The organism is Streptomyces cucumeris (assembly GCF_024295805.1).
GTDB classification, from domain to species: domain Bacteria; phylum Actinomycetota; class Actinomycetes; order Streptomycetales; family Streptomycetaceae; genus Streptomyces; species Streptomyces cucumeris.
This window is the reverse complement of record NZ_JANCLX010000017.1, coordinates 55,559-169,946: the sequence shown is the minus strand read 5'-3', so window position 1 is coordinate 169,946 and position 114,388 is coordinate 55,559. Positions and strand designations below refer to the sequence as shown.

Sequence of the window (114,388 nt, the reverse complement as noted above, 5' to 3'; positions counted from 1 at the left end):
CCGTCGACGCCCCCCGGGCGCGGATGTGCCTGCCGGGAACGGTGTGACGCAGGTCGTGGTTCCGGGCGCGGCCGGAAAAGGCGCGTGACACCGGTCACTTTGCTCGGACAAAGCGGACACCATCTTTGTGCACGCGTTCACAAAGACATAGCCTGCTGTCGATGGGGCGGTCATGGAACCGTGCGCCGCCCGCAGCCCCGCTCTACCCGCAGGAGCACCGTGGCAACTGGCCGAACTCACCGACCGGCGACCCGAAGCCGAGGGATTCCCGAGGCCACCGTCGCCCGGCTACCGCTGTATCTGCGCGCCCTGACGGCGCTCTCCGAGCGCTCGGTGCCCACGGTGTCCTCCGAGGAGCTGGCGACCGCGGCCGGAGTCAATTCGGCCAAGCTCCGCAAGGACTTCTCCTATCTCGGTTCGTACGGCACCCGTGGGGTCGGCTACGACGTCGAATACCTCGTCTACCAGATCTCGCGGGAGCTCGGCCTCACCCAGGACTGGCCCGTGGTGATCGTCGGTATCGGTAACCTCGGCGCCGCCCTCGCCAACTACGGCGGCTTCGCCTCCCGCGGCTTCCGCGTCGCCGCGCTGATCGACGCCGATCCGGCGATGGCGGGCAAGCCCGTCGCGGGCATCGCGGTCCAGCACACCGATGAGCTCGAGAAGATCATCGATGACAACGGTGTGTCGATCGGTGTGATCGCCACCCCGGCGGGCGCGGCCCAGCAGGTCTGTGACCGGCTCGTCGCCGCGGGCATCACCTCCATCCTCAACTTCGCGCCCACCGTGCTGTCCGTTCCGGACGGCGTGGACGTGCGCAAGGTCGACCTCTCCATCGAGCTGCAGATCCTGGCCTTCCACGAGCAGCGCAAGGCGGGCGAGGACTCCACCGGTCACGAGGAGGGCGCGGACGCCGTTCCGCAGCCCCCCGTGGCCCCGCACCGGACGGCCGCGGGCAGCCCCGGCGCCGACAGCAGCGGCCGGCAGGGACCTGACGGGGACGTACCCGCCGTGATGCCGGCATGAGTCTCCTGGTCGTCGGACTGAGTCACCGCAGCGCGCCCGTGAGCGTGCTGGAGCGCGCCGCCCTGGTCGGGGACGAGCAGGCGAAGCTGGTGCAGGACACCCTCGCCGCCGAGCCCGCCACCGAGGCCGCGGTGCTGGCCACCTGCAACCGCATCGAGCTCTACGCCGACGTGGACAAGTTCCACGCCGGGGTGGCCGAGCTGTCCACGCTGATCGCCCAGCACACCGGCGTCGGCCTGGACGAGCTCACCCCCTATCTCTACGTGCACTACGAGGACCGCGCCGTCCACCACCTGTTCTCGGTGGCCTGCGGACTGGACTCGATGGTCGTCGGCGAGGGCCAGATCCTCGGCCAGATCAAGGACGCACTGGCGCTCGGACAGGAGCTGCACACCGCGGGCCGGCTGCTCAACGACCTGTTCCAGCAGGCGCTGCGGGTCGGCAAGCGGGCGCACAGCGAGACCGGGATCGACAAGGCCGGGCAGTCGCTGGTCACCTTCGGCCTGGAGCAGCTGGCCGGACCGGTGCCGGTGGCGGACTGGGCCACGGGCAAGCGCGCCCTGGTGATCGGCGCGGGTTCGATGTCCTCGCTGGCCGCCGCGACCCTCGCGCGCGCCGGTGTGGCAGAACTGGTGATCGCCAACAGGACGTTGGAGCGGGCGCTGCGGCTCGCCGAGTCGCTGGCCGAGCAGCACGCCGCCACCGACACGGTCCGGGTCGCCGGACTGGTCGCCCGCGCCGTACCGCGGGACCGGGTGGCCGCCGAGCTGCCGCACGCCGACATCGTCGTCTCCTGCACCGGCGCCACCGGCCTGGTGCTCACCGCCGACGAACTGCGCACCGCCCTCGCCCAGCGCGCGGCCTGCCCCTCGGCGGGCCCCGGCGACGAGGACCGCGTCGCGCTGCTCGACCTGGCCATGCCCCGGGACATCGACGCCGCGGCCCACCGGGTCGAGGGTCTGCGCCTGGTGGACATCGAGTCGCTCGCCGAGGCCGCCGCCACCCCGGCCGGCGGCTCGGGCCCGGCCGCCGGGGCGATGGCCGCCGATGTCGACCTGGTCCGTTCCATCGTCTCCGCCGAGGTCGCCGCCTTCGGCGCGGCCCAGCGCGCCGCGCACATCACGCCCACCGTGGTCGCGCTGCGTACCATGGCGGCAGATGTCGTCGCCAGCGAGGTCGCCCGGCTCGAGGGACGTCTTCCCGACCTGGACGACAAGCAGCGGTCCGAGATCACGCAGACCGTGCGGCGGGTCGTCGACAAGCTGCTGCACGCGCCCACCGTGCGGGTCAAGGAACTGGCGAGCACCCCGGGCGGCGCCGGATACGCGGACGCCCTGCGTGAGCTCTTCGACCTCGACCCCCAGGCGGTCGCCGCCGTCAGCCGCGCCGACGCGGGCGGCCCCGGTGCCGCCTCCGCACGCGGCACAGCCGAACCGAACGACCCGAAGGGAGGCCGGGCATGAGCGCCACCCCTGCCACCCCCGCCACCTCCACCGCGCCGCTGCGACTGGGCACCCGTCGCAGCAAGCTGGCCATGGCCCAGTCCGGCCTGATCGCCGACGCGGTGCGCAAGCTGACCGGACGCCCCGTCGAACTGGTCGAGATCACCACCTACGGCGACACCTCGCGGGAGCAGCTCGCGCAGATCGGCGGTACCGGCGTATTCGTCTCCGCGCTGCGCGAGGCGCTGCTGCGCGGTGAGATCGACTTCGCGGTGCACTCGCTGAAGGACCTGCCGACCGCCGAACCCGAAGGTCTGGTGCTGGCCGCGATACCGCGGCGCGAGGACCCGCGCGACGCGCTGATCGCCCGTGACGGGCTCACCTTCGCCGAGCTCCCCGCGGGCGCCCGGATAGGCACCGGCTCGCCCCGCCGCGCGGCCCAGCTCAACGCATGGGCCCGTGCGTTCGGCCTCGACATCGAGACGGTGCCGATCCGCGGCAATGTCGACACCCGTATCGGCTATGTGCGTTCGGGGGAACTGGACGCCGTGGTGCTCGCTGCCGCCGGTCTGATCCGCATGGGGCGGATCGGCGAGGCGACCGAGCTCCTCGACGCCGACCACATTTTGCCCGCCCCCGGCCAGGGGGCTCTGGCAGTCGAATGTGCCGCGTCCGACGCGGACCTCGCTGCCCGGCTCGCCGAGCTCGACGACCCGCACACGCGGGCCGCCGTGACCGCCGAGCGAACCCTGCTCGCCGCCCTGGAGGCCGGTTGCAGCGCACCTGTGGGCGCGCTGGCCGACCTGCTGGGCGACGCTCAGGATGTCACCGAAATGCGCCTGCGCGGCGTCGTCGGCACCACCGACGGCTCGGCGCTGGTGCAGCTGTCCACCACCGGTCCCGTACCCGCTTCGCCTGGTGAAGCCGTGTCGCAGGCTCAGATCATGGGTCGCGAACTCGCCACCGAGATGCTCGCGAAGGGCGCGGCCGGTCTTATGGGGGAGCGAGCACTTTGAACCCCACCGCCCCGAACCACCCCGGCTGCGGGCAGGTCACCTTCCTCGGCGCAGGACCCGGTGACCCGGGCCTGCTGACGCTGCGCGCCGTGGAGGCACTTGCCACCGCCGACGTACTGATCGCCGACCCTGATGTGCTCGAAGTGGTGCGCGCACACGTCAGGCCGGGGGTGGCCGCGGATGTGCAGGGCACTCCGCAGCAGATGGACGCTGACGGTTCGTCAAGCGCCGCTGATGTTCCGGTACTCCGGGACACCGCCAATCTTGTCATGTCGGCCGCGCGCGGCGGCAAGCGGGTCGTCCGCGCCGTCGCGGGCGACCCCGGTCTCGACGGGTACGCCGCCGACGAGATGCTCGCCTGCGCCGCCGAGGGCATCGTCTTCGAGGTGGTGCCGGGCATCGCCGCCGCGGTGGGCGTACCCGCCTACGCGGGTGTGCCGCTGCGGGACGCCGAGAACGCCGACGTCCGCTTCGTGGACGCGCGGACCGCGGACGAGCGCTGCTGGAGCGAGGTCGGCTCCTCCGACGCCACCGCCGTGGTCTCCGCCACCCTGGAGACCGTCGCCGCCGCGGCCGGGGAGCTGGTGGCCGCCGGCCGCAAGCCGGACACCCCGCTGACCGTGACCGTCGCGGGCACCACCACCCGCCAGCGGACCTGGACGGCGACCCTCGGGTCCATCGCCCAGGTGCTGAAGTCCGCCAAGGTGCTGCCCTCGCCGCAGGGCGCCCAGCCGGTGATAGCCGTGGTGGGCGAGGGGGGCGCGGCCGAACGGCGCGACCAGCTCTCCTGGTTCGAGTCCAAGCCGCTGTTCGGCTGGAAGGTCCTGGTCCCGCGGACCAAGGAGCAGGCCGCCTCGCTCTCCGACCAGCTGCGCAGCTATGGCGCGGTGCCCAGTGAGGTGCCGACCATCGCCGTCGAACCGCCGCGCACCCCGCAGCAGATGGAGCGCGCGGTCAAGGGCCTGGTCACCGGGCGCTACGAGTGGATCGCCTTCACCTCGGTCAACGCGGTCAAGGCGGTGCGCGAGAAGTTCGAGGAGTACGGGCTCGACGCCCGCGCGTTCGCCGGGATCAAGGTCGCGGCCGTCGGTGAGCAGACCGCCAAGTCGCTGATCGAGTTCGGCGTCAAGCCGGATCTGGTGCCCAGCGGTGAGCAGTCCGCGGCCGGGCTGCTGGAGGACTGGCCGCCCTACGACCCGGTCTTCGACCCGATCGACCGCGTCTTCCTGCCGCGTGCCGACATCGCCACCGAGACCCTGGTCGCCGGACTGATCGAACTGGGCTGGGAGGTCGACGACGTCACCGCGTACCGGACCGTGCGCGCCTCGCCGCCGCCGGCCGAGACCCGTGAGGCCATCAAGGGCGGCGGGTTCGACGCGGTGCTGTTCACCTCGTCGTCCACCGTGCGGAACCTGGTCGGCATCGCGGGCAAGCCGCACAACGTCACCGTCATCGCCTGTATCGGCCCGGCCACCGCGAAGACCGCGGAGGAGCACGGTCTGCGGGTGGACGTCCTGTCGCCCGAGCCCTCGGTGCTCAAGCTGGCCGAGGCGCTCGCGGACTTCGGGACCGCGCGGCGCCAGGCCGCGATCGAGAACGGGGATCCGGTCACCCGCCCCAGCGAGCGGCGGCCGGGATCGAGGAGGAGGGCACGCTCGTGACAGCCAGGTACGGCGGTTTCCCGGGGGCGCGGCCGCGTCGGCTGCGCACCACACCGGCGATGCGGCGGATGGTCGCCGAGACCCGGCTGCACCCGGCGGAGCTGATCCTGCCCGCGTTCGTGCGGGAGGGCGTGAGCGAGCCGGTGCCGCTGGCGTCGATGCCGGGCGTGGTCCAGCACACCCGGGAGACCCTGCGGAAGGCGGCCGCCGAGGCCGTCGAGGCGGGTATCGGCGGGATCATGCTGTTCGGAGTGCCGGAGGAGGCCAAGAAGGACGCCGTCGGTACGCCCGGCACCGATCCGGACGGCATCCTCCAGGTCGCCATCCGGGATGTCCGGGCCGAGGTCGGCGACGACCTGGTGATCATGTCGGACCTGTGCCTGGACGAGCACACCGACCATGGCCACTGCGGTGTCCTGGACGCCGAGGGCCGGGTGGACAACGACGCCACGCTGGAGCGCTACGCCGAGATGGCGCGGGTGCAGGCGGACGCGGGCGTCCACACGGTGGGCCCCAGCGGGATGATGGACGGCCAGGTCGGCGTGGTCCGCGAGGCCCTGGACGGCGCCGGGTACCAGGACGTCTCGATCCTGGCCTACACCGCCAAGTACGCCTCCGCCTTCTACGGTCCCTTCCGTGAGGCGGTCGGCTCCTCGCTCAAGGGCGACCGCAAGACCTACCAGCAGGACACCCCCAACGCCCGTGAGGCGCTGCGGGAACTGGAGCTGGACCTCGCCGAGGGCGCGGACATGGTCATGGTGAAGCCCGCGCTGCCCTACCTGGACATCCTGCGGCGGATCGCCGACGCGGTGGACGTACCGGTGGCGGCGTACCAGATCTCCGGTGAGTACGCGATGGTCGAGGCGGCCGCGGCCAACGGCTGGATCGACCGCGACCGGGCGATCACGGAGACCCTGACGTCCGTGCGGCGCGCGGGCGCCGGGATGATCCTCACCTACTGGGCCACCGAGGCCGCCCAGCGGCTGAACCGCGGGGAGTAACCCCGGGCCGGGGCCGGTCATCCGCCCCTGACCACGAGATCGGCCACCGCCCGCCCGGGTGCCACCCGGCGGGCGTTGGCCTCGTCGGAGCGGAGCACGAACCGCTCGGCCTCCGGCCGCGGTTTGCCGAACCGCTCATGGCGGTCGATCAGCCTGCGCATCCGCTCCTCGCCGTCCAGCTCGATCCACCAGGTCTCGTCCAGCAGTGCGCGCACCGGACGCCACGGTCCCTCGTCGAGCAGCAGGTAGTTCCCCTCGGTGATCACCAGTGGCACCTCGGGTGCCACCGGCACCGCGCCCGCCAGCGGCTGTTCCAGCTCGCGGTCGAACCCCGGCGCGTACACCGTCTCCCCGGACCGGGGCGCGCGCAGCCGCCGCAGCAGTGCGGTGTAGCCGTACGGATCGAAGGTCTCGGGGGCGCCCTTGCGGTCCAAGAGGCCGAGTCTGCGCAGTTCCGCGTCGGCCAGGTGGAAGCCGTCCATCGGGACCAGGACGGCCCGCTCCGGGCCGAGCGCGTCCACCAGCCGTCCGGCCAGGGTGGTCTTCCCGGCGCCGGGAGCCCCGGCGATGCCGAGCAGTCGGCGGGTGCCGGGGGCGGCCAGCCGCTCGGCGCGGTCCAGCAGGTCCTGGGGGGTCATGGCGGCGCCTTCGGGCAACGGGTGCGAGCGGTAGGGGTTCAGGCTCGCATACCGCCGTCGACCGGCAGTACCGCGCCGGTGACGTAGGAGGCGCGGTCGCTGAGCAGCCAGGCCGCGGCCTCGGCGACCTCGATCGGCTCGGCGGGGCGGCGCAGCGGTGTCCGGGCGTTGAGCTGGTCGACGACCCCGGGCGAACGCTCGGCCCACGCCTCGATCATCTCGGTCATGGTGGTGCCGGGCGCGACGGCGTTGACGCGGATGCCCTCCGGTCCGTAGGTGATCGCGGCGGACTCGGTGAGGCTGTTGACGGCCCGCTTGACCGCGCCGTACGCGGGCAGCGCGGCGTTGCCGCGGAAGCTGCCGACGCTGGAGTTGTTGACGATGGCGCCGCGGCCCGCGGTGGCCTGGATGGCCTTGATCTCGGCCGCCATGGAGCGCCAGACGCCCTTGAGGCTGACGGTGGTGATCAGGTCGAAGTCGGCCTCGGTCACATCGGCCAGCGGGGCGGGCGGAATGGCGGCGCCCGCGTTGTTGAAGGCGGCGTCCAGTCTGCCGTGTATTTCTACGGTCCGGTCGACGGCCGCCTGGACACCCGTCGTGTCGGCCAGATCGCAGCACACGTAGTCGGCGGTGCCACCCGCCGCCCGCACTTCCTCGGTCACGGCCTTGAGCTGGGACTCGGTGCGGGCGGTCAGCACCACCGCGGCGCCCTCACGGGCGAAGAGCCGGGCCGAGGCGGCGCCGATGCCCCGTCCGGCGCCGGTGATCAGGACGACCTTGCCGTCGAGCAGTCCGGGGGGCGCGGAGCGGGGGGCCATGGAGGTATCTGCCGGTTCGATCATGCACCCCATCCTGCTACGGCGCCCGGGAACGGGCCATGGGCGCCGGTCACGGGCCGGCCGGACACGGCGGCCGGCCCGTGCGGGACGGGGACGGACACGGGTCCGCCCCCGCCGGTCCGGCGTCAGCGCACCGCGTTCCAGGAGTGCGCCACGTCCACGATCACGTGGCCGTCGGACTGGAACACCCGGAACGGAAGCCGGGCCCGCACGCCCAGCCCGACCTGGGTGTCGCCCTCGAAGCTGCCGCCGAACCGGGTGTCCTTGAAGGTCTTGTACCCCGTCAGGTTCACACCCGGAAGAGGCTTGCGGGCACGGCCCGGGTACGCCTCGGCCCCGGTCTCGGGGTCGTAGCTGGGTGCGGCCACCCGGATCTCCAGGACGGCGCCGCCGCCGACCGGGATCTCCTCACCGGAACCGTCCTGGTAGAGGGTGTCGACGTAACTCACCCGGTAGCCGGGCTTGTCGGCCGCCGTGGCCCCCTTGACGTCGAAGACCATGCGGTCGAAGCACTCGTGCTGACCGGTCCTGATGTTCTCCAGCGGCTTGTAGGCCGCTGTCTGCGCGCTCTTCTCGCCGCTGCCCCAGCCGGTGGCGCAGGCGGCCGCCGCCGACGGCTTGGCGGCGGCGTGCGCCGTCCCCATCGTCGTCGCCAGTCCTGCTCCCGCCAGCGCCATCGCCGCGAGCGCGGTCCCCCACCGTCGCATATCGAACCCCCATGAGAGTGGACAAGGGATGTACAAGGGGTTTGACGGACCGTAGCCGTCCGAGGTTGTGCCCATGACGGAAACTGTCGCAAAGAGGACGATCGCGTTCCGGCCAGAGTACGCCGACCGGTGGACGGAGTGGCGGGGGTTAGCCCCCAAGGGCGTCCGCCGGGTGGCCGGATGGGATCGTCGGCCCGGTTCCACGAGGCTCGACGTCATGCGAACCCTCTCCGCCAGGACCACCGCGCTCGCCCTCGCCACCGCCGCCACGGCCGCGGTGCTCACCACCGTCTCCGGTGCCGACGCGGCCGTCGGCGACCCCTCCGCCGCCGGCCGGCCGCTCGACTGGGGGCCCTGTCCGGGCACTTCATCCGATCCGCGCCAGGAGTGCGCGACGCTGAAGGTACCGCTGGACCACCGCGACCCCGACGGGAAGCGGATCTCCCTCGCCGTCTCGCGGATCGCCAGTGAACGGCCGCATGAGCGCCGGGGTGTCCTGCTGCTGATTCCGGGCGGCCCGGGGGCGCCGGGCCTGGACCGGCCCACCACGTACGGCAAGCGGCTGCCGCAGTCGGTACGGGACGCCTACGACCTCGTCAGCTTCGATCCGCGCGGCCTGGGCGCGTCCACCCGGGCCGACTGCGGGCTGTCCACCGCCGATCTGTCGCTGACCGCCGCGCGCCCCTGGCCCGCCGCCGACGGGAGCATCGCGCGGAACGTGACCACGGGACGCCGTATCGCCGACCGTTGCGCCCGCAACGGTGGTGCGTTGGTGCGCAGCCTCAGCACCGTCAACGAGGCGCGGGACATCGACAGCATCCGCCGGGCGCTCGGGGAGCGGAAGCTGTCGGCGTGGGGCACCTCCTACGGAACGTACGCGGGGTCGGTGTACGCGCAGATGTTCCCCGAGCGCACCGACCGCTGGGTGCTGGACAGCAATGACAACCCGGACCCGGAGCGGGTGGGGCGCGGCTGGCTCGCCAACTACGCCGTCGGCGTGGAGGACACCTTCCCGGACTTCGCCGCGTGGGCCTCTGCCCCCGACAGCCCGGTCCGGCTCGCCGGGACCCCCGCCGGGGTGCGCCGCCGGGTCCTGGACCTGGCCGACCGGCTGGACGCGAAGCCGCTGGCGTGGCCCGGCGCCAACCCGCCGGAGCTGAACGGCAATGTGTTCCGCCAGAGCGTGCTCACCGCCCTGTTCTCCCGGAACAACTTCGAGGGCCTGGCCCGGCTGATCGTGGACGCGGACGCGGGCAAGGTGCCCGGCGCGATCCCGCCCGACCCCGGTCAGGACATCGCGGCGGTGTCCCTGGCGACCCTCTGCAACGACGTGGAGTGGCCGCGGTCCCTGCCCGGCTACGCGCGCGATGTCGCCGCGAGCCGCAAGAGCCACCCGCTGACCGCCGGGATGCCGGTGAACGTCTCGGCGTGCGCGTTCTGGCACGACGCCCCACGTGACAAGCCGGTGCGGATCACCGACCAGGGCCCGTCGAACGTCCTGCTGGTGCAGAACAAGCGCGATGTGGCCACCCCGTACCGCGAGGCCCTGAAGCTGCGGCGCGCCTATGGCGACCGGGCGCGGATGGTCAGCGTGGACGCGATGGGCCACGGCGCGGCCTACACGGGGGGAGGCGGCAGTGCCTGTGCGGACCGCCGGGTGACCGATTTCCTGCTGACCGGTGAGCGACCGGCCGGGGACATCACCTGCCCAGCCGTCCCCGGTCAGGGCCCCGTTAGCTCGATGCGGTGACCTCCGGCGCCTTGGCTGACACGGGCGGCGGGGGACTGCCACGGTCACGGGATGGCGGCCGCTCCCGCGGCTAGAATTTCGTATCGCAAGGGAATACACCATGACGACATCGCTTGTCGGAAGAGAGGACATCGTGGGCCTCACTCCGCCGGAGCCCGGCATGACCCCGCTTCGCAAGGCCGCCGAAGCAGCCGAGGAAGCCAGTGGCCTGCGTGCCGAGATCATCCGAGGAGTTCTCATGATGTCCCCGACCCTGCGTGGCAGGCACGCCGGGATCATCAACGCCCTTTTCCGTCAGATCGACCCGGCATTGCCGGACCACCTGGAGTCGTACCAGGTCGCATCCGTGTCGATGCCTGGGGACAAGGACGACTACGCGACGCCTGATCTCCTGGTCTGCGACGCGGGCTTCGGTGAGTCGGACGAATGGCTGGCCGACCCCGGCGATGTCGAGCTCGTCTGCGAGGTCGTCTCCAAGGGCAACAGCTCCAAGGACACCCGGGACATGGTCGGCTGGTACGCCGACGCGGGCGTGCCGACCTATCTGATCGTCGACCCCCGGGACGGCACATGGACCCTGTACACCGTGCCCCGTGAAGGGGCCTATCAAGGAGTCCTCCACGGGTTGTACGGCGAGGACATCGAGCTGACGGCACTCGGATTGAAGATCACCACGGGGGATTTCACCCGGTACGGCTGATCCTCGCCGCGCATCCACGGGCATGAGAGCGCCCCGCCCCCGTTCGCGACGGGGGCGGGGCGCTGTCGGCCGTTCCGGAGCGCGGGGCTCCGTCAGGTGATCAGAGCCGCTCGGGGGTGCGGATACCGAGCAGGTCCATGCCCTGGTGCAGGGTGCGGGCGGTGAGCTCGCACAGGAAGAGGCGGTTCGCGGCCTGGGACGGACCACCCTCGGCAGTGAGCACCGGGCACTGGTCGTAGAAGGTCGTGAACAGCGAGGCCAGCTGGTAGAGATACGCGGCCAGCTTGTGCGGCTCGTACCCCTTGGCGACCTCGCGCACCACCTCCGCGAACTGGTCCAGGTGCAGCCCCATGGCCCGCTCGGCCGGGGTCAGCGGCAGCTCGGGGTGGGCGACCGGCGTCTGGCCCTCACCGGCGCGGCGCAGGATCGACTTGATCCGGGCGTACGCGTACTGGAGGTACACCGAGGTGTCGCCGTGCAGCGAGACCATCTGGTCCAGGTCGAACTTGTAGTCGCGCGAGGCGGAGGTGGACAGGTCCGCGTACTTCACGGCGCCGATGCCGACCTGGGCGCCACGCTCGGCGATCTCCTCCTCGGACAGGCCCAGCTTCTCGCTCTTCTCCCGGACGACGGCCGCCGCCCGGTCGATCGCCTCGTCCAGCAGGTCGACCAGCCGGACCGTCTCGCCCTCACGGGTCTTGAACGGCTTGCCGTCCTTGCCGAGGACGGTGCCGAAGGCGAGCTGCAGGGCATGGGTCTTCTCGTTCAGCCAGCCGATCCGGCGGGCGGTCTCGAAGACCATCTTGAAGTGCAGCGACTGCCGGGCGTCCACCACATACAGCAGGGTGTCGGCCTGGAGGTTCTGCACCCGGTCGCGGATCGCGGAGAGGTCGGTGGCCGCGTAGCCGAAGCCGCCGTCGGACTTCTGGACGATCAGCGGGACCGGCTTGCCCTCCGGGCCCTTGACGTCGTCGAAGAAGACGCAGAGCGCGCCCTCGGAGCGGACCGCGACACCGGACTCCTCCAGCAGACGGCAGGTCTCCGCCAGCATGTCGTTGTACCCGGACTCACCGACCACGTCGGGGTCGCGGATCTCCATGTCCAGCTTGTCGAAGACCGAGGAGAAGTAGAGCTTCGACTCATCGACGAACTTCCGCCACAGGGCGATGGTCTCCTCGTCCCCGGCCTGGAGGTCGACCACCCGGCGCCGGGACCGCTCCTTGAACTCCTCGTCCGCGTCGAAGAGGGAGCGCGCGGCCTTGTAGAGGCGGTTGAGGTTGGACATGGCCTCCTCACCGGAGGACGCCTGGTCCTTGTGGTCCAGCTCGTGCGGGTGCTCGATCAGGTACTGGATGAGCATGCCGAACTGGGTGCCCCAGTCGCCGATGTGATGGCGGCGGACCACCTTCTCGCCCGAGAATTCCAGGATCCGGACGACCGCGTCACCGATCACGGCCGACCGCAGATGGCCGACGTGCATCTCCTTCGCCACGTTCGGCTGGGCGTAGTCGATGACGGTGGTGCCCGCGTCCGGCGCGTGGGGCACGCCCAGGCGCTCGTCGGCGGCGCGCGCGGCGAGGGTGGCGGTGATGGCGGAGTCGGCCACCGTGATGTTGAGGAAGCCGGGGCCGGAGACCTCGATGTCCGCGATCACCGAATCGGGGTCGGCCGAGGTCGCGGCCACCGGGATGTGCTCCACGACCTTCGTGGCCAGCTCGCGCGGATTCCCCTTGAGCCGCTTCGCGAGCGCCAGCATCCCGTTGGCCTGGAAGTCGGCCCGGTCGCTTCGTCGCAGCAGCGGGTCGGCCGACGCGGCCTCCGGCAGGGCAGCCGAGAGGGCGTCCGAGACGCGCTGGTGGACCGTAGCGGCAAGAGAGGGAACCGAGGCCATGGGTGAGATGCCGTTCCGTAGAGGTCTGGGTTGCCGATGTGGCCAGCCCAGTATTTCACGGTGTGTCCAACCGGATTTCCGGCCCTGTGGACAGACTGTCCACAGGGCCCCGGAGGTGCCCGTTCCGTCTGGGACAATGGGCGGTGCCATGACCGCTAGGAAGGAAGTGCCGACCGTGGCTCAGAGCACCGAGACCGACTGGGTCTCCCGATTCGCCGACGAGGTCATTGCCGAAGCGGAGCGCCGCGCCCCCGGCAAACCGATCGTCTGCGCCTCGGGACTCAGCCCGTCCGGCCCGATCCACCTCGGCAACCTGCGCGAGGTCATGACCCCGCACCTGGTCGCCGATGAGATCCGGCGCCGTGGACACGAGTGCGTCCACATCCTGTCCTGGGACGACTACGACCGGTACCGCAAGGTCCCGGCCGGGGTGGACCCGTCCTGGTCCGAGCACATCGGCAAGCCGCTCACCGCGGTCCCGGCCCCGCCCGGGTCCCCCCACGCAAGCTGGGCCGAGCACTTCAAGGCGCCGATGATCGAGGCCCTGCGGGAGATGGGCATCGAGTTCCATGGCATCAGCCAGACGGAGCAGTACACCTCGGGCACCTACCGCGAGCAGATCCTGCACGCGATGCGGCACCGCGCCCAGATCGACGCCGTGCTCGACCGGTACCGCACCAAGGACAAGCCGGGTGCGGCCAAGGGCGGCAAGAAGCAGCAGCAGAAGCCGGTCGACGAGGCCGAGCTCGCCGCCGCCGAGGGCTCCGGCGCGGCCGCCGAGGACGACGGCAGCGCGGGCAGCGCGGGTTACTACCCGTACAAGCCGTACTGCTCGGTGTGCGAGCGCGATCTGACCACCGTCACCTCCTATGACGACGAGACCACCGAGCTGGGCTACACCTGCGCGTGCGGCCACGCCGAGACGGTCCGGCTCAGCGAGCACAACCGCGGCAAGCTGGTCTGGAAGGTCGACTGGCCGATGCGCTGGGCGTACGAGGGCGTGGTCTTCGAGCCCTCCGGTGTCGACCACACCTCGCCCGGCTCCTCGTTCGTCGTCGGCGGGCAGATCGTGCGCGAGGTCTTCGGCGGAGACCAGCCCATCGGACCGATGTACGCCTTCGTCGGCATCAGCGGTATGGCCAAGATGTCGTCCTCCAAGGGCGGGGTGCCGACCCCGGCCGACGCCCTGGAGATCATGGAGGCCCCGCTGCTGCGCTGGCTGTACGCCCGCCGCCGCCCCAACCAGGCCTTCAAGATCGCCTTTGACCAGGAGATCCAGCGGACCTACGACGAGTGGGACGCGCTGGAGCGCAAGATCGCCGAGGGTTCGGCCCAGCCCGCGGACGCCGCCGCGCACAGCCGCGCGACCCGCACCGCGGGCGGGGAGCTCCCGGCCACCCCGCGTCCGCTGCCGTACCGCACGCTGGCGTCGGTGGTGGACATCACCACCGGCCATGACGAGCAGACGCTGCGGATCCTCAGCGACCTCGACCCGGAGAACCCGGTGAAGTCGCTGGAGGAGACACGGCCGCGGCTCGACAAGGCCGAGCGCTGGATCACCACCCAGGTCCCGGCCGACCAGCGCACCCGGGTGCGCGAGGAGCCGGACACCGAGCGGCTGGGCGCACTCGGCGAGACCGAGCGCGCATCGCTGCGGCTCCTGCTGGAGGGCCTGGACGACCACTGGTCGCTGGACGGGCTGACCACCCTGGTCTACGGCGTGCCGAAGATCCAGGCGGGGCTGGCCCCGGACGCCAAGCCCACCCCGGAGCTGAAGGTCGCGCAGCGCGCGTTCTTCGCACTGCTCTATGAGCTGCTGGTCGGCCGGGACACCGGCCCCCGGCTGCCCACGCTGCTGCTGGCGGTGGGGGCGGACCGGGTGCGCAAGCTGCTCGCGGCCTGATCGCCATCGCGCGCATCGCATCGCGCGCAGGGGGCGGACCGGTTTCCCGGTCCGCCCCCTTCGGCGTGTACGGATGGACCTGCGCGGCCGGCCGTCCTACGGGATCTGCTCGGCCTGCATACGCTCCTTGAAGTCCTTGATGTAGGCCATCAGATCGTTGTTGTTCAGCTCGCTGATGCCGTAGGTCTCCCGGAGCAGCTGTCCGAACTGGAAGGCCGAGGGGAACCGGCGGTTGTCGGCGGTGTACTGGCGGAAGGCGCCGTAGAACACCTCGTCCTGGGGGACATCGTCCGGGAGCTGGGCCGGCGGCTGACCCACCGTCTCGTAACCGGGGTACGACTCCGGCTCGCGCTGTTCGGGGACGTAGGCGCCCTGGCCGTTCAGCACGCCCTGACCGCCGAGCTGGCGCACCCGGCCGGGGCTCACGGGCACGGTCACCTGCTGCTGATCGGGCGCTTCCGGCTGCTGCCCCGGCTGCGGCTGCGGTGCCGGGTCGGCGGTGACCGGCTGCTGGTACGCGGCCTGCTGGTAACCGGTCTGCTGGTAGACCGGCAGCGGCAGGGAGAGCGGCAGTTCCTGCGGTCCGGCGGGGGCCGGGGCCGGGGCCGCCGGACCGGCGCCGGGGGCACCGGGCACACCGACACCGCCGGGCTGCCCGGCGGCTCCGGGGACGGGGACCGCGCCGGGCGCGGTGGGGGCGCCCGGGGTCCCCGGCACGCCGGTCTCGGCTCCGGGTGCGTCGTACACCGCCGGGCCGGTGACGCCGTCCGCGTCCGCCGCGTCGGACGACCCCGCGCCCGTACCGGCCGGTAGTGCGGACGGCAGGACCGCGGTCGCCTCCAGACCGGCCGCGGCCAGTCCGGCGGGGGCGGTGTCCGCCAGCGGCACCCCGTACCGCGCCAGCCGCAGCGGCATCAGCGATTCGACGGGCGCCTTGCGGCGCCAGGCGCGCCCGTAGCGGGCCCGCAGCCGGGCACGGTAGACCAGCCGGTCCTGCTCCAGCTTGATGACCTCGTCGTAGGAGCGCAGTTCCCACAGCTTCATCCGGCGCCAGAGCCGGAAGGTGGGCACCGGCGCGAGCAGCCAGCGGGCGATGCGGACCGACTCCATATGCCGGTCGGCGGTGATGTCGGCGATCCGGCCGACCGCGTGCCGCGCCGCCTCGACGGACACCACGAAGAGCACCGGGATGACCGCGTGCATCCCGACGCCGAGCGGATCGGGCCAGGCGGCCGCGCCGTTGAAGGCGATCGTGGCGGCGGTCAGCAGCCAGGCCGTCTGGCGGAGCAGGGGGAAGGGGATCCGGATCCAGGTGAGCAGCAGATCCAGCGCGAGCAGCACGACGATCCCGGCGTCGATGCCGATGGGAAAGACGTTGGCGAAGTCCCCGAAACCCTTGTCATGTGCGAGATCGCGCACGGCCGCGTAGGAGCCGGCGAAGCCGATCGCGGCGATCACCACCGCTCCGGCGACGACCACCCCGATCAGTATTCGATGCGTGCGTGTCAATTGCATCGCGGCCACCCGCGATCCCTCCCCGTCCTTGGCAACAGCGCGCCCAGCGTCGCATACACGTCAAGCGCCGCGGACGGGAAGGGGTGGCGGGAGGGCTCAGGCGCCGCTCTTCTTCTTGTCCTTGTCGGAAGAGCCGCTGTCGCCGGACTTGTCGCCCGACTTTCCGGAGCCGTTCGCGTCGCTGGAGTCGCTCGACGTGCCCTTGTCGCCCTGGTCACCCTTGGCGACGGACTCCACGACCTCCTTGGCCGCGTCCTTGGCGTCCTTCATCAGGTCGCCGGCGTCGGGTGCCTTGGCGGTCTCGTAACCGGCACCGTCGTATTCGATCACCACGACGACGTTGGCCGTACGGGCGACGACCGTCTGGTTACGGAAGTCGTCGCCGTCCTTCTTGCTCTTGGTGCTGACCGTGGTCGCCGCGTCGCCGATGGCCCCGGCCTGCTCGGTCTTGGCGTCCTTGGCGCCGTCGGCCGTGGCGGCCTTGGTGGCCTGCTGGCCCGCGTACGCCTGGGCGCGCTTGTCACCGGTGCCCATTCCGGAGTCGGAGTGGAAGAGCTTGAGGGAGACGGTCAGCGACCGGTACTTGAATCCGTCGAGGCCGCTCCACAGACAGCTCGCGGACGTATTGGTGTCCGCCGAGGGCAGCGCCTTGCCCTTCTTGCTCTCCGCCTTCGGCACAAGCTCGCCGACGGTCTTCCCCGACAGGGAGGTGCAGACATCGGGCAGCTTGCTGAACTTTGCCTTCGCTACGGTCGGGGTGGGACTGGGCGAGGAAGATCTGGACGGACTGTCCGCGTTCTTCTTGTCGTCATCGGAACCGGACGAGCAACCTGCCACCAGCACCACAGGTACGGTCGCGCAGGCGAGTATTCGGGCGAGTCGCGGGGCTGAACGGTGCATGGATCCTTCGCTCATTCTCTGTCGATGGGCGGACGTACCGCCCGCGTCATTAGTCGGCACGGTACGCGGCCGACGCGCGGGCGTCCCAATCTCCGAGGTCTTCGCGGGGTGTCCGAGGTCATTCCACGGGTGCTGCCGGGCCCGCTATTCGTTCAGGGTGTCGGTCAGCTCCTGGGCCAAGTCTTCCGCGTTTTCCTGCAGTTCTTCGCTATCGGGAATGCTCTTCTTGTCGGTCGACCACTGGTTGTAGCGAATGGTGGCAATCACATTCGAGGACCGGAACACCACGGTGATGTCACGGTGCACACCGGAGTCCTTGGTGATCAGCTGGTCATTGAGGAAAGCGTCGTCGGCGAGATCGTCGAGACGGCGCGGCGCGGTGTCCGCGGAGTCCTCGTCCTCGGCGGCACTTTCATCGCTTTCTTCACTTTCAGGCGACTCATCACCCTTCGGCGTTTTGTCGCCCTCGTCCGACTTGCTGCCCTTCTTGCCGGAGTCGTCCGTGGCGGAGCCGGGCTCCGAACCGGCGACCGTGCCGTCGTCGCCGCTCCCGCCCTCGTCGTCGGACGCCGCGCCGGGCGTATCGGAACCGTCGTCGGTCGGCGCGGGGCTGCTCGGGGCGTCCGGGATATGCGCCGCGACGGCCTTCTCCTCATAGGACTCCTGTGCCCGGTCGTCATCACTGACGGCCGGGTCGTAGGAGACCACCCGCTCGAAGTCCAAGGTCAGATAGCGGGTGCCGGCGGATGTCTCCATCTTCCAGCGGCAGCCGTCGCGCCGGTCGATGTCGAAGGTGAGCGCCGCCTGGCCCTCGTACGCCTTGTCCTCCTCCTCGCCGCCGGGCAGCAGCGTCTGGAGGGTCTTGGCGCTCACGGCGCTGCACGCCTCGGGCAGCGATGTGTAGCGGCCGGGCTCGGCCGAGACCTGCCGGCCCGCGTCGTCCGAGGAGCCGTCGTCCCCGCTGGGCTCCGAGCCGGAGCCGGTGCATCCGCTGAGCCCGACGGCCGCGAGCACGCCGATGAGCACGGCGACGGCCGGGGTGGCACGCCGTCCGTACGCCCTCCGCTGCGCTGGCTGCACTGTCCGTGTCCCTTCGAGCGAAAACTGCTTGCCGCCCGGAGGCGGTGGCTGGACACAATGTCTACCGCACGCGCTGCCGTGCCTGCCGGTCGACCGCCTTCAATAAGGCATAGGCCCGGTTTTTGCGTTTTCTGTCTTTCACGGGGGAATGAGTAAATCATGTCGTACGTCGAGGTACCCGGGGCGAACGTCCCGATCCGTATGTGGACGGATCCCACGACGGTCGAGGACGTCGCCATGCAGCAGCTTCGCAACGTCGCCACCCTGCCGTGGATCAAGGGCCTGGCCGTAATGCCCGATGTGCACTACGGCAAGGGCGCCACGGTCGGCTCGGTGATCGCGATGCGGGGCGCGGTGTGCCCGGCGGCGGTCGGCGTCGACATCGGCTGCGGTATGTCCGCGGTCAAGACCTCACTCACCGCGAACGACCTGCCCGGAGATCTGTCGCGGCTGCGGTCCAAGATCGAGCAGGCGATCCCGGTGGGCCGGGGGATGCACGACGATCCGGTGGACCCGGGCCGTCTCCATGGATTCCCGACCGCGACATGGGACGACTTCTGGGGGCGCTTCGACGGTGTCGCCGAGTCGGTCAAGTTCCGTCAGGGCCGGGCCACCAAGCAGATGGGTTCGCTCGGTTCGGGAAACCACTTCATTGAGTTCTGTCTCGATGACGAGGGCTCGGTCTGGCTGATGCTCCACTCCGGCTCCCGCAACATCGGCAAGGAGCTGGCCGAGTACCACATCGGCGAGGCCCGGAAGCTCCCGCACAACCAGAACCTGGTCGACCGCGACCTGGCCGTCTTCATCGCGGACACCCCGCAGATGGCGGCGTACCGGCACGATCTCTTCTGGGCGCAGGAGTACGCGAAGTACAACCGCTCGATCATGATGGCGCTCTTCCAGGACGTGGTCCGCCGGGAGTTCAAGAAGGCCAAGCCGGTCTTCGAGCCGGTGATCTCCTGCCACCACAACTATGTGGCCGAGGAGCGCTACGAAGGCGTGGACCTGTTGGTCACCCGCAAGGGCGCGATCCGCGCGGGCAGCGGTGACTACGGGATCATCCCGGGCTCGATGGGCACCGGTTCGTACATCGTGCGCGGCCTGGGGAACGCGCACTCGTTCAACTCGGCCTCGCATGGCGCGGGCCGGAGGATGAGCCGCAACGCGGCGAAGAAGCGTTTCTCGACACGGGACCTGGAGGAGCAGACGCGGGGCGTGGAGTGCCGTAAGGACTCCGGCGTCGTGGATGAGATCCCGGGTGCGTACAAGCCGATCGAGAAGGTCATCGACCAGCAGCGGGACCTCGTCGAGGTGGTGGCGAGGCTCAAGCAGGTGGTGTGTGTGAAGGGCTGAGCGCGGCGCGGCGTCCGTACGCGAATGTGAAATATGCCCCCGGAATTCCCTCCAGGTGAATTCCGGGGGCTTCGCGTATCAGGGGACGGGTGGAAAGGCGGCGTCCCCGTGCTGTGGAACCGGAGGCGTACCCCGGCGCGCGCGTTGTCCCCGGGCATTCCTTGTCGGATTGTCCCATGAGCTCCTCTTGGCTTCAGGGTGTGTTGTTCACGCCTTTTTCTCGCTGTGGTGTCTGAGTTCAATGTGGCTGGGCGTGGCACCGCTTTGTTCCGCACTTGCGTTGTCTCGCTCCGAGCTGAGATCTGAACCGCCGTGAGGGCGGAGGCGGCCGGATACGGTCGCCGCAATCGATCGTCCCGATCCGGCGCTGCAGCGGTCTCAACTCCGATTCATGGGCCAAGCCGACCAACGGCTTCCCACGACACAAGGAGTTCACATGAGATTCTCACCCAGAGCGGGCGGTGTACTCGCCGCCCTCGCGCTGGCCCTCGGACTGGCCGCCATGCCCACCCCGGCATCCGCCGCACCCATCGGCTGTACGGTCGGGGACCTGAAGAACGCCATCATCGCGGCCAACGGCGGTGGCGGCACCATCGATCTCCCGCCGGGTTGCACCTACACCCTCGACTCCACCGACAACGACTCCAACGGGCTGCCCGTGATCACCGCGGATGTCACCATCAACGGCAACTTCGCGACGATCGAGCGCGATACGGGCTCGCCGCTCTTCCGCATCTTCGAAGTGGGGGGCCCGGCCGGCAAGCTCACCCTCAACTCGATCACCTTGCGCAACGGTGATCTCGATGCCGCCGATGACGGTGGCGCGATTCTCGTCGATTCGGGACGCACGCTGAAGGTCAGGAACGCCAGCACCATCACCGGCAACAGCGCTCGCAATGGGGGTGCCATCTTCACCAACGGCATCACCGATATCCAGTCGAGCACGATCCGCGGGAACTCCGCGTCCGGATTCGGCGGTGGCATCGGAGTCAGCGGAGGGGGTTCACTCGATCTCTTCGCCACCAGGGTGACCGCCAACAGCGGAAACTTCTCCGGCGGCCTTGGCTTCGACACCGGCACCACGGGCACCATCCGGTCCAGCTTCATCACGCAGAACACGGCAAATGTCAATGGCGGCGGGCTGGCCAACGACGGCAACCTGACGGTCACCGGTACCCAGTTCGCCGGCAACACCGCCAATGGTGACGGTGGTGGCTTGGCCAACGACAAGACCCTGACGCTCACCAGCGGCATCTTCACCGGCAACACCGCGAACCGCGGTGGCGGGCTGGCCAACTTCAGCGCCAGTGGTCAGGCGACCATCAACAACAGCGTCTTCCAGGCCAACAGGGCGACTACGTTCGGCGGTGGACTGGCCACCTTCACCGGCGCGAACACCACGGTCAACACCAGCGCCGTCGTCACGAACAGGGCGGGTACGACCGCGGGTGGCATCTACAACAACGCCGCCACCACCACCGTGAATGCGTCCGCGGTGGCCGGCAATATCCCCAACAACTGCCTCGGCAGTGCACCGTCGGTGACCGGCTGCGTCGGCTGAGCCACCGTCGCGGCCAGTCGCAGCCATGAGCCCCGCCGCTCCGGGCACGGAGCGGCGGGGCTCTTCGTTCGCCGTGCCCGCCGGAAACGGAGCCCGGCCCCTCGGGCCAGGTATCCCCGGGCCGTCTCAGCGCTCGCGGTGGACCTTGTGCTGGGCGGCCTGGGCGCGGGGCCGGACCACCAGCAGATCGATGTTCACGTGGGAGGGCCGGGTGACGGCCCACTCCACGGTGTCGGCGACGTCGTCCGCGGTGAGCGGCTCGGCGACGCCCTCGTAGACGGCGGCGGCCTTCGACGCGTCACCGCGGAACCGCTTCACCGCGAACTCGTCCGTCTTGACCATGCCCGGCGCGATCTCGATGACCCGCACCGGCTCACCGCACAGCTCCAGCCGCAGGGTGGCGGCGATGGCGTGCGCTCCGTGCTTGGCGGCCACGTATCCGCCGCCGCCCTCGTACGCGAGATGGCCCGCCGTCGAGGACATCACGACGACCGTGCCGTCGCCGGACGCGGTGAGCGCCGGCAGCAGGGCCTGGGTGACCTGGAGGACGCCCAGCACATTCACCTCGAACATCGCCCGCCAGTCGTCCGGCTCGGCCTTGGCGACGGTCTCGGTGCCGACGGCGCCGCCCGCGTTGTTCACCAGGACGTCGCAGCGGTCGAGGGAGGCGGCGAAGGCGTTCACGGCCTCGCGGTCGGTCACGTCCAGGACGTGCGCCCGGGCCTCGTGGCCCGCCTCCGTCAGCTCGGCGGCGAGCGCTTCGATCCGGTCCGCGCGGCGCGCGGTGAGGACGACGCGGAAACCGGCGGCGGCGAGCCGGTGAGCGGTCGCGGCGCCGATGCCGCTGCTGGCGCCGGTGATGACTGCGGTACGGGTGGTCATCGGCCCTCCTGTGACGTATCCGATGGCGAGCTTCGCGCCGGGATGCGGACTGGTCCGTCCGTGGGTGATCCGTACGCAGGATATGACGGTCAGATTTTCCTCCAATCAGGGGACTCAAGATCGGAAACCGCTACGGGCTCGGGGGCCTGGGGAAGGGAGCACAGCGACCGGCGTGGCGCCGGCGGAGGAGCATCCCCATGCCCAAGGAGTGAATGCAGCCCATGACGCAGCAGAACAGATTCGTGCAGCGGCCCCGTCGGTCCTTCCGCCGCTGGGGCGTCGTCTCGGCAAGTGCCGTCGCGGCGGCGGCGCTGGTGACGGGCGCTCCGGCGGCCGCGTGGGCCACGGCCCCGCACCCGAAGTCCAACGGTTCGTGCGAGCAGCGGTCCCAGGAGCCGCGGAAGCACCATGAGCACGGGCATGAACATGGGGATGGCCGCCAGCAGGAGCAGAGCGAGCAGCGTGAGCAGCGCGAGGAGCACGGCCAGCGCGAGCACCACGGGCAGCACGAGCAGCAGCGCGAGCAGAGCGGCCCCCGCGAGCAGCAGGGGCAGCAGGAGGAGCAGCGCGAGGAGCAGGGGGACAACGGCCAGCGCGAGCAGTACGGCGAGCACGGCAACGGCCCGCGCGAGCACTACGGCGAGAACGGCGAGAACGAGGCCGACGGCCAGCGTGAGCAGTACGGCGAGAACGGTGAGAGCGGCGAGAACGGCCAGCGTGAGCAGTACGGCGAGAACGGCGAGGGCCGCTACGACAGCGGTCGCTACGACGAGGGCCGCTACGACAACGGCCGGGACGACGAGGGCCGTTACGACGAGGGCCGTGACGACCAAGGCCGTGACGACGAGGGCCGTGACGAGGCCGGCACCCGCGACGAGGGCCACTACGGCGACGGATCCCCGCTGCGGGCCATGCCCCAGGCCGCACCGCAGGCGCAGGACCGCAGCGCGATGCGTCCCGCGCACGGCGACCACCACGGTGACCCGTCCCACCACCAGGACCACCAGGACCACCAGACCCACAAGGCTCCGAAGGCCGAGGCGAAGCACAACGGCTCTGTGACCCTCGCCGACGCGCTCCGGATCGCTGAGTGCGAGGTCGGGGGCCGGGCCCTCAAGGCCGAGCTGGTCGAGGACTGCCCCCCGGAGGACGCGCAGCACAAGGCCGACCGGGCCCCTCAGCACCAGAAGAAGCGCCTGGTGTGGGCGGTCGAGGTCGAGTGTGACCACGTCGTCAAGCGGGTGCTGATCGACCCGAAGACCGGCTGTGTGCTGAGCACCACCCAGGTGGAGAAGCACAAGGACCACGCCGGGCACGGTCACCCCGGCGCGTGACCGCGAGCCTCACGCATCTGATGACGCCCGGCGGGGGCAACCCCGGCCGGGCGTCATCCGTGTGATGCCGCTGTCTCACAGCTCACGGCTCACGGCTCACGGCTCACGGCTCACGGCGCGGTGAGCGGTTCGGCCTCGTAGGCGCGGTGCAGCAGCTCCAGGAAGGCGGGCGCCTCGGGGACGGACGTCCCGTCGACGCGGTTCACGGAGACCCCCGGCGTCCAGGAGTTCATGACCACGGCCCCCGCCAGCCCCGGCAGATCGGCGAGCGTGATCTCCGCGTCCCGCTGCGGCGCCCCGAGCCGCTCCAGCTGACGCCGAAGGATGCCCATCGTCACCCCGCCCAGGACGTCGGCCACGGGCCACACCACCGCGGAGCCGTCCCAGAAGGCCAGGTTCCAGATCGACGCCTCGCTGAGCCGTCCCCGCCGGTCGACGAAGGCGGTGTCGTCGAAGCCGTGCCGCACCGCCTGTCGCGGGTAATACGTCTTGGCCACCTCGCCGACGTGTTTCACGGCCGGGAGGACCCGCTCGTACTCCACGGTGTCCATGGCCAGCGGTCCCGCGGGCCCGTCCGCGGGCGGCCCCGTGCTCACCAGCAGGTCGAGCTCCGGCCCGATCTCGTCCGTGCTGAACTCGCCGACGGGGGAGTACACCGTGGCCCTCAGCGAGACATCGGACGCCCCGCCCGCCTCCAGCGCGGCCCGCAGCAGCTCGCGCACCCGCTCGTCCGGCAGCGCCGTCCCGAACATCTCCTCCGAGGCCACCCGCAGCCGCCGCAGATGGAGATCGAGCCCCCGTACCCCGCCGTCACGCACCTGCGCCGCGGTGAAGTGGGCGTACCCCGCGAACGCGAGCGGCGCCAACTCCTCGACGGACGCCGCCACCCCGTTGCGCTGAACGACATACCTGCTCATATCCAACCCCGTCGGAAGGAACTCGACGCGGAATGCCCGCGCCCACAGCGACGTTAAGCCTTCACACCGATGACAAGGTCAACTCCGAAGGGGACGGGACGGACCGCATGCTGATCGGAGAGCTCTCCCGGCGCACCGGCGTCAGCCGTCGCCTGCTGCGCTACTACGAGCAGCAGGGCCTCCTCACCGCCCGCCGCGGCTCCAACGGCTACCGTGCGTACGACGAGGACGCGGTGCTCACCGTCCACCAGGTCCGCGGCCTCCTGGAGGCGGGCCTGTCCACCGAGGTCATCCGCGATGTCCTGCCCTGCGTCCGGGGCGAGCAGCCGCACTTCGAATGGTGCGCGGATCTGCGCTCCACGCTGGCGCGGGAGTTGACGGCCACCGACGACCGCATCGCCACCCTCCAGCGCCGCCGCGAAACCCTGGCGGACTACCTGTCCCGGCCCTGAACCCGGGTTCGAGAGGCAGGATCTCTGCCCTGGCCGCGCCGCCGCTGCTCCTACGGTCGGCCGCGTGCACACCCGTATCGCAACACCATCGCCGTGGGCCCCACCGCGCCACGATGTCGAAATGGCGGAGGCCAGCATCCACTGGGACGCCGTCCGCGCCCCCGCCCCCATCGGTGAACGCGCCCTCGCGCTCCTGGGCAGCCAATCAGGCGCGGTGATCGCCGACTACGCGCATGTCTACTGGCTGATCCGCCCCGGCGCAGCGCACGCTTGGCAACGCATCCGCCAGGTACGGATCCTCCGCACGGAACTCCCCACCATCACCTACGTCGGCGTCCCACCCATCACCCGTACGACGGGCCCCCGCCTCCACTGGCACATCCCGGTCGGCCCGGACCGCTATCTCACCGACGCCCACCGCTTACGCGAAGCGCTCGTCCGATCCGTCATCGCCGAACTGGGCCTCAACAAGAGGGATCCAAGTCCCTGACCGGCTGGCTGGATGGGGAGGTGGGGCTTAGGGTTGGCGGGTGGATGAGCGGACGAGGGGGGAATTGCGAGCAATGCCGGAATCCCTGAAAGTAAGTAAAATTGCCCACCGCCCACGATAAAGCCGCAGGTCAACTCCTCTGCTCCCCGCACCCGCGGGGATGGTCCCGACTCCTGGCAGTGCGGGCAGACCCTCATGCGCTGCTCCCCGCACCCGCGGGGATGGTCCCCCTCATTCCGTCGGGTGGCCGGTCGCGTGCGTCTGCTCCCCGCACCCGCGGGGATGACCCCATGTCGTAGATCGCGCCCTCGGCCTCGACCCAGTTCTCCCCGCCCCGCGGGGATGGCCCCGTCTACGCGCGCATGCGGTACGCGATGGCCAACTGTTCCCCGTCCGCGGGGATGCGCCCGGCTACACCGCACTCTTCGCGGAGGAGTGCATCTGTTCCCCGCCACCCGCAGGAGCCCGCGCTGAGGTCCCCAGGGCCTCAGCTCCGCGTCACGGCCACACCAGGCAGTACGGCTGGTGCCCCGCCTCATGCAACCGATGCGAGAAGTCCTGCCACTCGTGGAGGAGTTGGTAGACGGTGAAGGCGTCGCGGGGGCCGCCGCGGTCGGGGACGGTGGACCAGATGAAGGCGGCGGCGCCGACGGCTTCCTCGCCCACGCCGCGCAGGGGGTCCACGGCGGTCATCGGGAGCTTGACGACGGCGTAGTCGGGGTGGAGGACGACCAGTTCGAGCGGGGGGACCTTGTGGAGGGGGACACCCTCGATACCGGTGAGGACCATCGCGGCCACCGTCTCCGGCTTGATCTTGGTGAACATGCCGTGGCCGAGCTCGTCACCGCCGAGTTCCTCGGGGCGCATGGAGATGGGGACCCGGGCCGCGGTGGCCCCGTCGGGCGCGCCGAAGTACTTGTAGGTCACCCCCATGCGGCCCCCGCTTCTGCTTGCCCTGCCCGCATTCTCCCGCCGATGGCGTCCGGGGCGGGCGCGCTCGGGGCCTCGGTCGTCGGTCCCTTCACCCAGTTCGCCACCGCGATGCATATCTCCACCCGACCACTCGCGGCCACCACCGCGCAACCCGATCAATGTTAGAGAGACCTCCCCCGCACCGGAGCGGTGAAACGCCCCACGGCAGGACTCCGTCGGCCTCTGACAACATGGCTTGCGTGAGCTATCCGTACGCAGCCCCAGTTTCGCAGACGCTTTTCGATCGCGCGGCGGTCGTGACGCCCGGCGGCGTGAACTCTCCGGTGCGGGCCTTCCGCGCCGTGGGAGGTACGCCCCGATTCATGGTGTCCGGTGCCGGTCCGTACCTCACGGATGCCGACGGAAGGGAGTACGTCGACCTCGTGTGTTCGTGGGGACCGATGATCCTCGGCCATTCCCACCCCGAGGTCACGGCGGCCGTGCAGGCCGCGGTCGCACGCGGTACGTCCTTCGGTACGCCCGGTGAGGGCGAGGTGGAGCTCGCCGAGGAGATCGTGGGCCGGGTCGGGCCCGTCGAGCAGGTGCGCCTGGTGTCGTCGGGCACCGAGGCGACGATGTCGGCGATCCGGCTGGCCCGCGGGTTCACCGGCCGGGCCAAGGTGATCAAGTTCGCCGGGTGCTACCACGGGCATGTGGACGCGCTGCTGGCGTCGGCCGGGTCCGGGGTGGCGACCTTCGGGCTGCCGGACACCCCCGGGGTGACGGGCGCGCAGGCGGGGGAGACCGTCGTGCTGCCGTACAACGACCTGGAGGCGGTGCGGCAGGCGTTCGCCGCGCACCCGGGCGAGATCGCCTGTGTGATCACCGAGGCGTCGCCGGGCAACATGGGCGTGGTGCCGCCGCTGCCGGGATTCAATGCCGGACTCAAGCAGTTGTGCGCGGAGAACGGCGCGCTGTACGTCTCCGACGAGGTCATGACCGGCTTCCGGGTCTCCCGGGCGGGCTGGTACGGCCTCGACGGCGTGGAGCCGGACCTGATGACCTTCGGCAAGGTGATGGGCGGCGGCTTCCCGGCCGCGGCCTTCGGCGGGCGCGCCGATGTGATGGCGCGGCTGGCCCCGGCCGGACCGGTGTACCAGGCGGGCACGCTGTCCGGTAACCCGGTCGCGACGGCCGCCGGGGTGGCGCAGCTACGGCTGCTGGACGACGCGGCGTACGAGAAGGTCGACGCCTTCTCCGAGCGGCTGCGGTCGCTGGTGACGGAGGCGCTCGCCAAGGAGGGCGTGGAGCACCGCCTCCAGGTCGCGGGCAACATGTTCTCGGTCTTCTTCACCGGTGCGGATGTCACCGACTACGAGAAGGCCAAGGCGCAGGAGGCGTTCCGCTTCACCGCGTTCTTCCACTCGATGCTGGCGCAGGGGGTGTACCTGCCGCCGTCCGCCTTCGAGTCGTGGTTCGTCTCCACGGCCCATGACGACCGGGCGCTGGAGCGGGTGGCCGCGGCTCTGCCGGGGGCGGCGCGGGCCGCCGCCGAGGCGACTGAATGATGGGTGACATGACTCAGAGCGAGAACGAGATCACCGTCGTCCATGTGATGCGCCACGGTGAGGTGGAGAACCCCGAGGGTGTGCTGTACGGGCGGCTGCCCGGGTACCACCTCTCCGAGCTGGGCCGGCGGATGGCCGACCGGGTCGCCGAGCACCTGGCCGACCGTGACATCACCCATGTCGTCGCCTCCCCGCTGGAGCGGGCGCAGGAGACGGCGGAGCCGATCGGCAAGACGCACGGGCTGGACGTGGCGTCGGACCGGCGGCTGATCGAGGCGGCGAACGCCTTCGAGGGCAAGACCTTCGGCGTGGGGGACGGCGCGCTGCGCAAGCCTGCCAACTGGCGCCATCTCACCAACCCCTTCCGCCCCTCCTGGGGTGAGCCGTACATCGACCAGGTGGTGCGGATGATGGCGGCGCTGGGCGCGGCGCGGGACGCGGCGCGCGGCCATGAGGCGGTGTGCGTCAGCCATCAGCTGCCGATCTGGATCGTGCGCAGCTTCGTGGAGCGGCGGCGGCTGTGGCACGACCCGCGCAAGCGGCAGTGCACGCTGGCGAGCCTCACCAGCTTCACCTACCGCGGTGACCAGATCGTGTCGGTCGGCTACAGCGAACCGGCCCGTGATCTCGTCCCGGCGCATCTGCTGGCGGGCGCCAAGCCGGTGAAAGGGGCGTCCAAAGGGTTCGGCGCGTGATCGACTCATGGCAGCCTGATCAACTCATGGCGCGCCCATAGGGCCCCGACGGATTTCCCGGCGTATCGGTTCCAATGCGCGCGGTAATCGCCTGAAGACAATGTGTTGTTTGTGTAATTGACGGCGTCCCTCCGGAACCCCGCTATTCGTCTCGTCATCTCAAGAGTTGTCCGCCAGCCCCGGACAACCAGTACGGCGAGTGCGAATTGAGGACGTTATGCGTGAGGTCAGCCGGAGGGGGATCCTCGGTCTCGGTGCGGGAGCGGTGGCGTCACTTGCTGTCGCCGGCTGCTCCTCGTCGGGGTCCTCCAGCAAGCCCAAGCCGCGGGAGACGCAGCAGGCGAAGCCGATCGGCGACGGTTCGACCTCCCGGGGCGTCCAGCGGCCCAAGGAGCCGAAGCCGGAGCGGCTGGAACGCGGCCAGAAGCCCCCGCAGTTCGTGATCTTCTCGTGGGACGGCGCGGGAGAGGTCGGCAACGGTCTCTTCCCGCGGTTCCGCAAGCTGGCCAAGGACCACGGCGCGACCATGACCTTCTTCCTCTCCGGCATCTACTGCCTGCCGGAGTCGAAGAAGTCGATGTACCGGCCGCCGAACAACCCGGTCGGTGCCTCCGACATCGGCTACCTCACCGATGAGCACGTCAGGATGACCCTGGAGAACGTGCGGAAGGCGTGGCTGGAGGGCCATGAGATCGGCACCCACTTCAACGGCCACTTCTGCGCCGGAAGCGGTTCGGTCGAGCGCTGGACGCCGGCCCAGTGGGAATCCGAGATCGAGCAGGCTGTGTCCTTCGTCACGAAATGGCGGACGAACACCGGCTTCAAGGACCTCGATCCGCTGCCGTTCGACTACCGCAAGGAGCTCATCGGCGGCCGCACCCCCTGTCTGAAGGGTCAGGAGAATCTGCTGCCGACGGCCAGGAAGCTGGGCTGGCGCTATGACGCGAGTTCCCCCGGCGGCCGCCAGGTGTGGCCTTCGAAGAAGCAGGGACTGTGGGACTTCCCGTTGCAGCAGATTCCCTTTCCCGGGCACTCCTTCGAAGTGCTTTCGATGGACTACAACATCCTGGCCAACCAGTCGCGCAATTCCACGAACGCGCCGCCGTCCAACTACCCGGGCTGGCGCAAGCAGGCCACCGAGGCGTACATAGCCGGATTCCGGCGCGCCTATGAGAGCAATCGCGCGCCGCTGTTCATCGGAAACCACTTCGAGCAGTGGAACGGCGGTATCTACATGGATGCCGTCGAGGAAGCGCTGAAGCATATGGCGGACGAGAAGCACAAGGATGTGCGGCTGGTCTCCTTCCGGCAGTTCACCGACTGGATGGACGCCCAGGACCCGGCGGTACTGCAGGAGCTGCGCTCGTTCGAGGTGGGCGAGACCTGGCGGGCCAACCGCTGACCGGCCGCCGGCCGGTCGCCGAGCGGGTTCCGGCGGTCCGGGTCGTGGGTGGGGAACGGCCCGGACCGCCAGGCCGAAGGGGGGTGGCGAAGATCCCCAAAAGGTCCATGCGAAACTTTTCACATGAGTGCCTGCCGCGCCCCTCGGCGCCTCGCGACCCGACGTCGCGCAACCGTGCTGGCCACTGGGGCCGCGGTTGCCGCGCTGACCCTTACCGCCTGCGGTTCCGGCGGCACCTCGGGCGGCTCCTCCGACACCAAGTTCGTCCAGGGCAAGGGTGGCGTGGACACCGTGCCCAAGGGACAGCGCACCGAGGCCCCCGAGCTGTCGGGCACGACCCTCGAGGACGAGCAGCTCGATGTGGCCGACCTCAAGGGTAAGATCGTCGTGCTGAACGTCTGGGGCTCGTGGTGCGCGCCGTGCCGGGCTGAGGCGCCCAATCTCGCCAAGGTCGCGAAGGACACCAAGCGCGACGGCGTGGAGTTCGTGGGGATCAACACGCGTGACAACGACCGCGCCCCCGCCCGTAGGTTCGAGAAGGCGTTCGGCGTCGAGTACCCGAGCCTGTACGACCCGATGGGCAAGCTGATGCTGCGCTTCCCCAAGGGCAGCCTCAACCCGCAGGCCATCCCCTCCACCATCGTCCTGGACCGGGACGGCAGGATCGCGGCCCGTACGCTCACCGCGCTGAGCGAGGAGCGGCTCCGCTCGATGCTCGACCCGCTGATCGCGGAGAAGTGAGCGTGAGCACACTCGCCGCCGTCGCCGGATACAACGAGACCGTGATGACGGGGGGACTGCTGGTCTCCCTGCCGATCGCCGTCTTCGCCGGACTCGTCTCCTTCTTCTCCCCCTGTGTGCTGCCGCTGGTGCCCGGCTATATGTCGTACGTCACGGGGATCACCGGTGCCGATCTCGCCGAGGCCCGGCGCGGCCGGATGCTCGCGGGCGCCTCTCTCTTCGTCCTCGGGTTCAGCGCGGTCTTCGTCTCCGGCGGGGCCCTGTTCGGCAACTTCGGCAATGACCTCCAGGCGCACCGGGAGACCCTGAGCAAGGTCCTCGGGGTGATCACCATCGTGCTGGGCCTGGCCTTCATGGGGATCCTCAAGGGGTTCGGGCAGCGGGAGTTCCGCTTCCACATCAAGCCGACCATGGGGCTGGCGGGCGCACCGGTGCTGGGGGTCCTGTTCGGTGTCGGATGGACGCCGTGCCTCGGGCCGACGCTCAGCGCCGCCACCAGCCTTGCCTTCCAGCAGGGGACAGCGGCGCGCGGTGCGCTGCTGGTCGCCGCCTACTGCCTGGGGCTGGGCCTGCCGTTCATAGCGGTCGCCCTCGCCTACCGCCGTATGCTCGGCGCCTTCGGCTGGGTCAAGCAGCACTACGTCTGGGTGATGCGGGCCGGTGGCGGACTGCTGATCACCCTGGGGGTGCTGATGCTCACCGGTGTCTGGGACACCATGATGAGCGAAATGCAAAGCTGGGCCGCGGGCTTCAACGTTGGGATCTGATCGATGTCCACCACCGATACCGACACCGCGGCCGATACGGCGCGCGGCGCCAGCGCGGAGGAGCGCGAACTGGGCGCGGCCGGTTCGCAGCTCTCCACCGCACCGTCCGAGGAGATCAGCCTCCCCTCGCTGGGGCTGCTGGGCTGGGTCCGCTGGTTCTGGCGCCAGCTCACCTCGATGCGGGTGGCGCTGCTGCTGCTCTTCCTGCTGTCGCTCGGCGCGATCCCCGGTTCGCTGATCCCGCAGACCAGCATCGACCAGCTCAAGGTCCAGACCTTCAAGGACGACCACCCGACGCTGACGCCCGTCTACGAGAAGCTCCAGCTTTTCCACGTCTACAGCTCGGTGTGGTTCTCGGCGATCTACATCCTGCTGTTCATCTCGCTGATCGGCTGCATCGTCCCGCGCACCTGGCAGTTCATCGGCCAGCTCCGCGGCCGTCCGCCGGGCGCCCCGCGCCGCCTCACCCGGCTTCCGGCCTATACGACCTGGCGCACCGACGCCGAGCCGGAGGAGGTGCTCCGCGCCGCCCGCCGGGTGATGAAGGGGCGCCGCTTCCGCACCGAGAGCGCGGGGGACGCGGTCGCCGCGGAGAAGGGCTATCTGCGCGAGGTGGGCAACCTCGTCTTCCATATCGCGCTGATCGTGCTGCTGGTGTCCTTCGCGGCGGGACAGCTCTGGAAGGTCGAGGCCAGCAAGCTGGTCGTGGAGGGCGACGGCTTCGTCAACAGCGCGGTGAGCTTCGACGACCTCAAGACGGGCCAGCTCTTCGACAAGAACGACCTGGCCCCGTTCGGCTTCGAGCTCGACGACTTCCGTGCGACCTACGAACGCAGCGGACCGCAGATGCGCACCCCGCGCACCTTCAGCGCGGACGTGACCTACTGGCAGGGCGCGGACGGCGCCGAGCGCAAGGCCCGGATCAAGGTCAATGAGCCGCTCGAGGTCTCGGGCTACAAGGTCTACCTGCTGAACCACGGCTACGCCCCCGTGGTCACCGTCAGGGACGGGGAGGGCGAGGTCGCCTACAAGGGGCCGGTGGCCGGTCTGCCGATCGACGGGGCCAACCTCACCGAGAGCATGGTCATCAAGGTCCCGGACTACCACAACAAGGCGGGCAAAAAGGACCAGATCGCCTTCCAGGGCCAGTTCCTGCCCACCTGGGTGCGCAGCCAGGGGATGTTCTCCGTCTTCCCCGCGCTGGACAATCCGACGCTCGTGCTCACCGCCTACCACGGCAGCCTGGGTATCAACGGCGGTACACCGCAGAGCGTGTACCAGCTCGACAAGTCGCGGATGAAGCAGTTCATGGAGTCCGACGGCAAGACCAAGTACGCCCGCGCGCTGGCGGTCGGCGACTCCATGAAGCTGCCCGACGGCGCGGGCTCTCTGAAGTTCGAGGGGGTCAAGGAGTGGGCCACTTTCCAGGTCTCGCACAAGCCCGGTAATGAGGGCGCGCTGATCGGCGCGGTGGCCGCCCTGGTGGGTCTGGCCGCCTCCCTGTTCATCCAGCGCCGCCGGGTGTGGGTGCGCGCGGTGGCCGGCAAGGACGGCACCACCGTGGTCGAGATGGCCGGGCTCGGCCGCAGTGAGTCCGCCAAGCTGCCGGAGGAGCTCGCCGATCTGGCGGTCCGCCTCCAGGCCGACGCGCCGCCCGCACCGGAAGCCGATGCGCCCGCGCCGGAAGCCGACGCGCCCCCCGCGTCGGAGGCCGCAACCTCCCCCGCGTCCGGGACGGAACCGGAACGCCAACCGGAACCCGCACCGGAATCGAAGCCGGAACCCGAGTCGGAAGGTGAACCGGAATCCGATCCGGCACCCGGGGCCGACGGCACGGATCCCGCAGATCCATCCGAAGGAGCGCACGCGTGAACCTCGCCGCCGAAGTCAACGAGACACTGGCGCACTACAGCAATGTGCTGATCTATTCGGCGATGGCGGTCTACACCCTCGCCTTCCTCGCCCATATCGCCGAGTGGGTGTTCGGCAGCCGCAGCGCCGTCGGCCGCACCGCCGCCGCGATCACCGCCGAGGCGGCCGCCGCCCCGCGTGCCCAGGTCACCGTCCAGGTCGGCGGGAACACCGCCGAGAAGGGCGGCACCGCGGTGCTGGAGCGGCCCAAGGTGATCACCCGCTCCGCCGCGGGCAGCCGGGACGTCCCGGACGGTCCGGGCGCCGCCGGGGGCACGGAACAGGGCGATGTCTACGGCCGGATCGCGGTCGGTCTGACCGTGCTGGCCCTGCTCTTCCACGCCGGGGGCGTGCTCGCCCGCGCCCTGTCGGTGCAGCGGGCCCCGTGGGGCAACATGTACGAGTTCTCCACGACCTTCGCCATGGTCGCGGTCGGCACGTACCTCGTCCTGCTGGCGCTGAAGAAGAACGTGCGCTGGATCGGTCTGCCCCTGGTCACCACGGTCCTCCTCGACCTCGGGCTCGCCGTCTCCGTCCTGTACACCGACAGCGACCAGTTGGTTCCCGCGCTGCACTCCTACTGGCTGTGGATCCACGTCAGCTGCGCGATCGTCTCCGGTGCCTCGCTCTACATCGGCGCCGTCTCCACGCTGCTCTACCTCTTCCGTGACCGGTACGAGGCGCAGCTGGAGAACCCCAAGGGGAAGAAGTTCGGCCGGTTCGCCTCCTCGGTCCTGGAGCGGGTGCCCTCGGCGGCGTCCCTGGACAAGTTCGCGTACCGGATCAACGCCACGATCTTCCCGCTGTGGACCTTCACGATCATCGCGGGCGCGATCTGGGCCGAGGCCGCCTGGGGCCGTTACTGGGGCTGGGACCCCAAGGAGGTCTGGTCCTTCATCACCTGGGTCGCCTACGCCTGCTACCTGCACGCCCGGGCCACCGCGGGCTGGAAGGGCCGTAAGGCCGCCTACCTCGCGCTGATCGCGTTCGGCTGCTACCTGTTCAACTACTACGGCGTGAACATCTTCGTCACCGGCAAGCACTCCTACGCCGGGGTCTGACCGCAGGACGGTCCGCTCCGGCGGGCCGACGTCTCACGGCGGGGAGGGGCGCGAGCACATCGGCTCGCGCGCCTCCCCGCCGTGTCGTCTCACTCGTTCGTGTCCCCGGGGGCCTCGCCCTTGCGGCGCAGTTCCTCCTCGCGGCGGCGCAGATCGGCCTCCCAGCTCTTCAGCCGCTGCTCGTCGTCCTCCGCGGGCCGCTCTGCCGCCTCCTGCGCCTCCCCCGTGTCCTTCTCGTCCTTCTGTCCTCCGAGGGACTTCAGGAACTCGGGGTTGTCGTCCGGCGCGACCCAGCCGCCGCCCCCGCGCGCGCCGCCCCGGACCTCGCCGGCCACCGCGCGTTTACGGCCCGCGATCAGCCAGGAGACCGAGCCGACGACCGGGAACAGCAGCACCAGAATCGCCCAGATCGGCTTGGGGAGGTAGCGGATGTCCTGCTCGTCGGTGGTGATGCAGTCGATGAACGCGTAGATGCTGAGTGCCAGCGGCACCAGGATCATCAGCACCCGGAGCATGAGGCGATCCCCCTGCGTGTGGTGTTCGGGGCCGAAGGCACGGGCCCCAGTTACGGGACCAGGGTAGTGCGTACCGGATACTGGGACGCATGGCTTATGACGATCTTCGTTCCTTTCTGCGGGCGCTGGACAGGGAAGGTGACCTCAAGCGGGTCAAGGCCGAAGTCGATCCGCACCTGGAGATCGGCGAGATCGTCGACAGGGTCAACAAGGCGGGCGGTCCCGCGCTGCTCTTCGAGAACGTCAAGGGCTCGTCGATGCCGCTGGCGATGAACGTCTTCGGTACCGACCGCCGGCTGCTGAAGTCCCTCGGCCTGCGCTCCTACGACGAGATCAGCGAGAAGATCGGCGGTCTGGTCAGGCCGGAGCTGCCGCACGGCTTCGTCGGCGTCCGCGAGGCGTTCGGGAAACTGGGCGCCATGGCGCACGTACCGCCGAAGAAGGTCAAGGACGCGCCGGTCCAGGAGGTCGTGCTCACCGGTGAGGACGTGGACCTGGAGGCGCTCCCGGCGCTGTTCACCTGGCCCGAGGACGGCGGCTCGTTCTTCAACCTGGGCCTGACACACACCAAGCATCCGGAGACCGGGGTGCGCAACCTCGGCCTCTACCGCCTCCAGCGCCATGACCGCCGCACCATCGGCATGCACTGGCAGATCCACAAGGACAGCCGCAACCACTACCAAGTGGCGGCCAGGCGCGGTGAGAAGCTGCCGGTGGCCATCGCCTTCGGCGCGCCGCCCGCCGTGACGTACGCCTCCACGGCCCCGCTGCCGGGCGATATCGACGAGTACCTCTTCGCCGGATTCCTCCAGGGCAAGCGGATCGAGATGGTCGACTGCAAGACGGTGCCGCTCCAGGTCCCGGCCAACGCCGAGGTGGTCATCGAGGGGTGGCTGGAGCCGGGGGAGATGCTGCCGGAGGGCCCGTTCGGCGACCACACCGGCTTCTACACCCCGCAGGAGCCGTTCCCGGCGCTGACCATCGACTGTGTGACCATGCGCAAACGGCCGCTGCTGCAGTCGATCGTGGTGGGGCGGCCGCCGACCGAGGACGGTCCGCTGGGCCGGGCCACCGAGCGGTTCTTCCTCCCGCTGCTCAAGATCGTCGTCCCCGACATCGTGGACTACCACCTCCCCGAGTCCGGCGGTTTCCACAACTGCGCGATCGTCTCGATCGACAAGAAGTACCCCAAGCACGCGCAGAAGGTGATGCACGCCATCTGGGGCGCCCACATGATGTCGCTCACCAAGCTGATCGTGGTGGTGGACGCCGACTGTGATGTGCACGACCTCCATGAGGTGTCCTGGCGCGCGCTGGGGAACACGGACTACGCCCGCGACCTCACCGTGGTCGAGGGCCCGGTCGACCATCTCGACCACTCCTCGTACCAGCAGTTCTGGGGTGGCAAGGCGGGGATCGACGCCACCGCGAAGTGGCCCGAGGAGGGCTACACACGGGACGGCGGCTGGCCCCGGATGGTCGAGTCCGATCCCGCGACATCCGACCGGGTGACGCGCCGCTGGAAGGAGTACGGGCTGTGACGTCCGCCGCCGCTGCCGCGCCGCGTCCCGGGGCCACCAAGTCGTTCCTGCGGCTGGTGATGATCGAGCACTCCGTCTTCGCGCTGCCCTTCGCCTACATCGCCGCGCTCACCGCCATGTTCCGGCTCGACGAGCGCGTCCACTGGACCCGGCTGCTGCTGATCACGGTGGCGATGGTGGGCTTGCGCACCTTCGCGATGGCCGCGAACCGGATCATCGACCGCGAGATCGACGCCCGCAATCCGCGGACCGCGGGCCGCGAACTGGTCACCGGCGCCGTGTCGGTGCGCACCGCGTGGACCGGTGCGCTGGTCGCGCTCGCGGTCTTCCTGGGAGCCGCCGCCCTGCTGAACCCGCTGTGCCTGGTGCTGGCGCCGGTCGCCGTGGTGCCGATGGTGGTCTATCCGTACGGCAAGCGGTTCACCGACTATCCGCACGCCATCCTGGGCCTGGCCCAGGCGATGGGACCGGTCGGTGCCTGGATCGGGGTCACCGGTGAATGGTCCTGGGAGGCGGTGATCCTGGGGCTCGCGGTCGGCATCTGGATCGGCGGCTTCGACCTGATCTTCGCCTGCCAGGACGTGGCGGCCGACCGGGCGCACGGGGTGCGGTCGGTCCCGGCCCGTTTCGGGATCGCGGGAGCGCTGTACGGCGCGCGGTTCTGCCATGTGCTCACCGTCGGCCTGCTGGTCTGGTACGGACTGGCCACGGACGCCGGAGCGTTCTTCTGGACGGGGCTGGTGATCGTCACGGCGGCCTTCGGCTACGAGCACAGCATCGTGCGCCCGGGCGATCTGTCACGGTTGAACCGGGCCTTCTTCACGGTCAACGGCTTCATCGGGATCGCGCTGTTCTGCTGTGCGCTGCTCGACCTGCTGGTGCGGGGGCTGAGCCTGTGAGAGCGGCCGGACGGCGGCGGATAGGCTCGGGCGTGTGGAGCCGCCGCAGGAGCCGTACGAGCCGTACGAAGAGGTGAGCCGACGCCCCTGGGTGGTCGGTGTGTCCGGCGCGTCCGGGACGCCGTTCGCCGCCTCGGTGCTGCGCGCGCTGCTGACCGCGGGGGAGGCCGTCGACCTGGTGATCAGCCGGGCGTCCCGGCTGACGCTGCTGGACGAGACCGGGATCGCGTTCCGGGACGCGCACTGGCGTGACGACCTGTGCCGCTGGCTGGCCCGCGGCGCGGACGGCACGCCCGACGCCTTCGAGGTGCCGGCCGGGGTCGCGGAGGTGCGCCACTGGGCGGCCGGGGACCTCGCCGCCGGGCCGTCCTCCGGTTCGTACCAGGTCAAGGGGATGCTGATCGTCCCGGCGAGCACGGCGTGTGTGGCCGGGGTGGCGCTGGGGCTGTCGAAGGACCTGCTCCAGCGGGCCGCGAGCGTGACCCTCAAGGAGCGGCGCCCGCTCGTGGTCGCGGTGCGGGAGACCCCGCTGAACGGTCAGACGCTCCGGCACCTGGTCTCACTGGACGAGGCGGGCGCGGTGGTACTGCCCGCCTCTCCGGCGTTCTACGCGGGCGCGACGCATATCCAGGATCTGGTGGACTTCGTCGCGGGGCGGGTACTCGACGCGGCCGGAGTGCCGCACAAGCTGTACCGCCGGTGGGAAGGGGAACTCGGTGGGGACCGGGGGAGGGGTTAGCGCGTCCAGCGCTTCCGGGCCATCGCGGCGCGGGCCGCGACGACGACCGCGCGGCGCCCCGCACGGGAGGTGGGCCGGTGGTTCGCACGCGAGCGGTTGGCCAGGTCCCGCAGCTCATGCATACGGGCTTCAAGACCCTCGATCGAGTACACGGTGAGTCTCATCTCCTGAGGAAAACAGGTCGATCGCCTGAAAATTTGCAGGGCTTGTGGCCCTGATGCCTTAGATTCTACATGTAATGTCGCTCGAACTCTGAATAATGGAAGGCGTACGGCATATGGACGCGGTGGACAGGCAGCTCATCCAGGCGCTGCGGGAGAACGGCAGGGCCTCGTACGCGGAGCTGGGCAGGCTGGTCGGCCTGTCCGGACCCAGCGTCACGGACCGGATCAACCGCCTGGAGGCGGCCGGTGTCATCACCGGCTATCGCGCGACCGTCGACGCCGCGTCCCTCGGGCTCGGGGTCACCGCGCTGATCGGCATCCAGCTCTCCGACGCCACCGACCACGAGGACGTGGCACAGCGGATGCGCGACCTCGCCGAGATCGAGGACTGCTGGTTCATCGCGGGCGACGACTCCTACATGCTCAAGGTGCGCGCCTCGGACGTGGACGGTCTGGAGCGGACCATCCGCAGGCTGTCCGGCACCAAGGGCGTCTCCCGCACCCGCACCACGATCGTGCTGTCCACCAAGTGGGAGAACCGGGTCGGAGAGCTCCCCGAGGACATCGAGGCGTAGTCTCGGCGAAGCCGACATCGGCAGAGGAAGGGCCGGAGAAAGACGGCCGGACGCAGGGGGCGAACGCATGGGAGGCGACCGCGTGACGGCGACCACACAGGACGTGGGTTTCAAGCGGGAGTTGGAGCAGAAGGTTCTCGCCGGGGAGCGGCTGTCCCGTGAGGACGGCATCGCCCTGTACGCGTCCGACGATCTGGCGTGGCTGGGCGGTCTGGCCCATGAGGTGCGCACGCGTAAGAACGGCGATGTCGTGCACTTCAACGTCAACCGCCATCTGAACATGACCAATGTGTGCACGGCGTCCTGTGCGTACTGCTCGTTCCAACGGAAGCCGGGTGAGAAGGACGCCTACACGATGCGGATCGAGGAGGCGGTGTGGCTCGCCAAGGCGATGGAGGGGGAGAACCTCACCGAGCTGCACATCGTCAACGGTCTGCACCCCACCCTTCCCTGGCGGTACTACCCGAGGTCGCTGCGGGCGCTGAAGGAGGCGCTGCCGGAGGTCTCGCTGAAGGCGTTCACCGCCACGGAGATCCATCACTTCGAGAAGATCTCCGGGCTCGGCGCGTCGGAGATCCTGGACGAGCTGATCGACGCGGGTCTTGAGTCGCTGACCGGCGGCGGTGCCGAGATCTTCGACTGGGAGGTCCGGCAGCACATCGTGGACCACGAGACCCACTGGGAGGACTGGTCGCGGATCCACCGGCTGGCCCATGAGAAGGGTCTGAAGACGCCGTGCACGATGCTCTACGGGCATATCGAGGAGCCCCGGCACCGGGTGGACCACGTCCTGCGGCTGCGGGAGCTCCAGGATGAGACCGGAGGGTTCCAGGTCTTCATCCCGCTGCGCTATCAGCACGACTTCGTGGACATGAAGGACGGCAAGATCCGCAACCGGCTGCAGGCGCGGACGACGATGGCGACCGGCGCGGAGGCGCTGAAGACGTTCGCGGTCTCGCGGCTGCTGTTCGACAACGTCCCGCATGTGAAGGTCTTCTGGGTCATGCACGGGGTGCAGACGGCTCAGCTCGCGCTGAACCACGGTGCGGACGACATGGACGGCTCGGTCGTCGAGTACAAGATCACCCATGACGCGGACAACTACGGGACGCCGAACAAGCTGACCCGTGACGATCTGCTGGATCTGATCCGGGACGCGGGCTTCCGTCCGGTCGAGCGCAACACCCGCTACGAGATCATCCGCGACTACGAGGGTCCCGACCCGGACCGCCGCGAGTCCCCCCAGCCCATGCGGGTCTGAGGGCCCGGCTGGTTATCGTCGGCCCATGCCTCTGACGTTCGAACTCGACCCGGCCGTCACCCCCGAGCTGCGCGACGGGATCTGCTCCCTGTGGGCCGACACCTCGAACGCGGACGGGGCGGTCGGCTTCGTGCCCCCCGTCACGGTCGACGACGTCCGCTCGGAGCTGGTCAAGCACCTGGTGGCGATGGCCGAGGACCGCGCCCGGCTGCTGGTCGGCCGCGACGAGGACGGCACGGTCGCCGCGACCGCCGTCCTCGGCCTCAACACCCACCGGCTGATGCGCCACTGGTGCTGGCTGTTCACGGTGATGGTCCACCCCTCCCACCAGGGCAAGGGATACGGCCGCGCGCTGATGGCGGCGGCCGGGGAGGCCGCCCGCGGACTGGGCGGGATCACCGGGATACGGCTGACCTGTCGCGGCGGCCGCGGTCTGGAGCGGTTCTACGGCTCCTGCGGCTACAAGGAGGTCGGCCGGGTACCGGACGCGATCCGGGTCGCGGAGGGCGAGTTCCGCGACGACATCACGATGTGGCTGCCGCTGAATTGATCGAAATGCGGACGTGCTTCACTGGGAGGGCAGATCCCCCCAGCAGAAAGAAGTCCAGCCGTGTCACTCCAGCCGAGCGCCACGTTCCGCTACACCCTGATGCGCCTGGGGATCTTCGCCGGCTCCTTCCTGGCCATCTGGGCGCTGGTCTGGTTCCGGCTGGTCCCCTCGGGCCTCGGCCGGTCGAACCTGTTCTGGGTGGCGCTGCTCGCCCTCGTCGTCTCCGCCCCGCTGAGCTGGGTGCTGCTGCGCAAGCAGCGGGAGGCCATGGCGGTCCACGTCGCCGGGAGGGTGGACCGCGCCAAGGAGCGCCTGGCGGCGAACCAGAGCCAGGAGGACGGCGTCTGACCGGCGCCGCACCGGCCCCGCTGTAACCCTCCTCACACCACCCACACCGCTTCGCCACGCCCCGTGGGTCAGCATCCGCTGACCCACGGGGCGTTGCCGTGTGCGGGGCCGGACCGGGGAACCGGGCCCAAAGATTTTCTTTGGGTTACTCAAAGCAGCGGTGTTAACGTACTTGTCATGACGACAGCAGCCGCGCCCCGTATCGCAGCGAGCGTTCCGCTCGTGGCGCGCCTGCACATCGATCTTTGCCGCTGCCTGTCCGCGGCCTGTCGCCGCCGCTGACCCACCTCGCGTACAGCGGCCGGAGATCCCGTACGGACTCCTGGCTCTTCTTCTTCTCCCTCACTGTGACCTCCCCGGAGTGTGTCCGTTGTCGTCCGTTCCCGAGACGTCCCCCAAGACGTCGTCGTCCTTCCGCCTGCCCAAGGTGCCTTTCTGGGCCCAGATCCTGCTCGGCCTGGTGCTGGGTGTGCTGCTCGGCTGGGTCGCCCGCAGCGGTGACATCGGCTGGCTGGTCACCACGCTCGACAAGGTCGGCTCGATCTTCGTCCAGCTCCTGAAGCTGGCCGTGGCCCCGCTGGTCTTCTTCGCGATCCTGATATCGATCACCAACCTGCGGAACGTCAACAACGCCGCCCGGCTGGCGACCCGCACCCTGCTGTGGTTCATGGCCACCTCGCTGATCGCGGTCGCCATCGGCCTGGCCATCGGTCTGCTCACCGACCCCGGCGCGGGCACCGACCTCACCCCCAAGGACGGCGCCAAGCCCGAGGAGGCGGGTTCCTGGCTGGACTTCCTGACCGGGATCGTGCCGACCGACGTGGTCACGCCGTTCACCGAGCTCAACGTCCTCCAGATCGTCTTCCTCGCCGCCGTGGCGGGCGTCGCCGCCCTCCAGCTCGGTGAGAAGGCCCAGCCGATCCTGAACCTGAGCCAGGCGGTGCTGGAGCTGCTCCAGAAGGCGCTGTGGTGGGTCATCCGCCTCGCCCCGCTGGGCACCCTCGGCCTCATCGGCTTCGCCATCGCCGAGTACGGCTGGGACCTCATCGGCAAGTACGCGACCTTCACCGCCGACATCTACATCGGCTGCGCGCTGGTGATGTTCGGCGTCTACCCGCTGCTGCTCTCCACGGTCGCCAAGGTCAACCCGCTGAACTTCTTCAAGGGCGCCTGGCCCGCCATCCAGCTCGCCTTCGTCTCCCGCTCCTCGGTCGGCACCATGCCGCTGACCCAGAAGGTCACCGAGCGCCTGGGCGTCCCCAAGGAGTACGCCTCCTTCGCGGTGCCGTTCGGCTCCACCACCAAGATGGACGGCTGCGCCTCGATCTACCCGGCCATCGCCGCGATCTTCATCGCCCAGATCTTCGACGTCCAGCTCGGCATCGGCGACTACCTGCTGATCGCCTTCGTCTCGGTCATCGGCTCCGCCGCCACCGCGGGCCTCACCGGCGCCACGGTCATGCTGACCCTGACCCTCTCCACGCTGGGCCTGCCCCTGGAGGGCGTGGGTCTGCTGATGGCCATCGACCCGGTGCTGGACATGATGCGGACCGCCACCAATGTGGCGGGCCAGGCCCTGATCCCGGTCCTGGTCTCGGCCCGGGAGAAGATCCTCGACCGCGACGCCTACGCCCACGCCTCCTCGTCCCCGCTGGACGACCCGGACGGCACCGGCCAGGCGGACCCGGCCGAACCCCAGCTGGCCGCCGCGTAACACCGCGAGCGGCGCGCCCGCCGCGACGGCATCCCCGTGCCCCCGGACCCGCAGAGGTCCGGGGGCACGGTGCCATGTCCCGTAGGGGTCCGGGGGCACGGTGCCGTGAGCCATGTCCCGTAGGGGTTCACCTACTTCGGGGCCCGCGAAGACCGGCAGGACAGGGCCTAGGCTAGGCGGCGATATGTGTGCGGGGGCACGGATCGAAGGGGGCTGCCTGCGTGGGCGGGGCGACGAGGGGCAAGCGCGTACCACGGGCGGTGCGGGAGCAGCAGATGCTGGACGCGGCGGTGCGGGCGTTCGCGCGCAGCGGCTACCAGCACGCCTCGATGGACGACATAGCGGAGCTGGCGGGCGTCTCCAAACCGCTGGTCTATCTGTATCTGCACTCCAAGGAGGAGCTGTTCGCGGCCTGTATCCGGCGTGAGGCCGCGGCCCTGGTGGCGGCGGTGCGCGTCGCCGTGGAGCAGGGGGCCTCCGCCGACCGGCAGTTGTGGAGCGGGCTGAGCGGGTTCTTCACGCACACCGCCGCCCACCCGGACGGCTGGACGCTGCTGCACGTCCAGGCCCGTACGCACGGACGGCCGTTCGCGCGTGAGGTGGCCGCGATGCGGGAGGAACTGGTGGCCTTCGTGACCCAGTTGCTGGCCGTGGCGGCGCGGGACAACGCGGCGCGCGAGCGGCTGGACCGCGCGGATGTGGCCGCCATCGCGTACGCCCTGGTGGGCGCGGCGGAGTCGCTGGCCGACTGGGCGGGTGACCAGGGCGGGCCGTCGGCCCAGGAGGCGGCGGCGACCCTGATGGACTTCGCCTGGGCCGGGCTGGGCAATGTGCTGCGCGGTGAGGGATGGGCCCGCGAGGCCGTCCCGCACCCGGCCGGGTAGGACGGTTGACGCGGTGTCATCCGCCTCGCTTACGGGGCGCGCGGTCACCTGATCGGGCGCGCACCTCCGCGGTGCGCCGCCGTCGTCCTCCATGCGCTGGCTAATCTCGACGGGTCCTGCCGGACGTGTGAGAGCGGTGAGCGAGCATGGCCATGACCCGTCGTCCCGCCACGGCCGAATGGCTCGGCCTGCGGCCGCATCCCGAGGGCGGCTGGTACCGGGAGACCTGGCGCGGTGCGGTCTCGGCCCCGCTCCCCGGGTACACCGGTGACCGGGCCACGGCCACGGCGGTCTACTTCCTGCTGACCCCCGGTGAGGAGCAGCACTGGCACAGGGTGCTCTCGGCCGAGCTGTGGCTGTGGCACCGGGGCGGTCCGCTGCGGCTGTTGCTGGGCGGGCCGGGGGAGCGGCCGGAGACGGACGAGCCCGCCGAGGTGGCGCTGGGGCCGGATATCGCGGCCGGGCAGCGGCCCCAGGCCGTCGTACCGCCGGGGGTGTGGCAGTCGGCGCGGCCGGCGGCGGATGAGGAGGTGCTGGTGAGCCGAGTGGTCTCACCGGGCTTTGAGCTCGCGGATTTCCGCAGGTGGGAGGGGTGACCCCGGTCCGGGCTCGGGGTCCGGGTCCGGGGCCCGGAAAGGCAGGAGCCCCGCTTCCCCCACCGGTGTGGAGGGAGCAGGGCTCCTTGGGTACTGCTAGATCAGACCGCGCTGACGTTCTCAGCCTGCGGGCCCTTCGGACCCTGGGTGACGTCGAAGGTCACGGCCTGGTTCTCCTCGAGGGAGCGGAAGCCAGACGCGTTGATCGCGGAGTAGTGAACGAAGACATCGGGGCCGCCGCCGTCCTGGGCGATGAAGCCGAAGCCCTTCTCGGCGTTGAACCACTTGACGGTTCCGGTAGCCATAAGCCCTCCTTGGGCCAAAGGGTTGCCCTGCTCCAGAACCTGCAAGAAGTCTGAAAACTACAAAAGCCCGCGGTTACATGCTCCGCAGGCTCTGTACTGCAAGGGAAACCAAACTGCAACTTGCGGCGAGCTTAGCACGCAGCGTGTGCGAGGGGAAAGAGCCGAAGATCACGAATAAGTGGGGTTTCCAGCACCTCGGAGATGGATAAGATCGCAGGTCGCGCAGCTACTGCCGGAGAATCGCCGGAGGGCTCGCGGCACCCCGCCGCCGCCGTGGGCGCCCTGCGGGGCTAGCCTCCGCATGTGGACATTTCACCGAGTTCCCCCTCGCGGAGTACACAGGGTGCCTCCGACGGCGTCACGCCCGACGGCGACCGCCGGCGCAGCCGCCCGAGAGTGGGCCACATCCAGTACCTGAACTGCATGCCGCTGTACTGGGGCCTCGCCAGGACCGGTTCGCTCCTCGACTTCGAGCTCACCAAGGACACCCCCGACGCCCTGAACGACCAGCTCGTCCGCGGCGACCTCGACATCGGCCCGATCAGCCTGGTCGAGTACCTGCGCAACGCCGACGACCTGGTGGCGCTGCCGGACATCGCGGTGGGCTGCGACGGGCCCGTGATGTCCTGCGTGATCGTCTCGCAGGTGCCGCTGGAGCAGCTCGACCACGCGCGGGTGGCGCTGGGCTCGGCCTCCCGCACCTCCGTACGGCTGGCCCAGCTTCTGCTGGCCGAGCGGCACGGGATCACCCCCGAGTACTACACCTGCCCGCCCGACCTCAGCCTGATGATGCAGGAGGCCGAGGCGGCGGTGCTCATCGGTGACGCGGCGCTGCGCGCCAACCTCCACGAGGCATCCCGGCTGGGCCTCCAGGTCCATGACCTCGGGCAGATGTGGAAGGAGTGGACCGGGCTGCCGTTCGTCTTCGCGGTCTGGGCGGTCCGCCGCGACTACCTGGAGCGGGAGCCGGTGATCGTGCACAAGGTGCATGAGGCGTTCCTCGCCTCCCGGAACGTCTCGCTGGAGGAGGTCGGCAAGGTCGCCGAGCAGGCGGCGCGCTGGGAGGCCCTGGAACCGCCGGTGCTGGAGCGCTACTTCACCACCCTCGACTTCAGCCTGGGCCGGGCCCAGTTGAAGGGCATCGCCGAGTTCGCCCGCCGGACCGGACATGACGGGGGCTACCCGGCGGACGTCCGGGTGGAGCTGCTGGACGGGCAGACCTCCGCGGTCTGAGCGGCCCGTGCCGTCCCGGGCCCGCCTAAGCTGGACCGCGCCGTCGACGGGGGAGGCCCGCCATGGATCCGCTGGGAGCGGACGACCCACGGGTCATCGGCGCGTACCGGCTGCTCGGACGGCTCGGCTCGGGCGGTATGGGCCGTGTCTACCTCGGGCGCAGCGCCGGAGGGCGCACGGTCGCGGTCAAGGTGGTGCACCCCCACTTCGCGCTGGACGAGCAGTTCCGCGCGCGCTTCCGGCGTGAGGTCGAGGCCGCGCGCCGGGTCGGTGGTGCGTGGACCGCGCCGGTGCTGGACGCCGACCCCGGGGCCGCCGTGCCGTGGGTGGCCACCGGCTATGTGGCGGGCCCCTCGCTCAGCCGGGCGATATCCGACGAGGGACCGCTTCCCGAGGCGTCGGTACGGGCGCTGGGGGCGGGGCTCGCGGAGGCGCTGGCCGCCGTGCATGCGCTGGGCCTGGTCCACCGGGACGTCAAGCCGTCCAATGTGCTGCTGGCCCTCGACGGGCCGCGGTTGATCGACTTCGGGATCGCCCGCGCCACCGACGGCACCGCCTCGCTCACCTCCACCGGGGCGTCCATCGGGTCGCCCGGCTACATGGCGCCCGAGCAGATCCTCGGGGAGGACGTCGGCGGACCGGCGGACGTCTTCTCGCTGGGCTCGGTGCTGGCGTACGCGGCGACCGGTGAGGGTCCCTTCCCGGGCGACAGTTCGGCGGCGCTGCTGTACAAGGTGGTCCACGCCGAACCCCGGCTCAGCGAGCAGCTCACCGGCGATCTGCGCGAGCTGGTGGCCGCGTGCCTGGCCAAGAACCCCGCCGAGCGTCCCACCCCGGAGCAGATCGCCCGGCGGCTGGCGCCCGCGGACGGCGCCTCGGGGCTCGTGCGGTCCGGCTGGCTGCCGGGGACGCTGGTGGAGCGGGTGAGCCGGCGCGCGGTGCAACTGCTCGATCTGGAGGCGGAAACGGAGGATCCGGAACCGACCGGGGACGTGGCAGCCGCGCCTGCGGAACCGGAGGCGAGTGCGGAAGCGACCCCGGCACCGCGGGCCGAAGAGACGTCCGCCACCGGCCCGGACCGGTCGGCGCCCCACACCCCGGCTCCGGCTCCGGTTCCGGCCCGGGTCCCCGAGCCGTCCACCGCCGGATCGCCCGCGCTCGGCGCCTTCGGACCCCCGGACCCCTCGTACGCGGACGGACTCCCGGGCCGTGAACCGGCCGACCGCTCCACTCCTCCTCCGCCGCCGTCGTACCCCGCCCCGCTCCCCGAGCGGGGACGCGGTGTCGCGCTCAGCGCGTCCGTGGGCGGCCGCAACCGCCCCAAGGCGCTCAGTTGCACCCTGGTGCTCTCCGTCGCGGGCGCCCTGGCCGCCGCGACGACCGCCGCGGTGGTCTTCGACGTCCTGCCCGGCAGCGGCAAGGACACCAAGGCCGGTCCGCGCGGCGACGCCCGGCCCGGCGGGAGCCCGTCCGCGACGCCGCCGTCCTCGGCGACGCCGAGCGACGGCGCGGGCCCCGGCGCGATCCCCAAGACGTTCCTCGGCACCTGGCGCGGCGACCTCACCTCGGACTCCGGCATCCCCGTGGGCACCATGACCATCACCTTCCGGCAGGGCCGGGTCGGGGAGCAGGTCGCGACCGGCCGGGTGACGCTGTCGGTGCTGCGCTGCGACAGCACCTGGAAGCTGGTCTCCGCCTCCTCCGGTGAACTCCGGCTGGACGCCGCGCTGAAGCGGGACCGGCCCCAGGAGGGGTGCAGCGACGGTTCCACCCAGGAGCGGTTCGTCCTAGCGGGCGACACCCTGCGCTACCGCGCGAAGGACGACCGGGCGGGCGATCCGAGCGGCACCCTGCACAGGCTCCGCTAGGCCCTGTCCTGCCGATCTTCGTGGGCCCGCGACGCCTGGCACCGCACCTCGCCGCGTTGTCGGGATCATCCGAGTACGCCCGCTACCCGAGGACAAGGACGACCCTCCGCCTTGCGAGCTACGGCACCAGACGCCGCGGCCTGATCCACGAAGATCGACAGGACAGGACCTAGCCGTCGCCAGGGGGCGCCCGCGTGGACGGGACACGCCCCGGGAGCGGCGCATCACCGCTGGCGTAGGCTGATTCGGTCCGCCCGTAAACCTCCGAAAGGTACGCCCCGGTGACCGCACACGCAGAGTTGCAGGCAGTCCTCGACCGCGCCGCAGCCGGGGGCCGCATCACACCGCAGGAAGCGCTCGACCTGTACCGGTTCGCGCCGCTGCACGCGTTGGGTGCGGCCGCGGACGCGGTGCGCCGACGTCGTTACGCCGGTACGGAGCACATCGCCACGTACATCATCGAGCGGAACATCAACTACACCAATGTGTGTGTGACGGCGTGCAAGTTCTGTGCGTTCTACGCCGCGCCGAAGGATGGGGAGAAGGGCTGGAGCCGTGATCTCGACGACATCCTGAAGCGCTGTGCGGAGACCGTGGAGCTCGGCGGTACGCAGATCATGTTCCAGGGTGGGCACCATCCCGACTACGGGGTGGAGTACTACGAGGAGCACTTCTCGGCGATCAAGAAGGCGTTCCCGCAGTTGGTGATCCATTCGCTGGGGGCGTCCGAGGTCGAGCACATGGCGCGGATCTCGGGTGTGTCGGCGGAGGAGGCGATCCGGCGGATTCACGCGGCGGGTCTGGACTCGTTCGCGGGCGCGGGTGCGGAGTTGCTGCCGGAGCGGCCGCGCAAGGCGATCGCGCCGCTGAAGGAGTCCGGTGAGCGGTGGCTGGAGATCATGGAGATCGCCCACCGCCTGGGCGTGGAGTCCACCTCGACGATGCTGATGGGGACGGGGGAGACGAACGCGGAGCGGATCGAGCACATCCGGATGATCCGTGAGGTGCAGGACCGCACCGGTGGCTTCCGCGCGTTCATCCCGTACACGTATCAGCCGGAGAACAACAAGCTGAAGGGGCAGACGCAGGCGACGATCTTCGAGTACCTGCGGATGATCGCGATCGCGCGGCTGTTCCTGGACAACGTCGCCCATATCCAGGGGTCCTGGCTGACGGTGGGCAAGGAGGCCGGTCAGCTGTCGCTGCATTACGGCGCGGATGACCTCGGCTCGGTGATGCTGGAGGAGAACGTGGTCTCCTCGGCGGGTGCCAGGCACCGTTCCAACCGCATGGAGCTGCTGCATCTGATCCGCGCGGCGGGCCGGGTCCCCGCACAGCGCGCCACGACGTACGAGCACCTGGTGGTGCACGAGGACCCGGCGAACGACCCCGTCGACGACCGTGTCGTCTCCCATGTCTCCTCCACGGCGATCGCCGGCGGCACCGCCCACCCCGAGCTCAAGCTCATCGACGCGAAGTGACCGCGCCCCCGTGCTGACGATCCACCGTGTGCGCGCGGTCCGCCTCGTGGTGGACCACCCGTCCGAGGAGCGGACGGAGCCGGGGTACGCGGTGGTCGTCACCGGCGCCCGCTTCGCGGCCATCGGGCCGTACGAGGACCTCCTGGCCGAGTACGGCGAGCGCGCCCGGATCCGGGAGTGGGACGGGACGCTGACCCCCGGCCGCTACGAACCGGACGGTGCCGCGTACCTGGAGGCCGCCTACCACCCCGATCCGCGCGAGGCCGATGCGCTCGGCGGTGAACCACTCACCGGGGAGGCGCTCGCGGCCCTGGAGCTGACCGACGCGCGCTGGGGCGCCAGTGCCCGGCGCGGGGTGCAGCGGCTGCTGGCGCGGGGCACGACCGTGCTCACGGGGCCGTTCACCCGGCCCGCGGTGCGCACCGCCGTGGCCCGGTCCGGTATCCGGGAGGCGTCCGGCCCCCGGCCGCGCGCCCTGGTCCCGAGCGGCGTCGCCGACTTCGCGGTCTTCGCCGACGACGGTGACTGCCTCGTCACGGCCCTGGACGGGCGGCTGGTGCACCGGCGGCGGTGAGCCGGGGCGCGGCGGGGGCCGACCCCTGCGGCGGACCGTGCCGCACGAGGTGAACAATGGGGCTGTGACCCGAGCATCCCTGGACAAGCAGCCGCAGGAAGTCGCCGCCATGTTCGACGACGTGGCGGCCAAGTACGACCGCACCAATGACGTGCTGTCCCTCGGGCAGGCCCGTCAGTGGCGCAAGGCGGTCGCCCGCGCGGTGGACGCGCGCCCCGGTGAGCGGGTGCTCGACCTCGCCGCCGGTACCGGTACCTCCTCGCTGCCCTTCCGTGCCGCGGGCGCCTACGTGGTCCCCTGCGACTTCTCGATCGGCATGCTGAAGGAGGGCAAGAAGCGCCACCCCGGGCTGCCGCTGACCGCGGGTGACGCGACCCGGCTGCCCTTCGCCGACGGGGTCTTCGACGCCGTCACGATCTCCTTCGGGCTGCGCAACGTCCAGGACACCGAGGGCGCGCTGCGCGAGATGCTGCGGGTGACCCGGCCCGGCGGCCGGATCGTCATCTGCGAGTTCAGCCATCCGACCTGGGCGCCGTTCCGCACCGTCTACACCGAGTACCTGATGCGCGCGCTGCCGCCGATCGCCACCGCGGTCAGCAGCAGCCCGGACGCGTACGTCTACCTCGCCGAGTCCATCCGTGCCTGGCCCGACCAGGCCGGACTCGCCGCCCGGCTGGGCCGCGCGGGCTGGTCCCGGCCCGCGTGGCGCAACCTCACCGGCGGTGTGGTGGCCCTGCACCGCGCGTACCGGCCGGAGTAGGCGGCTCGCGGCCGCCGCCCGGCGGTCCGGCCGCCGGTCCTCCAGGTCAAGCCGCCGGTCTCACAGGTCCAGCCGGTGGCAGATGGCCGGGACCCGGGAGACCGGCGACTCCAGGTGCTCCGCGGCGCGCATGCCCAGCCGCCGGGTCACCGCTATGGAGCGCTCGTTGCGGGCGTGCACCATCGCGACCACATGGCCGACCCCGGCGGCGCGCACCCGCTCCAGCGCGGCTTCGGCCGCCACGGTGGCGTAGCCGCGGCCCCAGTACGCCCGGCCGAGCCGCCAGCCGATCTCGATCTCGCCCACCGGACCCCAGTCCTGGGGCCACGGCTGGGCGCCGGTGAAGCCGATCACCTCGTCCGAGTCGTTCAGCAGGGTGTAGAGGCAGAAGCCGTGCGCCTCGGCGTGCGCGCGCTGGCGGGCGGTGAACTCCTCGTAGTGGGCGAGGTCATGGGAGGCCCCGCCGTGGAACTCCATCACCTCCGGATCGTCGAAGACGCGGTGCCAGGCCGAGGCGTCCTCGGGGGTGGGCACGCGCAGGTGTACGGCGGGCTGGGTCACGGTCATCAGGGGCGGCCCTTCGCGAGTGGTCGAGTACGGCCCCCATAGACTGCTGCTGTCCAGTGCCCGGCGCGACCGGCACGCCGTTACCGAGGCTTCGGGAGACCCCGCGTGAGCGAGACCGCACCCACCCAGAGCGTGTCCTCCGGGAGCTCGGAGCGCACCGCCGACGTGATCGTCGTCGGTGCCGGACCGGCCGGTTCCACCACCGCGTACTACCTGGCCAAGGCCGGTCTGGACGTACTGCTGCTGGAGAAGACGGCCTTTCCGCGCGAGAAGGTGTGCGGTGACGGGCTGACCCCGCGCGCCACCAAGCAGCTCGTCGCCATGGGCATCGACGTCTCCGAGGAGGCGGGCTGGCTGCGTAACAAGGGTCTGCGGATCATCGGCGGCGGGGTGCGGCTGGAGCTGGACTGGCCCGATCTGGCCGCCTATCCGGACTACGGACTGGTCCGCAAGCGCGACGACTTCGACGAGCAGCTCGCGAACCAGGCGCAGAAGGCCGGGGCGCGGCTGTACGAGCGCTGCAACGTGGGCGCGCCGATCACCGATCCGCGCACCGGCCGGATCACCGGTGTCGAGGCCAAGCTGGGCGAGGAGAAGACGCCGGTCACCTTTCACGCCCCGCTCGTCGTCGCCGCCGACGGCAACTCCACCCGGCTGTCGCTGGGGATGGGGCTGCACCGGCGCGAGGACCGTCCGATGGGCGTCGCGGTGCGCACGTACTTCACCTCGCCCCGCCATGACGACGACTACCTGGAGTCCTGGCTGGAGTTGTGGGACCGGCGCGGTGCGCAGGACCGGCTGCTGCCCGGCTACGGCTGGATCTTCGGCATGGGCGACGGGACGAGCAACGTCGGCCTCGGCGTGCTCAACACCTCCTCGTCCTTCAAGGAGTTGGACTGGCGGGAGATCCTCAAGGCGTGGTGCGCCTCGACGCCGGAGGAGTGGGGCTACACCCCGGAGAACATGACCGGGCCGATCCGCGGCGCCGCCCTGCCGATGGCGTTCAACCGCCAGCCGCACTACACCCGCGGGCTGCTCCTGGTGGGCGACGCGGGCGGCATGGTCAACCCGTTCAACGGCGAGGGCATCGCCTATGCGATGGAATCCGGGCAGCTCGCCGCCGATGTGATCGTGCAGGCCCACGCCCGGACCACCGCCGCGCAGCGGGAGATGGCGCTCCAGCGCTATCCGAAGGTCCTCAAGGACACCTACGGCGGCTACTACACGCTGGGCCGCGCCTTCGTGAAGCTGATCGGCAACCCGAAGGTGATGCGGCTGGCGACCGAGCGCGGGCTGACCCACCCGATGCTGATGCGCTTCACCCTGAAGCTGCTGGCGAACCTGACCGACCCGACGGGCGGGGACGCGATGGACCGCATCATCAACGGTCTGACCAAGGTGACCCCGCGGGCCTAGGCCCTGTCCTGTCGGCCGGGCCGCAGCGGGTCAGCCGCCGCCGTCCTCGCCCTCGCTGGTGAGGACGCCGAACGGCGCCCCGGCCACGTCCGTCAGCCAGGCCATCCGGCCGACGCCCTCGGCGGAGAAGGCGGGCATCAGCACCGAACCGCCCAGCTCCTGCCCCTTGGTGACCACTCCGTCGCAGTCCGTGACCTGGATGTAGGGCAGCCACTGCGCGGGGGTCGAATGTCCCTCCTGGAGCTTGGCGACCCCGCCGAAGGCGCCGTCCTTCCCGGCGCCGGACGTGGAGAGCACGGTGTACGTCCCGCCGGGGAACGAGACGTCCTCGGCGTCCCAGCCGAAGACGGCGTGGTAGAAGGCGAGGGCCACGACGGGGTCGGGGGAGTGCAGCTCGGTCCAGCACAGACTGCCCGGGTCGTTGACCAGCTCCAGACCGGCCGTCTTGCCGGGCTGCCAGACGGCGAACCGGGCGCCCCCGGGATCGGCGAAATGGGCCATCCGTCCCTCGTGGAAGACATCGAACGGCGCGACCACCACCGCGCCGCCCGCCATCTCGACGGATGCCGCGGTGGCGTCGGCGTCGGGCGTGTGGAAGTACGGCGTCCAGGCCGAGCGCGCGTTCTGCTCGGTGAGCGGACCGAGGGCCGCGACGGTCTTGCGGTCCCGTGTGAAGAAGCCGTAGCCGCCCGCCTCGGGCCCGGCCGACTCGAAACTCCAGCCCAGCAGCCCCTGGTAGAAGGCCACGGCCGCGTCGGTGTCGGGGGCGCCGAGATCGAGCCAGTTGGGCGCGCCGGGGACGTAGTCGGTGGTGAGCATGGATGCTCCTCCGGCGGTCGGGCGTGAAGGACCTCTCGTCCTCAGTCTGGCACCGGCCCCGGAACGCCGCCGCCGGGACCGGGAACGGCCCCGGACCTCCGCGTGCGGTGCGGCTCCCGATATGACGCGGTCACCCGGCGGCGGTGACAATGAACGTGTGGGGGGCGCCGTGAGCGTCAGCCGCGGCGACCGGAACGATGGGGCCCGCGGGCCGGTTCCGCCGCCGGTGGGCCGTCAGGAGGTACTCCCATGACGAAGGCAGCGGACATCATGCACCCGGGCGCGCAGTGGATTCCGGCCACCGAGTCGCTGGACCGCGCCGCCCAGCTGATGCGCGAACTGAACGTCGGGGCGCTGCCGGTCAGCGACAGCAACGAGCGGCTGTGCGGCATCCTCACCGACCGCGACATCGTGGTCGGCTGTGTGGCGCGCGGCGGCGACGCGTCCCGGATGACGGCCGGGGACCTCGCCAAGGGCACCCCGCGCTGGATCAGCGCGGACGCCGATGTCAGCGAGGTGCTGCGGGAGATGGAGGAGCACCGGATCCGCCGGCTGCCGGTGATCGACAAGAACAAGCGGCTGGTCGGCATGATCAGCGAGGCGGACCTCGCCCGGCACCTCTCGGACCAGCAGATCGGCGAGTTCGTGGAGAAGGTGTACGCCACGGCGTGAACGGCATGAGGCCGCCGCCCCCGGGAGGGAACGGCGGCCCCGTGGCCGTTCGGCGGTGCCGTGCGCGGCAGTTGGCCGTGCGCGGACGACAGCCGTGCGGGAATTACAGGACGCGCACCGCGCCGGTGGGCATGTCGTAGTCCAGCGGACGCTCGACGATGCCGGTGCTCGGGTTCTGGGCGCCGATGAACTTGCCGTCGCCGATGTAGACACCGACGTGGTAGGCGCTGCCGGAGCTGCCCCAGTAGAGGATGTCGCCCGGCTGGAGGTTGTCCAGCGACACCTGGGTGCCGACGGTGGACTGGTCCTGGGAGACGCGCGGCAGGTCGATGCCGATCTGCTTGAACGCGGCCTGGGTCAGACCGGAGCAGTCGTAGGAGGTCGGACCGCTGGTGCCGAGCACGTACGACTTGCCGAGCTGCGCCTTCAGGAAGCTGATGACGGTGGCGGCGTTACCCGTGGCGTTGCTGGTGCTGGGCGTGGAGAGGGTCGAGCGCTCGGCGGAGCGGGACGCCTTCTCGGCCTTGGCCTCGGCCGCACGCTTGGCGGCGGCCTTGCGCGCCGCCTCCTTGGCTTCCTTCGCCTTGCGGTCGGCCTCCGCCTTGGCCTTCTTGGCCTCGGCCTTCGCGTGGGCGGCGGCCTGGTCCTGCTGCGCCTGCAGCTGGTAGTCCGAGGCTGCCTGCTGCGTGGCGTCGGCGGTCTGGGCGGCCGTGCTCGCCAGCGTGGCGCTGACGGTCGGCATCTCGATCGTCGACTCGGCGGCCGACGACTCGGTGGCGGAAGCGGGCACGGCGGCACCGGCCACCGCGATGGTGAGGAAGCCACCGGTCACCCCTGCGCGGAGTGTGCCCTTGGACGCGGCACGGCGGGGCTTCCGGTGGCTGGGTATGTGTGCGACTGGGGACATAGGTCACTGGCTATCAGGGCCGAAAGGCCCGGATCAACAAAAGTGGGGTGCGCCACATTTGGCGTGTACACGCCTAAAAATCGGCTGATTCGGCCGCCACCGCGGCGCCCGCCGCGATGTCCGAATTTCTCGATCATGTCTCTACGCACGGCATTTGGCGGCCGTGCGGAGCCGGCGGGCGGTCTACCACCGATGCAGCCCGCATATCAAAGGTTCCCGTGAATTCGGGTTCCACAACCCATCGGGACGTGGGATACCTCACTCCGTGGCGCCCGTTCGCGGGGCTCCCGTGGGTGGGTGGTGAAGCGGACGGGGCCGACGCGTGAAGCGGGTACGGCCGATACGTGGAGTGACCGCGCGGACCGCTCGTGAAACAAAGCGCGAACCGGCGATCAAGGAGGGCGGGTGGACGCCGGGTGCGTCCTGCGGGTGGTGCGGGCGCCGGCCCGGCGACCGGGTCACCCGGGAGGGTGGCGGACAAATATCAGCTGACGATGTCCATCGCAAATTTGCATGTATGTACCATGTCTTGGTAAGGGCGCAACGCCCTCACCAGTGACGACGTCCCCGAATGTCACTTCTGGTGATCGTTCGGATGCTTCGCGTACAAGATCACCGCTCATCCGACTTCATGATCCTTCGTCAGGTGGTGGAGATCACAAAGACGGTGACGTACCCCGTGTCGCAGATCACAGACCGACGGGCATAGGATGCAGGCGAAACGGGCTTGTGAACTGCCTCACATGAGCACGATCTTCGTGGGGCGACGGCACGTCCGTGCGGTCCGCCAGACAGTCATCGTCGACTGAAGGGAGCGAGGACGGTGAACGCATACGCGCCCATCCTCGTACTGGGAGCCCTCGGGGCAGGTTTTGCGATCTTCTCGGTTTTCATGGCCGCGATCATCGGCCCCAAGCGCTACAACCGGGCCAGGCTCGAGGCCTACGAATGCGGTATCGAGCCGACTCCGCATCCGGCCGGCGGTGGGCGCTTCCCCATCAAGTACTACCTGACGGCGATGCTCTTCATCGTCTTCGACATCGAGATCGTCTTCCTCTACCCCTGGGCCGTTTCCTTCGACGCCCTGGGGCTGTTCGGGCTCGTGGAGATGCTCCTCTTCGTGCTCACCGTCTTCGTCGCCTACGCCTATGTGTGGCGGCGCGGCGGACTGGAGTGGGACTGAAGGGGCCAAGAGGAGATAGGGGAAACAGCGCATGGGTATCGAAGAGAAACTCCCGAGCGGCTTCCTGCTCACCACCGTGGAACAGGCCGCCGGACTGGCCCGCAAGTCCTCCGTGTTCCCGGCCACCTTCGGCCTGGCCTGCTGTGCCATCGAGATGATGACCACCGGTGCCGGCCGCTACGACCTCGCCCGCTTCGGCATGGAGGTCTTCCGGGGCTCGCCCCGGCAGGCCGACCTCATGATCGTCGCGGGCCGGGTCAGCCAGAAGATGGCACCGGTGCTGCGGCAGGTCTATGACCAGATGCCGAACCCCAAGTGGGTCATCTCCATGGGCGTCTGCGCCTCCTCCGGAGGCATGTTCAACAACTACGCGATCGTGCAGGGCGTCGATCACATCGTCCCGGTCGACATCTATCTGCCCGGCTGTCCGCCGCGCCCCGAGATGCTCCTGGACGCGATCCTCAAGCTGCACCAGAAGATCCGCGAGGAGAAGCTCGGCGTGAACCGCGAGCGCGCGGCCCGGGAGGCGGAGGAAGCGGCGCTCAAGGCGCTCCCGACGATCGAGATGAAGGGGCTGCTCAGGTGAAGGCGAACGGGGTCAATCCCGACCAGGACCTCAACGCGGAGAACCTCCCCGGCAGGCGCGGTGACCACGGCGAGGCCATCCGGGTCCAGCACGGCATGTTCGGTGCCAACAACGGCGGTGACACCACCGGGTACGGCGGGCTGGTGCGTCCGGTGCGGCTGCCCGGCCAGGCCGGCCGTCCGTACGGGGGCTGGTTCGACGAGGTCGCCGATGAACTCGAGGGCGCGCTGGAGGAGCAGTCGCTGCTCCCCGAGAACGCGATCGAGAAGACCGTCGTGGACCGCGATGAGCTGACCTTCCACATCGCGCGCGAGCACCTGCCGCGGGTGGCCCGGACGCTGCGCGACGACCCGGCGCTCCGCTTCGAGCTGTGCACCGGGGTCAGCGGGGTGCACTTCCCCGGTGACAAGGGCCGGGAGCTGCACGCCGTCTACCACCTGCGGTCGATCACCCACAACCGGATGATCCGGCTGGAGGTGGGCGCCCCCGACGACGATCCGCACATCCCGTCGATCGTCGATGTGTACCCGACCAACGACTGGCACGAGCGCGAGACCTACGACTTCTTCGGCCTGGTCTTCGACGGCCATCCCGCGCTGACGCGGATCATGATGCCGGACGACTGGCAGGGCTTCCCGCAGCGCAAGGACTACCCCCTGGGCGGTATCCCCGTCGAGTACAAGGGCGCCCAGATCCCGGCTCCGGACCAGCGGAGGTCGTACAGCTGATGTCTGCCACCCATGCCACTCCCTCCGCCTCCGCGCGCGAGACGACCGAGGGCACCGTCTACACCGTCACCGGCGGCGACTGGGACGAGGTCGTGGCCGCCGCGGCCCGGGCCGACGATGAGCGGATCATCGTCAACATGGGTCCGCAGCACCCCTCCACGCACGGGGTGCTCCGGCTGATCCTGGAGATCGACGGCGAGACGGTCACCGAGGCCCGCTGCGGAATCGGTTATCTGCACACCGGAATCGAGAAGAACCTCGAATTCCGGAACTGGACGCAGGGCACCACCTTCGTGACCCGCATGGATTACCTGACGCCCTTCTACAACGAGGCGGCGTACTGCCTGGGCGTCGAGAAGCTGCTCGGCATCGAGGACCAGGTGCCGGACCGGGCCTCGGTCATCCGGGTGCTGCTGATGGAGCTCAACCGGCTCTCCTCCCATCTGGTGGCCATCGCCACCGGCGGTATGGAGCTGGGCGCGACCACCGTGATGATCTATGGCTTCCGCGACCGTGAGCTGATCCTCGACATCTTCGAGCTGATCACCGGGCTGCGGATGAACCACGCCTACATCCGGCCCGGTGGGCTGGCCCAGGATCTGCCGCCGGGAGCGGTCGACCAGATCCGCGCCTTCCTCATCCAGATGCGCAAGAACCTGCCCGAGTACGACAAGCTGGCGACCGGGAACCCCATCTTCAAGGCCCGGCTCCAGGACGTCGGCTATCTCGACCTGGCGGGCTGTATGGCCCTCGGCGCGACCGGCCCGATCGTGCGCGCCACCGGACTCCCGCACGATCTGCGCAAGTCCAACCCCTACTGCGGCTACGAGAACTACGACTTCGAGGTGCCGACCGCCGACACCTGCGACGCCTACGGCCGCTTCCTGATCCGGCTGGAGGAGATGCGCCAGTCGCTGCGGATCGTGGAGCAGTGCCTGGAGCGGCTGGAGCCCGGCCCGGTGATGGTCGAGGACAAGAAGATCGCCTGGCCCGCGCAGCTCGCGCTCGGCCCGGACGGTCTCGGCAACTCCCTGGACCACATCAAGAACATCATGGGCACCTCGATGGAGGCCCTGATCCACCACTTCAAGCTGGTGACCGAGGGATTCCGGGTCCCGCCCGGACAGGCGTACATCGCGGTGGAGTCGCCCAAGGGCGAACTGGGCGTGCACATGGTCAGCGACGGCGGCACCCGCCCGTTCCGCGTCCACTTCCGGGATCCGTCGTTCACCAATCTGCAGGCCGTGGCGGCGATGTGCGAAGGCGGCCAGGTCGCCGACGTGATCGTCGCCGTGGCGTCCATCGACCCTGTGATGGGAGGCGTCGACAGGTGAGTGACGTAACTCTGGGGATGCCGCAGCTTCCCGCCCCCGACTATCCGGCCGAGGTGCGTGCCCGGCTGGAGGCGGACGCCCGGGAGGTGATCGCCCGCTACCCGGACAGCCGCAGCGCGCTGCTGCCGCTGCTGCACCTGGTGCAGTCCGAGGAGGGCCATGTCACCCGCACCGGGGTGCGGTTCTGCGCCGAGGTGCTGGACCTCACCACCGCCGAGGTCACCGCGGTCGTCACCTTCTACACCATGTACCGGCGCAAGCCCTCCGGTGACTACCAGGTGGGGGTGTGCACCAACACCCTGTGCGCGGTGATGGGCGGCGACGCGATCTTCGAGGAGCTCCAGCGCCATCTGGAGGTGGGCAACGGGGAGACCACCGAGGACGGCAAGGTCACCCTGGAGCACATCGAGTGCAACGCGGCCTGCGACTTCGCCCCCGTGGTGATGGTCAACTGGGAGTTCTTCGACAACCAGACGGTGGACTCCGCGAAGCGGCTGGTCGACGACCTCCGGGCGGGCCGGACCGTCGAGCCCACCCGCGGCGCCCCGCTGTGCACCTACAAGGAGACCGCGCGGATCCTCGCGGGCTTCCCCGACCCGCGGCCGGGCGCCGTCGAGGCCGGCGGCGCCGCCGGACCCGCCTCGCTGGTCGGACTGCGGCTGGCCAAGGGCGAGAGCGCACCGGGCCGGGTCGTCTCGCCCAGGTCTTCCGGCGCTCCGTCGGACGAGCCGCCCGCGTCCCACCCGAGCTCGCACGACGCGCCGCAGCGGACCTCGGCCTCCGATCCGCAGCACCCGTCCGGTCCGGTCACCGAGGAGGGGGAGTGATGACTGTGACGACCGAGCTCAACGAGCACAGCCCGGAGAAGCTGCTGGCACCGGTGCTCTCCGCGTTCTGGGACCAGCCCAACGCGTGGACGCTGCGCACCTATCTGCGCCACGAGGGCTACGACGGTATGCGCAAGGCGCTCGCCATGGCCCCGGACGATGTGATCGCGCTGGTGAAGGACGCGGGGCTGCGCGGCCGCGGCGGCGCGGGCTTCCCCACCGGGATGAAGTGGCAGTTCATTCCGCAGGGCGACGGCAAACCGCATTACCTGGTGGTCAACGCCGATGAGTCGGAGCCGGGTACCTGCAAGGACATCCCCCTTCTCTACGCCAATCCGCACTCCCTCATCGAGGGCATGGTCATCGCCTGCCACGCCATCCGCTCCGAGCACGCCTTCATCTATCTGCGCGGTGAGGTCGTCCCCGTACTGCGGCGGCTGCACGAGGCGGTGCGCGAGGCGTACGAGGCGGGCTACCTCGGCACGGCCGAACGCCGCAGCCAGAAGCTGGGGATGGCGGGACTGCCCGGTCTCGACATCACGGTGCACGCGGGCGCCGGCGCGTACATCTGCGGTGAGGAGACCGCACTGCTGGACTCGCTGGAGGGGCGGCGCGGTCAGCCCCGGCTCCGGCCGCCCTTCCCGGCGGTCGCGGGTCTGTACGCGTGCCCCACTGTGGTGAACAACGTCGAGTCCATCGCCTCGGTTCCCGCGATCCTCAACAAGGGCAAGGAATGGTTCCGTTCGATGGGCAGCGAGAAGTCCCCGGGCTTCACGCTCTACTCGCTGTCCGGCCATGTGGCCAACCCCGGGCAGTACGAGGGCCCGCTCGGCATCACCCTGCGCCAACTGCTCGATATGAGCGGCGGGATGCGCCCCGGCCACCGGCTGAAGTTCTGGACCCCGGGCGGGTCCTCCACCCCGCTGCTCACCGAGGAGCACCTCGATGTCCCGCTGGACTACGAGGGCGTGGGCGCGGCCGGGTCGATGCTGGGCACCAAGGCGCTCCAGTGCTTCGACGAGACCACCTGTGTGGTGCGGGCGGTGACCCGCTGGACCGAGTTCTACGCCCATGAGTCCTGCGGCAAGTGCACGCCCTGCCGCGAGGGCACGTACTGGCTGGTCCAGCTCCTGCGCGACCTGGAGGCAGGCAAGGGGCGGATGGACGACCTCGACAAGCTGGCGGACATCGCCGACAACATCAACGGCAAGTCCTTCTGCGCACTGGGCGACGGCGCGGCCAGCCCGATCTTCTCCTCCCTCAAGTACTTCCGCGAGGAGTACGAGCAGCACATCACCGGCGGCGGCTGTCCCTTCGACCCGGCGAGGTCCACGGTGTGGGCCGATGAGCCGCGCTCCACTCACCTGGGGGTGAACGCATGACCGTGACCACCAACGCACCCTCGGGAGGCGGGGAGGCGGCGGTGCCGCGAGAGGATCTGGTGTCCGTCACCATCGACGGGATCGAGATCTCCGTCCCCAAGGGGACCCTGGTCATCCGCGCCGCCGAGCTGCTCGGCATCGAGATCCCCCGGTTCTGCGACCATCCGCTGCTGGACCCCGCGGGTGCCTGCCGCCAGTGCATCGTCGAGGTCGAGGGCCAGCGCAAGCCGATGGCCTCGTGCACCATCACCTGCACCGACGGCATGGTCGTGAAGACCCAGCTCACCTCGCCGGTCGCCGAGAAGGCGCAGCGCGGGGTGATGGAGCTGCTGCTGATCAACCACCCGCTGGACTGCCCGGTCTGCGACAAGGGCGGTGAGTGCCCGCTGCAGAACCAGGCGATGTCCACCGGCTCGGCCGACAGCCGCTTCGAGGGCAGGAAGCGGACGTTCGAGAAGCCGGTGCCGATCTCCACGCAGGTGCTGCTGGACCGCGAGCGCTGTGTGCTGTGCGCGCGCTGCACCCGCTTCTCCAACCAGGTCGCCGGGGACCCGATGATCGAGCTGCTGGAGCGGGGCGCGCTCCAGCAGGTGGGCACCGGTGAGGGCGACCCCTTCGAGTCGTACTTCTCCGGCAACACCATCCAGATCTGTCCGGTGGGAGCGCTCACTTCGGCGGCGTACCGCTTCCGTTCCCGCCCCTTCGACCTGGTCTCCTCGCCGAGTGTGTGCGAGCACTGCGCGGGTGGCTGCGCGACCCGCACCGACCACCGGCGCGGCAAGGTGCTGCGGCGGCTCGCGGCGGACGACCCCGAGGTCAACGAGGAGTGGATCTGCGACAAGGGCCGTTTCGGCTTCCGCTACGCCCAGCTCCCCGACCGGCTCACCACCCCCCTGGTGCGCAACCGGGAGACCGGTGAGCTGGAGACGGCGAGCTGGCCGGAGGCGCTGGAGGCGGCCGCGGCGGGGCTGGCCGCGGCGCGCGGCCGGACCGGGGTGCTGACCGGCGGCCGGCTCACGGTCGAGGACGCCTACGCCTACGCGAAGTTCGCGCGGCTGGCCCTGGAGACCAACGACATCGACTTCCGCGCCCGGGTGCACAGCCAGGAGGAAGCCGACTTCCTGGCCGCGCAGGTCGCGGGCCGCGGCCGTGACCTGGACGGCACCGGGCTCACCTACACCACGCTGGAGAAGGCCCCGGCGGTGCTGCTGGCCGGCTTCGAGGCGGAGGAGGAGGCACCCGGGGTCTTCCTGCGGCTGCGCAAGGCCCACCGCAAGCACGGCCAGCGCACCTTCTCGCTCGCCACCCATGCCACCCGGGGGCTGGAGAAGGCGGGCGGCACGCTGCTGCCCGCCGCCCCCGGTACCGAGACCGAGTGGCTGGACGCCATCGCGGGCCGCACCGGTCTGGACGAGACCGGGGAGTCCGCGGCGGAGGCGCTGCGCGCCGAGGGCGCGGTGATCCTGGTGGGCGAGCGGCTGGCGTCCGTGGCGGGCGCGCTGACCGCCGCGGTGCGGGCCGCCGCCGCCACCGGGGCCACGCTCGCGTGGATCCCGCGCCGGGCGGGGGAGCGGGGCGCGATCGAGGCGGGAGCCCTGCCCGGGCTGCTGCCCGGCGGCCGTCCCGCCGCCGATCCGCGCGCCCGCGAGGAGACCGCGGCCGTATGGGGCGTGTCCGGGCTGCCGCACCAGGAGGGCCGGGACACCGGCCGGATCATCGAGGCCGCGGCCACCGGGGCGCTCGGCGCGCTGCTGGTCGCCGGGGTCGAGGTGGGCGATCTGCCCGATCCGGCACGGGCGTTGGCCGCCCTGGACGCGGTCGGCTTCACCGTCAGCCTGGAGCAGCGGCCCTCGGAGGTCACCGAGCGGGCGGATGTGGTGCTGCCGGTCGCGGCGGTCCCGGAGAAGCAGGGCACCTTCCTCACCTGGGAGGGGCGGGCCCGGCCGTTCGAGGCGGCGCTCAAACCGGACCAGATGACCCGCCGTCACACCCTCCCGGACACCCGGGTGCTGCATATGCTGGCCGACGCGCTGGACACCCCGCTGGACCTGCCGGACGTGGACGCGGCCCGTGCCGAGCTGTCCCGGCTGGGCGCCTGGCAGGGCCCGCACACCACCGTTCCGCTGGAGACCGGGGGTCCGCTGCCGCGGCCCGCCGAGGGCGAGGCGGTTCTCGCCGGTCACCGGCTGCTGCTGGACCACGGACGGCTCCAGGAGGGCGATCCGGCGCTGGCGGGCACCCGCCACGCCGCCGTGGCCAGGCTCTCGGAGGCCACGGCCGAGGAGGCCGGGGTGACGGACGGTCTGCCGCTGCGGATCACCGGCCCGGCCGGATCCGTCCAGCTCACCCTGGCCGTCACCGATATGCCCGACCGGGTCGTCTGGCTGCCGATGGCCTCCACCGGCGGCGGTATCCACCGCGATCTCGGGGCCCGCCCCGGTGATGTGGTCCGGATCGCCGCTCCCGCGACCGAGCCGGAGGTGACCGCATGAACGTCGCCGCTGAGGACCTGTCGATGTTCGGCCGCGACCCGTGGTGGCTGATCCTGATCAAGGTCGTCTTCTGCTTCGCCTTCCTGATGCTGACCGTGCTGATCTCCATCGTCATGGAGCGCAAGGTCGTCGGCTGGATGCAGCTGCGCATCGGGCCCAACCGGCACGGCCCCTGGGGCATGCTGCAGTCCCTCGCGGACGGCGTGAAGCTCATGCTCAAGGAAGACCTGACGGTCAAAGGCGCGGACAAGGTGGTCTACGTCCTGGCGCCGATCGTCGCGGCCATCCCCGCCTTCATGGCGGTCGCGGTGATCCCGTTCGGCCCGGCCGGGAACGAGATCTCGGTCTTCGGCCACCGCACCACGATGCAGCTCACCGATCTGCCGATCGCCGTCCTCTACATCCTGGCCACCGCCTCGGTGGGCATCTACGGGATCGTGCTGGCGGGCTGGTCGTCGGGTTCGACCTATCCGCTGCTCGGCGGACTGCGCTCATGCGCCCAGATGATCAGCTACGAGATCGCGATGGGGCTGTCGTTCGCGGCGGTGTTCCTCTACTCCGGGTCGATGTCGACCTCGCAGATCGTCGCCTCCCAGCAGGACCGCTGGTACGCGGTGCTGCTGCCGGTCTCGTTCCTGATCTACATCATCGCGATGATCGGTGAGACCAACCGGGCGCCGTTCGATATGCCGGAGTCCGAGGGCGACCTGGTCGGCGGCTTCAACACCGAGTACTCCTCGATCAAGTTCGCGCTCTTCATGCTCGCCGAGTACATCAACATGGTCACCGTCTCGATGGTGGCGGTCACCCTCTTCCTCGGCGGCTGGCGCGCGCCCTGGCCGATCAGCACCTTCTGGGAAGGCGCCAACCACGGCTGGTGGCCCCTGCTGTGGTTCCTCGGCAAGGTCGTGACCTCGCTGTTCCTCTTCATCTGGATCCGCGCCTCGCTTCCGCGCGTGCGCTACGACCAGTTCATGAAGCTGGGCTGGAAGGTGCTCATCCCGATCTCGATGGTCTGGCTGATGCTGGTCGCCACCGTGCGGGCGCTGCGCAACGAGAACTACGACTACCAGGACATCGTGCTCTACGTCGGCGGCGGAGTGATCGCGCTGCTGCTGCTCTCCTTCGTCGTGGACATCTTCCGCGACCGCGAGACGGCCAAGGCCGCGGCCGCGGCGGCGGAAGCCCCCGAGCCCGCCTTCGACCCGATGGCGGGCGGCTTCCCGGTGCCGCCGCTGCCCGGACAGTCCCTGCCACCCGTACCCCGCCGACGGTCCCGCCAGGAACGCGAGTTGATTGTCAGTGGCGGCCCCGACACTGTCAGTGACGGAAAGGAGGCCGACGGTGTCTGACTTCCAGAACCCGGTGGCCGGCTTCGGCGTGACCTTCAAGGCCATGTTCAAGAAGCGGCTCACCGAGCAGTACCCCGAGGAGAAGAAGCCCACCGCGCCCCGCTTCCATGGACGCCACCAGCTCAACCGCCATCCGGACGGGCTGGAGAAGTGCATCGGCTGCGAGCTGTGCGCCTGGGCCTGCCCGGCGGACGCGATCTACGTCGAGGGCGCGGACAACACCGAGGAGGAGCGGTACTCCCCGGGGGAGCGCTACGGCCGCGTCTACCAGATCAACTACCTGCGCTGCATCCTGTGCGGCCTGTGCGTCGAGGCGTGTCCCACCCGGGCGCTGACCATGACGAACGAGTACGAACTGGCCGACCGCAGCCGTGAGTCGCTCATCTACACCAAGGAGGAGCTGCTCGCCGGTCTCGAGGAGGGCATGGTCGACAGCCCGCACGCCATCTACCCCGGGATGGACGAGCAGGACTACTACCGGGGCCTGGTCACCGAGGCGGCGCCCGGGGCCCGGCGCCAGGTGGCGGTCAGCAAGGGCGAGACCCCCTCCGACGGGCCCGCGGGGAACGAGGAGGTCCAGGCATGACCGGCGCGCTGGCCGCGGCGGCCTCCACCACCTCCACCGGTGAGGCCGTCCAGTTCTGGGTGCTCGGCACCGTCGCCGTGATCGGCGCGCTGTGCACCATCCTGATGCGCAAGGCCGTGCACAGTGCGCTGTGCCTGGCCGGGACCATGATCATCCTGGCGGTCTTCTACCTCGCCAACGGCGCGTACTTCCTGGGCGTCGTCCAGATCGTCGTCTACACCGGCGCGATCATGATGCTCTTCCTCTTCGTGGTGATGCTGGTCGGTGTCACCGCCGCCGATTCGCTCAAGGAGACCCTCAAGGGGCAGCGCTGGCTCGCCGTCCTGTGCGGTCTTGGCTTCGGCATCCTGCTCTGCGCCGGGATCGGCAACGCCTCGCTCACCAGCTGGAACGGCCTGGGCCAGGCCAACTCCGGCGGCAATGTGGAGGGGCTGGCGGCGCTGGTCTTCACCAAGTACGTCTTCGCCTTCGAGATCACCGGCGCGCTGCTGATCACCGCCGCCGTCGGTGCGATGGTGCTGACCCACCGCGAGCGGATCGAGCGGGCGCGCACCCAGCGCGAGCAGTCCGAGGCGCGGGTGCGCACCGGCCGGAACGTACCCCCGCTGCCCGCCCCCGGTGTCTACGCCCGGCACAACGCGGTGGACATCCCCGGTCTGCTGCCCGACGGCACCACCTCCGAGCTCACGGTCAACGCCACGCTGCGCGCCCGTGGTCAGATCCGGGACGTCTCCGGGGAGGCGCTGGCCGAGCTGGCCGCCCTGGAGCAGCGCTCCGAGCGCTGGCTGGGCCGCGGCGCCAAGGGCGGCGGGGCAGCCGGTAAGGGCGCGAACGGCACCTCGGCGAACGGTGCCGTCAACGGCGCCGACGGCGACGGTGCCGACGGCAACGGCGAGAACGGCGCGCATGCGAACGGCAAGGGTGCCGACGAGCGGTCCCAGGACGCCGGCAGCCACAAGGGAGCCGCCAAGTGAATCCGGTCTACTACCTGTACCTGGCCGCCCTGTTGTTCACCATCGGTGCGGCCGGGGTGCTGATCAGGCGGAACGCCATCATCCTCTTCATGTGCGTCGAGCTGATGCTGAACGCGTGCAATCTCGCGTTCGTCGCCTTCTCCCGGCTGCACGGCAATCTCGACGGCCAGATCATCGCCTTCTTCACGATGGTGGTCGCCGCGGCCGAGGTCGTGGTCGGTCTCGCGATCATCGTGACCGTCTTCCGCTCCCGCCATTCGGCCTCGGTCGACGACGCCAGCCTGATGAAGCTCTAGAAGGGGTCGCGTTCAAGTGGAGAACCTCATCGGATTGCTTGTCGCGGTGCCGCTGTTGGGCGCGGCCCTGCTGCTGTGCGGAGGGCGGCGGCTGGACGGCAAGGGCCACTACATCGGCACGGTGCTCGCGGCGTCCTCCTTCGCGATCGGCGCGGTGCTCTTCGCCGACATGCTCGGCCGCGGTGAACACGACCGGGCCCTGCACAGCCACGTGTTCAGCTGGATCCCGGTGGGCGGCTTCCACGCGGACGTCGCCTTCCAGCTCGACCAGCTGTCGATGACCTTCGTCCTGCTGATCACGGGTGTGGGCACGCTGATCCACGTCTATTCGATCGGCTATATGGAGCACGACGAGCGGCGCCGCCGCTTCTTCGGCTACCTCAATCTCTTCCTCGCGGCGATGCTGCTGCTGGTCCTCGCCGACAACTACCTGCTGCTGTACGTCGGCTGGGAGGGTGTGGGCCTCGCCTCGTACCTGCTGATCGGCTTCTGGCAGCACAAGCCGAGCGCGGCCACGGCGGCGAAGAAGGCGTTCATCGTCAACCGCGTCGGCGATGTCGGCCTGTCCATCGCGATCATGCTGATGTTCACGACCTTCGGGTCGTTCGCCTTCGCTCCGGTGCTGGCCGAGGCGGACCGGGCGGGCGAGGGCAAGCTCACCGCCATCGGGCTGATGCTGCTGCTCGCCGCCTGCGGAAAATCGGCCCAGGTGCCGCTGCAGTCCTGGCTCGGGGACGCGATGGAGGGCCCGACCCCGGTCTCGGCCCTGATCCACGCGGCCACCATGGTGACCGCGGGCGTCTATCTGATCACCCGCTCCGGCGCGATCTTCAACGCGGCGCCGGACGCCCAGGCCGCGGTGGTCACCGTCGGTGCCGTCACCCTCCTCTTCGGTGCGATCGTCGGTTGTGCCAAGGACGACATCAAGAAGGCCCTCGCCGGGTCCACCATGTCGCAGATCGGCTACATGATCCTGGCGGCCGGGCTCGGCCCGATCGGCTATGTCTTCGCGATCATGCACCTGGTGACCCACGGCTTCTTCAAGGCCGGGCTCTTCCTCGGCGCCGGATCGGTCATGCACTCCATGAACGACGAGGTCGACATGCGCAAGTACGGCGGCCTGCGGAAGTACATGCCGATCACCTTCATCACCTTCGGCCTCGGCTACCTCGCCATCATCGGCTTCCCCGGACTCTCCGGGTTCTGGTCCAAGGACAAGATCATCGAGGCCGCCTTCGCCAAGGGCGGCACCGAGGGCTGGATCCTCGGCGGGGCGGCCCTGCTGGGCGCGGCCATCACCGCGTACTACATGACCCGCGTGATGCTGATGACCTTCTTCGGCGAGAAGCGCTGGGTCGCGGATGAGAACGGCAATGAGCCGCATCCGCACGAGTCGCCCGGTTCGATGACCTTCCCCATGATCGTCCTGGCCTTCGGATCGGTCTTCGCGGGCGGGCTGTTCAGCCTGAACGACGCGTTCGTGAAGTGGCTGGAGCCGGTCACCGGCCACAGCCACGGCGACTCACCGCTCAGTGCCGCCGCCGTCACCGGCGGCACCATGGTGGTGCTGGTGATCGGTGTCGGCCTCGCCTGGGCGCAGTACGGACGTCGCCCGGTGCCCCGCACCGCCCCGCGCGGCAGTCTGCTCACCCGGGCCGCCCGCCGGGACCTGCTCCAGGACGACTTCAACCATGTCGCCCTCGTCCAGCCCGGTCAGTACCTCACCCGCGGACTGGTCTACGTCGACCACAAGCTGGTCGACGGAGTGGTCAACGGCACCGCGGCCTCCGTCGGCGGGCTCTCCGGCCGGCTGCGCAAGCTCCAGAACGGCTACGCCCGTACGTACGCGGTCTCGATGTTCGGCGGTACGGCGGTGCTCATCGCCGCGACCCTGCTGATGAGGGCGGTCTGAGTCATGTCCTTTCCCCTGCTGACGGTCACGGCCGCGGTGCCCGCGCTCGGCGCGATCGCCACCGCCGCCGTGCCCGCCGCCAAGCGCGCCGCCGCCAAGTGGGTGGCGCTGGCCTTCTCCCTGGCCACGCTCGTCCTCGCGGCGGTCGCCCTGGTCCGCTTCGACCCGGGGGGCGCCCGCTTCCAGCTCACCGAGTCCCACGCCTGGATCGCGGACTTCGGCGTCCGCTACGAACTGGGCGTGGACGGGATCGCGGTCGTCCTGATCGCCCTCACCGCGGTGCTCATCCCCTTCGTCATCCTGGCGGGCTGGCATGACGCCGATCCGCTGGAGGGGGAGCGCCCCAACCGCCGGTGGCGGCCGACCCAGGGCTTCTTCGCGCTGATCCTGATGGTCGAGGCGATGGTGGTGATCTCCTTCGAGGCCACCGACGTCTTCCTCTTCTACATCTTCTTCGAAGCCATGCTCATCCCGATGTACTTCCTCATCGGCGGCTTCGGGGACCGGGCCGGGGAGCGGTCCGAGGAGGAGACGGCCACCCAGCGCTCGTACGCCGCGGTGAAGTTCCTGCTCTACAACCTCGCCGGCGGTCTGATCATGCTGGCCGCGGTGGTCGGTCTGTACGCGGTCACCGCGGACGACCTGGGCACCGGCACCTTCTCACTCCAGCAGATCGTCCAGGCGCGGGCCAGTGGTGACCTCTCCATCGCGACCGGCACCGAACGGTGGCTGTTCCTCGGCTTCTTCTTCGCCTTCGCGGTGAAGGCGCCGCTGTGGCCGCTGCACACCTGGCTGCCCAACGCGATGGGGGAGTCCACCGCCCCGGTGGCCGTGCTGATCACCGCGGTCGTCGACAAGGTCGGCACCTTCGCGATGCTCCGCTTCTGCCTCCAGCTCTTCCCCGAGGCCAGCAAGTGGGCCACCCCGGTGATCCTGGTGCTGGCGCTGATCAGCATCATCTACGGTGCGCTGCTCGCGGTGGGCCAGCGGGACATCAAGCGGCTGATCGCCTATGCCTCGATCTCCCACTTCGGCTTCATCATCCTCGGCATCTTCGCCATGACCACGCAGGGCCAGGGCGGCGCCACCCTCTACATGGTCAACCACGGGATCTCGACCGCCGCGCTGATGCTGGTGGCCGGGTTCCTGATCACCCGCCGCGGTTCGCGGCTCATCGCCGACTACGGCGGGGTGCAGAAGGTCGCCCCGGTGCTTGCGGGCACCTTCCTGATCGGCGGTCTGGCCACCCTGTCGCTGCCCGGTCTCGCCCCGTTCATCAGCGAGTTCCTGGTCCTGGTCGGCACGTTCAGCCGCTATCCGGTGCTCGGGATCATCGCCACCGTCGGCATCGTGCTCGCCGCGCTCTACGTCCTGGTGCTCTACCAGCGCACCATGACCGGCCCGGTGAAGGACGAGGTGCGCGGGATGCCCGACCTCAAGGCGCGTGAGCTGCTGGTGGTCGCCCCGCTCATCGCGCTGCTGATCTTCCTCGGTGTCTATCCCAAACCGCTGGCCGACATCGTCAACCCGGCGGTGGACCACACGCTGTCGGTGGTGGACGAGAAGGACCCCAAGCCCGACCACCCCGTCGACGCGGGCTGGTTCAGCTACAGCCCGATGCACGACGGTGCTTCCGGAGGTGCCAAGTGACCCACGCGGCCCCTGTCCACAGCCTGTGGACAACAGCGGCGGCGGCGCCCGACAAGATCCCGGCGCCGCATATCGAGTACGGCCAGCTGTCCCCGACACTGATCGTGCTCGGCGGGGCGATCCTCGGCGTCCTGGTCGAGGCGTTCCTGCCGCGCCGCCAGCGCTACGGCGCCCAGCTGTTCGTCTCCGTCCTCACCCTGGCCGCCGCGTTCGCCGCGGTCGTCGGGCTGGCCGCCGGGGACTACGGCACCGGCAAGGCCCATGTCGCGGCCATGGGCGCCATCGCGGTGGACGGTCCGGCGCTCTTCCTCCAGGGCACCATCCTGCTGGTGGCGCTGGTCGCGGTGTTCACCTTCGCCGAACGGCGGCTCGATCCGGTGGCGCACGGCAACCAGGTCGACTCCTTCGCCGCGCAGGCGGCCGCTGTGCCCGGTGGTGAGGCCGAGAAGGCCGCGGTGAAGGCCGGGTTCACCACCACCGAGGTCTTCCCGCTGGTGCTCTTCGCGGTCGGCGGGATGCTGGTCTTCCCGTCCGCCAATGACCTGCTGACGCTGTTCGTGGCGCTGGAGGTCTTCTCCCTGCCGCTGTACGTGCTGTGCGCGCTCGCCCGGCGCCACCGCATGCTCTCGCAGGAAGCGGCCGTGAAGTACTTCCTGCTGGGCGCCTTCTCCTCCGCCTTCCTGCTGTTCGGTATCGCCCTGCTCTACGGCTACGCGGGCACCGTCGGCTACGCGGGCATCGCGGATGTCGTCGACGGCCAGGTCCGGAACGTCACCCCGGCGCTCGCCGGGACCATGGGCAATGACGCGCTGCTGCTCATCGGCGGTGCCATGGTGCTGATGGGCCTGCTGTTCAAGATCGGCGCCGTACCGTTCCATATGTGGACCCCGGACGTCTACCAGGGCGCCCCGACCCCGGTCACCGGCTTCATGGCGGCGGCCACCAAGGTCGCGGCGTTCGGCGCCCTGCTGCGGCTGCTCTATGTGGTGTTGCCCGGGCTGCGCTGGGACTGGCGGCCGGTGATGTGGGGCGTCGCGATCGTGACCATGCTGGGCGGCGCCATCGTCGCGGTCACCCAGACCGATGTGAAGCGGCTGCTGGCGTACTCCTCGATCGCGCACGCGGGGTTCATCCTCGCCGGTGTCATCGCCACCACGCCCGACGGCATCTCCTCCGTCCTCTTCTACCTCGCCGCGTACTCCTTCGTGACCCTGGGCGCCTTCGCGGTGGTCACCCTGGTGCGTGACGCGGGCGGCGAGGCCACCCACCTGTCCAAGTGGGCCGGGCTCGGCCGCCGTTCGCCACTGGTGGCAGCGGTCTTCGCGGTCTTTCTGCTGGCCTTCGCCGGTATCCCGCTGACCAGCGGCTTCGCCGGGAAGTTCGCCGTCTTCAAGGCGGCGGCCGACGGCGGCGCGGGTGCGCTGGTGGTGGTCGGTGTGATCTCGTCGGCGATCGCGGCGTTCTTCTACATCCGGGTGATCGTGCTGATGTTCTTCAGCGAGCCGCGCACGGACGGCCCCTCGGTCGCCGTGCCGAGCGTGCTGACCTCCTCGGCGATCGCCATCGGGGTCGCGGTCACGCTGGTGCTCGGTGTCGCACCGCAGTACTTCCTCGACCTTGCGGGCCAGGCCGGGGTGTTCGTGCGCTAGGCCCTGTCCGGCCTAGTGGCCAGGGATCCGGCCGCGCGGGGTGGACTCTCCCATCGTGGGAGGGTCCACCCTTCTGGTGTGCGAAACGATCTCCTCACCATCGGGCGGTTCGCCCGCCTCTGCCGGCTGAGCGTCAAACAGCTCCGGCACTACGACGAACTGGGCCTGCTGGCCGCCGTCCAGGTGGACGCCGCCTCGGGCTACCGCTACTACGCCCCCGACCAGGCACGTGACGCCCTGACCATCGGTCTGCTGCGCGAGATGGACCTCCCGCTGACCGTGATCGCCGAGATCCTGGCCGCCCCGCCCCCGTCCAGGGCGCGCATCCTGCGCGCCGAGCGGGACCGGCTGGCCGAGCGGGTCCGCCGGGACCGCACGCGGATGGACATGCTGGAGCGGCTGGCCGAGGGCGGACTGCCCGGCTACGAGGTGACCTGGGGCAGTGAACTCCCGCTGGAGCTGGCCGTGTCCCGGACGGTCTGCGCGCCCGCCGAGATCGGGCAGCGGGCCGGCGAGCGGGTGGGCCTGGTGCTCGCGGCGCTGCAGGCCGCGGGCATCGCCTGGGAGCCGCCCCTGTGGGGGCTGTACCCCGTGGAACTGGAGGACCGCGCGGAGATCGCCGTAGGGGCCCGGGTACCGGAGGGGGCGGAGCCGCCCGGTCTGGTCCGTACGGTGCTGCCCGGCGGACCGGTGGCCGAGACGCTGCACACCGGCCCGTACGCCCAGCTTCCCCTCGCCTACAACGCGCTGTTCGCCGCCGTCCACGAGCGCGGGCTGCGCCCGAGGGCGCCGGTGCGCGAGGCGTATCTCGTGGGGCCGGGAGAGGCTCCCGAGGAAGAGCTGCTGACCCGGCTCGTCATCCCCGTCGAGGAGGACCCGGCATGACCATGGTGCGGGACGTCGACACCCGGGGGATGCGGCACTGCGAGACGACGGCGCTGGGGGTGCTGCTGCGGCACGAGGGCGTCACCTGGTCCGAGCCCATGCTGTTCGGTCTCGGTGCCGGACTGTCGTTCATCTACTGGGACAGCAAGGCGATGGGCTTCCCCTTCCTCGGGGGCCGCGTCAAACCGTTCGAACTGACCCGGAATCTGGCCGCCGGGCCGGGGCTGGAGCTGCTGGTCCACGAGACCACGTCCGCGCGCACGGCGTGGCGGCAGGTGGTGGCGTCCCTCGACGCCGGGCGCCCGGTCGGGTTGCAGCTCGACAGCTACCACCTGGAGTACTTCACCACCAAGGTGCACTTCGGCGCCCATGTCGTGGCCATGTACGGCTACGACGAGGAGAAGGCGTACCTGGTCGACACCGAACAACAGGGCGGCGCGGTGTCCACCGGTCTGGAGAGCCTGGCCCGGGCGAGGGCCGAACGCGGACCGATGACCGCCCGGCACCGCTCCTTCACGCTCTCCGTGCCCGGCGACCTCCCTCCGCCGCGCGAGCGGATCACCGCCGCGGTCACGGCGTGCGCGGACGCCTTCCTCGACCCGCCGATCGCCAACCTGGGCCACCGGGGCATCGAGAAGGCGGCCGGCCGGGTGCCCGGGTGGCTGGACCGGACCAGTGACCCGCGGCAGGACCTGACGCGGGCCGCCCGTCTCATGGAGGAGGCGGGCACCGGCGGTGCGCTCTTCCGGAACCTCTACCGCGACTTCCTCGGGGAGTGCGCCGATCTGCTCGGCGACGGCCGCCTGCGGACCGGCCACACCCTGTACGCAGAGGCAGCCGCCCTGTGGACGGAGGTGGCCGCCCTCATCGCGCGGGCGGGCGAGTCCGGTGAGGCGGCCCACCTCGGACGGGCCGGTGCCGCGCTCCACGACCTCGCGCGGATCGAGCGGACCGCGATGGAGGAACTGCGCCTGCTGGAGCCGTGAGCCCGGGTGGACCGGGACCGCGCCGGGTGCGCCGGCCGATGACGAGCGGCCCCCGCCCAGCAGGGCGGGGGCCGCTCGCCGGTGGCCACGCGTCAGTTGGTGGGGAGGTCGGGCATCCCGGTCGGCAGCCCGGAGGGCAGCGAGGTGGGGATGTCGGACGGGAGGTCCTTCGGGGAGGCCGCCTTGGTGAAGGTGTCGTTCTCCGAGAGCGCCTCCCAGTCGACGGTGAGCGTCTTGCCGTCCTTGCTGGGGGCCACCTTGCCCATGGTGCGGTCGTCGTTGCCGTCGGCGCACTTGAGCATCAGCATCTTCTCGCCGGTGTCGGTGTACTCACCGGAGCAGGTGTGCTTGCCCGCGACCAGGGCCGCCTTCTCCCCGCTGATGGACAGCATCAGCGTCTCGTTGCCGCTCCTGGCCACGTAGGCGCCGGTCAGCTCGGCACCCGCGCCACCCTCGGCCGGGTCGCTCGACTGCGAGGCCGACGGGGTGTCCTTGGAGGTGTCCTTCTTGCCGTCGTCGCTGTCGCTGCCACAGGCCGTCAGCAGAAGGGCGGCCACGGCCACCGTTCCGGCAACGCTCGCTGCCTTGATCACGCACATCTCCTCGGTTGTCAGGGACAGGGGCACGACAACGTAGCAGCCGGTCAGGGGGTGGCCGGTACGACGTGGCCGCTCACCTCACCCAGACCGATGCGGGCGCCGTGCGGGCCCGGTGCCCAGGCCGTGAGGGTCACCTCGTCGCCGTCCTCGAGGAAGGTGCGGGTGTCGTCGCCGAGGCGCACCTGATCCCGTCCGCCCCAGCTGAGTTCGAGCAGACAGCCGCGTTCGGTGGGGCGCGGACCGCTGACCGTGCCGGAGGCGAAGACATCGCCGGTGCGCAGCGAGGCGCCGTTCACGGTCATATGGGCAAGCTGCTGGGCGGCGGTCCAGTACATGGCGGAGAACAGCGGGCGGGAGATGGTGTGGCCGTTGACGGCGACCTCGATGCGCAGGTCGAAGCCGAAGGGTTCGGCGGCGGAGTCGTCGAGGTAGGGCAGCAGCGGGACATCACGGGCGGGCGGGGCGGTGCGGGCCGGGGCGAGGGCCTCCAGCGGAGTGATCCAGGCGGCCAGGGAGGTGGCGAAGGACTTGCCCAGGAAGGGGCCGAGCGGACGGTACTCCCAGCTCTGGATGTCGCGGGCGGACCAGTCGTTGAGCAGGCAGAGCCCGAAGACGTGATCGTGGAACCCGGAGAGCGGCACCGGTGTATTCAAAGGGGAAGGGGCACCGACGACGAAGGCCACCTCCGCTTCGAAGTCGAGGCGCAGGGAGGGGCCGAAGACCGGAGCGGGGGAGGACGTATGGGCCGGGGAAGAGGAAGCGGCCGAGGGGTCGGGCGCGGGCGGCAGATGCTGGCCCTGGGGGCGCACGATCGGGGTGCCGGAGACCAGGACCGTACCGGCGCGGCCGTGGTAGCCGATCGGAAGGTGCTTCCAGTTGGGGGTGAGCGCGTCGCCGTCCGGGCGGAACATCCGCCCCACATTGGCGGCGTGGTGCTCGCTCGCATAGAAGTCGACGTAGTCGGCCACCTCGATCGGGAGGTGCAGGGCGAGGGTGGTGAGGGGGTGCATCAGGGGCTCGATGGTCGGCCGGTGCGCCGGATTGGTCAGCCAGTCGAGCACCTCGGCGCGGACGGCCTGCCAGGCCGGGCGGCCCGCGGCCATCAGCGGGTTGAGCGTGGCGGCGCCCAGCAGTTCGGCGTACGGCGAGGCGGTGGCGGCCGCCGCGGCTCCCGCGTCCAGCACATGACTCCCGTAGCGCACGCCGATCCTGCGCAGATGCGGCGCATGCGGCGTGGTGAAGACGCCATAGGGGAGATTGTGCGGCCCGAAGGGGTCTCCTTCGGGCAGATCGAGCGGGCTTCGCTGCGGCATGGATGCTGCCTCGCCTTCTCCTCGTCACCGTGGTGGCCAGGCCACACCCTACGGCTCGCGGGGTGCGAGGGGAGGGGGTGTCGGGTGCTGCCTAAAGAGCTGGCAATGTCCGGATAGTTCTTGCTGGAGGCGGTAATTCCGAAGTAGCGTCCTTCATCGGGTCACACACAGTGGGGGGGCCACTGCGCTGAGGTGACCGAGGGGGGCTCGTGGCGAGCAGTGCCATGCCGTGTGCGCTGGACCGTTCGGTACCCGGACTGATCGTGAAGATCGGTGACTATCCCCTGCACCATGGGGGTGTCGGCGCCATCCGGTCCCTGGGCCGTCTGGGTGTCCCCATGTACGCGGTCACCGAGGACCGTTGGACCCCGGCCGCCCTCTCGCGCTATCTCACCCGGGCCTTCGTCTGGCCGACCACCGGCAGCGAGCAGCCGGAGCGGCTGGTGGAGGGGCTGCTGCGGATCGGACGGGCGATCGGCCGTCCGACGGTGCTGCTGCCCACGGACGAGGAGGCGGCGGTGCTGATCGCCGAGCATGCGGATGTGCTCGCCGCCGACGGCCGGTTCCTCTTCCCGCGGGCCGACCCGGAGCTGCCCCGGCGGCTGGCCAGCAAGCAGGGGCTGCATGAGCTCTGTGCCGAGCACGGGGTGCCCACCCCGGAGGCCGCGTTCCCCGCGACGTTCGCCGATGTCAAGGCGTTCGCGGTGAGCGGCCGGTTCCCCGTGGTCGCCAAGAACCGGGAGGCGTTCGAGCGGCGGGAGAAGCCCGCGGTGGGCGGCACCACCCGGATCGAGGGGCCGCGGGAGCTGCTGGCGCTGGCGCCGTCCTGGGGCCCGCGGCCGGGGGTGGTGCTCCAGGAGTACCTGCCGCGCGAGCACGCCGAGGACTGGATCGTGCACGCCTATGTGGACTCCCGGAGCACACCGCTGGCGCTGTTCACCGGGGTCAAGGTGCGGTCCTGGCCGCCGCACGCGGGGATGACGGCGTGCGCGTACGCGGTGGACAACAAGGAGCTGGCCCAGATGGCGGCCCAGTTCATCAAGCGGATCGGGTTCAGCGGCATCGTCGATCTGGACTGGCGCTTCGACCGGCGCGACGGCCGGTACAAGCTGCTGGACTTCAATCCGCGGATGGGAGCGCAGTTCCGGCTCTTCGAGAACCGGGCGGGGGCCGATGTCGTCCGGGCCCAGCACCTGGACCTGACCGGGCGTGAGGTCCCCGAGGCCGAGCAGATCGCCGACCGGCGCTTCCTGGTGGAGAACATCGATCTGCCCGCGCTGCTCGCCTACCGCCGGGGCGGTTACACCACACCGCATGCACCCGCCGGACCCAGCGGCACCGAGCTGGCCTGGGCCGCCCGCGACGATATGCGGCCGTTCTTCACCATGCTGGCCCGCTGTGTACGGCCCGGCGCGGCACATCTGTACCAGCTCTGGCGCGCCAGGAAGAGGTAATGCCTTGGGGAGGGGTTCTGTGAACGATCCGGTAGCAGTCATCGGGGCCGGTCCATACGGTCTGTCGACCGCCGCCCATCTGCGCGCCCGCGGTCTGCCGGTCCGCGTCTTCGGGGAGCCGATGGTGAGCTGGCGCGCGCAGATGCCCGCGGGCATGCTGCTCAAGTCCACACCGGTGGCGTCCACCATCGACGCACCGCAGCCGGGGCACACCCTGCTCGACTACTGCCAGGCGTCGGGCGGTCCGCGCTATGAGTCCGACTGGGACATCATCCCGGTCGAGACCTTCTCGGAGTACGGACTGTGGTTCCAGCGGCGGCTGGTGCCGGAGCTGGAGCAGGTGCGGGTGGTCTCCGTCGACCGGCGGGGCGGCCGGTTCGAGCTGAAGCTGGACTCGGGGGAGCAGTTCACCGCCCGTGCCGTCGTGGTCGCCAGCGGGCTGAGCGGACTGGCCCATCTGCCCCGGCCGCTCGCCGCGGCCGTCCCCGACGGGCCGTCCCCCGCCGGACCGGTCTCGCACAGCTCCCAGCACCATGACCTCGGGCGGTTCGCGGGGCAGCGGGTGGTGGTCGTCGGCGCCGGACAGTCCGCGCTGGAGAGCGCGGTGCTGCTGGCCGAGGCGGGCGCCGCCTCGGTGCGGGTGGTGGCGCGCGGTCCCCGCGCGGTCGGCTTCGGCGCCCCGCCGGACCGCCAGCCGCGGCTGCGGCCCGAGTCGCCCTTCGGCCGCGCCTGGTCGCTGTACGCGCTGTCGTACCACGCGGTGGGCTTCCGCAATCTGCCCGCGTCCGCCCGGGAGTATCTGGTCCGCAGGGTGCTGGGCCCCAAGGGCGCCTGGTGGCTGCGGGACCGGTTCGCCGGGCGGGTGCAGGTCACCCAGGGCCGGCGGGTCCACCGGGTCTCCGTGGAGGGTGACGGCCGGCCGGTGCTCTCGCTGCGCGGCGCGGACGGCCGGGTCGGCGAGCTGGCCGCGGACCACATCATGGCGGCCACCGGCTACCGGATGGATCTGGCCGCGCTGGGCTTCCTCGGTCCCGAGCTGCGCGCCGAGGTGGTCACCTCCGCCGGCGGGCCATGGCTGGACACGGGCTATCGCTCCTCGGTGCCGGGGCTGTACTTCACCGGGCTGCCCGCGGCGGCGAGTTTCGGCCCGGTGATGCGGTTCGTCTGCGGCACCGAATACGCCTCACCACGGTTGGCGAAGGCGGTGGCGGCCGCTCACGGATAGGGCGCGCGGGGGCCGTTCCCCGGCCGTTCGGCGAACGGCCGGGGCGCGGACAGGAATGATCTGCTGGTGATCGCGGTACGCGAGGGGATACCGGTCGCTCCAGGGCACGGACGCTGTGCGGCGCACAAGGCGGGAAGCCGCCCACAGTGATCGATACCCGACCGGATACGCTGCCTGTTGGTGAAGACAGCGACACATCGACATTCCGCGTGATCGTAGGCAGACAGGAGTACCCCGTGAGCGTCATCGGGCCCCTTGGGCTGAGCGTGCGGGACCAGACTCTGGAAGCCGACACCCAGGCCGGGCTGACGGCTGTCGAAGAGGGCCTGTTGGAGGCCACCAAGAGTGATGTGCCCTTCATCACCGAGGCCGCCCAGCATCTGGTGCGGGCGGGCGGGAAGCGGTTCCGCCCCCTGGTGGTGCTGCTCGCCGCGCAGTTCGGCGATCCGCACGCCCCCGGTGTGGTGCCCTCCGCCGTGGTCGTCGAGCTGACCCATCTGGCGACGCTCTACCACGACGATGTGATGGACGAGGCCGAGGTGCGGCGCGGGGTGTCCAGCGCCAACGCCCGCTGGGGGAACTCGGTGGCGGTGCTCACCGGCGACTTCCTCTTCGCCCGTGCCTCGCACATCCTGGCCGACCTCGGCCCGGAGGCGGTCCGGATCCAGGCCGAGGCGTTCGAGCGGCTGGTGACCGGCCAGATCCTGGAGACCGCGGGACCGCGCGACGGCCAGGACCCGATCGAGCACTATCTGGAGGTGCTGGCGGGCAAGACCGGATCGCTGATCGCCGTCTCCGGACGGTTCGGCGCGATGATGTCCGGCGCCGACGAGTCGGTCGTCAACATCCTGACCCAGTACGGCGAGCGGCTGGGCATGGCCTTCCAGCTTGCCGACGACGTCCTGGACATCGCCAGCGACAGCCATGAGTCCGGCAAGACCCCCGGCACCGATCTGCGTGAGGGCATCGCCACCCTCCCGGTCCTGCGGCTGCGGGCGCGGGCGGAGGCCAGCGGCTCGGCCGAGGACCGCGCGCTGTGCGAGCTGCTCGCCGGAGACCTCACCGACGACACCCGGCACGCCGAGGCACTGCGGCTGCTGCGCGCCCACCCGGCGCTGGAGGAGGCCCGCCGGGACACCCTCCGCTACGCGGCGGAGGCCCGGGCCATGCTGGCGCCGCTGCCCGAGGGCCCGGCGAAGGCCGCCCTCGAAGGGCTGTGCGACGCGGTGGTGCACCGCGCGGGCTGACCCCCGCCCCGTTTCCCGTACCCCTAGGTCCTGTCCTGTCGATCTTCGTGGATCAGGCCGCGGCGTCTGGTGCCGTGGCTCGCAAGGCGGAGGGTCGTCCTTGTACTGGGCGTACTCGGATGATCCCGACAACGCGGCGAGGTGCGGTGCCAGGCGTCGCGGGCCCACGAAGATCGGCAGGACAGGGCCTAAGGGGCGTCAGGACCCCGGGGTCTCCCGGGGACGTACGAGCTCACCCGTGCGGTGCCGGTTGTCATCCCCGAGCATGAGAGTGCACTTGATCCTGCGGGCTGACGCCCCGGGCCGGCGGATTTGGTGGGATGGACACACCACCACAGGGCGGGAACGGGCGACAATGGCCCGAGAGGTGGACGAGTGCAGGCTGACAACCGCCGCCCACGACGGAGGTAGAGCACACATGGCACGGATCCGACCGACACAGGTCGAGGACGACGGCTTCTGGGACGAGAAGCGCCCGGCACGCCGGACCAAGGCCGCCCGGTACGCCGTCCCTGTCGCGGTCGCGGGAATAGCGGCGGCGACGATAGGGCTGGTCCCGGCGCTGGCCAGCAGCGGTGACCCCGATCTGCCGAAGATTTCGGCGGAGCGGCTGATCAGCAAGATGGCCGCCTCGGACACCGAGCGGCTCTCCGGTTCGGTGAAGATCACCACCGATCTGGGGCTGCCCTCGCTGCCCGGCGGCGGTTCGTTCTCCGACTTCGGCGGCGGCGCGGGCGGCGAAGGCGGCGACGGCTCCTCGGCCGCGCCCGAGAACAAGCTGATGGAGCTGGCCTCCGGTTCGCACACCCTGCGGGTGGCCGCGGACGGCCCGGAGCGCCAGCGCGTATCGATCATCGAGAACGCCGCCGAGTACAGCCTGATCCACAACGGCGACGAGACCTGGGCGTACGACAGCAAGTCCAACGCCGTGGTCCACTCCACCGCCCCCGAGGGCGCCGGGGCCAAGGACGGCCATCCGCGCGAGCTGCCCAAGGACCTGAAGGACGTCACCCCGCAGCAGTTCGCCAAGCAGGTGCTCGCCTCCGTGGACGACACCACGGACGTCTCGGTCGACGGCACCACCCGGGTCGCCGGGCGGGACGCCTATGAACTGCTGATCGAACCGAAGTCGGACGACACCACGGTCGGCTCGGTCCGGATCGCGGTGGACGCGGACAACGGCACCCCGCTGAAGTTCACCCTCACCCCCAAGAGCGGCGGCAAGGCCGTGGTCGACGTGGCCTTCACCAAGGTCGACTTCGGCAAGCCCGCGGCCGGCACCTTCGACTTCACCCCGCCCAAGGGCGCCAAGGTCACCGAGGAGGGCGACCACCGGCGCGGCGGCAAGGACGGCATGAAGGACAACAAGGACGCGCAGGAGGCGCTGTCCGGTCTGAACGTGATCGGCGAGGGCTGGGACAGCATCGCCACGCTCGACGGCCCCGGCGGCGCGTCGGCCTCGCCCGGAAAGGGCGACGGCGGTCCCGGCCAGGACGCCGGAGGGTTCCTGGACAGCCTCGGCAAGAAGGTCACGGGCGACTTCGGCTCCGGCCATGTCTTCAGCACCCGTCTGGTGAACGCGCTGCTCACCGATGACGGCAAGGTCTACGTCGGCGCGGTCGACAAGGACGCCCTGGTCGCGGCGGCCAACAAGGCCAAGTAACGGCGAAGGGGAGCCCGTGGAGGAAACCGGGGCCGCGGTCGAGACCCGCGGGCTCACCAAGCGCTACCGCGGCGGCCAGCTCGCCGTCGCCGGACTCGATCTGACGGTGCCGCGGGGCAGTGTCTTCGGCTTCCTCGGGCCCAACGGCTCGGGGAAGACGACGACCATCCGCATGCTCATGGGGCTGATCGAGCCGACCTCCGGAGCCGCCCGGCTGCTGGGCGAGCCCATGCCGCGCGCGGCCCGGAGCGTGCTCCCCAGGGTCGGGGCCCTCATCGAGGGCCCCGCGCTCTACTCCCATCTGACCGGCCGGGACAATCTGCTGCGCTACGACGCGGCCGATCCCACCGCCGATCCGCGCACCCGCCCCGCCCGTGTCGCCTCCGCCCTGGACCGGGTGGGCCTCGGCGCAGCGGCAGGGAAGAAGGCCCGCGCCTACTCGCTCGGGATGAAGCAGCGCCTCGGTCTGGCCGCCGCCCTGCTCCAGCCGCGTGAGCTGCTGGTCCTCGATGAGCCGACCAACGGTCTGGACCCCCAGGGCATGCGGGAGATCCGCGCTCTGGTGCGGGAGCTGGCGGGGGAGGGCACCACCGTCTTCCTCTCCTCCCACCTCCTCGACGAGATCGAGCAGGTCTGCACCCATGCGGCCGTGATGGCCCAGGGGAAGCTGATCACCCAAGGCACCGTGGCCGAACTGGCCGCGAGCAGCCGCGGCCGGCTCTCGGTCACCACCCCGGACCCGGTGGACGCGGTCCGGGTCCTGAAGGAGCACGGAGTGACGGATCTGGTGACGCTCGACGAGCGCGTCGTCGGCGAGCTGCCCCAGACGCCCCTGGAGCTGGCCGACCTCAACGCCGCGCTGGTGCGCGAAGGGGTGCGGGTCCGTGCCTTCGGCACCGAGCGTGCCTCATTGGAGGATGCCTTCGTGGCGCTGACCGGGGAGGGTTTCGATGTCGCGGGCTGAGACCGGAGCGCCGGCGGCACCGGTCGCCGCCGTGCGGCCGTCCCGTCCGCTGTGGACGCTGGCGCTCTTCCGCAGTGAGCTGACCACCACCTTCCGGCGCTGGCGGACCCTGGCCCTGCTCGGGGTGCTCGCGGCCGTCCCGGTGCTCATCGGCATTGCGGTGAAGATCGAGACCAGTGACGGCGGCACGGTCGGACAGGGCGGCGGAGGTGGCGAGGGCGAGGCCCCCGCGTTCTTCTCCCAGATCACCAACAACGGGATCTTCCTGGTCTTCGCCGCGCTGGCGGCCACCCTGCCGGTCTTCCTGCCGATGGCGATCGGTGTGATCGCCGGTGACTCGATCGCGGGCGAGGCGAGCTCGGGCACCCTGCGCTATCTGCTGGTGGCGCCTGCGGGCCGGATCCGGCTGCTGCTGGCCAAGTTCACCGCCGTCATGGCCTTCTGCCTGGTGGCGACCCTGGCGGTGGCCGTCAGCGGACTGGCGACCGGGGCACTGCTCTTCCCGCTCGGGGACGTCACCCTGATCTCCGGCACCACCGTCTCCTTCGGCGACGGGCTGGTGCGGGCGCTGGGGGTGGCGGCCGTCGTGGCGCTGTCCCTGGTGGGCATCGCGACGCTGGGTGTGTTCATCTCGACCCTCACCAACAGCGGTATCGCGGCGATGGCCACCACGGTGGGGCTGGTGATCACCGCGCAGATCCTGGACACCATCCCGCAGCTCCACGGGATCCACCCGTATCTCTTCCCGCACTACTGGCTGAGCTTCGCGGATCTGCTGCGGGCGCCGGTCTACTGGGACGACCTGGTCAAGAACCTGGAGTTGCAGGGACTGTACGCGGCCGTGTTCGGCTCGGCGGCCTGGGCCCGGTTCACCGCGAAGGACATCACGGCCTGAGCCGACCGGGCCGAACACGGCGCGGTACGAACGAACGGTGGAGCCGGTGGTCAGGCGCCGCTCAGGGTCCAGACCGCGTAGGCGATGGCGTCGCTGTTGCGGTCCAGCGCGGTGTCGTTGATGTTGCTGGTGGTGTCACAGGAGCGGTGGTAGCAGCGGTCGAACGCCTGCCCGGAGGTGCCGCCCCACTTCTGGGCCTGGGCGGCCGTCTTGCGGTAGTCGGCACCGCTGAACAGCCCGCCCACCGGGATGCCCACGTTCTTGAACGAGGCGTGGTCCGAGCGGCCGTCGCCCTCGGTCTCCGGCTCGGTGGCGATGTTCTGACCGCTGAAGTACTGCTTGAACACCGACTCGATCGTCGGGTCGTCGTCGTAGACGAAGTAGCCCGGGTTGGGCGAGCCGATCATGTCGAAGTTGAGATAGGCGTCGATCCTGCCGCGGTCCGCGGAGGACAGCCGGTTGACGTAGTTCCGGGAGCCGACCATCCCCATCTCCTCGGCGCCCCACCAGCCGAACCGCAGATGCTTGGTGGGCTGGGCCCCGGTACGGGCGACGGTCAGCGCGGTCTCCAGCACGGCGGCGGAGCCCGAGCCGTTGTCGTTGATACCGGGCCCGGCGGAGACGGAGTCCAGATGGGCTCCGCTGAACACCACATTGTCGGTGTCACCGCCGGGCCAGTCGGCGATGAGGTTGTAACCGGTGGTGCCGAAGTAGCTGAACTGCTGCACGGTGGTGGTGAATCCGGCGGCGTCCAGCTTGGCCTTGATGTAGTCGATGGACGCCTTGTAGCCGGGGCGGCCGTGGGCACGGTTGCCGCCGTTGGCGGTGGCGATGGACTGGAGCTGGCTGAGGTGGGCCTTCACATTGGCCACCGGGATGTCCGGTGCGGCCAGGGTGCCGGGCGCCGCGCGGTGGGAGGCCGCGGCGGCGGTGCCGCCCGGTGCGGCGGCGGGCGCGGCCCCGACCAGGGCGGCGACCGCGGTGCCGACGGCCGCCGCGGTGGTGGCGCGGCGCAGCCAGGATCTTCGGGACGTGAGGGGGTGCCGATCTGCCGATGACGACATGGGGGGCTCCGAATTCCGAACGAGGACAGGACGGAATGACGTTTGCGCTGTGGTGACACAGGTGACGCACGTGCCCGTGGGGGGCATGGAGCGGTGAACCGGCGATGCGGTGGTGATGCGGCTGATGGTCCGGGTGGCCATGACTCCGCGTCAAGAGCGGAAACCGGACATCAGCCGCCGGATATCGAGCCGCCGTGCTTCCCGGGAGTGCCGGGGGTGCCCGGGGTGATGTCCATGGTGAGGTCGGGTATGGCGTCGGAGGCGGACTCGGGACCGGCGCCCGGGATGACATCGGGCACCACCCCGGCGGCGGCTTCCGCCAGGGCCACCGGGACCTCGTCCACGGAACCGGAGCCAGAACCGGAGTCGGAGACCGAGCCGGAAGCGGAACCGGAAGTGGGCGGGGACGCGGGGTCGGTGTCGGAGGCGGCGGGGGACCGCTCCGCCCGTGCGGCGGCCCGGGCGAGCTCCCGCCGCGCCCGATGTGCGGTGTGCAGCGCGTCCCAGGTCAGCAGGGTGAGCGCCAGCCAGACCAGCCCGAAGCCCGCCCACCGCTCGGGCGGCATCGACTCATGGAAGACCACCAGGCCCAGGGTGAACTGCAAGACGGGCGCGATGTACTGGAGCATCCCGATCGTCGACAGCGGCAGCCGCACCGCGGACGCCCCGAAGCAGATCAGCGGCAGCGCGGTGATCACACCGCAGCTCGCCAGCAGCGCCGAGTGGCCCGCCCCCTCGCTGCCGAAGGTGGAGTCACCGCGCGACCCGAGGAACAGCAGGAAGCCGAGCGCGGGCAGGAACTGCACGGCGGTCTCCGCGGCCAGCGACTCCAGTCCGCCCAGCCCGACCCGCTTCTTCACCAGCCCGTAGGTGGCGAAGGAGAAGGCCAGGGTGAGCGCGATCCACGGCAGTTTGCCGTAGCCGATGGAGAGCACCACCACGGCCAGCGCGCCGACGCCGACCGCCGCCCACTGCGCGGGCCGCAGCCGCTCCCGCAGCAGCAGCACCCCGAAGGCGATGCTGACCAGCGGGTTGATGAAGTAGCCGAGGGCGGTCTCGACGACATGTCCGCTGTTGACGCCCCAGATGTACAGACCCCAGTTGACCGAGATCACACTCGCGGCGATCGCGATCAGGCCCAGCCGCCGGGGCTGCCGCAGCAGCGGCCGGATCCAGGCCCAGCGGCGCAGCACGAGCAGGAGCAGCCCGACGGCCGCCAGCGACCACACCATCCGGTGGGCGAGGATCTCCACCGCGTCCGCCGGCTCCAGAAGCGGCCAGAAGAGTGGTACCAGCCCCCACATGCCGTACGCGGCGAAGCCGTAGAGGAGCCCCGCGCGGTCCTGTTGCTGCGGTTTCATAACCCCTCCCCGACCTGGTGGATGTCCCTGGCGACGTCACGAAGGTAGCGCCCGGGAGGCCGCCTGTCATTCCCGTTCCATGGATACGGTGATGACAGGGGCGGGGGTGGCCGATGACACCCGTGACGGTCCTCAGCGCGACCGGTTCCGCGACCGGTTGCGTGTCCCCTTCCGGCGCCGCCCGATCGTCCGCACCGCCCGCCCCACGTCGAACGGCAGGATCGTCACCGCCACCCCCGGCAGATGCTCCAGCGCCTTCGCCAGCGCCTCCGCCGTCCCCCGGTGCAGCAGCTTGCCCAGCGGTGAGGAGTAGGTGCGGCGCGGCACCAGCAGGGTCAGCGCGGTCCGGCCGTCCTCCGTGGTGCGGGCCGCCAGCTCCATGACCGTATGGCGCAGCCGCCGGTCCGGGCACTCCACGACCTCCAGCGCCACGGTCACCCCGGCGGTCTGCTCCCAGCGGGTCATCAGCCTGCGGGCATGGGCCTCGTCGACCATGACGTGCAGCGCCCGCACCTCGTCGGGCCGCAGCTCATGGGCGTAGCGCAGCGCCTCGACCGTGGCGAGGTCGATGCTGTCCGCCAGCACGTACACCACATGGCGGCGCCAGCGTGAGGTGTCGTCACCGAGGCTCGGGACCTCCTCCAGGGCCGCCACCTCCGCGCGGTACTCGCGGTTGATCCGGATCAGTGCCCAGACCCCCAGCGGGAAGACCACCACGACCAGCCAGGCGCCCTCGGTGAACTTGGTGACCGCGAAGATCAGCACCACCGCGGCGGAGACGACCGCGGTGGTCAGGTTGACCGCGACCTTCCACCGGCGGCCCCGCTCCCTGCGCCGCAGGTGATACGCGGTCAGCCCGGCCCCGGCCATGGTGAACGCGGTGAACACCCCGATCGCGTACAGCGCCACCAGCCGGTCCACATTGGCGTCCGTGACCACCAGCAGGACGAGTGCCACCACCGCCAGCGAGATGATCCCGTTGGAGAACGCCAGCCGGTGACCGCGCCGGGTGAGCTGCCGGGGCAGGAAGCGGTCCTCGGCGACGAAGCTGGCCAGGAAGGGGAAGCCGGTGAACGGGGTGTTGGCGCCGGTGTAGAGGATGAGCGCGGTCGAGAGCTGGACGAACGCCAGCCCCAGCGCGCCCGGCACCCCGTCGCCGAAGACCAGATGGGCCTCCTGGGCGAGCACCGTCGGGGTGCCGTCCCGGTAGGGGATGGCATGGGTGAAGTGGGCCATCGCCGAGACGCCCAGCACCAGGGTGCCCAGGACACAGCTCATCGCGACCAGCGTGCGGCGGGCGTTGACCCCCTGCGGCTCCCGGAAGACGGACACCCCGTTGGAGATCGCCTCCAGACCGGTGAGCGAGGAGCCGCCGTTGGCGAAGGAGCGCAGCACGATGAAGAGCGAGGCGCCGTAGAGCAGTCCGTCGCCCGGGTCCCCGAGCGGTACCGCGCCCGCGGCGTGCACATCGGCGTGCGGTAGCTGTCCGGTCAGGCCGCGGACCACCCCGATCACCAGCATCAGCCCGACGGCGAGCATGAACAGATAAGCGGGGACCGCGAAGACCCGTCCCGCCTCGCGCAGTCCGCGCAGGTTGCCGTAGGCCAGGATCACGATCACCAGGGCGCTCAGGGGCAGTTGGAGGTGGTCGAGACCGGTCCAGGAGTCGCCCAGCAGATGGGCGAAGGAGATGATCGCGTTGGTTCCGGCCGAGACCTGGACGGCGACGGTGACGATGTAGTCGACGAGCAGCGCGACCGAGGCGATCTGCGCGATGTCGGGGCCGAGGTTCTCCCGGGCCACGATGTACGAACCGCCCGCGCGGGTGTAGATCGTCACCACATCGCTGTAGCAGAGCGTCAGCAGGAGCAGCACCAGCAGGATCGACCCGGTGACCGGCAGGATCAGGGTGAACGCCGCGACCCCGATGACGGGCACCAGCACCCGCAGCATCTCCTCGCTGCCGTAGGCCGTGGAGGAGATGCAGTCCGAGGCGAGCACGCCCAGGGCGACGGGGTTGCGCAGCTTCTCCCGCCGGATGCGCTCGGTGACCAGGGGCGGGCCGAGCAGACGCCGTTTGACGCGGTAGCCGAGGCGGTCGGGCGGCTGGAGCGGGGCGGCGGTGTCGGACATGGGCTTATGAGAGCGGCTGCCCGGCCGGGCCGCGGGCCGACGCTCCGGCCGGGCGGCCGCCTGCGCCCGTACGTACGAACGCCCCCGCGGACGCCTGAGCGGCCGCGGGGGCGGGCGGAGCGAGGGGACCGGCTCAGCCGACGACGGTCCAGGTGTCGTTCCCGGCGAGCAGCGCGCCGAGATCGCCCTTGCCCTTCTGCTCGACGGCGGCGTCGAGTTGGGTGGCCATATCGGTGTCGTAGACCGGCCGCCCCACGGAGCGCAGCACCCCGATGGGGGTGTGGTGCAGGGTGTCGGGGTGGGCCAGCCGCGACAGCGCGAAGGCGGTGGTGGGGGAGTCGGCGTGGGCGTCGTGGACCAGGATCCGGTGCTCGTTCTCCGGGGTGACCGTGACCACCTCCAGATCGCCGGTGGCCTGGTCGCGCACCACGCCCTTGTCCTGGTCGGCGCCGAAGCGGATGGGCCGGCCGTGCTCCAGCCGGATGACCGCCTCCTCGGCCTGCTGCTTGTCCTTGAGGACCTCGAAGGCGCCGTCGTTGAAGATGTTGCAGTTCTGGTAGATCTCCACCAGCGCGGTGCCCGGGTGGGCGGCGGCCTGCCGCAGCACCTCGGTGAGGTGCTTGCGGTCGGAGTCCACCGTGCGGGCGACGAAACTCGCCTCGGCCCCCAGCGCCAGCGACACCGGGTTGAAGGGCGCGTCGAGCGAGCCCATCGGCGTGGACTTGGTGATCTTGCCGACCTCTGAGGTCGGGCTGTACTGCCCCTTGGTCAGCCCGTAGATGCGGTTGTTGAACAGCAGGATCTTCAGGTTGACGTTGCGCCGCAGGGCGTGGATCAGGTGGTTGCCGCCGATGGACAGCGCATCGCCGTCACCGGTGACCACCCACACCGACAGATCGCGGCGGGAGGCGGCGAGACCGGTGGCGATGGCGGGGGCGCGGCCGTGGATGGAGTGCATCCCGTAGGTGTTCATGTAGTACGGGAAGCGGGAGGAGCAGCCGATACCGGAGACGAAGACGATGTTCTCCTTGGCCAGGCCGAGCTCGGGCATGAAGCCCTGGACGGCGGCCAGGATCGCGTAGTCGCCGCAGCCGGGGCACCAGCGCACTTCCTGATCGGACTTGAAGTCCTTCATGGACTGCTTGGCCTCGGCCTTGGAGACCAGCGAGAGCGCCTCGATGCCGGGCATTCCGTGTGCGACGGTCTCAGTCATCGATGGCCTCCTTGAGGGCCGCAGCCAGCTGCTCGGCCTTGAACGGCATGCCGTTGACCTGGGTGAAAGAGCGGGCGTCGACGAGGTAGCGGGCGCGGATCAGGGTGGCGAGCTGGCCCAGGTTCATCTCGGGCACGACCACCTTGTCGTAACCCTCCAGCACCTTCCCGAGGTTGGCCGGGAAGGGGTTGAGGTGGCGCAGATGGGCCTGGGCGATCCGGTCGCCCGCGCCCCGCACCCGGCGGACCGCGGCGGTGATGGGCCCGTAGGTCGAACCCCAGCCCAGCACCAGGGTGCGGGCGTCACCGGTGGGGTCGTCCACCTCGAGGTCGGGGACCCGGACGCCGTCCACCTTGGCCTGGCGGGTGCGGACCATGTGGTCGTGGTTGGCCGGGTCGTACGAGATGTTGCCGGTGCCGTCCTGCTTCTCGATCCCGCCGATGCGGTGCTCCAGACCGGGCGTACCGGGCACGGCCCAGGGGCGGGCGAGGGTCTCGGGGTCGCGCTTGTACGGCCAGAACACCTCGGTGCCGTCGGCCTGTACGTGGTTGGGCCCGGTCGCGAACTGCACCCGCAGATCGGGCAGATCGTCGATCTCCGGGATCCGCCACGGCTCCGAGCCGTTGGCCAGGTAGCCGTCGGAGAGCAGGAAGACCGGGGTGCGGTAGGCCAGCGCGATCCGGGCCGCGTCCAGGGTGGCGTCGAAGCAGTCGGCCGGGGTGCGCGGAGCCACGATCGGCACCGGCGCCTCGCCGTTCCGCCCGTACATGGCCTGGAGCAGATCGGCCTGTTCGGTCTTGGTGGGCAGTCCGGTGGACGGCCCGCCGCGCTGGATGTCGACGATCAGCAGCGGGAGCTCCAGCGACACCGCGAGCCCGATGGTCTCGGACTTCAGCGCCACTCCGGGGCCGGAGGTGGTGGTCACGGCCAGCGCTCCGCCGAAGGCGGCGCCCAGCGCGGCCCCGATGCCCGCGATCTCGTCCTCGGCCTGGAAGGTGCGCACCCCGAAGTTCTTGTGGCGCGACAGCTCGTGGAGGATGTCGGAGGCCGGGGTGATCGGGTACGACCCCAGGAACAGCGGCAGATCGGCCTGGCGGGAGGCCGCGATCAGCCCGTAGGACAGCGCCAGGTTCCCGGAGATGTTCCGGTAGGTGCCCGCCGGGAAGGCGGTGGTCGCCGGGGCCACCTCGTAGGAGACGGCGAAGTCCTCGGTGGTCTCGCCGAAGTTCCAGCCCGCCCGGAACGCGGCGACGTTGGCCTCCGCGATCTCCGGCTTCTTGGCGAACTTCTGGCGCAGGAATGTCTCGGTGCCCTCGGTGGGCCGGTGGTACATCCACGACAGCAGGCCGAGCGCGAACATGTTCTTGCTGCGCTCCGCCTCCTTCCGGGACAGCCCGAAGTCCTTCAGGGCCTCGATGGTCAGAGTGGTCAGCGGTACCGGGTGGACGCTGTAGCCGTCGAGCGACCCGTCCTCCAGCGGACTGGTCGCATAGCCCACCTTCGCCATCGGGCGCTTGGTGAACTCATCGGTGTTCACGATGATTTCGGCGCCGCGCGGCACATCGCCCAGGTTGGCCTTGAGCGCGGCCGGGTTCATGGCGACCAGCACATTGGGGGCGTCGCCGGGGGTGAGGATGTCGTGATCGGCGAAGTGGAGCTGGAAGCTGGAGACTCCCGGCAGCGTGCCGGCGGGGGCACGGATCTCCGCCGGGAAGTTCGGAAGGGTGGACAGGTCGTTGCCGAACGACGCCGTCTCGGAGGTGAACCGGTCGCCGGTGAGCTGCATACCGTCGCCCGAGTCACCCGCGAACCGGATGATCACGCGGTCCAGACGGCGGATTTCCTTACCGCCGTCCGGTGTTCGCCGCTCCCCGGCGGACCCGGGCCCGCCCTGCTGATCGGCTGGTTCGGCCTGCTCGGCCGGGCTACTGACCTGGCTGGTCACTGCTTCGGACCTCCTTCGAGGCGGCGCTCCTGGACAGTCGGTGCCGACCGGTTGTCCCATGACCATCGTACGTCGGTAAGGGTCGCCTTCCTTGGCCGGATCACATGGTGGACGTCGCTATATGAACCCTTTATGTCATGGTTTGACATAACGTGCCCCCTCCCCCGTGTTGTCATTTCCGCTGATCCCCCGTTCAGCCTTTGGCCTCGCTTCAGCGCCGGGCCCCCGGTGCACACCCCCACCCCGTCCAGGGGCCTGACGGCAGGTCACAGCGGTGCTCACCGGTTCTGATCGGCCGGTCAGGACCTGAGATACGTGAGCACCGCGAGCACTCGACGGTGATCCCCGTCACTCGGGGACAGCCCCAGCTTCAGGAAGATGTTGCTGACGTGCTTCTCGACCGCCCCGTCGCTCACCACGAGCTGCCGGGCGATGGCCGAGTTCGTCCGGCCCTCGGCCATCAGCCCCAGCACCTCCCGCTCCCGCGGGGTGAGCCCGGCCAGCACGTCCTGTTTGCGGCTGCGGCCCAGGAGCTGGGCGACCACCTCCGGGTCGAGTGCGGTGCCGCCCCGGGCGACCCGCACCACGGCGTCCACGAACTCGCGGACCTCGGCCACCCGGTCCTTCAGCAGATAGCCCACCCCGTGGCTGCTGCCCGCCAGCAGCTCCGTGGCGTACTGCTCCTCCACGTACTGTGACAGCACCAGCACACCCAGTCCCGGATGGTCGCGGCGCAGCCGGACGGCGGCCCGCACCCCCTCGTCGGTATGGGTGGGCGGCATCCGCACATCGGCGACCACCACATCCGGCAGCGCGCCCTCGTCCGCCAGCTCGCGGATCGATTTGATCAGCGCGTCGGCGTCGCCCACCCCCGCGACCACCTCATGCCCACGGTCGGTCAGCAGCCGGGTCAGTCCCTCCCTCAGCAGCACCGAATCCTCGGCGATGACCACCCGCACTCTGTCCTCCACGATGCACGGCCCCCGTTCGCTCGGTTCGTCGGGACCAGCATCCCAGGATTCGGACGCCCGCGTCGCGCGGACCCGGCGGGACGGGGGTGGGCGGGGAGCGCCGGTGCTCAGCGCCAGGGCAGCTCGGCGGTGACCGCGGTCGGGCCGCCGGCGGGGGAGTGGACGACGAGGATGCCGTCCACCGCGTCGAGCCGTTCGGCAAGACCTGCCAGCCCGGAATCCGCGGACGTGTGGGCTCCGCCCCGGCCGTCATCGGTGACCTGGAGCATCACCCGGTCCGCGGCCCGCCAGACATCCACCTCGGCGGACCGGGCGGCGCTGTGTTTGCTGATGTTCTGGAGGAGTTCGGAGACGGTGAAGTAGGCGATGCCCTCGATGGCGGGTGCGGGGCGCTGGGGGAGGTCGACGGTGACGGTGACCGGCACGGTGCAGCGGGCGGCGAGTGCGGAGAGCGCCGGGCCGAGTCCGCGGTCGGTGAGGATGGCGGGGTGGATGCCGCGGGCGAGGTCGCGGAGTTCCTGGAGGGCGAGTTTCACCTCGCCGTGGGCTTCGTCGACCATTCTGGCCGCGGCCTCCGGGTCCTCCTCCAGCTTCTCCTTGGCCAGCCCGAGGTCCATGGCGAGGGAGACCAGCCGGGCCTGGGCGCCGTCGTGCAGATCGCGTTCGATCCGGCGCAGATCGGCCGCGGCGGTGTCCACCACCGTGCCCCGGTCCTCCTCCAGCTCCCAGACCCGGCTGGCCAGCCGGGAGGGGCCCAGCAGCCCGGCCACCATCAGCCGGTCGACCGAGGTGAGCCCGTGGACCGTCGGCGGGGTCAGCAGCAGCACCACCGCCCCGATCACACAGGTCGCGGCGATCTCCAGCGGGGTGTCCAGGTAGAAGGCGTTCCCGTCGTGGTCGCCCCAGAGCTGGAGGCCGGGCCGGTCGGTGAAGGCGGGGAAGACCCAGCGCCACAGCGGATAGGTGACGAAGCCCCAGCCGTAGGAGAAGAGAACGGTCCCGACGACGAACGCGAAGACCGCCCACGGCAGATGGAGCACCGCGTACAGCGCGTGGCGCCAGGACGTGCCGCTCTTGAGGACCGCCCCGACCCACGCCAGCGGACCGGTCCCGCGACGGCCGTCCTTGCCGTTCCGGGGGCGCGGCGGTCCGGGATCGGCCACCACCAGACCGAGCAGCCCCCGGGCCCGCGCCCGCTCCACGTAGCCCAGGGCGCGGCAGCCGGCGAGGGCGACACCGAGCACCGGGATACCGAGGAAGGTGATCAGCAGCCCGACGCCGAGCGAGATCATCGTGACCGTGTAGGCGAAGGAGACGACGGCCATCGGCAGGCTGATCAGCAGATAGAGGAGTTCGCGCCAGACGCGGCCATGGAACGGCGCCCGCAGCGCCGCGCCGAGGCTGCCGTGGGGCGCGGCCCCGGGCCCGTACGGTCCGTATGCGGTGGCCATCGTGGTGTCCGTCCGTCCTCCCGGCGCCGGGTGTCCCGGCGCACCGGCTGAAGTGGGTGCGTCGTCCGTGTGCGTCCAGGCTTCCGGAGCGCGCCGGGCCGGGCCATCGGGGAGGTGGGCGTCTTCACCCGGGGGTTAGCCCCACCTCCCGCGGTGCGCGGCAGCCTCAGCGGGTCTCCTCAGTGCGGCGCCGGGACGCGGTCCCGCCACGGCAGCTCGGCGGTGATCGTCGTCGGCCCGCCGGGCGGCGACTCCACCGTGAACAGTCCGTCGACCGAGCCCAGCCGCTCGGCAAGACCCGCCAGTCCGCTGCCCCCGGCCGGGCTCGCCCCGCCGCGTCCGTCGTCCCGCACCTGGAACAGCAGTCTGCGGTCCGCGTGCCACATCTCCACCGTCGCCGTCCGGGCGGCGCTGTGCTTGCTGATGTTCTGGAGGAGTTCGGAGACGGTGAAGTAGGCGATGCCCTCGATGGCGGGTGCGGGGCGCTGGGGGAGGTCGACGGTGACGGTGACCGGCACGGTGCAGCGGGCGGCCAGCGCCGAGAGCGCCGGGCCGAGCCCCCGGTCGGTGAGGATGGCGGGGTGGATACCGCGGGCGAGGTCCCGCAGTTCCTGGAGGGCGAGTTTCACCTCGCCGTGGGCCTCGTCGACCATTCTGGCCGCGGCCTCCGGGTCCTCCTCCAGCTTCTCCTTCGCCAGACCGAGACCCATCGCCAGCGCCACCAGCCGGGCCTGGGCCCCGTCGTGCAGATCGCGTTCGATCCGGCGCAGATCGGCCGCGGCGGTGTCCACCACCGTGCCCCGGTCCTCCTCCAGCTCCGCGATCCGCCGCTCCAGCTCGTCCGACGGCGACAGCAGTCCGCGCACCAGCGCCCGGTCCACGTTGGTGAGCGCGCGGGCGACCCAGGGCAGCACCGGCCAGGCGACGAACAGCGAGGTCAGCGCGATGGCGAAGGTGACCACATCCCAGGGCAGCCGGATCAGGGCGTACAGCCCGCTGCGCCAGCCCACCGGGTCCCGCAGACTCGTCCACAGCCAGCCGAAGAAGCTCTGGCCCCGTACGTGCGGCAGCGGGCTGGGCTCGTCCACCCGCAGGGAGAGCAGCGCCCTGGCGCGCGCCCGCTCGAACCGGCCGAACAGCCGCCCGCCGATCAGTCCGAAGGCCAGCAGCGGCAGTCCCACCACCGTGACCGAGAGACCCACGCCCACGGACATCCAGACGACGGCGTAGACGAAGCCGACGATGCCCACCGGCAGGTTCAGCAGCAGATGGGCGATCTCCTTCCATGTCTGCGCGGGATAGGCGACGGCGGGCGGCCGGGGCAGGCGCTCATCGGCGCCGCTCGCGGCGCCGTCCACGGCGGCACCGGCGGCTGCGCCGGAGGAACCGGAAGAACCGGAGGAACGGGAGGTCATAGCAGCCAAGAGTGCCGGGCCCGGAGGTCCCGCGCCATGGGGTCCGTCGCCGGACGGACGTAGGGCTAACCCCACCGGATGCGGGACGTATCCCCCCAGCCCCGCCACCCGCGGCACCACCGTGCGCCGGGTCCGCCCCCGCCGCATGCCGGACGGGCGGATCAGCCGGGGACCGTCAGGGCCTAGACTCCGGTCCGTACGGATCGTCGAACACACGAGGTCGACGAGGAGCAGGCCAGAAAGCCAGGATCAGGGAGCGAGGGGCGGACGTGCCGGAGGCGACGACCGTGCGCACCACCACCAGCGTCCAGCTCGCGGCCGACTACTTCCACGGATACGCGGTGGTCGGTCTGCTCGGAGCGGTCGGGGTGATCTTCGTCGCCGTGGCCTTCGGGGCCGGGCGGCTGCTGCGCCCCGTGGTGCCGACACCCGAGAAACTGCTGACGTACGAATGCGGTGTGGACCCCGTGGGCGAGGGCTGGGCACACACCCAGGTCCGCTACTACGTCTACGCTTTTCTGTATGTGATTTTCGCGGTGGACTCGATCTTCCTGTTCCCGTGGGCGACGGTCTTCGCCGCGCCCGGCTTCGGTGCCGCCACGCTGGTGGAGATGTTCATCTTCCTCGGGTTCCTCGCCGTAGGTCTGCTGTACGCATGGAAGAAGGGCGTCCTGGAATGGACGTGACACCGACCCCGACGCCGACCCCGGTGGACCTGCCGGAGCCCCGCCGCCTCGGCGCGCTCGCCCGGCTGGCCCCCGAGCCGATGAAGGTGGTCCTGAACTGGGGCCGCCGCTACAGCCTGTGGGTCTTCAACTTCGGGCTGGCCTGCTGCGCCATCGAGTTCATCGCGGCCTCCATGGCCCGCCATGACTTCATCCGGCTCGGCGTGATCCCCTTCGCGCCGGGGCCGCGCCAGGCCGACCTGATGGTCGTGTCCGGCACGGTCACGGACAAGATGGCGCCCGCGGTGAAGCGGCTGTACGAGCAGATGCCGGAACCGAAGTACGTGATCTCCTTCGGGGCCTGCTCCAACTGCGGCGGCCCGTACTGGGACTCGTACTCGGTGACCAAGGGCGTCGACCAGATCATCCCCGTCGACGTCTACGTCCCCGGCTGCCCGCCCCGGCCGGAGGCCCTGCTCCAGGGCATCCTCAAGCTCCAGGAGAAGATCGCCCGGGAGTCGCTGGGCGAGCGCTACGGAGCGGACGCCGCCGCGGGCCGGCCCTCCACGGCCGCCCTCCGCAGCAGCCTGGTCACGCCCCCGCAGCAGGCTCCGCAGCAGCCTCCGGCGCAGGAAGACACCCCATGACCGAGCAGCGACCCGAACCGACCGAGCCCCCGGAGGAGACGGCGCCGGCCGATCAGGCCCCGGCCGCCGCGCCGCCCGTGGGCTGGCTGCCGCGGTCCGCCGCCGAGCTGTTCGGCGAGGGCGCCACGGCCGAGGAGGCGTACGGCCTGCTCACCGTGGACGTTCCCGCCGACTCCTGGACCGCGGCGCTGGAGACGGCCCGCGACACCCTCGGCTGCACCTACTTCGACTGGCTGAGCGCGGTCGACGAACCGGGTACGGGGTTCCGTGTCTCCGCGTACGTCGTCGCGCTCGGTGCCCCGGGGGCCCCGGGCCCCGCGGTGCGCACCCTGCTGGTCCGCACCACCGTGCCGCACGACGCGCCCGCGCTGCCCACCGCCACCGGTGTCTACGCCGGTGCGGCCTGGCACGAGCGGGAGACCCACGAGATGTTCGGGATCGGCTTCACCGGCCATCCCCATCTGGCGCCGCTGCTGCTCCCCGACGGTTTCGAGGGCCATCCGCTGCGCAAGGACTTCGTCCTGGCGGCCCGGGTCGCCAAGGCGTGGCCGGGTGCGAAGGAGCCGGGGGAGTCCGACCACGGCGGTCCCAAGCGGCGGCAGATGCTGCCGCCCGGCGTTCCCGACCCCAACGAATGGGGCCCGCTCAAGGGCCAGCTACCGCCCGCCCCGGCCCGTCCGGCCCGCGGCGCCCGCGCGGCCGGTGGCGCCCGTGCGGCGGGCGAGCGCCCGGTGCGGCGCACCCGTACGGCGAGCGCGGGCTCGGCGAGCCAGCAGACGCCTGCGGCGGACACGGCGGCCGAGCCGACGGCGGAGACGTCTGCGACCACGACCCCGGCCGAGCGCCCGGCCCGCCGCGCGCGCAGCGCCGGTGAGGGCTCGGCAAGCCAGCGCGAGACGAAGGCCCCCGAGGCCACCGGCATCCCGGGTGCGGAGACTCCGGCCTCGGACGCCGCCGCCCCGGCCGCGCCGGAGGCCCCGGCGCCGGAAGCCGCTCCGGACGAGCGGCCCGCGGGCCGTACGCGGTCCTCCGACGCCCCCTGGCACCACGCCCGCCCGGCCCACGACGACACGTCCGCGGGCGATACCGCGCCCGCGAAACCGGCAGCCGATGCGGCGCAAGCCGAGCGGCAGGACGCGGCGGAACCGGAGACCGCGAAACCGGAGGCCGCGGAACCGGAGACCGCGAAACCGGCGGCCGAGGAGCAACCCCGCCCGTCCGGCGAGGACCCCCGCCCCGACGAGAACACCACCGACGACCAGCCAGGAGGCACCGGGTGAACGACGTCCTCGACGTCGCGCTGCGACTGCTCGCCCTGCTGCTCGCCTTCCTGGTCCTCCCGCTGCTCGTCGGACAGACCGAGCACAAGGTGATGGCCCATATGCAGGGCCGTCTCGGACCGATGTACGCGGGCGGCTTCCACGGCTGGGCCCAGCTCGTCGCGGACGGCGTGAAGTTCGCGCAGAAGGAGGACATCGTCCCGAACGGGGCGGACCGGCGGATCTTCCAGCTCGCGCCCGCCGTCGCGCTGCTCCCGTACCTCCTGGTGCTCATCGCGATCCCGGTCGGCCCCGCCGAGGGCGCGGTCGGCCAGTTCGTGGACGCCGGGATCTTCTTCGTGCTCGCCGTGATGGGCGTCGGCGTGCTGGGCTCGCTGATGGCGGGCTGGGCCTCGGCCAACAAGTTCTCGCTGCTCGGTGGATTGCGGACGGCCGCCCAGCTCATGGCCTATGAGCTGCCGATGCTGCTCACCGCCGCGTCCGTGGCGATGGCCGCGGGCACCGTCTCGCTGCCCGGCATCCTCGACGCCTTCGAGTGGTGGTGGGTGCCCTGGCAGATCGTCGGCGGGGTGGTGTTCTTCACCGCGGGCCTGGCCGAGCTGCAGCGTCCGCCGTTCGACGCCCCGGTGGCCGACTCCGAGATCATCTTCGGTGCGTACACCGAGTACACCGGACTGCGCTTCGCGCTCTTCCTGCTCGCCGAGTACGCGGGCATCGTGATCCTCTGCGCGCTCACCACCGTGCTCTTCCTCGGCGGCTGGCACGGCCCGTTCGCCGACGACCTCGGCTGGCTGTGGACCCTGCTGAAGACGGCCGTCCTCGCCTTCGTGGTGATCTGGCTGCGGGTGACCTACCCGCGGCTGCGCGAGGACCAGATCCAGCGGTTCGCCTGGACCTGCCTCATCCCGCTCTCGCTGGCCCAGATCGCCCTCACCGGCGTCGTCAAGGTGGTGATCTCCTGATGGGCATCCCCGGTTCCGGTCTGGCCAAGGGCCTGGCCGTCACCCTGCGCACGATGACCCGGAAGTCGCACACCGCGCAGTATCCGGACGCACAGCCCGAACTGCCGCCCCGCACCCGCGGGGTGATCGGGCTGTTCGAGGAGAACTGCACGGTCTGCATGCTCTGCGCCCGGGAGTGCCCGGACTGGTGCATCTACATCGACTCCCACAAGGAGACGGTGCCCCCGGCCGCCCCCGGCGGACGGGAGCGCAGCCGGAACGTGCTGGACCGGTTCGCCATCGACTTCGCACTGTGCATGTACTGCGGTATCTGCATCGAGGTGTGCCCGTTCGACGCCCTCTTCTGGTCGCCGGAGTTCGAGTACGCCGAGACCGACATCCGCGAACTCACCCATGAGCGGGACAAGCTCCGCGACTGGATGTGGACGGTGCCCGCGCCGCCCGCGCTCGACCCGGCCGCGGAGGAGCCCAAGGAGATCGCCGCCGCCCGCAAGGCCGCCGACAAGCTGGCCGCCGCGGAAGCGGCCGCGGCCGCCGAGGCCGCCGGTGCGGACAACGACACCCCCGGCGACACTCCGCGTGGGAACGGAGCCGCCTCGTGAGTTCCGCAGTCCAGCTCGCGGCGGCCACCGGCCACGGGCTCGCCGCCCCGGGCCACGGCTTCCTGTCGCCCACCGGTGTGGAGATCGCGTTCCTCCTGGTCGGCCTGGCCACCCTCGGCGCGGCCGTCGTCACCGTCACCACCCGGCAGCTCGTGCACGCCGCCCTCTGGCTGGTGGTCACGCTCGGCGGACTCGCCGTGGAGTACCTGCTGCTGACGGCGGAGTTCATCGCCTGGGTGCAGGTGCTGATCTACGTCGGCTCCGTCGTGGTCCTCCTCCTCTTCGGGCTGATGCTCACCAAGGCGCCCATCGGCCGCTCGCCGGACGCCGATTCGGGCAACCGCCCGGCCGCGCTCGCGGTGGCCCTCGCCGCCGCGGCCGCCCTGGTCTGGGTGGTCGTGGACGCCTTCCGGACCACCTGGATCGACCTCGACAAGGGCGTACAGGGCTCCACCGCCGTCTCCGGCGAGAGCCTCTTCCGGCACTGGGTGCTGCCGTTCGAGGCGCTGTCCGTGCTGCTGCTCGCCGCGCTCGTCGGCGCGATCGTCCTGTCCCGCAGGAACGGCGACACCGGCGGCACCAGCGGCACCACTGGCACCGGCGGCACCGGCGGCGACAAGGGCGCCCCCACCCGCGGCAAGGAGAAGCGCTGATGCATCTCGCCTACCCCGCCGTCCTCGCCGTCCTCCTCTTCTGCACCGGTCTCTACGGCGTGCTCGCCCGCCGCAACGCGATCCTGGTGCTGATGTCGGTCGAGCTGATGCTCAACGCCGTCAACCTCAACCTCGTCGCCTTCGACGTCTGGCTCCGCGACACGCTGCACGCGGGCCAGGCGCTCACCCTGTTCGCCATCGCCATCGCCGCCGCCGAGATCGGCATCGGTCTCGCCATCGTCCTCCTCGTCCACCGCAACCGCGGCACCGCCGACGTCGACCGGCTCCGGGACCTCGCCGACCCCCCTCCGGCCGGTACCCCCGCGGCTGACGACAGCGTGACAGCCCCCACCGACAACGGCGCCGACGAGGCAACTCCCGTCCGGAGGCAGACCGCGTGACGACCACGACCGCCGCCGTTCTCGTCCCCCTGCTGCCCTTCCTCGGCGCCCTCGTGGGCCTCGGGGCGGGCCGCCGCGCTCCCGGTTTCGTCCGTCCGCTGGCCGTGCTGCCCACCCTGGCCGCGACCGCGCTCGCCGTCCTCGTCGCCGTGCGCCAGGGCGGGGGAGAGGGCTCCGGAACCGCGCCCCTGCACGCCTCGACCCGGCTCGCCGACACCGGCTCGGTCCCCGTCGACCTCGCCCTGAACGTCGACGGGTTCGCCGCCCTGGTCGCGGTCCTCGTCGGGGTGGTGGCCTGCTGCGTCCAGATCTACTCGACCGGCTATCTGCGCGACGACCCGCGCTACTCCTCCTACGCCGCGCTGGTCTCCCTGTTCACCGCCGCGATGATGCTCGTCGTCTACTCGGACGACCTCATCGTGCTGCTGGTCGGCTGGGAGATCATGGGCATCTGCTCGTACTTCCTGGTCGGCCACTACTGGGAGACCGCGGCCGCCCGGTCCGCCTCCCTCAAGGCGTTCCTGGTCACCAAGCTGGGCGACGTCCCGTTCCTGATCGGCCTCTTCGTCCTCGCGGGCGACACCGGCACCTTCAGCATCAGCGGTATCGTCACCCGGCTCACCTCGGACTCCGGCGCCCCGCTGGACCATCCGACCCTGATCGCGCTGCTGCTGCTCGCCGGGGTCGCGGGCAAGTCCGCGCAGTTCCCGCTGCACACCTGGCTGCCCGACGCGATGGCCGGTCCCACCCCGGTCTCCGCGCTCATCCACGCCGCGACCATGGTGGCCGCCGGTGTCTACTTCATCGCCCGGCTGCTGCCCGTCTTCCTCTCCTCCGCCGCCGCGCTCGCCGTGCTCGCCGTCATGGCGGCCGTCACCATGGTCGGCTCCGCGCTCGCCGCGCTCGCCCAGGACGACATCAAACGCGTCCTCGCCTACTCGACGGTCGGCCAGCTCGGCTACATGACCGGGGCGCTGGCCGTCGGCGACCGCGGCGCCGCCGTCTTCCACCTGATCGCGCACGGTGCGTTCAAGGCGCTGCTCTTCCTCGGCGCGGGCGTGATCATCCACGCCGCCGGCACCAACTCGCTGGCCGCCATGTCCCGGATGAGCGGTCTCACCAAGCGGATCCCGGACGCCTTCTGGACGGTGACGGTCGCGCTGCTCGCGCTCGCCGCCATCCCGCCCTTCGCGGGCTTCTTCTCCAAGGAGGCCGTGCTCGGCGCCGCCGAACACGCCGCCACCGGCCACACCGCCGACATCCCCGAGGGCGTCGGCTGGACCGTCCTCCTCGCCGGACTGCTCACCGCCCTGCTCACCGCCGGGTACGCCGCCCGGCTGTGGCTGATGGCCTTCCACGGCAAGGGCGAGCCCGTCCCGGACCACGGGAAGCAGCCGGTCGCCATGAACGCCGTGCTGTGGGTGCTGTTCGTGCCCACCGCCGCGTTCGGCCTGGGCTACGGCGCCCTGCCCGACTGGTTCGACGGCGAGAGCCTCACCCCGACCCTCACCACCTCCGTCCTGGGCACCGGTATGGCGCTCGCCGGAGCCCTGGTGATGTACGGCGCCTGGCGGCACACCTCCGCCCGCGCCGCCCGCGTCCCGCTCGGCGCGGTCGCCGCCCACCCCGACGCCGCCGACGCCGTCTCCGAGGCCGAGGCGATCGCCACCCACGAGGCCGCCTACGGCTCCGTCGCGGCCGCGCCCGACCCGGCCGACCCCGGCCGCCTCCTGCTCGGCCCGCTGCACCGCCACGCCGCCACCGGCTTCCACCTCGACGCCGTCTACGGCGCGCTGTTCGTCCGCCCGGTGCGCGCCGCCGCCGGTCTCGTCCGCTTCCTGGACCGCGAGGTCATCGAGACCTACGTACGCGGCTTCGCCGCCGCGCCCGGCCTGTTCGGCGCCGCCGTCCGCCGGGCCCAGACCGGCAATGTGCAGACCTACCTCGGCGCACTGCTCGCGGGCTCCCTCGTCCTGGCCGTCGCCGCCGTCCTCGTCGCAGCGGGAGCCTGACCCGTGAACCACACCGCCCTGCAAGTCCTCCTCCTGGCCCTGGTCGTGCTGCCGCTGCTCGGCTCCGTCGCCGCGCTGCTCCCGGCCCCGCCCGGGCTGCGCGGCCGCGGCCCCGAGCAGGCCGTGCTCCGGCACGGGGTGACCGTCACCGGTGCGGTGCTGGCCGTCGCCATCGCCCTGACCGCCGGGTTCGACCACGACCGACCGGCCCGGATGCAGGCGCAGACCGACGTCAGCTGGATCCCGGCGCTGGACATCCGTATCCACCTCGGGGTGGACGGCGTCTCCCTGCCGCTGCTGGTGCTGACCGCGCTGCTGACCTTCCTCTGCGCGCTCTACGGCTACTTCAACCCGCCCGCCGGGGGGTCGCCGAAGGCGTTCGTCTCGCTGCTGCTGCTCCTGGAGGGCGGCACCCTCGCCAGCTTCGCGGTCCTCGACCTGATGCTGTTCTTCCTGGCGTTCGAGATGGTGCTCATCCCGATGTACTTCCTCATCCACCGATGGGGAGGCGCCGAACGCGAGCGCGCCGCCTGGCGGTTCATCCTCTACACCCTGCTCGGCTCCGTCGTGATGCTGCTGGGCCTGCTGCTCGTCGGGCTCAAGGGCGGCACCTTCGACATGGTGGCGCTCGCCTCTGACAACGGCTCCGGGCTCAGTCACACCACCCAGCTGATCGCCGCCCTGGCCATCATCACCGGACTGGCCGTCAAGGCCCCGATGTGGCCGCTGCACAGCTGGCTGCCCGACGCCCACACCGCCGCCCCCACCGTCGGCTCCGTCCTCCTGGCGGGCGTCCTGCTGAAGATGGGCACCTACGGGCTGGTCCGCATCGTGCTGCCGATGACCCCCGACGGTGCCCACACCTACGCGCCCTACCTCGCCGCGTTCGCCGTCATCGGCATCCTCTACGGATCGCTGGCCTGTCTGGCGCTGGCCCGTTCCGGGGCCAAGGGCGACCTCAAGCGGCTGATCGCCTACTCCTCCGTCGGCCATATGGGCTTCGTACTGCTGGGCATCGCGACCCTCACCCCCACCGGGGTCAACGGTGCGCTGTTCGCCAACATCGCCCACGGCCTGATCACCGGACTGCTGTTCTTCCTCGTCGGCGCGCTCAAGGACCGCACCGGCACCACCGACCTCGACCAGCTCTCCGGCAGCAGCGGCGCGGCCCTCTACGGACGGGCGCCGCGCCTCGGCGGACTGCTCGCCTTCGGCGCCGTGGCCTCCCTGGGACTGCCCGGACTCGCCGGGTTCTGGGGCGAGATGCTCGCCATGTTCGGCGCGTTCGAACCCGCCGAGGGGCTCAGCCGCCCGGCGTTCCTCACCTTCATGGCGCTCGCCGGGTTCGGCACCCTGCTGACCGCCGCCTACATGCTCATCGTGGTCCGGCGCGTCTGCATGGGCGACCACCCGGCCGAGCCCGGGCAGCACCCCGCCGAACCCGGGGCGCGGCCCGCCCTGGCCGACGTCCGCGGCCACGAGGCCGCCGCATGGAGCCCCCTGGTGGCCCTCACCGTCCTCACCGGGCTCTGGCCCGCGGCCCTCCTCGGCCTCAGCGACCCGGCCGTGCAGCAGCTCCTCGCGGGAGGCAAGTGATGACCCCGATCGCCCCGGGCACCTCCGGGCTCGCCGCGGACGCCCCCGCGCTGGCCGGGAGCCTGGTCCAGTCGGTCGACTGGCTCGCCATCGCCCCGCCCACCATCGCCGCCGTGGCCGCCCTGGTCTGCCTCGTCGCCGACCTCTTCCTGCCCGAGCACCGCAAACCGCTGCTGGGTTCGCTGGCCATCGGGGGCCTGGCCCTGGCCGCGCTCAGCCTGCTGCCGCTGCTCGACGGCGACCGCTCCACGTTCTGCCTGACCTCCGACGCCGAGGTGTGCAGCTACACGGCCGACAGCTTCGCGCTCGTCATCCAGTTCCTGGTGCTCGGCGGGGCGCTGCTCACCGCGCTGCTGTCCATCAGCAACATCGCGGATCTCAAACTCCCCGCGGGCGAGTTCTGGTTCCTGCTGCTCTCCTCCGCCTCCGGCGCCGCCCTGCTGCCCGCCTCCCGTGATCTGGCGACCCTCGTCATCGCCCTGGAGGTGGCCTCCCTCCCGGCCTTCGCCCTGGTCGGGCTGCGCCGCGGCGACCGCCTCTCCTCCGAGGCCGCGCTGAAGTTCTTCCTCTCCTCGGTCACCGCGACCGCCGTGATGCTGCTGGGCGTCAGCTTCGTCTACGCCGCCACCGGCAGCCTCCACCTCTCCCGGATCGCCGAGGGCCTCGGCCACGTCGACCCCCGGCTCGACACGCTCGCCCAGGCGGGCGTGGTGCTCACCCTGGTCGGCTTCGCGTTCAAGACCGCGGCCGTCCCCTTCCACTTCTGGGTCCCGGACACCTATGTGGGCGCGCCCGTCCCGGTCGCCGCGTACCTCTCCGTCATCGGCAAGGCCGTCGGCTTCTCCGGTCTGATCCTGGTGACCGTCCTCGCCTTCCCGTCCTACGCCGATGTGTGGGGCCCGGTGGTCGCCGTCCTCGCCGCGCTGACCATGACCGCGGGCAACGCCGCCGCGCTGCGCCAGCGCCCCGAGCGCCCCTTCAGCGCCGTCCGGCTGCTCGCCTGGTCCTCCGTCGCACAGGCGGGCTACCTGCTGGTGCCGATCGCCGCCGCCGGGTACGGGGACAGCGACCGGGAGATCTCCCACGCCGTGGGCTCCACCGTCGCCTACGCCCTGATGTACGCGGCCGTGAACCTCGGCGCGTTCGCCGTGGCCGCCCTGGTCGCCCGTTCCCGTCCGGGCAACCGGCTCACCGACTACCGCGGTCTGTACGCCACCCGCCCGGCCGCCGCCCTCGCCCTCGGCTTCTTCCTGCTCTGCCTGGCCGGACTGCCCCCGGGCATCATCGGGCTCTTCGCCAAGGTGGCCGTCTTCTCCGCGGCCGTCGACGCCGGGCTGGGCTGGCTGGCCGTGGTGATGGCCGTGAACGTGGTGATCGCGCTCTACTACTACCTCCAGTGGACCGCGGCGCTCTTCCGCACTCCCGCCGACGCCCCCGCCGACGCCCCTTTGGGGGAGACGGCCCTCCCCCGGACGGCGGGTGCCCCGCTCACCGCCGCCATCGGCCTGGCCGCCGTCCTCGGCATCGCCCTGTCCGGCGCCCCCCAGCTCGTGCTCCGCTTCGCCTCGGGCACCCTGCTGTGATCTGATCCTCACCGGTCTGCCGCCCCGGCGGTGTGCACAAGGGAACTAGTGGTCCTCACCTGGCGTTGACCAGTTCGGGAGGGTCCACTGGAAGGTGGAGAAACCGACCGAAGGTTCCCCCGCGGCACTACTTGGGAGGGCGTACCGTGCACCGCCGGCACAACGGGCTGAAGACCGCCGTACTCCTCGGGGGACTGTCCGCGCTCATCATCGTGATCGGCAGTCTCTTCGGGCGTACGGGACTGATCATCGCGGTCTTCGTCGCCCTCGCGACCAACGCCTACGCCTACTGGAACAGCGACAAGCTGGCCCTGCGCGCCATGCGCGCCCGCCCGGTGAGCGAATTCGAGGCGCCCCAGCTCTACCGCATGGTCCGTGAGCTCTCCACGGCCGCCCGCCAGCCGATGCCTCGCCTCTACATCTCCCCGACCGAGGCGCCCAACGCCTTCGCCACCGGACGCAACCCGCGGAACGCGGCGGTGTGCTGCACCGACGGCATCCTGCGGCTGCTCGACGAGCGTGAGCTGCGCGGGGTGATCGGCCATGAGCTGAGCCATGTCTACAACCGCGACATCCTCATCTCCTCCATCGCCGGTGCCCTCGCCACCGTGGTGATGTTCCTGGTCAACTTCGCCTGGCTGATCCCCTTCGGCCGGTCCGACGACGACGAGGGCCCCGGCTTTCTCGGCATGCTGCTGATCATGATCCTGGGCCCGCTGGCGGCCTCCCTGATCCAGCTCGCCGTCAGCCGCTCCCGCGAGTACGAGGCGGACGCCTCCGGCGCCCAGCTCACCGGCGACCCCCTCGCCCTCGCCAGCGCCCTCCGCAAACTGGACGCCGGCACCAAGCAGCTTCCGCTGCCCCCTGAGCCCCGGCTGGAGACCGCCAGCCACATGATGATCGCCAACCCCTTCGGCGCCGGTGGCGGCATGTCCAAGCTCTTCTCCACCCACCCGCCCATGGCGGAGCGCATCACCCGCCTCGAGGAGATGGCAGGCAACCAGCGATGAAGACGCTCCTGAACATCATCTGGCTGGTCCTGGCCGGCCTCTGGATGGCCCTCGGCTATGTCCTGGCCGGTGTGCTGTTGTGCATCACCATCATCGGCATCCCCTTCGGGATCGCCTCCTTCCGCATCGCGGGCTTCGCCCTCTGGCCCTTCGGCCGTATGGCCGTCCCCCGCCGCGACGCGGGCGCCCCCTCCTGCGTGGGCAATGTCCTCTGGCTCGTCCTCGCGGGCTGGTGGCTGGCGCTCGGCCATATCGTCACGGGCGTCGTGATGTGCCTGACGATCATCGGCATCCCGCTGGGCCTGGCCAACTTCAAGCTCATCCCGATCTCCCTCACCCCCCTGGGCCACGAGATCGTCCCCACGGACCAGCCCTTCGCGGGCCGCTGAGGCGGGGCCTTGAGGCCGGGTGCGCCCCTCCAGGGGCGCACGGACCGGGACTTGAGGTGCCCAACTCGGCTCGCCTCGTAAGTCGGCGCATCGACAGCGGGGCTCTCCGGGAGTGTGGCGAGCGGATCGACGGGACCGTCCGGGGGAGCACGACATGACGACGCCAGGAGCCATCACTGTCGAGCGAATGGACGGGCGCGCCGCGGCGCGGGCCGAGGGCGCGATCCGGCTGATCTACGCCGAAGCCTTCGCGGAACCGCCGTACTACGAGACCGCGGAAGATGTCGACGCCACCTTCCGCCGCTTCCGTTCCCAGACCCGCAAAGACACTTTCCGAGCCATCCTCGCCCGGACCGAGGACGGAGAGCCGGCCGGCATGGCGTACGGCTACCCGCTGGGCCGCGACACACGGTGGTGGGACCAACTGACCGAGCCGGTGCCCGACGATATGCGGCGCGAGACCGGGAACCGCACCTTCGGGCTCATGGAGCTCGCCGTTCGCGGTCCGTGGCGAGGCCGTGGCATCGCCCACCGCCTGCACCGGGCGCTGCTCGACGGCATCGAGGCCGAGCGGGTGATCCTCAACGTCCACCCGGACGCCAAGGCGGCGTCGGCCGCATACCGGGCGTGGGGCTACCGCAAGATCGGCGAGGCACGTCCCTGGCAGGGGGCTGACCTCCACGACGTGCTGCTCCTCGACCTCCGCTGAGCGGCCCCGTACCCGGCCCCTCACGACCAGTGCTCCGCGCCGGTCCGGCGCGGAGCACTGGTCTCGCCCATCGCAGTGGGCACTACGAGCCCCTGTGGCATTCACACAGGTCAGAGAGGGTCTAGCGGTAGTTCACAAACTGGAGCGCGAAGTCGAAGTCCTTGCCCTTGAGCAGGGCGATCACCGACTGGAGATCGTCGCGGCTCTTGGACGACACCCGCAGCTCTTCGCCCTGCACCTGCGCCTTGACGCCCTTCGGGCCCTCATCGCGGATGATCTTGGCGACCTTCTTCGCGTTCTCCTGGGTGATCCCCTCCTCGATGGAGGCGAAGATCTTGTACTCCTTGCCCGACGCCTGCGGCTCGCCCGCGTCCAGCGACTTCAGTGAGATCCCGCGCTTCACCAGCTTGGACTGGAAGACATCGAGGATCGCCTTCACCCGCTCCTCGGAGTTGGCGCGCATCTCGATCTTCTCGCCCGACCACTCGATCGAGGCACCGACGTTCTTGAAGTCGTAGCGCTGGGAGATCTCGCGGCTCGCCTGGTTGAGAGCGTTGTCGACCTCCTGCCGCTCGACCTTCGAGACGATGTCGAAACTGGAGTCGGCCATCTTGAGTTGGCTCCTCGTACGTAGATCCGTCAGTGGTACGGCCCCACGGACCGCACCAGCCAGCCTAGCGATCTCGGCCATGATCCAGAGGCGATCAACCGGGTGGCGAACCACCCCTCCGCATCAGGTATTGTTTACGTCGTTGCCAGGGAGCAGCGACGCGCGAGCGGAGCACCTGGCCACATCCCAGGCGGTGTGCCCGAGTGGCCAATGGGAGCGGACTGTAAATCCGTCGGCTTAGCCTACCCAGGTTCGAATCCTGGCGCCGCCACACTGGGAAGACGGCCCCCGAGCTGCGGAAACGCGGCCGGGGGCCGTTGTCGTTCCTGTCGTCGGCAGCGGGGTGCTGTCACGCTCCGTAGCGTTCCTGCCCGCTCTCCGCCAGTAGCTCTGGGCGGGCTGTGGACGACGGCCACCCGCTTCTCCGTGCCGACGCGGAGACACTCCACGCGCCTCATGGGCGCACCGGCAACCATTCGGTGGCGCTTGCTGCTTGGGCCGCCGTCTTCTTCTCCGACCGTCACCGTTGGGCTCGGCTCCGGCTGCGGTAGGCCGCTGACATCGAGGCGGCTCGCCCCGCTTCCCGCGCCCGGCGGATCGGCCCGCCAGTGCCCCCGTCCTGCCCGAGGCACCGGCCCCACCGTTCGGGTGATTGCTCCGGCGACGGACATCACCGGATATCCGGCTGTCCAAACCAAGTGGACATACTGTGTGAATGACCGCACAAAAGACAATTCCTCCCCTGATTCACCAGACATGGAAAGACGCCGACCTCCCTCCGGCATGGCAGAAGTGGTCCGAGTCCTGGCGGCTGCACCACCCCGGCTGGGGCTACCGGTTGTGGACGGACGCGGACAACCGTGCCTTTCTCCAGGAGCACTATCCGTGGTTCCTGCCGGTCTACGACGGCTATCCCGAACCGATCATGCGGGCCGACGCGATCCGCTATTTCCTGCTCGACCATTTCGGCGGCCTCTACGTGGATCTGGATTTCGAGTGTCTGAAGCCGGTCTCCGAACTTCTCGACGGGCGGGAACTCGTCCTCGGCTGTGAACCCGAGGTGCACACCCGGTTGTTGCTGGCCCGACGGCGCGGATTCACCCGCATCGTCGGCAACGCGTTCATGGCGTCACGGCCGGGCCACCCCTTCTGGGCGGCCCATGTGCACCGTCGGCTGGTCGGTGCCCACAAGCTGCCGGGCACGCTCGACACGACCGGCCCGTTCTTCCTCACCAGGGCGGTCGACAGCGCCCCGGAGGCGGACTCGATCACGGTGGTCGGCGCGGAGGCGCTGTATCCGGAGGTGAGCCCGTACGCGACGGAGCTGTTCGGCCCGCAGGAGGCCGATTACGACCGGGCCTACGCGGTGCACCACTGGTCGGACAGCTGGGCCTGCGACACCGCGACCGCGCCGAGGGTCTCGGCGGGCAGACGGCTTCCGTTCTGGGCGAGCCAGGAGCGGCAACCGGTCGCCGACGGGCTGCTCAACCTGGAGGCGCAGCGCCGCCGTTGGGCCTCGGGCGCGCCGGCGCCGGCCGTGTCCTGTCTGATGGTGACCAAGGACCGCTCGGCAACCGCACGCCGCGCGATCAGGTGCTTCACCGCTCAGACCTACCCGCATCTGGAGCTGGTCGTACTGGAGGACGGCACGGACGACACGCTCGAGCGGCACATCCGTGACCTGGCCGACCCGAGGATCCGCCATCACCGGCTCCCCCCGGAGCGACGCACCCTGGGGGAGCTGCGCAATGAGGCGGTGGACCGGGCCACCGGGCCGTATGTGTGCCAGTGGGACGACGACGACCTGTACGACCCGGAGCGGGTGGAGACCCAGATGGCGGCGATCCTCGCGCTCGGTGCCGACGCGTGCTTCCTCGCACGTGAGCGGCTGTGGTGGCCCGCCCGTCACAAGCTCGCCATCTCCTGCGCCCGGGTCTGGGAGGGGTCGATGGTGTGCGCGAAGGACCGGCTCCCGCGCTATCCGGCCGAGCGCCGCGGCGAGGACACCCCGGTGGCCGAAGAGCTGGTCCGGCGCTGCCGGGTCGTCTCGGTGGACGCGCCCGACCTGTACACCTACGTGTGCCACGGGAACAACACCTTCGACGAGTCGCACTTCGCCGAGCACTTCGAGGTGGCGACCCAGATGTGGGCCGAACCCGTCGCCTACGCCGAGCAGTTGCTCGCCATGGCGGCCCGGCTGCCGCTCGAGCCGGGGGACATCGCACACGCCGAGACCCCCGAGACCGCCGCAGGCGCCGCGTGCACGGACGGGCGGAAGCCGCGGCCGGCCCCCGAGCCCGCCCCGGCACCGGCGAGCGAGCGGCCCACGGTGCTGGTGCTCACGCCCCTCAAGGACGCGGCCGCGTTCCTGCCCGGTTATCTGGACCGCCTGCGCCTGCTGGACTACCCGCGCGAGGCGATCTCGCTGGGCCTGCTGGAGGGCGACAGCACGGACTCGACCCGGGAACTCCTCCAGCAGATCCTGCCCGGTATCGAGTCGGAGTTCCGGCGGGTGACCCTCGTCCACCGTGACTTCGGACTCCAGCTCGCCGGACCCCGCTGGGAGCCGGGTATCCAGCGCCGGCGCCGGTCGGTGCTGGCCAAGGTGCGCAACCACCTCCTCGCCCGGGCCCTGGCCGACGAGGAGTGGGTGCTGTGGCTTGACGCCGATGTCACCGGCTACCCGGAGGACCTGGTCCAGCGCCTGCTCGGCGCGCGCAAGGACATCGTCGTCCCGCACTGCGCCACCGCACCCGGTGGGCCGACGTACGATCTCAACACCTTCGTCCTCAAGAGCGGAGCCGGCCGGCTCAACTGGGACCAGTGGCTGCGCGACGGCATCCTTCAGCCGCCCAGGGGGTTCGGCCGGACGTACCTCGACGAGCTGCGCGGACGCGGACTCGTCCGTGTCGACTCGGTCGGCGGAGCCGCGTTGCTGGTCCGTGCGGAGCTGCACCGCAATGGCCTCATCTTCCCCTCCTTCCCCTACCGGCAGCTCATCGAGACCGAGGGGCTGGCCGCGATGGCCCTGGACATGGGGATCGCCTGCTGGGCGCTGCCCGATCTGGAAGTGGTGCATCCACACCACGGCGCACGGCAGCCGGAGCCCGTCCCCCTGGCCGTCACGCACGGTGAGTAGTCACTTTGACACATTGGGTGACGAAATTTACGGTGGCTTTGCTGCCCGCGCCGCGAGGTACACCGGCAGTCCGGGGCAGCTCTCCCGCACCCAAAGGAAAGGTGCTGCCGTGAAATCCCGTGTCATGACCTCATTGGCCCTCCCTGCCGCGCTGGCCACGGCCGGACTGCTCAGCGGCGCGGAGGCGGCCTACGCCGCCATCGCCCCGGACGCGCAGACGAGGACGGCGACGTACGGCTACCCGGGACAGCCGATGGGCGACGACGTCACCCTCACGTCCGGGACCAGCCACCCCTGCGAGCCGATCGGCAACGTCACGATCACGGATTACGGACCCTGCTGTCCACCCGTGAACAACGTCACCATCGCGGACTACGGGCACTGCTGCCCGCCCGTGAACAACATGACCATCACGGACTACGGGTGGATCTGCGAGGTCGATGACGACTTCGGACGCGAGAGCCGGATCGGCCACTTCCGCGAGTACACGGACGACGCCTACGACCCCCGTCGTGAGCAGCCCGCGCGCGGCTAGCCCGGGATCCGTCGCCGAGTCCGGCCGTGGGCCCGCGGAAGCGGGCCCCGGGGGGACGGCCGGCGCCCGGAACACCGGCTGCCGGCCCGCCCGATGCCCACTTCCCTTCCCCTTCCCGGCCCGAACCGAAAGACGGCGCATGCCCCACAACCCCGACCCTGTGGTCTCGGTGGTCATCCCCTGTCATGACTACGCCCGCTATCTGCCCGAGGCCGTGTCCAGCATCCTTGCCCAGACCTTCCAGGACTGGGAGCTCCTCATCGTCGACGACGGCAGCACCGACGACACCGCCGAGGTGGCCCGGTCCCTGGTCGCCCGCCACCCCGACCGCCGCATCAGGCTCGTCCAGCGGGCGAACGGCGGTGTCTCGGCCGCCCGCAACACCGGGATCGAGGCAGCGGCCGGCCGCTACATCCTTCCGCTGGACGCCGACGATGTGATCGCCCCCACGATGCTCGAGAAGACCGTCGCGGTCCTGGAGGACAACCCCGGCATCGCGATCGCCTCCACCGACGTGTTCACCTTCACCGACGACGATCTGCCCCCGCAGGCGATGTCCCTCCCCGCCTACAGCCGGGAACTGATGCTCCAGCGCCTGATCATGTTCTACTGCTCGCTGTACCGCCGGGAGGCGTGGCAGACCGTGGGCGGCTACGACGAGAGCATGCGGGCCGGAGAGGACTGGGACTTCTGGGTCGGCTGCGTCGAGCACGGCTTCGATGCCCACCACATTCATGAGCCGCTGTTCGGGGCGCGCAACAAGGACACGGGACTGCATGTGGAGGCCGCCGAGAACGACCTGGCCATCCGGGCGCGGATCGTGGCCAACCACCCGAGCCTGTTCAAGCCGGTCAGCCGTGACTGGGCGCGGGCCGTGCTCGGTCAGGGCGCGGAAGCCTGGCTGCGGGACGACCACGTGCCCGACGACATCCTCACCCGGGCCGCCGAGATGGATCACTTCCTCACCGCGGTGATGGCCCTGCAGCGCACGGCGCGGGTTCAGCACTACCACATCCAGCGGCTGCAGCAGGAGTTGGCGGCTCACCGCCGCGCGGCCGGCTCTCCCGTCCAGGAGAAGGAGCCGGCCCCGACGGCGGTTTCCACGGTCTAGCGCGGCCCGGCTCCGGCTGAGATGCGGGGGCGGGTGGGGCCGGGCCCGGAGGGGGGCTCCCGTAGTGACGTCTCCGTGCTCCATCAGGAGCATGAGACGTACTCCTCCAAGGTGATTCATCCAATGATATGCACAAACGCGCGATCCCTGTGGAATATCGCTTCCCGCCATGGTTCTGTACGGCGTTCTGGATGGATGCGCGCAATGCGAACGTGATCAGAAGCCTTCCGCTCGGCCGCCGGTGAACCTTTGTATTCACGGCCAGAAAGGCAGGAACATGAAGAAGTTCGCTTGGGCGGCCCGGGGGCTCGCGGCGGCGTCGGGGGTTCTCCTCGTCGGGTCCCTCGTGGCTGTGCCCGCGGTCGCGGACGACGACCCGTCGGTCGCTGCCACCGCTTCCGCCGCTCCCTCGGGTGGAGAAAAGTGCTTGTCGCGGGAGCGCGACGTCAGCTCCGCCGTCGTGGACTATTCGGGCAGTGGTCTGTTCGAGACGGTATTCCGTTCGACGACGGACCGCTGGGGACGCGCCTTCCTCAATGACAGCCGGGGTCCGGGGGTCTGGATCAACCTCAACCTCGTCACCGGGGCTCCGACCTGTACGGAGGACACGGCCGTCTCCGTGACCGAGGAGAACCCCGGGCTCCTCTTCATCACCCTGCTGGGAGGCGACGGAGTGCTGTACGAGGCCCAGTGCGACACATCCAGCACAACTCCCCTCACCCCGGCGAACATCGCGACGGCGTGCGCCCCGGGCTTCACGGCCATCCCGGGTACCCCGGTCTGACGTCAGGGACATCCGGGCGGGACATCCGGGCGGGACATCCGGGCGGAGCAGTGGCGGTGCATGCGGTGGGTTCGTATGCGCCGCTGCGCTGAGGAGACGGCCCCCGAGTCGCGGAAACGCGGCCGGGGGCCGTCGTGGTGCGGCTCGTGGTGAGGAGTGGACGTATTGCCAAGCAGATGTCCACTCGGTGCTCACGACGTACCGGCCGTACTACGGGACCCTGGGCGAGGTAATCGCGGAGTTTTTCCGCGTGACGGGGTGTGGTCACGGGGACGTGCCCGCCGTCGCGCAGTTGGGGGCCGTAGCGATGGATCACGAGCAGGCGGAGTTGTTGAGACGACTCTCCGGCGCGCTCGGTCCGGTGCCACGCCAAGTGTTGGAGCATGCGCAGGCGGTCTTCGGAGAAGGCGTGGTTCGTCGTGATGAGGACGAGAATGCGGACGACGAGCCGGATGACCTGAACGACGAGACCTGCCAGAGCCGTCCGGTTCCGGATTCCACGGGCCGGGGAACTGAGTGAGATGAAAGCGAACAAACCCTTCAGGTATTTACTGTCCACGCTCGTGGCCCTTGTGACACTGGCCTTTCTGGTTCCCGGACCCGCCACCGCGGCCGGCGGGGACGCCGCGGATGGGCCGCTGAAGCCGCTGAGCCAGGACGTTGTCTCGAACTTCCGCCTGCTCATCGACCGGAAAGCGGATTACGACGCCAACGGTGCCGCGATCCGGGGCATGGAGAAGTCCGGCGCCGTCACCAAGGTGGCGCCCGTGGACGTCGCGCTGTCCCGGCAGCACACCGGGCGCCCGCTGTGCCACAGCACCGGGCTCAACGGAACGTTCCAGTACAACGGCTTTTGCTGGGACGAGGAGGACTCGACCACCAACTCCTATTCCGATAAGGGTGGTTGGCGTCCGCAGGGACTGACCGCCTCCCATGACGCCCAGCCCGGTGGCACCGTCGACGGCCGCCACCTCTATCTGGCGAGCTGGCTGTACGGCGACAGCAAGGCGCAGAACCAGTTCGGCCGTGTCTCCATCCTCGATTCGACGGGAAGCGAGCGGACGTACGGCCATGTGCTGCTGGTGAAGCCGACGGGTGACGAGTCGCACGCCGACTTCGAAGCGGTCACGAATGTCCACACCGACGGCATGGTCTGGTACGGCAACAAGCTCTTCGTCGCCAACGGCGGCGAATTGCAGGTCTACGACTTCCAGCACCTGTGGAAGATGAAGACCAGTGCCGAGCGGGTCGGCACCAAGGACGGTGTCTCCTCGGCCCGCTGGCACAACTGGGCCCTGCCCATGGTGGGCCGCTACAGCATCGAACCCGGCAAGGACCCGCGGTACTGCCCCGCCGATCCCAGTACGAAGCGCTCGTGCCTCGGTTCGCTGAGCCTGGACCGCAGCGGCCCGGTGGACCATCTCGTGTCCGGCGAGTACTACGGCCCGAAGAGCAATCCGGT

Annotated in this window: 105 protein-coding genes and 1 tRNA gene (1 of these 106 only partly in view); 79 read left to right on the top strand and 27 right to left on the bottom strand. The window is 70.6% G+C overall.

The genetic code is table 11. From position 1 onward, the window contains the following. The first annotated feature begins 219 nt into the window (after positions 1–219). The 5 genes from NMK44_RS24445 to hemB are packed head-to-tail and all read left to right on the top strand — an operon-like array spanning position 220 to position 6,146. Positions 220–1,026 (top strand): redox-sensing transcriptional repressor Rex, encoded by an 807-nt coding sequence (locus tag NMK44_RS24445; RefSeq protein ID WP_254746518.1) that lies wholly within the window; start codon positions 220–222, stop codon positions 1,024–1,026. After that, the gene (locus NMK44_RS24440) at positions 1,023–2,489 is read left to right on the top strand and encodes a glutamyl-tRNA reductase (protein WP_254746516.1); all 1,467 of its coding nucleotides are present in this window, start codon (positions 1,023–1,025) and stop codon (positions 2,487–2,489) included. The genes NMK44_RS24445 and NMK44_RS24440 overlap by 4 nt, the downstream gene beginning before the upstream one ends. Next, complete coding sequence (gene hemC / locus NMK44_RS24435; RefSeq protein WP_254746514.1) at positions 2,486–3,484, top strand: hydroxymethylbilane synthase; 999 nt, start codon at positions 2,486–2,488, stop codon at positions 3,482–3,484. Before NMK44_RS24440 ends, hemC begins: the two co-directional genes overlap by 4 nt. Continuing rightward, positions 3,481–5,145, top strand: coding sequence for a bifunctional uroporphyrinogen-III C-methyltransferase/uroporphyrinogen-III synthase (locus NMK44_RS24430; RefSeq protein WP_254746512.1), 1,665 nt, complete (start codon positions 3,481–3,483; stop codon positions 5,143–5,145). The genes hemC and NMK44_RS24430 overlap by 4 nt, the downstream gene beginning before the upstream one ends. Further along, complete coding sequence (gene hemB / locus NMK44_RS24425; RefSeq protein ID WP_254746510.1) at positions 5,142–6,146, top strand: porphobilinogen synthase; 1,005 nt, start codon at positions 5,142–5,144, stop codon at positions 6,144–6,146. The genes NMK44_RS24430 and hemB overlap by 4 nt, the downstream gene beginning before the upstream one ends. Positions 6,147–6,163: 17 nt before the next feature. Here hemB and NMK44_RS24420 read toward each other — a convergent pair whose 3' ends face one another. The 3 genes from NMK44_RS24420 to NMK44_RS24410 form a co-directional block, all read right to left on the bottom strand. Continuing rightward, on the bottom strand, positions 6,164–6,784 hold the full coding sequence (locus NMK44_RS24420) for a nucleoside/nucleotide kinase family protein (RefSeq protein ID WP_254746508.1): 621 nt from the start codon (positions 6,782–6,784) through the stop codon (positions 6,164–6,166). A gap of 38 nt (positions 6,785–6,822) precedes the next feature. Beyond that, a complete protein-coding gene (locus tag NMK44_RS24415) occupies positions 6,823–7,626 on the bottom strand; it encodes an SDR family NAD(P)-dependent oxidoreductase (protein WP_254746506.1) in 804 nt (267 codons plus the stop codon). A gap of 122 nt (positions 7,627–7,748) precedes the next feature. Beyond that, the gene (locus tag NMK44_RS24410) at positions 7,749–8,330 is read right to left on the bottom strand and encodes an AMIN-like domain-containing (lipo)protein (RefSeq protein ID WP_254746504.1); all 582 of its coding nucleotides are present in this window, start codon (positions 8,328–8,330) and stop codon (positions 7,749–7,751) included. Between the two features lie 217 nt (positions 8,331–8,547). Here NMK44_RS24410 and NMK44_RS24405 point away from each other — a divergent pair, with 217 nt between their 5' ends. After that, complete coding sequence (locus tag NMK44_RS24405; RefSeq protein WP_254746502.1) at positions 8,548–10,080, top strand: alpha/beta hydrolase; 1,533 nt, start codon at positions 8,548–8,550, stop codon at positions 10,078–10,080. Positions 10,081–10,180: 100 nt separating this feature from the next. Next, positions 10,181–10,780, top strand: coding sequence for a Uma2 family endonuclease (locus NMK44_RS24400; protein ID WP_254746500.1), 600 nt, complete (start codon positions 10,181–10,183; stop codon positions 10,778–10,780). A gap of 100 nt (positions 10,781–10,880) precedes the next feature. On the opposite strand, the gene argS is transcribed toward NMK44_RS24400, so the two are convergent. After that, the gene (argS, locus tag NMK44_RS24395) at positions 10,881–12,671 is read right to left on the bottom strand and encodes an arginine--tRNA ligase (protein WP_254746498.1); all 1,791 of its coding nucleotides are present in this window, start codon (positions 12,669–12,671) and stop codon (positions 10,881–10,883) included. A gap of 148 nt (positions 12,672–12,819) precedes the next feature. Between argS and lysS the strand changes: the two genes are divergently transcribed. Beyond that, the gene (gene lysS / locus NMK44_RS24390) at positions 12,820–14,574 is read left to right on the top strand and encodes a lysine--tRNA ligase (RefSeq protein ID WP_254746496.1); all 1,755 of its coding nucleotides are present in this window, start codon (positions 12,820–12,822) and stop codon (positions 14,572–14,574) included. A 96-nt stretch (positions 14,575–14,670) separates the two neighbouring features. Here the strand turns inward: lysS and NMK44_RS24385 are convergent, their stop codons facing one another. The 3 genes from NMK44_RS24385 to NMK44_RS24375 all read right to left on the bottom strand — a co-directional run bounded on the left by NMK44_RS24385 (position 14,671) and on the right by NMK44_RS24375 (position 18,069). Further along, entirely contained in the window at positions 14,671–16,089 is a 1,419-nt protein-coding gene (locus NMK44_RS24385) for a DUF2637 domain-containing protein (protein WP_254746485.1), read from the bottom strand. A 96-nt stretch (positions 16,090–16,185) separates the two neighbouring features. After that, positions 16,186–16,989 (bottom strand): hypothetical protein, encoded by an 804-nt coding sequence (locus NMK44_RS24380; RefSeq protein ID WP_254746483.1) that lies wholly within the window; start codon positions 16,987–16,989, stop codon positions 16,186–16,188. A gap of 144 nt (positions 16,990–17,133) precedes the next feature. Next, complete coding sequence (locus NMK44_RS24375) at positions 17,134–18,069, bottom strand: DUF3558 domain-containing protein (RefSeq protein ID WP_254746481.1); 936 nt, start codon at positions 18,067–18,069, stop codon at positions 17,134–17,136. Positions 18,070–18,228: 159 nt separating this feature from the next. Between NMK44_RS24375 and NMK44_RS24370 the strand changes: the two genes are divergently transcribed. Continuing rightward, positions 18,229–19,422 (top strand): RtcB family protein, encoded by a 1,194-nt coding sequence (locus NMK44_RS24370; RefSeq protein ID WP_254746479.1) that lies wholly within the window; start codon positions 18,229–18,231, stop codon positions 19,420–19,422. A 502-nt stretch (positions 19,423–19,924) separates the two neighbouring features. Next, positions 19,925–20,983, top strand: coding sequence for a hypothetical protein (locus NMK44_RS24365; RefSeq protein ID WP_254746477.1), 1,059 nt, complete (start codon positions 19,925–19,927; stop codon positions 20,981–20,983). Between the two features lie 126 nt (positions 20,984–21,109). Here the strand turns inward: NMK44_RS24365 and NMK44_RS24360 are convergent, their stop codons facing one another. Continuing rightward, complete coding sequence (locus NMK44_RS24360; protein WP_254746475.1) at positions 21,110–21,865, bottom strand: SDR family NAD(P)-dependent oxidoreductase; 756 nt, start codon at positions 21,863–21,865, stop codon at positions 21,110–21,112. A gap of 221 nt (positions 21,866–22,086) precedes the next feature. On the opposite strand from NMK44_RS24360, the gene NMK44_RS24355 reads away from it, so the two are divergent. Next, positions 22,087–23,199 (top strand): PepSY domain-containing protein, encoded by a 1,113-nt coding sequence (locus NMK44_RS24355; RefSeq protein ID WP_254746473.1) that lies wholly within the window; start codon positions 22,087–22,089, stop codon positions 23,197–23,199. Positions 23,200–23,309: 110 nt separating this feature from the next. Here the strand turns inward: NMK44_RS24355 and NMK44_RS24350 are convergent, their stop codons facing one another. Then, on the bottom strand, positions 23,310–24,116 hold the full coding sequence (locus NMK44_RS24350) for an aminotransferase class IV family protein (protein ID WP_254746471.1): 807 nt from the start codon (positions 24,114–24,116) through the stop codon (positions 23,310–23,312). A 107-nt stretch (positions 24,117–24,223) separates the two neighbouring features. Here NMK44_RS24350 and NMK44_RS24345 point away from each other — a divergent pair, with 107 nt between their 5' ends. Beyond that, entirely contained in the window at positions 24,224–24,568 is a 345-nt protein-coding gene (locus tag NMK44_RS24345; RefSeq protein WP_254746593.1) for a MerR family transcriptional regulator, read from the top strand. Positions 24,569–24,689: 121 nt separating this feature from the next. Then, positions 24,690–25,058 carry a hypothetical protein gene (locus tag NMK44_RS24340; RefSeq protein ID WP_254746469.1) on the top strand — a complete coding sequence of 123 codons (369 nt, stop codon included), beginning with the start codon at positions 24,690–24,692 and terminating at the stop codon, positions 25,056–25,058. A gap of 498 nt (positions 25,059–25,556) precedes the next feature. On the opposite strand, the gene NMK44_RS24335 is transcribed toward NMK44_RS24340, so the two are convergent. Then, positions 25,557–26,105, bottom strand: coding sequence for a hypothetical protein (locus tag NMK44_RS24335; protein ID WP_254746467.1), 549 nt, complete (start codon positions 26,103–26,105; stop codon positions 25,557–25,559). A gap of 116 nt (positions 26,106–26,221) precedes the next feature. Between NMK44_RS24335 and hemL the strand changes: the two genes are divergently transcribed. The 7 genes from hemL to ccsB all read left to right on the top strand — a co-directional run bounded on the left by hemL (position 26,222) and on the right by ccsB (position 34,115). Then, entirely contained in the window at positions 26,222–27,538 is a 1,317-nt protein-coding gene (hemL, locus tag NMK44_RS24330; protein ID WP_254746465.1) for a glutamate-1-semialdehyde 2,1-aminomutase, read from the top strand. An 8-nt stretch (positions 27,539–27,546) separates the two neighbouring features. Then, positions 27,547–28,233, top strand: coding sequence for a histidine phosphatase family protein (locus NMK44_RS24325; protein ID WP_254746463.1), 687 nt, complete (start codon positions 27,547–27,549; stop codon positions 28,231–28,233). 217 nt (positions 28,234–28,450) lie between these two features. Continuing rightward, positions 28,451–29,635, top strand: coding sequence for a polysaccharide deacetylase family protein (locus NMK44_RS24320; RefSeq protein WP_254746461.1), 1,185 nt, complete (start codon positions 28,451–28,453; stop codon positions 29,633–29,635). A gap of 123 nt (positions 29,636–29,758) precedes the next feature. Next, positions 29,759–30,376, top strand: a complete 618-nt coding sequence (locus NMK44_RS24315; protein WP_254746459.1) for a TlpA family protein disulfide reductase — start codon at positions 29,759–29,761, stop codon at positions 30,374–30,376. Positions 30,377–30,378: 2 nt separating this feature from the next. Next, positions 30,379–31,143 carry a cytochrome c biogenesis CcdA family protein gene (locus NMK44_RS24310; RefSeq protein WP_254746457.1) on the top strand — a complete coding sequence of 255 codons (765 nt, stop codon included), beginning with the start codon at positions 30,379–30,381 and terminating at the stop codon, positions 31,141–31,143. A gap of 3 nt (positions 31,144–31,146) precedes the next feature. Further along, positions 31,147–33,015 carry a cytochrome c biogenesis protein ResB gene (gene resB, locus NMK44_RS24305; RefSeq protein ID WP_254746455.1) on the top strand — a complete coding sequence of 623 codons (1,869 nt, stop codon included), beginning with the start codon at positions 31,147–31,149 and terminating at the stop codon, positions 33,013–33,015. Beyond that, a complete protein-coding gene (gene ccsB, locus NMK44_RS24300; protein WP_254746453.1) occupies positions 33,012–34,115 on the top strand; it encodes a c-type cytochrome biogenesis protein CcsB in 1,104 nt (367 codons plus the stop codon). Before resB ends, ccsB begins: the two co-directional genes overlap by 4 nt. Before the next feature lie 89 nt (positions 34,116–34,204). On the opposite strand, the gene NMK44_RS24295 is transcribed toward ccsB, so the two are convergent. Next, a complete protein-coding gene (locus NMK44_RS24295; protein WP_254746451.1) occupies positions 34,205–34,630 on the bottom strand; it encodes a PLD nuclease N-terminal domain-containing protein in 426 nt (141 codons plus the stop codon). Between the two features lie 89 nt (positions 34,631–34,719). Here NMK44_RS24295 and NMK44_RS24290 point away from each other — a divergent pair, with 89 nt between their 5' ends. Genes NMK44_RS24290 through NMK44_RS24280 form a run of 3 tightly spaced genes read left to right on the top strand, consistent with a single transcriptional unit; the run spans position 34,720 to position 37,809 of the window. After that, on the top strand, positions 34,720–36,171 hold the full coding sequence (locus NMK44_RS24290) for a menaquinone biosynthesis decarboxylase (protein ID WP_254746449.1): 1,452 nt from the start codon (positions 34,720–34,722) through the stop codon (positions 36,169–36,171). Then, positions 36,168–37,070: a menaquinone biosynthesis prenyltransferase MqnP gene (gene mqnP, locus NMK44_RS24285; protein ID WP_254746447.1), complete on the top strand. Its 903-nt coding sequence runs from the start codon at positions 36,168–36,170 to the stop codon at positions 37,068–37,070. The genes NMK44_RS24290 and mqnP overlap by 4 nt, the downstream gene beginning before the upstream one ends. Positions 37,071–37,104: 34 nt before the next feature. Further along, complete coding sequence (locus NMK44_RS24280) at positions 37,105–37,809, top strand: UbiX family flavin prenyltransferase (RefSeq protein ID WP_254746445.1); 705 nt, start codon at positions 37,105–37,107, stop codon at positions 37,807–37,809. Here the strand turns inward: NMK44_RS24280 and NMK44_RS24275 are convergent. After that, complete coding sequence (locus tag NMK44_RS24275) at positions 37,806–37,973, bottom strand: hypothetical protein (RefSeq protein WP_254746443.1); 168 nt, start codon at positions 37,971–37,973, stop codon at positions 37,806–37,808. The two genes, NMK44_RS24280 and NMK44_RS24275, sit on opposite strands and share 4 nt — an antisense overlap. 113 nt (positions 37,974–38,086) lie before the next feature. Between NMK44_RS24275 and NMK44_RS24270 the strand changes: the two genes are divergently transcribed. The 7 genes from NMK44_RS24270 (at position 38,087) to NMK44_RS24240 (ending at position 43,901) form a co-directional block, all read left to right on the top strand. After that, positions 38,087–38,548: an Lrp/AsnC family transcriptional regulator gene (locus NMK44_RS24270; RefSeq protein ID WP_254746442.1), complete on the top strand. Its 462-nt coding sequence runs from the start codon at positions 38,087–38,089 to the stop codon at positions 38,546–38,548. 82 nt (positions 38,549–38,630) lie between these two features. Beyond that, a complete protein-coding gene (gene mqnE / locus NMK44_RS24265) occupies positions 38,631–39,809 on the top strand; it encodes an aminofutalosine synthase MqnE (protein WP_254746440.1) in 1,179 nt (392 codons plus the stop codon). Between the two features lie 25 nt (positions 39,810–39,834). After that, positions 39,835–40,359, top strand: coding sequence for a GNAT family N-acetyltransferase (locus tag NMK44_RS24260; protein WP_254746438.1), 525 nt, complete (start codon positions 39,835–39,837; stop codon positions 40,357–40,359). A 60-nt stretch (positions 40,360–40,419) separates the two neighbouring features. Continuing rightward, positions 40,420–40,707 (top strand): DUF4229 domain-containing protein, encoded by a 288-nt coding sequence (locus NMK44_RS24255; protein ID WP_254746436.1) that lies wholly within the window; start codon positions 40,420–40,422, stop codon positions 40,705–40,707. Between the two features lie 370 nt (positions 40,708–41,077). Further along, positions 41,078–42,421, top strand: a complete 1,344-nt coding sequence (locus NMK44_RS24250) for a dicarboxylate/amino acid:cation symporter (RefSeq protein ID WP_254746434.1) — start codon at positions 41,078–41,080, stop codon at positions 42,419–42,421. Between the two features lie 275 nt (positions 42,422–42,696). Further along, positions 42,697–43,305: a TetR/AcrR family transcriptional regulator gene (locus NMK44_RS24245; RefSeq protein WP_254746590.1), complete on the top strand. Its 609-nt coding sequence runs from the start codon at positions 42,697–42,699 to the stop codon at positions 43,303–43,305. 146 nt (positions 43,306–43,451) lie between these two features. Next, complete coding sequence (locus NMK44_RS24240; protein ID WP_308358504.1) at positions 43,452–43,901, top strand: cupin domain-containing protein; 450 nt, start codon at positions 43,452–43,454, stop codon at positions 43,899–43,901. Positions 43,902–44,002: 101 nt separating this feature from the next. Here NMK44_RS24240 and NMK44_RS24235 read toward each other — a convergent pair whose 3' ends face one another. After that, complete coding sequence (locus NMK44_RS24235) at positions 44,003–44,206, bottom strand: cold-shock protein (RefSeq protein ID WP_009715975.1); 204 nt, start codon at positions 44,204–44,206, stop codon at positions 44,003–44,005. A gap of 396 nt (positions 44,207–44,602) precedes the next feature. Between NMK44_RS24235 and NMK44_RS24230 the strand changes: the two genes are divergently transcribed. From NMK44_RS24230 to NMK44_RS24210, 5 genes are all read left to right on the top strand, one after another. Continuing rightward, a complete protein-coding gene (locus NMK44_RS24230) occupies positions 44,603–45,439 on the top strand; it encodes a menaquinone biosynthetic enzyme MqnA/MqnD family protein (protein WP_308358502.1) in 837 nt (278 codons plus the stop codon). 62 nt (positions 45,440–45,501) lie between these two features. After that, positions 45,502–47,307 carry a serine/threonine-protein kinase gene (locus NMK44_RS24225; protein ID WP_254746432.1) on the top strand — a complete coding sequence of 602 codons (1,806 nt, stop codon included), beginning with the start codon at positions 45,502–45,504 and terminating at the stop codon, positions 47,305–47,307. Between the two features lie 281 nt (positions 47,308–47,588). Next, on the top strand, positions 47,589–48,788 hold the full coding sequence (mqnC, locus tag NMK44_RS24220; RefSeq protein WP_254746430.1) for a cyclic dehypoxanthinyl futalosine synthase: 1,200 nt from the start codon (positions 47,589–47,591) through the stop codon (positions 48,786–48,788). A gap of 10 nt (positions 48,789–48,798) precedes the next feature. Then, positions 48,799–49,362 (top strand): hypothetical protein, encoded by a 564-nt coding sequence (locus tag NMK44_RS24215; RefSeq protein WP_374215334.1) that lies wholly within the window; start codon positions 48,799–48,801, stop codon positions 49,360–49,362. 64 nt (positions 49,363–49,426) lie between these two features. After that, positions 49,427–50,122, top strand: coding sequence for a demethylmenaquinone methyltransferase (locus NMK44_RS24210; protein WP_254746426.1), 696 nt, complete (start codon positions 49,427–49,429; stop codon positions 50,120–50,122). Between the two features lie 60 nt (positions 50,123–50,182). On the opposite strand, the gene NMK44_RS24205 is transcribed toward NMK44_RS24210, so the two are convergent. Further along, the gene (locus NMK44_RS24205; protein WP_254746424.1) at positions 50,183–50,689 is read right to left on the bottom strand and encodes a GNAT family N-acetyltransferase; all 507 of its coding nucleotides are present in this window, start codon (positions 50,687–50,689) and stop codon (positions 50,183–50,185) included. Between the two features lie 132 nt (positions 50,690–50,821). Between NMK44_RS24205 and NMK44_RS24200 the strand changes: the two genes are divergently transcribed. Continuing rightward, the gene (locus NMK44_RS24200; protein WP_254746582.1) at positions 50,822–52,105 is read left to right on the top strand and encodes a geranylgeranyl reductase family protein; all 1,284 of its coding nucleotides are present in this window, start codon (positions 50,822–50,824) and stop codon (positions 52,103–52,105) included. A gap of 30 nt (positions 52,106–52,135) precedes the next feature. Here NMK44_RS24200 and NMK44_RS24195 read toward each other — a convergent pair whose 3' ends face one another. After that, positions 52,136–52,924, bottom strand: a complete 789-nt coding sequence (locus NMK44_RS24195; protein WP_254746422.1) for a VOC family protein — start codon at positions 52,922–52,924, stop codon at positions 52,136–52,138. Positions 52,925–53,173: 249 nt separating this feature from the next. Between NMK44_RS24195 and NMK44_RS24190 the strand changes: the two genes are divergently transcribed. Beyond that, a complete protein-coding gene (locus NMK44_RS24190) occupies positions 53,174–53,596 on the top strand; it encodes a CBS domain-containing protein (protein WP_254746420.1) in 423 nt (140 codons plus the stop codon). A gap of 103 nt (positions 53,597–53,699) precedes the next feature. Here the strand turns inward: NMK44_RS24190 and NMK44_RS24185 are convergent, their stop codons facing one another. After that, a complete protein-coding gene (locus NMK44_RS24185; protein ID WP_254746418.1) occupies positions 53,700–54,503 on the bottom strand; it encodes a C40 family peptidase in 804 nt (267 codons plus the stop codon). A gap of 823 nt (positions 54,504–55,326) precedes the next feature. Between NMK44_RS24185 and NMK44_RS24180 the strand changes: the two genes are divergently transcribed. The 16 genes from NMK44_RS24180 to NMK44_RS24105 all read left to right on the top strand — a co-directional run bounded on the left by NMK44_RS24180 (position 55,327) and on the right by NMK44_RS24105 (position 73,325). Then, positions 55,327–55,686, top strand: a complete 360-nt coding sequence (locus NMK44_RS24180; RefSeq protein WP_254746416.1) for an NADH-quinone oxidoreductase subunit A — start codon at positions 55,327–55,329, stop codon at positions 55,684–55,686. Between the two features lie 31 nt (positions 55,687–55,717). After that, complete coding sequence (locus NMK44_RS24175) at positions 55,718–56,272, top strand: NuoB/complex I 20 kDa subunit family protein (protein ID WP_254746414.1); 555 nt, start codon at positions 55,718–55,720, stop codon at positions 56,270–56,272. Next, the gene (locus tag NMK44_RS24170) at positions 56,269–57,000 is read left to right on the top strand and encodes an NADH-quinone oxidoreductase subunit C (RefSeq protein WP_254746412.1); all 732 of its coding nucleotides are present in this window, start codon (positions 56,269–56,271) and stop codon (positions 56,998–57,000) included. Before NMK44_RS24175 ends, NMK44_RS24170 begins: the two co-directional genes overlap by 4 nt. After that, entirely contained in the window at positions 57,000–58,334 is a 1,335-nt protein-coding gene (locus tag NMK44_RS24165; RefSeq protein WP_254746410.1) for an NADH-quinone oxidoreductase subunit D, read from the top strand. The genes NMK44_RS24170 and NMK44_RS24165 overlap by 1 nt, the downstream gene beginning before the upstream one ends. A gap of 17 nt (positions 58,335–58,351) precedes the next feature. Further along, positions 58,352–59,161, top strand: coding sequence for an NADH-quinone oxidoreductase subunit NuoE (gene nuoE / locus NMK44_RS24160; protein ID WP_254746579.1), 810 nt, complete (start codon positions 58,352–58,354; stop codon positions 59,159–59,161). Next, positions 59,161–60,543 (top strand): NADH-quinone oxidoreductase subunit NuoF, encoded by a 1,383-nt coding sequence (nuoF, locus tag NMK44_RS24155; RefSeq protein ID WP_254746408.1) that lies wholly within the window; start codon positions 59,161–59,163, stop codon positions 60,541–60,543. Before nuoE ends, nuoF begins: the two co-directional genes overlap by 1 nt. Beyond that, positions 60,540–63,035, top strand: coding sequence for an NADH-quinone oxidoreductase subunit G (locus NMK44_RS24150; RefSeq protein WP_254746406.1), 2,496 nt, complete (start codon positions 60,540–60,542; stop codon positions 63,033–63,035). The genes nuoF and NMK44_RS24150 overlap by 4 nt, the downstream gene beginning before the upstream one ends. Further along, entirely contained in the window at positions 63,032–64,387 is a 1,356-nt protein-coding gene (gene nuoH, locus NMK44_RS24145) for an NADH-quinone oxidoreductase subunit NuoH (protein ID WP_254746404.1), read from the top strand. Before NMK44_RS24150 ends, nuoH begins: the two co-directional genes overlap by 4 nt. Further along, complete coding sequence (nuoI, locus tag NMK44_RS24140) at positions 64,380–64,973, top strand: NADH-quinone oxidoreductase subunit NuoI (protein WP_254746402.1); 594 nt, start codon at positions 64,380–64,382, stop codon at positions 64,971–64,973. Before nuoH ends, nuoI begins: the two co-directional genes overlap by 8 nt. Continuing rightward, positions 64,970–65,947: an NADH-quinone oxidoreductase subunit J gene (locus NMK44_RS24135; RefSeq protein WP_254746400.1), complete on the top strand. Its 978-nt coding sequence runs from the start codon at positions 64,970–64,972 to the stop codon at positions 65,945–65,947. The genes nuoI and NMK44_RS24135 overlap by 4 nt, the downstream gene beginning before the upstream one ends. Next, a complete protein-coding gene (gene nuoK, locus NMK44_RS24130; protein ID WP_254746398.1) occupies positions 65,944–66,243 on the top strand; it encodes an NADH-quinone oxidoreductase subunit NuoK in 300 nt (99 codons plus the stop codon). The genes NMK44_RS24135 and nuoK (NMK44_RS24130) overlap by 4 nt, the downstream gene beginning before the upstream one ends. A 16-nt stretch (positions 66,244–66,259) precedes the next feature. After that, positions 66,260–68,155: an NADH-quinone oxidoreductase subunit L gene (gene nuoL / locus NMK44_RS24125; RefSeq protein WP_254746396.1), complete on the top strand. Its 1,896-nt coding sequence runs from the start codon at positions 66,260–66,262 to the stop codon at positions 68,153–68,155. Positions 68,156–68,158: 3 nt separating this feature from the next. After that, a complete protein-coding gene (locus tag NMK44_RS24120; RefSeq protein WP_254746394.1) occupies positions 68,159–69,805 on the top strand; it encodes an NADH-quinone oxidoreductase subunit M in 1,647 nt (548 codons plus the stop codon). Next, complete coding sequence (gene nuoN / locus NMK44_RS24115) at positions 69,802–71,454, top strand: NADH-quinone oxidoreductase subunit NuoN (protein ID WP_254746393.1); 1,653 nt, start codon at positions 69,802–69,804, stop codon at positions 71,452–71,454. The genes NMK44_RS24120 and nuoN overlap by 4 nt, the downstream gene beginning before the upstream one ends. A gap of 78 nt (positions 71,455–71,532) precedes the next feature. Next, positions 71,533–72,339, top strand: a complete 807-nt coding sequence (locus NMK44_RS24110; protein WP_254746391.1) for a MerR family transcriptional regulator — start codon at positions 71,533–71,535, stop codon at positions 72,337–72,339. After that, a complete protein-coding gene (locus NMK44_RS24105) occupies positions 72,336–73,325 on the top strand; it encodes a BtrH N-terminal domain-containing protein (protein ID WP_254746389.1) in 990 nt (329 codons plus the stop codon). The genes NMK44_RS24110 and NMK44_RS24105 overlap by 4 nt, the downstream gene beginning before the upstream one ends. Positions 73,326–73,417: 92 nt before the next feature. On the opposite strand, the gene NMK44_RS24100 is transcribed toward NMK44_RS24105, so the two are convergent. Together NMK44_RS24100 and fahA are read right to left on the bottom strand one after the other, a co-directional pair. Further along, a complete protein-coding gene (locus NMK44_RS24100) occupies positions 73,418–73,924 on the bottom strand; it encodes a hypothetical protein (RefSeq protein ID WP_254746577.1) in 507 nt (168 codons plus the stop codon). Between the two features lie 44 nt (positions 73,925–73,968). Further along, positions 73,969–75,237 (bottom strand): fumarylacetoacetase, encoded by a 1,269-nt coding sequence (gene fahA, locus NMK44_RS24095; RefSeq protein WP_254746387.1) that lies wholly within the window; start codon positions 75,235–75,237, stop codon positions 73,969–73,971. A 224-nt stretch (positions 75,238–75,461) separates the two neighbouring features. On the opposite strand from fahA, the gene NMK44_RS24090 reads away from it, so the two are divergent. From NMK44_RS24090 to NMK44_RS24065, 6 genes are all read left to right on the top strand, one after another. Next, entirely contained in the window at positions 75,462–76,691 is a 1,230-nt protein-coding gene (locus tag NMK44_RS24090) for a carboxylate--amine ligase (RefSeq protein WP_254746574.1), read from the top strand. A gap of 19 nt (positions 76,692–76,710) precedes the next feature. Further along, positions 76,711–77,916: an FAD-dependent oxidoreductase gene (locus NMK44_RS24085; RefSeq protein WP_254746385.1), complete on the top strand. Its 1,206-nt coding sequence runs from the start codon at positions 76,711–76,713 to the stop codon at positions 77,914–77,916. A 236-nt stretch (positions 77,917–78,152) separates the two neighbouring features. Next, the gene (locus NMK44_RS24080) at positions 78,153–79,163 is read left to right on the top strand and encodes a polyprenyl synthetase family protein (RefSeq protein ID WP_254746383.1); all 1,011 of its coding nucleotides are present in this window, start codon (positions 78,153–78,155) and stop codon (positions 79,161–79,163) included. Positions 79,164–79,581: 418 nt separating this feature from the next. Continuing rightward, on the top strand, positions 79,582–80,826 hold the full coding sequence (locus tag NMK44_RS24075) for a LolA family protein (RefSeq protein ID WP_254746381.1): 1,245 nt from the start codon (positions 79,582–79,584) through the stop codon (positions 80,824–80,826). After that, positions 80,756–81,790 (top strand): ABC transporter ATP-binding protein, encoded by a 1,035-nt coding sequence (locus NMK44_RS24070; protein WP_374215332.1) that lies wholly within the window; start codon positions 80,756–80,758, stop codon positions 81,788–81,790. The genes NMK44_RS24075 and NMK44_RS24070 overlap by 71 nt, the downstream gene beginning before the upstream one ends. Next, positions 81,777–82,685, top strand: coding sequence for an ABC transporter permease (locus tag NMK44_RS24065; RefSeq protein ID WP_254746377.1), 909 nt, complete (start codon positions 81,777–81,779; stop codon positions 82,683–82,685). The genes NMK44_RS24070 and NMK44_RS24065 overlap by 14 nt, the downstream gene beginning before the upstream one ends. Before the next feature lie 50 nt (positions 82,686–82,735). Here NMK44_RS24065 and NMK44_RS24060 read toward each other — a convergent pair whose 3' ends face one another. The 8 genes from NMK44_RS24060 to NMK44_RS24025 form a co-directional block, all read right to left on the bottom strand. Beyond that, positions 82,736–83,749 (bottom strand): M28 family metallopeptidase, encoded by a 1,014-nt coding sequence (locus NMK44_RS24060; protein ID WP_254746375.1) that lies wholly within the window; start codon positions 83,747–83,749, stop codon positions 82,736–82,738. 170 nt (positions 83,750–83,919) lie between these two features. Further along, positions 83,920–85,110: an EamA family transporter RarD gene (rarD, locus tag NMK44_RS24055; protein ID WP_254746373.1), complete on the bottom strand. Its 1,191-nt coding sequence runs from the start codon at positions 85,108–85,110 to the stop codon at positions 83,920–83,922. Positions 85,111–85,242: 132 nt separating this feature from the next. Then, entirely contained in the window at positions 85,243–87,243 is a 2,001-nt protein-coding gene (locus NMK44_RS24050; RefSeq protein WP_254746371.1) for an APC family permease, read from the bottom strand. 133 nt (positions 87,244–87,376) lie between these two features. Continuing rightward, the gene (locus tag NMK44_RS24045) at positions 87,377–88,456 is read right to left on the bottom strand and encodes a 2-oxoacid:ferredoxin oxidoreductase subunit beta (protein WP_254746369.1); all 1,080 of its coding nucleotides are present in this window, start codon (positions 88,454–88,456) and stop codon (positions 87,377–87,379) included. After that, positions 88,449–90,401 (bottom strand): 2-oxoacid:acceptor oxidoreductase subunit alpha, encoded by a 1,953-nt coding sequence (locus tag NMK44_RS24040; RefSeq protein WP_254746367.1) that lies wholly within the window; start codon positions 90,399–90,401, stop codon positions 88,449–88,451. Before NMK44_RS24040 ends, NMK44_RS24045 begins: the two co-directional genes overlap by 8 nt. A 299-nt stretch (positions 90,402–90,700) precedes the next feature. Further along, the gene (locus NMK44_RS24035) at positions 90,701–91,360 is read right to left on the bottom strand and encodes a LuxR C-terminal-related transcriptional regulator (protein ID WP_308358509.1); all 660 of its coding nucleotides are present in this window, start codon (positions 91,358–91,360) and stop codon (positions 90,701–90,703) included. 119 nt (positions 91,361–91,479) lie between these two features. Further along, positions 91,480–92,823 carry a sensor histidine kinase gene (locus NMK44_RS24030; RefSeq protein WP_254746366.1) on the bottom strand — a complete coding sequence of 448 codons (1,344 nt, stop codon included), beginning with the start codon at positions 92,821–92,823 and terminating at the stop codon, positions 91,480–91,482. 179 nt (positions 92,824–93,002) lie between these two features. Next, a complete protein-coding gene (locus tag NMK44_RS24025; RefSeq protein WP_254746364.1) occupies positions 93,003–94,238 on the bottom strand; it encodes a sensor histidine kinase in 1,236 nt (411 codons plus the stop codon). A 269-nt stretch (positions 94,239–94,507) separates the two neighbouring features. Here NMK44_RS24025 and NMK44_RS24020 point away from each other — a divergent pair, with 269 nt between their 5' ends. The 13 genes from NMK44_RS24020 to NMK44_RS23960 all read left to right on the top strand — a co-directional run bounded on the left by NMK44_RS24020 (position 94,508) and on the right by NMK44_RS23960 (position 106,747). Then, positions 94,508–94,924, top strand: a complete 417-nt coding sequence (locus tag NMK44_RS24020; RefSeq protein ID WP_176181380.1) for an NADH-quinone oxidoreductase subunit A — start codon at positions 94,508–94,510, stop codon at positions 94,922–94,924. Continuing rightward, complete coding sequence (locus NMK44_RS24015; RefSeq protein ID WP_254746362.1) at positions 94,915–95,550, top strand: NADH-quinone oxidoreductase subunit B; 636 nt, start codon at positions 94,915–94,917, stop codon at positions 95,548–95,550. The genes NMK44_RS24020 and NMK44_RS24015 overlap by 10 nt, the downstream gene beginning before the upstream one ends. Continuing rightward, a complete protein-coding gene (locus NMK44_RS24010) occupies positions 95,547–96,830 on the top strand; it encodes an NADH-quinone oxidoreductase subunit C (protein WP_254746360.1) in 1,284 nt (427 codons plus the stop codon). Before NMK44_RS24015 ends, NMK44_RS24010 begins: the two co-directional genes overlap by 4 nt. Then, a complete protein-coding gene (locus NMK44_RS24005; protein ID WP_254746358.1) occupies positions 96,827–97,792 on the top strand; it encodes a complex I subunit 1/NuoH family protein in 966 nt (321 codons plus the stop codon). Before NMK44_RS24010 ends, NMK44_RS24005 begins: the two co-directional genes overlap by 4 nt. Next, positions 97,792–98,394, top strand: a complete 603-nt coding sequence (locus NMK44_RS24000; RefSeq protein ID WP_254746356.1) for a NuoI/complex I 23 kDa subunit family protein — start codon at positions 97,792–97,794, stop codon at positions 98,392–98,394. The genes NMK44_RS24005 and NMK44_RS24000 overlap by 1 nt, the downstream gene beginning before the upstream one ends. Continuing rightward, entirely contained in the window at positions 98,391–99,047 is a 657-nt protein-coding gene (locus NMK44_RS23995; protein ID WP_254746354.1) for an NADH-quinone oxidoreductase subunit J family protein, read from the top strand. The genes NMK44_RS24000 and NMK44_RS23995 overlap by 4 nt, the downstream gene beginning before the upstream one ends. After that, positions 99,047–99,448 (top strand): NADH-quinone oxidoreductase subunit NuoK, encoded by a 402-nt coding sequence (gene nuoK / locus NMK44_RS23990; RefSeq protein WP_254746352.1) that lies wholly within the window; start codon positions 99,047–99,049, stop codon positions 99,446–99,448. The genes NMK44_RS23995 and nuoK (NMK44_RS23990) overlap by 1 nt, the downstream gene beginning before the upstream one ends. Continuing rightward, entirely contained in the window at positions 99,445–101,460 is a 2,016-nt protein-coding gene (locus tag NMK44_RS23985) for an NADH-quinone oxidoreductase subunit 5 family protein (protein WP_254746350.1), read from the top strand. The genes nuoK (NMK44_RS23990) and NMK44_RS23985 overlap by 4 nt, the downstream gene beginning before the upstream one ends. A 3-nt stretch (positions 101,461–101,463) precedes the next feature. Continuing rightward, on the top strand, positions 101,464–103,056 hold the full coding sequence (locus tag NMK44_RS23980) for a complex I subunit 4 family protein (RefSeq protein ID WP_254746348.1): 1,593 nt from the start codon (positions 101,464–101,466) through the stop codon (positions 103,054–103,056). Next, entirely contained in the window at positions 103,056–104,639 is a 1,584-nt protein-coding gene (locus NMK44_RS23975; protein WP_254746346.1) for an NADH-quinone oxidoreductase subunit N, read from the top strand. The genes NMK44_RS23980 and NMK44_RS23975 overlap by 1 nt, the downstream gene beginning before the upstream one ends. Positions 104,640–104,785: 146 nt before the next feature. Continuing rightward, on the top strand, positions 104,786–105,649 hold the full coding sequence (htpX, locus tag NMK44_RS23970) for a zinc metalloprotease HtpX (RefSeq protein WP_254746344.1): 864 nt from the start codon (positions 104,786–104,788) through the stop codon (positions 105,647–105,649). After that, entirely contained in the window at positions 105,646–106,038 is a 393-nt protein-coding gene (locus tag NMK44_RS23965) for a YccF domain-containing protein (protein ID WP_254746342.1), read from the top strand. The genes htpX and NMK44_RS23965 overlap by 4 nt, the downstream gene beginning before the upstream one ends. A gap of 154 nt (positions 106,039–106,192) precedes the next feature. Then, positions 106,193–106,747: a GNAT family N-acetyltransferase gene (locus tag NMK44_RS23960; RefSeq protein WP_254746340.1), complete on the top strand. Its 555-nt coding sequence runs from the start codon at positions 106,193–106,195 to the stop codon at positions 106,745–106,747. A 121-nt stretch (positions 106,748–106,868) separates the two neighbouring features. On the opposite strand, the gene NMK44_RS23955 is transcribed toward NMK44_RS23960, so the two are convergent. Beyond that, complete coding sequence (locus NMK44_RS23955) at positions 106,869–107,357, bottom strand: YajQ family cyclic di-GMP-binding protein (RefSeq protein ID WP_254746338.1); 489 nt, start codon at positions 107,355–107,357, stop codon at positions 106,869–106,871. Positions 107,358–107,546: 189 nt separating this feature from the next. Between NMK44_RS23955 and NMK44_RS23950 the strand changes: the two genes are divergently transcribed. The 7 genes from NMK44_RS23950 to NMK44_RS42445 all read left to right on the top strand — a co-directional run. Next, a tRNA-Tyr gene (locus NMK44_RS23950) sits at positions 107,547–107,628 on the top strand. A 444-nt stretch (positions 107,629–108,072) separates the two neighbouring features. Further along, the gene (locus NMK44_RS23945) at positions 108,073–110,496 is read left to right on the top strand and encodes a glycosyltransferase (protein ID WP_254746336.1); all 2,424 of its coding nucleotides are present in this window, start codon (positions 108,073–108,075) and stop codon (positions 110,494–110,496) included. A 109-nt stretch (positions 110,497–110,605) separates the two neighbouring features. Continuing rightward, positions 110,606–111,031: a hypothetical protein gene (locus NMK44_RS23940; protein WP_254746334.1), complete on the top strand. Its 426-nt coding sequence runs from the start codon at positions 110,606–110,608 to the stop codon at positions 111,029–111,031. A gap of 139 nt (positions 111,032–111,170) precedes the next feature. Next, a complete protein-coding gene (locus tag NMK44_RS23935) occupies positions 111,171–112,142 on the top strand; it encodes a glycosyltransferase family 2 protein (protein ID WP_254746332.1) in 972 nt (323 codons plus the stop codon). A 277-nt stretch (positions 112,143–112,419) separates the two neighbouring features. Further along, positions 112,420–112,926 (top strand): hypothetical protein, encoded by a 507-nt coding sequence (locus NMK44_RS23930; RefSeq protein WP_254746329.1) that lies wholly within the window; start codon positions 112,420–112,422, stop codon positions 112,924–112,926. A gap of 187 nt (positions 112,927–113,113) precedes the next feature. Then, positions 113,114–113,446 (top strand): hypothetical protein, encoded by a 333-nt coding sequence (locus NMK44_RS23925; RefSeq protein ID WP_254746327.1) that lies wholly within the window; start codon positions 113,114–113,116, stop codon positions 113,444–113,446. A 43-nt stretch (positions 113,447–113,489) separates the two neighbouring features. Next, positions 113,490–114,388 carry the 5' portion of an RICIN domain-containing protein gene (locus NMK44_RS42445; protein ID WP_254746326.1) on the top strand. 793 nt of this gene lie beyond the right edge of the window, so the window shows 899 of its 1,692 coding nt (coding positions 1–899); it begins with the start codon at positions 113,490–113,492; its stop codon lies off the right edge, out of view.

Bases quoted from the DNA above. Each gene is read 5' to 3' on its own strand.
- NMK44_RS24275 (WP_254746443.1), bottom strand. From the start codon at position 37,973: ATGAGACTCACCGTGTACTCGATCGAGGGTCTTGAAGCCCGTATGCAT.
- NMK44_RS24185 (WP_254746418.1), bottom strand. From the start codon at position 54,503: ATGTCCCCAGTCGCACACATACCCAGCCACCGGAAGCCCCGCCGTGCC.
- NMK44_RS24345 (WP_254746593.1), top strand. From the start codon at position 24,224: ATGCTGATCGGAGAGCTCTCCCGGCGCACCGGCGTCAGCCGTCGCCTG.
- NMK44_RS24190 (WP_254746420.1), top strand. From the start codon at position 53,174: ATGACGAAGGCAGCGGACATCATGCACCCGGGCGCGCAGTGGATTCCG.
- resB (WP_254746455.1), top strand. From the start codon at position 31,147: ATGTCCACCACCGATACCGACACCGCGGCCGATACGGCGCGCGGCGCC.
- NMK44_RS24175 (WP_254746414.1), top strand. From the start codon at position 55,718: ATGGGTATCGAAGAGAAACTCCCGAGCGGCTTCCTGCTCACCACCGTG.
- NMK44_RS23965 (WP_254746342.1), top strand. From the start codon at position 105,646: ATGAAGACGCTCCTGAACATCATCTGGCTGGTCCTGGCCGGCCTCTGG.
- NMK44_RS24440 (WP_254746516.1), top strand. From the start codon at position 1,023: ATGAGTCTCCTGGTCGTCGGACTGAGTCACCGCAGCGCGCCCGTGAGC.
- argS (WP_254746498.1), bottom strand. From the start codon at position 12,671: ATGGCCTCGGTTCCCTCTCTTGCCGCTACGGTCCACCAGCGCGTCTCG.
- NMK44_RS24410 (WP_254746504.1), bottom strand. From the start codon at position 8,330: ATGCGACGGTGGGGGACCGCGCTCGCGGCGATGGCGCTGGCGGGAGCA.
- NMK44_RS24075 (WP_254746381.1), top strand. From the start codon at position 79,582: ATGGCACGGATCCGACCGACACAGGTCGAGGACGACGGCTTCTGGGAC.
- NMK44_RS24065 (WP_254746377.1), top strand. From the start codon at position 81,777: ATGTCGCGGGCTGAGACCGGAGCGCCGGCGGCACCGGTCGCCGCCGTG.
- NMK44_RS24105 (WP_254746389.1), top strand. From the start codon at position 72,336: ATGACCATGGTGCGGGACGTCGACACCCGGGGGATGCGGCACTGCGAG.
- NMK44_RS24420 (WP_254746508.1), bottom strand. From the start codon at position 6,784: ATGACCCCCCAGGACCTGCTGGACCGCGCCGAGCGGCTGGCCGCCCCC.
- NMK44_RS24290 (WP_254746449.1), top strand. From the start codon at position 34,720: ATGGCTTATGACGATCTTCGTTCCTTTCTGCGGGCGCTGGACAGGGAA.
- NMK44_RS24135 (WP_254746400.1), top strand. From the start codon at position 64,970: ATGACCGGCGCGCTGGCCGCGGCGGCCTCCACCACCTCCACCGGTGAG.
- NMK44_RS24120 (WP_254746394.1), top strand. From the start codon at position 68,159: ATGTCCTTTCCCCTGCTGACGGTCACGGCCGCGGTGCCCGCGCTCGGC.
- NMK44_RS23945 (WP_254746336.1), top strand. From the start codon at position 108,073: ATGACCGCACAAAAGACAATTCCTCCCCTGATTCACCAGACATGGAAA.
- NMK44_RS24100 (WP_254746577.1), bottom strand. From the start codon at position 73,924: ATGTGCGTGATCAAGGCAGCGAGCGTTGCCGGAACGGTGGCCGTGGCC.
- nuoE (WP_254746579.1), top strand. From the start codon at position 58,352: ATGCCGCAGCTTCCCGCCCCCGACTATCCGGCCGAGGTGCGTGCCCGG.
- NMK44_RS24225 (WP_254746432.1), top strand. From the start codon at position 45,502: ATGGATCCGCTGGGAGCGGACGACCCACGGGTCATCGGCGCGTACCGG.
- NMK44_RS23955 (WP_254746338.1), bottom strand. From the start codon at position 107,357: ATGGCCGACTCCAGTTTCGACATCGTCTCGAAGGTCGAGCGGCAGGAG.
- NMK44_RS24000 (WP_254746356.1), top strand. From the start codon at position 97,792: ATGGGCATCCCCGGTTCCGGTCTGGCCAAGGGCCTGGCCGTCACCCTG.
- NMK44_RS24165 (WP_254746410.1), top strand. From the start codon at position 57,000: ATGTCTGCCACCCATGCCACTCCCTCCGCCTCCGCGCGCGAGACGACC.
- NMK44_RS24030 (WP_254746366.1), bottom strand. From the start codon at position 92,823: ATGGCCACCGCATACGGACCGTACGGGCCCGGGGCCGCGCCCCACGGC.
- NMK44_RS24270 (WP_254746442.1), top strand. From the start codon at position 38,087: ATGGACGCGGTGGACAGGCAGCTCATCCAGGCGCTGCGGGAGAACGGC.
- NMK44_RS24320 (WP_254746461.1), top strand. From the start codon at position 28,451: ATGCGTGAGGTCAGCCGGAGGGGGATCCTCGGTCTCGGTGCGGGAGCG.
- NMK44_RS24350 (WP_254746471.1), bottom strand. From the start codon at position 24,116: ATGAGCAGGTATGTCGTTCAGCGCAACGGGGTGGCGGCGTCCGTCGAG.
- NMK44_RS23975 (WP_254746346.1), top strand. From the start codon at position 103,056: ATGACCCCGATCGCCCCGGGCACCTCCGGGCTCGCCGCGGACGCCCCC.
- NMK44_RS24050 (WP_254746371.1), bottom strand. From the start codon at position 87,243: ATGTCCGACACCGCCGCCCCGCTCCAGCCGCCCGACCGCCTCGGCTAC.
- NMK44_RS24235 (WP_009715975.1), bottom strand. From the start codon at position 44,206: ATGGCTACCGGAACCGTCAAGTGGTTCAACGCCGAGAAGGGCTTCGGC.
- NMK44_RS23935 (WP_254746332.1), top strand. From the start codon at position 111,171: ATGCCCCACAACCCCGACCCTGTGGTCTCGGTGGTCATCCCCTGTCAT.
- NMK44_RS24335 (WP_254746467.1), bottom strand. From the start codon at position 26,105: ATGCATCGCGGTGGCGAACTGGGTGAAGGGACCGACGACCGAGGCCCC.
- NMK44_RS24360 (WP_254746475.1), bottom strand. From the start codon at position 21,865: ATGACCACCCGTACCGCAGTCATCACCGGCGCCAGCAGCGGCATCGGC.
- NMK44_RS24150 (WP_254746406.1), top strand. From the start codon at position 60,540: ATGACCGTGACCACCAACGCACCCTCGGGAGGCGGGGAGGCGGCGGTG.
- NMK44_RS24025 (WP_254746364.1), bottom strand. From the start codon at position 94,238: ATGACCTCCCGTTCCTCCGGTTCTTCCGGTTCCTCCGGCGCAGCCGCC.
- NMK44_RS24340 (WP_254746469.1), top strand. From the start codon at position 24,690: ATGGCGGAGGCCAGCATCCACTGGGACGCCGTCCGCGCCCCCGCCCCC.
- NMK44_RS24060 (WP_254746375.1), bottom strand. From the start codon at position 83,749: ATGTCGTCATCGGCAGATCGGCACCCCCTCACGTCCCGAAGATCCTGG.
- NMK44_RS24045 (WP_254746369.1), bottom strand. From the start codon at position 88,456: ATGACTGAGACCGTCGCACACGGAATGCCCGGCATCGAGGCGCTCTCG.
- lysS (WP_254746496.1), top strand. From the start codon at position 12,820: ATGACCGCTAGGAAGGAAGTGCCGACCGTGGCTCAGAGCACCGAGACC.
- hemL (WP_254746465.1), top strand. From the start codon at position 26,222: ATGGCTTGCGTGAGCTATCCGTACGCAGCCCCAGTTTCGCAGACGCTT.
- NMK44_RS24015 (WP_254746362.1), top strand. From the start codon at position 94,915: ATGGACGTGACACCGACCCCGACGCCGACCCCGGTGGACCTGCCGGAG.
- NMK44_RS24405 (WP_254746502.1), top strand. From the start codon at position 8,548: ATGCGAACCCTCTCCGCCAGGACCACCGCGCTCGCCCTCGCCACCGCC.
- NMK44_RS24315 (WP_254746459.1), top strand. From the start codon at position 29,759: ATGAGTGCCTGCCGCGCCCCTCGGCGCCTCGCGACCCGACGTCGCGCA.
- NMK44_RS23960 (WP_254746340.1), top strand. From the start codon at position 106,193: ATGACGACGCCAGGAGCCATCACTGTCGAGCGAATGGACGGGCGCGCC.
- NMK44_RS24240 (WP_308358504.1), top strand. From the start codon at position 43,452: ATGGCCATGACCCGTCGTCCCGCCACGGCCGAATGGCTCGGCCTGCGG.
- NMK44_RS24365 (WP_254746477.1), top strand. From the start codon at position 19,925: ATGCCCACCCCGGCATCCGCCGCACCCATCGGCTGTACGGTCGGGGAC.
- NMK44_RS24245 (WP_254746590.1), top strand. From the start codon at position 42,697: ATGCTGGACGCGGCGGTGCGGGCGTTCGCGCGCAGCGGCTACCAGCAC.
- NMK44_RS24205 (WP_254746424.1), bottom strand. From the start codon at position 50,689: ATGACCGTGACCCAGCCCGCCGTACACCTGCGCGTGCCCACCCCCGAG.
- NMK44_RS24010 (WP_254746360.1), top strand. From the start codon at position 95,547: ATGACCGAGCAGCGACCCGAACCGACCGAGCCCCCGGAGGAGACGGCG.
- NMK44_RS24355 (WP_254746473.1), top strand. From the start codon at position 22,087: ATGACGCAGCAGAACAGATTCGTGCAGCGGCCCCGTCGGTCCTTCCGC.
- NMK44_RS24385 (WP_254746485.1), bottom strand. From the start codon at position 16,089: ATGCAATTGACACGCACGCATCGAATACTGATCGGGGTGGTCGTCGCC.
- nuoK (WP_254746352.1), top strand. From the start codon at position 99,047: ATGCATCTCGCCTACCCCGCCGTCCTCGCCGTCCTCCTCTTCTGCACC.
- NMK44_RS24070 (WP_374215332.1), top strand. From the start codon at position 80,756: ATGACGGCAAGGTCTACGTCGGCGCGGTCGACAAGGACGCCCTGGTCG.
- NMK44_RS24295 (WP_254746451.1), bottom strand. From the start codon at position 34,630: ATGCTCCGGGTGCTGATGATCCTGGTGCCGCTGGCACTCAGCATCTAC.
- nuoF (WP_254746408.1), top strand. From the start codon at position 59,161: ATGACTGTGACGACCGAGCTCAACGAGCACAGCCCGGAGAAGCTGCTG.
- NMK44_RS24260 (WP_254746438.1), top strand. From the start codon at position 39,835: ATGCCTCTGACGTTCGAACTCGACCCGGCCGTCACCCCCGAGCTGCGC.
- NMK44_RS24415 (WP_254746506.1), bottom strand. From the start codon at position 7,626: ATGATCGAACCGGCAGATACCTCCATGGCCCCCCGCTCCGCGCCCCCC.
- rarD (WP_254746373.1), bottom strand. From the start codon at position 85,110: ATGAAACCGCAGCAACAGGACCGCGCGGGGCTCCTCTACGGCTTCGCC.
- NMK44_RS24400 (WP_254746500.1), top strand. From the start codon at position 10,181: ATGACGACATCGCTTGTCGGAAGAGAGGACATCGTGGGCCTCACTCCG.
- NMK44_RS24325 (WP_254746463.1), top strand. From the start codon at position 27,547: ATGACTCAGAGCGAGAACGAGATCACCGTCGTCCATGTGATGCGCCAC.
- NMK44_RS24090 (WP_254746574.1), top strand. From the start codon at position 75,462: ATGCCGTGTGCGCTGGACCGTTCGGTACCCGGACTGATCGTGAAGATC.
- nuoH (WP_254746404.1), top strand. From the start codon at position 63,032: ATGAACGTCGCCGCTGAGGACCTGTCGATGTTCGGCCGCGACCCGTGG.
- fahA (WP_254746387.1), bottom strand. From the start codon at position 75,237: ATGCCGCAGCGAAGCCCGCTCGATCTGCCCGAAGGAGACCCCTTCGGG.
- NMK44_RS24370 (WP_254746479.1), top strand. From the start codon at position 18,229: ATGTCGTACGTCGAGGTACCCGGGGCGAACGTCCCGATCCGTATGTGG.
- hemC (WP_254746514.1), top strand. From the start codon at position 2,486: ATGAGCGCCACCCCTGCCACCCCCGCCACCTCCACCGCGCCGCTGCGA.
- NMK44_RS23930 (WP_254746329.1), top strand. From the start codon at position 112,420: ATGAAGAAGTTCGCTTGGGCGGCCCGGGGGCTCGCGGCGGCGTCGGGG.
- NMK44_RS24380 (WP_254746483.1), bottom strand. From the start codon at position 16,989: ATGCACCGTTCAGCCCCGCGACTCGCCCGAATACTCGCCTGCGCGACC.
- NMK44_RS24195 (WP_254746422.1), bottom strand. From the start codon at position 52,924: ATGCTCACCACCGACTACGTCCCCGGCGCGCCCAACTGGCTCGATCTC.